Source organism: Streptomyces sp. NPDC020490 (assembly GCF_044335305.1).
Lineage (GTDB): Bacteria > Actinomycetota > Actinomycetes > Streptomycetales > Streptomycetaceae > Streptomyces.
On the sequence record NZ_JBIRUY010000022.1, the window covers coordinates 1 to 114188 of the forward strand.

101 protein-coding genes and 7 tRNA genes (1 of these 108 running past the window's edge) are annotated in these 114188 nt (G+C 71.7%); 21 read left to right on the forward strand and 87 right to left on the reverse strand.

Features of this window, described 5'->3' with window-relative positions:
- From ACH4ZX_RS22550 to fmt, 4 genes are all read right to left on the reverse strand, one after another.
- The coding region (locus tag ACH4ZX_RS22550) for a TniB family NTP-binding protein (protein WP_398275507.1) at window positions 1–1237 on the reverse strand (1237 nt) is incomplete at its 3' end.
- Window positions 1234–4194 carry a TnsA-like heteromeric transposase endonuclease subunit gene (locus tag ACH4ZX_RS22555; RefSeq protein WP_398275510.1) on the reverse strand — a complete coding sequence of 987 codons (2961 nt, stop codon included), beginning with the start codon at window positions 4192–4194 and terminating at the stop codon, window positions 1234–1236. The genes ACH4ZX_RS22555 and ACH4ZX_RS22550, both read right to left, overlap by 4 nt.
- 321 nt (window positions 4195–4515) lie before the next feature.
- The gene (locus ACH4ZX_RS22560; protein ID WP_398275513.1) at window positions 4516–5934 is read right to left on the reverse strand and encodes an RsmB/NOP family class I SAM-dependent RNA methyltransferase; all 1419 of its coding nucleotides are present in this window, start codon (window positions 5932–5934) and stop codon (window positions 4516–4518) included.
- Window positions 5935–6183: 249 nt separating this feature from the next.
- Window positions 6184–7116 (reverse strand): methionyl-tRNA formyltransferase, encoded by a 933-nt coding sequence (gene fmt / locus ACH4ZX_RS22565; RefSeq protein WP_398275516.1) that lies wholly within the window; start codon window positions 7114–7116, stop codon window positions 6184–6186.
- Between the two features lie 276 nt (window positions 7117–7392).
- Here fmt and ACH4ZX_RS22570 point away from each other — a divergent pair, with 276 nt between their 5' ends.
- On the forward strand, window positions 7393–7926 hold the full coding sequence (locus ACH4ZX_RS22570) for a hypothetical protein (RefSeq protein ID WP_324788600.1): 534 nt from the start codon (window positions 7393–7395) through the stop codon (window positions 7924–7926).
- A gap of 170 nt (window positions 7927–8096) precedes the next feature.
- Here ACH4ZX_RS22570 and ACH4ZX_RS22575 read toward each other — a convergent pair whose 3' ends face one another.
- The 14 genes from ACH4ZX_RS22575 to pyrR form a co-directional block, all read right to left on the reverse strand.
- Window positions 8097–10247: a primosomal protein N' gene (locus ACH4ZX_RS22575; RefSeq protein WP_398275519.1), complete on the reverse strand. Its 2151-nt coding sequence runs from the start codon at window positions 10245–10247 to the stop codon at window positions 8097–8099.
- A gap of 243 nt (window positions 10248–10490) precedes the next feature.
- Window positions 10491–11699, reverse strand: coding sequence for a methionine adenosyltransferase (gene metK / locus ACH4ZX_RS22580; protein ID WP_398275522.1), 1209 nt, complete (start codon window positions 11697–11699; stop codon window positions 10491–10493).
- A gap of 240 nt (window positions 11700–11939) precedes the next feature.
- A complete protein-coding gene (coaBC, locus tag ACH4ZX_RS22585) occupies window positions 11940–13142 on the reverse strand; it encodes a bifunctional phosphopantothenoylcysteine decarboxylase/phosphopantothenate--cysteine ligase CoaBC (RefSeq protein WP_398275525.1) in 1203 nt (400 codons plus the stop codon).
- 138 nt (window positions 13143–13280) lie between these two features.
- Window positions 13281–13553: a DNA-directed RNA polymerase subunit omega gene (rpoZ, locus tag ACH4ZX_RS22590; RefSeq protein WP_003977348.1), complete on the reverse strand. Its 273-nt coding sequence runs from the start codon at window positions 13551–13553 to the stop codon at window positions 13281–13283.
- Window positions 13554–13602: 49 nt separating this feature from the next.
- On the reverse strand, window positions 13603–14160 hold the full coding sequence (gene gmk / locus ACH4ZX_RS22595; RefSeq protein WP_324788604.1) for a guanylate kinase: 558 nt from the start codon (window positions 14158–14160) through the stop codon (window positions 13603–13605).
- 59 nt (window positions 14161–14219) lie between these two features.
- A complete protein-coding gene (locus tag ACH4ZX_RS22600; protein WP_003977346.1) occupies window positions 14220–14543 on the reverse strand; it encodes an integration host factor in 324 nt (107 codons plus the stop codon).
- Between the two features lie 331 nt (window positions 14544–14874).
- A complete protein-coding gene (gene pyrF / locus ACH4ZX_RS22605; RefSeq protein ID WP_398275530.1) occupies window positions 14875–15717 on the reverse strand; it encodes an orotidine-5'-phosphate decarboxylase in 843 nt (280 codons plus the stop codon).
- Window positions 15714–16820: a quinone-dependent dihydroorotate dehydrogenase gene (locus ACH4ZX_RS22610; protein WP_398275533.1), complete on the reverse strand. Its 1107-nt coding sequence runs from the start codon at window positions 16818–16820 to the stop codon at window positions 15714–15716. Before ACH4ZX_RS22610 ends, pyrF begins: the two co-directional genes overlap by 4 nt.
- 56 nt (window positions 16821–16876) lie before the next feature.
- The gene (gene carB / locus ACH4ZX_RS22615; protein ID WP_398275536.1) at window positions 16877–20185 is read right to left on the reverse strand and encodes a carbamoyl-phosphate synthase large subunit; all 3309 of its coding nucleotides are present in this window, start codon (window positions 20183–20185) and stop codon (window positions 16877–16879) included.
- Window positions 20178–21320 carry a glutamine-hydrolyzing carbamoyl-phosphate synthase small subunit gene (gene carA / locus ACH4ZX_RS22620; RefSeq protein WP_398275539.1) on the reverse strand — a complete coding sequence of 381 codons (1143 nt, stop codon included), beginning with the start codon at window positions 21318–21320 and terminating at the stop codon, window positions 20178–20180. The genes carB and carA overlap by 8 nt, the downstream gene beginning before the upstream one ends.
- Window positions 21317–21877: a hypothetical protein gene (locus ACH4ZX_RS22625; RefSeq protein WP_398275542.1), complete on the reverse strand. Its 561-nt coding sequence runs from the start codon at window positions 21875–21877 to the stop codon at window positions 21317–21319. The genes carA and ACH4ZX_RS22625 overlap by 4 nt, the downstream gene beginning before the upstream one ends.
- Window positions 21874–23160, reverse strand: coding sequence for a dihydroorotase (locus ACH4ZX_RS22630; RefSeq protein WP_398275545.1), 1287 nt, complete (start codon window positions 23158–23160; stop codon window positions 21874–21876). Before ACH4ZX_RS22630 ends, ACH4ZX_RS22625 begins: the two co-directional genes overlap by 4 nt.
- A 5-nt stretch (window positions 23161–23165) precedes the next feature.
- The gene (locus tag ACH4ZX_RS22635; protein ID WP_351884414.1) at window positions 23166–24143 is read right to left on the reverse strand and encodes an aspartate carbamoyltransferase catalytic subunit; all 978 of its coding nucleotides are present in this window, start codon (window positions 24141–24143) and stop codon (window positions 23166–23168) included.
- An 88-nt stretch (window positions 24144–24231) separates the two neighbouring features.
- The gene (pyrR, locus tag ACH4ZX_RS22640; protein ID WP_324788613.1) at window positions 24232–24804 is read right to left on the reverse strand and encodes a bifunctional pyr operon transcriptional regulator/uracil phosphoribosyltransferase PyrR; all 573 of its coding nucleotides are present in this window, start codon (window positions 24802–24804) and stop codon (window positions 24232–24234) included.
- Between the two features lie 253 nt (window positions 24805–25057).
- On the opposite strand from pyrR, the gene bldD reads away from it, so the two are divergent.
- Complete coding sequence (gene bldD / locus ACH4ZX_RS22645) at window positions 25058–25561, forward strand: transcriptional regulator BldD (RefSeq protein WP_043498969.1); 504 nt, start codon at window positions 25058–25060, stop codon at window positions 25559–25561.
- Between the two features lie 263 nt (window positions 25562–25824).
- On the opposite strand, the gene nusB is transcribed toward bldD, so the two are convergent.
- The 19 genes from nusB to ACH4ZX_RS22740 all read right to left on the reverse strand — a co-directional run bounded on the left by nusB (window position 25825) and on the right by ACH4ZX_RS22740 (window position 44799).
- The gene (gene nusB, locus ACH4ZX_RS22650) at window positions 25825–26259 is read right to left on the reverse strand and encodes a transcription antitermination factor NusB (RefSeq protein ID WP_351884419.1); all 435 of its coding nucleotides are present in this window, start codon (window positions 26257–26259) and stop codon (window positions 25825–25827) included.
- A 2-nt stretch (window positions 26260–26261) separates the two neighbouring features.
- On the reverse strand, window positions 26262–26828 hold the full coding sequence (gene efp, locus ACH4ZX_RS22655) for an elongation factor P (RefSeq protein ID WP_324788616.1): 567 nt from the start codon (window positions 26826–26828) through the stop codon (window positions 26262–26264).
- Window positions 26829–26875: 47 nt separating this feature from the next.
- Window positions 26876–27982 (reverse strand): aminopeptidase P family protein, encoded by a 1107-nt coding sequence (locus ACH4ZX_RS22660; RefSeq protein ID WP_398275552.1) that lies wholly within the window; start codon window positions 27980–27982, stop codon window positions 26876–26878.
- A 179-nt stretch (window positions 27983–28161) separates the two neighbouring features.
- Entirely contained in the window at window positions 28162–29052 is an 891-nt protein-coding gene (locus ACH4ZX_RS22665) for a Pro-rich N-terminal domain-containing protein (RefSeq protein WP_398275555.1), read from the reverse strand.
- Window positions 29053–29228: 176 nt separating this feature from the next.
- Window positions 29229–30320: a 3-dehydroquinate synthase gene (gene aroB, locus ACH4ZX_RS22670; RefSeq protein ID WP_398275558.1), complete on the reverse strand. Its 1092-nt coding sequence runs from the start codon at window positions 30318–30320 to the stop codon at window positions 29229–29231.
- Window positions 30317–30832 (reverse strand): shikimate kinase, encoded by a 516-nt coding sequence (locus ACH4ZX_RS22675; protein WP_398275561.1) that lies wholly within the window; start codon window positions 30830–30832, stop codon window positions 30317–30319. The genes aroB and ACH4ZX_RS22675 overlap by 4 nt, the downstream gene beginning before the upstream one ends.
- Window positions 30829–32013, reverse strand: a complete 1185-nt coding sequence (aroC, locus tag ACH4ZX_RS22680; protein ID WP_398275564.1) for a chorismate synthase — start codon at window positions 32011–32013, stop codon at window positions 30829–30831. Before aroC ends, ACH4ZX_RS22675 begins: the two co-directional genes overlap by 4 nt.
- Before the next feature lie 208 nt (window positions 32014–32221).
- Window positions 32222–32515 carry a hypothetical protein gene (locus ACH4ZX_RS22685; protein ID WP_398275567.1) on the reverse strand — a complete coding sequence of 98 codons (294 nt, stop codon included), beginning with the start codon at window positions 32513–32515 and terminating at the stop codon, window positions 32222–32224.
- A 46-nt stretch (window positions 32516–32561) separates the two neighbouring features.
- Entirely contained in the window at window positions 32562–33401 is an 840-nt protein-coding gene (locus tag ACH4ZX_RS22690; RefSeq protein WP_398275570.1) for a shikimate dehydrogenase, read from the reverse strand.
- Complete coding sequence (mltG, locus tag ACH4ZX_RS22695; RefSeq protein WP_398275573.1) at window positions 33382–35217, reverse strand: endolytic transglycosylase MltG; 1836 nt, start codon at window positions 35215–35217, stop codon at window positions 33382–33384. The genes ACH4ZX_RS22690 and mltG overlap by 20 nt, the downstream gene beginning before the upstream one ends.
- 125 nt (window positions 35218–35342) lie before the next feature.
- Complete coding sequence (ruvX, locus tag ACH4ZX_RS22700; RefSeq protein ID WP_398275576.1) at window positions 35343–35807, reverse strand: Holliday junction resolvase RuvX; 465 nt, start codon at window positions 35805–35807, stop codon at window positions 35343–35345.
- Between the two features lie 8 nt (window positions 35808–35815).
- Complete coding sequence (gene alaS, locus ACH4ZX_RS22705; protein ID WP_398275579.1) at window positions 35816–38488, reverse strand: alanine--tRNA ligase; 2673 nt, start codon at window positions 38486–38488, stop codon at window positions 35816–35818.
- Window positions 38488–38841, reverse strand: coding sequence for a hypothetical protein (locus ACH4ZX_RS22710; protein WP_398275582.1), 354 nt, complete (start codon window positions 38839–38841; stop codon window positions 38488–38490). The genes alaS and ACH4ZX_RS22710 overlap by 1 nt, the downstream gene beginning before the upstream one ends.
- 7 nt (window positions 38842–38848) lie before the next feature.
- Window positions 38849–39328, reverse strand: a complete 480-nt coding sequence (locus ACH4ZX_RS22715; protein ID WP_398275585.1) for a DUF948 domain-containing protein — start codon at window positions 39326–39328, stop codon at window positions 38849–38851.
- Window positions 39329–39579: 251 nt separating this feature from the next.
- On the reverse strand, window positions 39580–40194 hold the full coding sequence (gene rpsD, locus ACH4ZX_RS22720) for a 30S ribosomal protein S4 (protein WP_324788627.1): 615 nt from the start codon (window positions 40192–40194) through the stop codon (window positions 39580–39582).
- Window positions 40195–40494: 300 nt separating this feature from the next.
- Window positions 40495–41850, reverse strand: a complete 1356-nt coding sequence (locus tag ACH4ZX_RS22725; protein WP_398275589.1) for a replication-associated recombination protein A — start codon at window positions 41848–41850, stop codon at window positions 40495–40497.
- A 44-nt stretch (window positions 41851–41894) separates the two neighbouring features.
- Window positions 41895–42563: a vitamin K epoxide reductase family protein gene (locus ACH4ZX_RS22730; RefSeq protein ID WP_351884455.1), complete on the reverse strand. Its 669-nt coding sequence runs from the start codon at window positions 42561–42563 to the stop codon at window positions 41895–41897.
- Between the two features lie 245 nt (window positions 42564–42808).
- The gene (gene hisS, locus ACH4ZX_RS22735; protein ID WP_398275592.1) at window positions 42809–44071 is read right to left on the reverse strand and encodes a histidine--tRNA ligase; all 1263 of its coding nucleotides are present in this window, start codon (window positions 44069–44071) and stop codon (window positions 42809–42811) included.
- Window positions 44072–44082: 11 nt separating this feature from the next.
- Window positions 44083–44799, reverse strand: coding sequence for an MBL fold metallo-hydrolase (locus tag ACH4ZX_RS22740; RefSeq protein WP_398275595.1), 717 nt, complete (start codon window positions 44797–44799; stop codon window positions 44083–44085).
- Between the two features lie 180 nt (window positions 44800–44979).
- Between ACH4ZX_RS22740 and ACH4ZX_RS22745 the strand changes: the two genes are divergently transcribed.
- Both ACH4ZX_RS22745 and ACH4ZX_RS22750 read left to right on the forward strand, forming a co-directional pair.
- On the forward strand, window positions 44980–45798 hold the full coding sequence (locus ACH4ZX_RS22745; RefSeq protein ID WP_398275598.1) for a peptidylprolyl isomerase: 819 nt from the start codon (window positions 44980–44982) through the stop codon (window positions 45796–45798).
- Between the two features lie 145 nt (window positions 45799–45943).
- Entirely contained in the window at window positions 45944–47173 is a 1230-nt protein-coding gene (locus tag ACH4ZX_RS22750) for a DUF349 domain-containing protein (RefSeq protein ID WP_398275601.1), read from the forward strand.
- 93 nt (window positions 47174–47266) lie between these two features.
- On the opposite strand, the gene ACH4ZX_RS22755 is transcribed toward ACH4ZX_RS22750, so the two are convergent.
- The 15 genes from ACH4ZX_RS22755 to pgsA form a co-directional block, all read right to left on the reverse strand.
- Window positions 47267–49801 (reverse strand): RelA/SpoT family protein, encoded by a 2535-nt coding sequence (locus tag ACH4ZX_RS22755; protein ID WP_398275604.1) that lies wholly within the window; start codon window positions 49799–49801, stop codon window positions 47267–47269.
- 394 nt (window positions 49802–50195) lie between these two features.
- Window positions 50196–50735 (reverse strand): adenine phosphoribosyltransferase, encoded by a 540-nt coding sequence (locus ACH4ZX_RS22760; RefSeq protein ID WP_324788635.1) that lies wholly within the window; start codon window positions 50733–50735, stop codon window positions 50196–50198.
- Window positions 50732–51850, reverse strand: coding sequence for a protein translocase subunit SecF (secF, locus tag ACH4ZX_RS22765; protein WP_398275607.1), 1119 nt, complete (start codon window positions 51848–51850; stop codon window positions 50732–50734). The genes ACH4ZX_RS22760 and secF overlap by 4 nt, the downstream gene beginning before the upstream one ends.
- A gap of 1 nt (window position 51851) precedes the next feature.
- On the reverse strand, window positions 51852–53633 hold the full coding sequence (gene secD / locus ACH4ZX_RS22770; protein WP_398275610.1) for a protein translocase subunit SecD: 1782 nt from the start codon (window positions 53631–53633) through the stop codon (window positions 51852–51854).
- A gap of 132 nt (window positions 53634–53765) precedes the next feature.
- On the reverse strand, window positions 53766–54257 hold the full coding sequence (gene yajC, locus ACH4ZX_RS22775; RefSeq protein ID WP_398275810.1) for a preprotein translocase subunit YajC: 492 nt from the start codon (window positions 54255–54257) through the stop codon (window positions 53766–53768).
- Between the two features lie 190 nt (window positions 54258–54447).
- On the reverse strand, window positions 54448–55518 hold the full coding sequence (gene ruvB, locus ACH4ZX_RS22780; protein ID WP_398275613.1) for a Holliday junction branch migration DNA helicase RuvB: 1071 nt from the start codon (window positions 55516–55518) through the stop codon (window positions 54448–54450).
- 25 nt (window positions 55519–55543) lie between these two features.
- Window positions 55544–56149, reverse strand: a complete 606-nt coding sequence (gene ruvA / locus ACH4ZX_RS22785; protein WP_398275616.1) for a Holliday junction branch migration protein RuvA — start codon at window positions 56147–56149, stop codon at window positions 55544–55546.
- Window positions 56146–56685 carry a crossover junction endodeoxyribonuclease RuvC gene (gene ruvC / locus ACH4ZX_RS22790; protein WP_398275619.1) on the reverse strand — a complete coding sequence of 180 codons (540 nt, stop codon included), beginning with the start codon at window positions 56683–56685 and terminating at the stop codon, window positions 56146–56148. Before ruvC ends, ruvA begins: the two co-directional genes overlap by 4 nt.
- Window positions 56686–56805: 120 nt before the next feature.
- Window positions 56806–57558 (reverse strand): YebC/PmpR family DNA-binding transcriptional regulator, encoded by a 753-nt coding sequence (locus tag ACH4ZX_RS22795; protein ID WP_398275622.1) that lies wholly within the window; start codon window positions 57556–57558, stop codon window positions 56806–56808.
- A gap of 77 nt (window positions 57559–57635) precedes the next feature.
- A complete protein-coding gene (gene pdxT, locus ACH4ZX_RS22800) occupies window positions 57636–58253 on the reverse strand; it encodes a pyridoxal 5'-phosphate synthase glutaminase subunit PdxT (protein ID WP_398275625.1) in 618 nt (205 codons plus the stop codon).
- A 4-nt stretch (window positions 58254–58257) separates the two neighbouring features.
- Window positions 58258–59169: a pyridoxal 5'-phosphate synthase lyase subunit PdxS gene (pdxS, locus tag ACH4ZX_RS22805; protein WP_360755749.1), complete on the reverse strand. Its 912-nt coding sequence runs from the start codon at window positions 59167–59169 to the stop codon at window positions 58258–58260.
- Between the two features lie 161 nt (window positions 59170–59330).
- A complete protein-coding gene (locus tag ACH4ZX_RS22810) occupies window positions 59331–59879 on the reverse strand; it encodes a hypothetical protein (protein WP_324788644.1) in 549 nt (182 codons plus the stop codon).
- Window positions 59880–60710: 831 nt separating this feature from the next.
- Window positions 60711–61928, reverse strand: coding sequence for a glycosyltransferase family 4 protein (locus tag ACH4ZX_RS22815; protein ID WP_398275629.1), 1218 nt, complete (start codon window positions 61926–61928; stop codon window positions 60711–60713).
- Window positions 61925–62842, reverse strand: a complete 918-nt coding sequence (locus ACH4ZX_RS22820) for a phosphatidylinositol mannoside acyltransferase (protein ID WP_398275632.1) — start codon at window positions 62840–62842, stop codon at window positions 61925–61927. The genes ACH4ZX_RS22815 and ACH4ZX_RS22820 overlap by 4 nt, the downstream gene beginning before the upstream one ends.
- Window positions 62839–63576 carry a phosphatidylinositol phosphate synthase gene (gene pgsA / locus ACH4ZX_RS22825; protein ID WP_398275813.1) on the reverse strand — a complete coding sequence of 246 codons (738 nt, stop codon included), beginning with the start codon at window positions 63574–63576 and terminating at the stop codon, window positions 62839–62841. Before pgsA ends, ACH4ZX_RS22820 begins: the two co-directional genes overlap by 4 nt.
- A gap of 242 nt (window positions 63577–63818) precedes the next feature.
- Between pgsA and ACH4ZX_RS22830 the strand changes: the two genes are divergently transcribed.
- Together ACH4ZX_RS22830 and ACH4ZX_RS22835 are read left to right on the forward strand one after the other, a co-directional pair.
- Window positions 63819–66017 carry an elongation factor G-like protein EF-G2 gene (locus tag ACH4ZX_RS22830; protein ID WP_398275635.1) on the forward strand — a complete coding sequence of 733 codons (2199 nt, stop codon included), beginning with the start codon at window positions 63819–63821 and terminating at the stop codon, window positions 66015–66017.
- 232 nt (window positions 66018–66249) lie between these two features.
- Window positions 66250–67908 (forward strand): hypothetical protein, encoded by a 1659-nt coding sequence (locus ACH4ZX_RS22835; RefSeq protein WP_398275638.1) that lies wholly within the window; start codon window positions 66250–66252, stop codon window positions 67906–67908.
- Window positions 67909–67940: 32 nt separating this feature from the next.
- Here the strand turns inward: ACH4ZX_RS22835 and ACH4ZX_RS22840 are convergent, their stop codons facing one another.
- Complete coding sequence (locus ACH4ZX_RS22840) at window positions 67941–68507, reverse strand: HIT family protein (protein WP_398275641.1); 567 nt, start codon at window positions 68505–68507, stop codon at window positions 67941–67943.
- A gap of 67 nt (window positions 68508–68574) precedes the next feature.
- Here ACH4ZX_RS22840 and ACH4ZX_RS22845 point away from each other — a divergent pair, with 67 nt between their 5' ends.
- Window positions 68575–69234: a potassium channel family protein gene (locus tag ACH4ZX_RS22845; RefSeq protein WP_398275644.1), complete on the forward strand. Its 660-nt coding sequence runs from the start codon at window positions 68575–68577 to the stop codon at window positions 69232–69234.
- 73 nt (window positions 69235–69307) lie between these two features.
- On the opposite strand, the gene thrS is transcribed toward ACH4ZX_RS22845, so the two are convergent.
- From thrS to ACH4ZX_RS22860, 3 genes are all read right to left on the reverse strand, one after another.
- Complete coding sequence (gene thrS / locus ACH4ZX_RS22850; protein WP_398275647.1) at window positions 69308–71284, reverse strand: threonine--tRNA ligase; 1977 nt, start codon at window positions 71282–71284, stop codon at window positions 69308–69310.
- Window positions 71285–71365: 81 nt separating this feature from the next.
- Window positions 71366–72589 (reverse strand): hypothetical protein, encoded by a 1224-nt coding sequence (locus ACH4ZX_RS22855; RefSeq protein ID WP_398275650.1) that lies wholly within the window; start codon window positions 72587–72589, stop codon window positions 71366–71368.
- Window positions 72586–73152 carry a DUF4365 domain-containing protein gene (locus ACH4ZX_RS22860; RefSeq protein ID WP_351884514.1) on the reverse strand — a complete coding sequence of 189 codons (567 nt, stop codon included), beginning with the start codon at window positions 73150–73152 and terminating at the stop codon, window positions 72586–72588. Before ACH4ZX_RS22860 ends, ACH4ZX_RS22855 begins: the two co-directional genes overlap by 4 nt.
- A gap of 167 nt (window positions 73153–73319) precedes the next feature.
- On the opposite strand from ACH4ZX_RS22860, the gene ACH4ZX_RS22865 reads away from it, so the two are divergent.
- Window positions 73320–74048 carry a 3'-5' exonuclease gene (locus ACH4ZX_RS22865; RefSeq protein WP_398275653.1) on the forward strand — a complete coding sequence of 243 codons (729 nt, stop codon included), beginning with the start codon at window positions 73320–73322 and terminating at the stop codon, window positions 74046–74048.
- Between the two features lie 64 nt (window positions 74049–74112).
- On the opposite strand, the gene ACH4ZX_RS22870 is transcribed toward ACH4ZX_RS22865, so the two are convergent.
- Window positions 74113–74184: transfer RNA gene (locus ACH4ZX_RS22870), tRNA-Val, on the reverse strand.
- 39 nt (window positions 74185–74223) lie between these two features.
- Entirely contained in the window at window positions 74224–74670 is a 447-nt protein-coding gene (locus ACH4ZX_RS22875) for an SRPBCC family protein (RefSeq protein ID WP_398275656.1), read from the reverse strand.
- 104 nt (window positions 74671–74774) lie between these two features.
- Between ACH4ZX_RS22875 and ACH4ZX_RS22880 the strand changes: the two genes are divergently transcribed.
- A complete protein-coding gene (locus ACH4ZX_RS22880; protein ID WP_398275659.1) occupies window positions 74775–77129 on the forward strand; it encodes an SCO7613 C-terminal domain-containing membrane protein in 2355 nt (784 codons plus the stop codon).
- A 50-nt stretch (window positions 77130–77179) separates the two neighbouring features.
- On the opposite strand, the gene ACH4ZX_RS22885 is transcribed toward ACH4ZX_RS22880, so the two are convergent.
- From ACH4ZX_RS22885 to ACH4ZX_RS22915, 7 genes are all read right to left on the reverse strand, one after another.
- A complete protein-coding gene (locus ACH4ZX_RS22885) occupies window positions 77180–79918 on the reverse strand; it encodes a Tat pathway signal sequence domain protein (RefSeq protein ID WP_398275662.1) in 2739 nt (912 codons plus the stop codon).
- Between the two features lie 124 nt (window positions 79919–80042).
- Window positions 80043–80633, reverse strand: a complete 591-nt coding sequence (locus ACH4ZX_RS22890) for a hypothetical protein (RefSeq protein WP_398275664.1) — start codon at window positions 80631–80633, stop codon at window positions 80043–80045.
- A gap of 10 nt (window positions 80634–80643) precedes the next feature.
- The gene (locus tag ACH4ZX_RS22895) at window positions 80644–81516 is read right to left on the reverse strand and encodes a carbohydrate ABC transporter permease (protein WP_398275667.1); all 873 of its coding nucleotides are present in this window, start codon (window positions 81514–81516) and stop codon (window positions 80644–80646) included.
- A complete protein-coding gene (locus ACH4ZX_RS22900) occupies window positions 81513–82469 on the reverse strand; it encodes a carbohydrate ABC transporter permease (RefSeq protein ID WP_398275670.1) in 957 nt (318 codons plus the stop codon). Before ACH4ZX_RS22900 ends, ACH4ZX_RS22895 begins: the two co-directional genes overlap by 4 nt.
- A gap of 31 nt (window positions 82470–82500) precedes the next feature.
- Entirely contained in the window at window positions 82501–83790 is a 1290-nt protein-coding gene (locus ACH4ZX_RS22905) for an ABC transporter substrate-binding protein (RefSeq protein WP_398275673.1), read from the reverse strand.
- A gap of 1266 nt (window positions 83791–85056) precedes the next feature.
- A tRNA-Val gene (locus ACH4ZX_RS22910) sits at window positions 85057–85128 on the reverse strand.
- A gap of 151 nt (window positions 85129–85279) precedes the next feature.
- Complete coding sequence (locus ACH4ZX_RS22915) at window positions 85280–85732, reverse strand: TIGR02611 family protein (RefSeq protein WP_398275676.1); 453 nt, start codon at window positions 85730–85732, stop codon at window positions 85280–85282.
- A 191-nt stretch (window positions 85733–85923) separates the two neighbouring features.
- Here ACH4ZX_RS22915 and ACH4ZX_RS22920 point away from each other — a divergent pair, with 191 nt between their 5' ends.
- A complete protein-coding gene (locus ACH4ZX_RS22920; RefSeq protein ID WP_004002642.1) occupies window positions 85924–86337 on the forward strand; it encodes an SsgA family sporulation/cell division regulator in 414 nt (137 codons plus the stop codon).
- 228 nt (window positions 86338–86565) lie between these two features.
- Window positions 86566–87126, forward strand: a complete 561-nt coding sequence (locus tag ACH4ZX_RS22925) for a CGNR zinc finger domain-containing protein (RefSeq protein WP_398275679.1) — start codon at window positions 86566–86568, stop codon at window positions 87124–87126.
- A 66-nt stretch (window positions 87127–87192) separates the two neighbouring features.
- Here the strand turns inward: ACH4ZX_RS22925 and ACH4ZX_RS22930 are convergent, their stop codons facing one another.
- Together ACH4ZX_RS22930 and ACH4ZX_RS22935 are read right to left on the reverse strand one after the other, a co-directional pair.
- Complete coding sequence (locus ACH4ZX_RS22930; RefSeq protein ID WP_360756377.1) at window positions 87193–87348, reverse strand: hypothetical protein; 156 nt, start codon at window positions 87346–87348, stop codon at window positions 87193–87195.
- Between the two features lie 154 nt (window positions 87349–87502).
- Window positions 87503–87946: a hypothetical protein gene (locus ACH4ZX_RS22935; RefSeq protein WP_398275816.1), complete on the reverse strand. Its 444-nt coding sequence runs from the start codon at window positions 87944–87946 to the stop codon at window positions 87503–87505.
- Between the two features lie 206 nt (window positions 87947–88152).
- Between ACH4ZX_RS22935 and ACH4ZX_RS22940 the strand changes: the two genes are divergently transcribed.
- Entirely contained in the window at window positions 88153–88677 is a 525-nt protein-coding gene (locus tag ACH4ZX_RS22940) for a DsbA family protein (protein WP_398275682.1), read from the forward strand.
- Between the two features lie 22 nt (window positions 88678–88699).
- On the opposite strand, the gene ACH4ZX_RS22945 is transcribed toward ACH4ZX_RS22940, so the two are convergent.
- Genes ACH4ZX_RS22945 through ACH4ZX_RS22955 form a run of 3 tightly spaced genes read right to left on the reverse strand, consistent with a single transcriptional unit; the run spans window position 88700 to window position 91440 of the window.
- Window positions 88700–89524 carry a GNAT family N-acetyltransferase gene (locus tag ACH4ZX_RS22945; protein WP_398275685.1) on the reverse strand — a complete coding sequence of 275 codons (825 nt, stop codon included), beginning with the start codon at window positions 89522–89524 and terminating at the stop codon, window positions 88700–88702.
- Window positions 89525–89578: 54 nt separating this feature from the next.
- On the reverse strand, window positions 89579–90400 hold the full coding sequence (locus ACH4ZX_RS22950) for an aminotransferase class IV (RefSeq protein ID WP_398275688.1): 822 nt from the start codon (window positions 90398–90400) through the stop codon (window positions 89579–89581).
- Complete coding sequence (locus tag ACH4ZX_RS22955) at window positions 90397–91440, reverse strand: chorismate-binding protein (RefSeq protein ID WP_398275691.1); 1044 nt, start codon at window positions 91438–91440, stop codon at window positions 90397–90399. Before ACH4ZX_RS22955 ends, ACH4ZX_RS22950 begins: the two co-directional genes overlap by 4 nt.
- 143 nt (window positions 91441–91583) lie before the next feature.
- Here ACH4ZX_RS22955 and ACH4ZX_RS22960 point away from each other — a divergent pair.
- The 5 genes from ACH4ZX_RS22960 to ACH4ZX_RS22980 all read left to right on the forward strand — a co-directional run bounded on the left by ACH4ZX_RS22960 (window position 91584) and on the right by ACH4ZX_RS22980 (window position 92027).
- Window positions 91584–91656: transfer RNA gene (locus tag ACH4ZX_RS22960), tRNA-Gly, on the forward strand.
- A 38-nt stretch (window positions 91657–91694) separates the two neighbouring features.
- A tRNA-Cys gene (locus ACH4ZX_RS22965) sits at window positions 91695–91768 on the forward strand.
- Window position 91769: 1 nt separating this feature from the next.
- A tRNA-Val gene (locus tag ACH4ZX_RS22970) sits at window positions 91770–91841 on the forward strand.
- A gap of 19 nt (window positions 91842–91860) precedes the next feature.
- Window positions 91861–91932: transfer RNA gene (locus tag ACH4ZX_RS22975), tRNA-Val, on the forward strand.
- Between the two features lie 23 nt (window positions 91933–91955).
- Window positions 91956–92027 (forward strand) — tRNA-Val (locus ACH4ZX_RS22980).
- Between the two features lie 67 nt (window positions 92028–92094).
- Here the strand turns inward: ACH4ZX_RS22980 and ACH4ZX_RS22985 are convergent.
- The 4 genes from ACH4ZX_RS22985 to ACH4ZX_RS23000 form a co-directional block, all read right to left on the reverse strand.
- On the reverse strand, window positions 92095–92388 hold the full coding sequence (locus ACH4ZX_RS22985) for a zf-TFIIB domain-containing protein (RefSeq protein ID WP_360756394.1): 294 nt from the start codon (window positions 92386–92388) through the stop codon (window positions 92095–92097).
- Between the two features lie 73 nt (window positions 92389–92461).
- A complete protein-coding gene (locus ACH4ZX_RS22990; RefSeq protein ID WP_398275694.1) occupies window positions 92462–93373 on the reverse strand; it encodes a phosphotransferase in 912 nt (303 codons plus the stop codon).
- A gap of 274 nt (window positions 93374–93647) precedes the next feature.
- On the reverse strand, window positions 93648–93842 hold the full coding sequence (locus ACH4ZX_RS22995; RefSeq protein ID WP_360756397.1) for a hypothetical protein: 195 nt from the start codon (window positions 93840–93842) through the stop codon (window positions 93648–93650).
- A 197-nt stretch (window positions 93843–94039) separates the two neighbouring features.
- Window positions 94040–94315 carry a hypothetical protein gene (locus tag ACH4ZX_RS23000; RefSeq protein WP_360756399.1) on the reverse strand — a complete coding sequence of 92 codons (276 nt, stop codon included), beginning with the start codon at window positions 94313–94315 and terminating at the stop codon, window positions 94040–94042.
- Between the two features lie 196 nt (window positions 94316–94511).
- On the opposite strand from ACH4ZX_RS23000, the gene ACH4ZX_RS23005 reads away from it, so the two are divergent.
- Window positions 94512–95873: a protein kinase gene (locus tag ACH4ZX_RS23005; RefSeq protein WP_398275819.1), complete on the forward strand. Its 1362-nt coding sequence runs from the start codon at window positions 94512–94514 to the stop codon at window positions 95871–95873.
- A 30-nt stretch (window positions 95874–95903) separates the two neighbouring features.
- On the opposite strand, the gene ACH4ZX_RS23010 is transcribed toward ACH4ZX_RS23005, so the two are convergent.
- From ACH4ZX_RS23010 to ACH4ZX_RS23045, 8 genes are all read right to left on the reverse strand, one after another.
- Window positions 95904–96722 carry a TrmH family RNA methyltransferase gene (locus ACH4ZX_RS23010; protein ID WP_398275698.1) on the reverse strand — a complete coding sequence of 273 codons (819 nt, stop codon included), beginning with the start codon at window positions 96720–96722 and terminating at the stop codon, window positions 95904–95906.
- A gap of 75 nt (window positions 96723–96797) precedes the next feature.
- A complete protein-coding gene (cobA, locus tag ACH4ZX_RS23015; RefSeq protein ID WP_398275701.1) occupies window positions 96798–98024 on the reverse strand; it encodes a uroporphyrinogen-III C-methyltransferase in 1227 nt (408 codons plus the stop codon).
- A 168-nt stretch (window positions 98025–98192) separates the two neighbouring features.
- Window positions 98193–101960 (reverse strand): nicotinate-nucleotide--dimethylbenzimidazole phosphoribosyltransferase, encoded by a 3768-nt coding sequence (cobT, locus tag ACH4ZX_RS23020; protein ID WP_398275704.1) that lies wholly within the window; start codon window positions 101958–101960, stop codon window positions 98193–98195.
- Between the two features lie 389 nt (window positions 101961–102349).
- The gene (gene cbiE / locus ACH4ZX_RS23025) at window positions 102350–103564 is read right to left on the reverse strand and encodes a precorrin-6y C5,15-methyltransferase (decarboxylating) subunit CbiE (RefSeq protein ID WP_398275707.1); all 1215 of its coding nucleotides are present in this window, start codon (window positions 103562–103564) and stop codon (window positions 102350–102352) included.
- Window positions 103565–103671: 107 nt separating this feature from the next.
- The gene (locus ACH4ZX_RS23030; RefSeq protein ID WP_398275710.1) at window positions 103672–104310 is read right to left on the reverse strand and encodes a GNAT family N-acetyltransferase; all 639 of its coding nucleotides are present in this window, start codon (window positions 104308–104310) and stop codon (window positions 103672–103674) included.
- A gap of 154 nt (window positions 104311–104464) precedes the next feature.
- Window positions 104465–105295 (reverse strand): MetQ/NlpA family ABC transporter substrate-binding protein, encoded by an 831-nt coding sequence (locus ACH4ZX_RS23035; protein WP_398275713.1) that lies wholly within the window; start codon window positions 105293–105295, stop codon window positions 104465–104467.
- Between the two features lie 92 nt (window positions 105296–105387).
- Window positions 105388–106113: a methionine ABC transporter permease gene (locus ACH4ZX_RS23040; RefSeq protein ID WP_398275716.1), complete on the reverse strand. Its 726-nt coding sequence runs from the start codon at window positions 106111–106113 to the stop codon at window positions 105388–105390.
- Window positions 106110–107153 (reverse strand): methionine ABC transporter ATP-binding protein, encoded by a 1044-nt coding sequence (locus ACH4ZX_RS23045; protein WP_398275719.1) that lies wholly within the window; start codon window positions 107151–107153, stop codon window positions 106110–106112. The genes ACH4ZX_RS23040 and ACH4ZX_RS23045 overlap by 4 nt, the downstream gene beginning before the upstream one ends.
- Window positions 107154–107694: 541 nt before the next feature.
- On the opposite strand from ACH4ZX_RS23045, the gene ACH4ZX_RS23050 reads away from it, so the two are divergent.
- The gene (locus tag ACH4ZX_RS23050) at window positions 107695–108054 is read left to right on the forward strand and encodes a hypothetical protein (protein WP_324788676.1); all 360 of its coding nucleotides are present in this window, start codon (window positions 107695–107697) and stop codon (window positions 108052–108054) included.
- 1 nt (window position 108055) lies between these two features.
- Window positions 108056–108472 (forward strand): hypothetical protein, encoded by a 417-nt coding sequence (locus ACH4ZX_RS23055; protein WP_398275722.1) that lies wholly within the window; start codon window positions 108056–108058, stop codon window positions 108470–108472.
- On the opposite strand, the gene ACH4ZX_RS23060 is transcribed toward ACH4ZX_RS23055, so the two are convergent.
- The 3 genes from ACH4ZX_RS23060 to ACH4ZX_RS23070 form a co-directional block, all read right to left on the reverse strand.
- On the reverse strand, window positions 108462–108959 hold the full coding sequence (locus tag ACH4ZX_RS23060) for a GNAT family N-acetyltransferase (RefSeq protein WP_398275725.1): 498 nt from the start codon (window positions 108957–108959) through the stop codon (window positions 108462–108464). The genes ACH4ZX_RS23055 and ACH4ZX_RS23060 overlap by 11 nt on opposite strands.
- A gap of 45 nt (window positions 108960–109004) precedes the next feature.
- A complete protein-coding gene (locus ACH4ZX_RS23065) occupies window positions 109005–109553 on the reverse strand; it encodes a sigma-70 family RNA polymerase sigma factor (RefSeq protein WP_398275728.1) in 549 nt (182 codons plus the stop codon).
- 91 nt (window positions 109554–109644) lie between these two features.
- Window positions 109645–110805 carry a glycerophosphodiester phosphodiesterase gene (locus ACH4ZX_RS23070; RefSeq protein ID WP_398275731.1) on the reverse strand — a complete coding sequence of 387 codons (1161 nt, stop codon included), beginning with the start codon at window positions 110803–110805 and terminating at the stop codon, window positions 109645–109647.
- Window positions 110806–111212: 407 nt separating this feature from the next.
- Here ACH4ZX_RS23070 and ACH4ZX_RS23075 point away from each other — a divergent pair, with 407 nt between their 5' ends.
- Window positions 111213–111884 (forward strand): lysophospholipid acyltransferase family protein, encoded by a 672-nt coding sequence (locus ACH4ZX_RS23075; RefSeq protein ID WP_360756430.1) that lies wholly within the window; start codon window positions 111213–111215, stop codon window positions 111882–111884.
- Between the two features lie 401 nt (window positions 111885–112285).
- Here the strand turns inward: ACH4ZX_RS23075 and ACH4ZX_RS23080 are convergent, their stop codons facing one another.
- The gene (locus ACH4ZX_RS23080; RefSeq protein ID WP_398275734.1) at window positions 112286–113848 is read right to left on the reverse strand and encodes an MFS transporter; all 1563 of its coding nucleotides are present in this window, start codon (window positions 113846–113848) and stop codon (window positions 112286–112288) included.
- Window positions 113845–114188 carry the 3' portion of a TetR/AcrR family transcriptional regulator gene (locus ACH4ZX_RS23085; protein WP_398275737.1) on the reverse strand. Its footprint extends 226 nt past the window's final position, so the window shows 344 of its 570 coding nt (coding positions 227–570); its start codon lies beyond the right edge, outside the window — the gene reads right to left on this strand; the stop codon is at window positions 113845–113847. Before ACH4ZX_RS23085 ends, ACH4ZX_RS23080 begins: the two co-directional genes overlap by 4 nt.

Below are 114188 nucleotides of genomic sequence, written 5' to 3' on the forward strand. Positions count from 1 at the left end.
GAATGATCACGGATCCCGTGTCCGCTCTGTCATCCACCCCAACCAGCGACACTCTCACGCCAGTTGGGCGATCCCGGGAACTTGCGCAAGCCTTGCTTGCCTGCTTCTTGGAAGTCGCGGACGGGACTAGGTTGACCTTTGAGGTCCAGCTGCGGGCTCGTAGTCCTGCCTCAAGCTGTTTTCGTGCCTGCTCTGAAGCAGCATCAATCTTGACGCTGTTGAGCAGGTCGGCATCCAGCCGCTCCGCTCCGGTCCGGACTGCCCGCTGGCAACCGCGGTTGATCAGGGTCATGAGCGAGCCGATGTGTCCGGTCGTGCGGGCATAGATATAGTCCGACAGCTCATCGGCCAGCATGCCCGGAAACTTGTTCGCGAGAATCAGGCGTTTCTCCAGCCAGAGCAGCAGGCCCCGCCATTGCCGCCGAGACTGATCGTCGTTCACTGAGAACGGCGCCATCGTCAGGGGCGTGGTACGACGAGCGGTCTGAGCTAGGGTCACGTCCCCGCCCATATCCATCTCCGAGTACAGACCTCGCGCCTCCAATTCAACACCTACGAAAATCAAGGTCACGGGAAACTCGTTAGCGATGTGTTTGAAGTGGTTACTGACCTCTCGACCGTTCCGGTCCGACCACTTCAGGAAGTGGAGGTCGTCAATGATCAGGATTCGCGTCTCGCAGCCCAGGACGCAGTCAAGGGCCCGCTGCAGGAACTGCGCGGAGGTTCCCCGGAAGCGGGCCGGGTGGGCAAAGAACTCTAGGATGGAACGATTGAAGTCCTTCATGCCGATGTTACTGGTCAGACCTACCCGACACACCGGCCACCGCTCATTTCCATCCTGAGTCAGCCGCCCCAGTTCCGCGATTTCCCGACGATGGAACTCCTGAGCAAAATGCAAGACAGCAGTGGTCTTCCCAAGGCCTGGAAACGCGTCGACCGCAACTGCTCCCTTGGGCTTGTCACCATCCTGCACATTACTGTCGATGATGTCCCACAAATCGTCCTGAAGTGCATTGAGCTGCGGCGTCTTGATCGGCCCGAGATTGGCGTGCCAATCTCGCCGAAGTCGGTTGTAAGCGGCATGTGCCGGCTCGTCGAGCAGAGCGACCTGCCCAACGGTCATGAGGTCGGGCTGGATACGTTTCGGCGCCTCGGCCAGCTGGCGAAATCCTTCCTTTCGGGACAGTGTCAGGTTGTCCAGCGGCAGGCTCGCACCATTCGGCGTTCTATCGATCATGCGTCCTCCAGAGCATCCGCGTAGTAGTCGTCCTCGCCATCAGGACCGTCCGACGGACAGACAAGAACATCCAGTTCGTCGTCCTCGTCGTCATCGCCTGCTTGGGCGCCTTCGTACGGTTCGGGCTCTGGCTCCTCTTCGTCCTGCATCGTTTCCACGTTCGTGGCCATCACCTTGGCCACGGAGGGCAGCATGGCGACCTCGCTGTCAGTAGCGGGCAAGTCGATAGCCGACTGCTCACGCGCCATACGCAATGCCACGCGTCGCTCAGACCTGGTCAGGCCCAGCCCGAGATTCCAGCGCTCCAGCAGCTGAGTCAGCGCGTTCTCGTCGTCCGGATAGCGATACTTGTGCCGCGCCATCTTCCGGGCGAGCTCCAAAGCGTCCTCACTTACCGGAAAGTTCATGGCCGGAGCGTGCTCCCAGTCCAGCGTGTGCCACTTACGGGTATCAGGGCGGCGGAAGTAGACGCGGGTGATGTCGTCAGGGTCGACGTGAATAGGCCAGCGTCCTTTGGCACGGGGGGAGGTATAAGGGCTCGTCTGGTTGCGGAGGCCGTTCAGTCCCGGCCCGTTGTAGCGGCAGCCGCGGATTTCGACGCCGTAGTGCTGGATTGACCTCCAGTCAGTCTTGAGGAATTCGAATCCGAGGTCGGGATCGCGAGGGACCTCGATGTAACCAGCTCGGGCGATACCGTGATCGAACATTGCGGCCGGAGACAAATCCAGTCCTGGGATCCGAGGATCGACGAGGCCGTCGTGAGGACGCTGGTGGTAGACCAAGGCCACCCACTCCCGGATGATCGCTTCCAGTTCGTTGAGGAAGAAGAAGGCCTCGCCTTCCGGATTCACCCCCCGCCCGTAGATATCTGGTCCTTTGTATCCGGGAAGGTTCTCAAGCAACCCTTCACGAAGTGTTCGGAAGAACCGCTCAAGAGGGCCCTTGTCCCGTCCTGTACGCAGTCGGGCAGGTTGGATGGAGATGCCCAGCCGCTGGCAGACACTGGTGATGTGCTCGGACACGTAGGGCTTGCCGTGGTCCACCACGATGGTCTCAGGGACCAGGCCTGGCCCCTGAGAACCCTGTCCTGTTACACGGGCTGCGGCATCCGCCATGGGGCCCTCGATGGCATCCCGATCCAGCAGGACTGTCCGGGGAATGCCGTGGTCGGGCCAAACCGCGTCACGCGGCCAGTCCTTGCCCGCCGGACGGGGACGGTAGGTTTCAAAGAGTGTCGCGGCTACGTCAACGGACTTGGTGGATGCGGGGGTCATCCGCAATCCAGTAATACAGCGGTCGTACCAGTCCATGGCTGCCGTCAACTCCGGCTGCACCCACTTCAATGTCAACGGGTCGAGCGCGAAGACGTCCAGCCGATTCGTGTCCAGCAACAGGAACTCACCCGGTCGTGTCGGCCGCAACTTTCCGTATACGCCGACTGGCCGGGAAGCAATGTCACGGTTCCTCTGTGCGCTAAGGCGGAAAGTCGGCCGGCGTTTCTCAAGCTCGGAAAGCCATCGATACGCCGTTGCCCTGCTAGGGAGCGGCACCTCACTCTTCCCGTAGCGGGCTTCGAGGCGGGGACCAATGCTTCGGATGACTTTAGATTGGGTTGGCGTCGCGTCATCTTCGTGCTCTGCCATGCTCTCCAAGGCCATTTCCACCCACCGTGGGTCAGCTCGCCCCACTCCTGCCGAGTCGGTGGACCGCTCAGGCAAGTCACGCACCAGAGCTGCTTCACGTTCCGCCTCGAACGCGGCAATCCAGCGTCTGAGCGTCCTAACGCCAACGCCGAGTTCCTCCGCCTTGGCCCTGTAACGATCCATCTTGGGCGTGCCCGGCGTGTACTCGGGCCGTGGTTCCCCCGGGCCCGCCAACTCCGGCGTTCCGGAACGGTAGCCGTACAGCACCTCGTTAAGGTGCGCCGCCCGCTCGCGAATCGTCTCCAGCTCGGAATCCTCGAGCAGGGCAAGAGTTACCGAAGCTGTTTCGCCCGGATCTTCTGAGGAGGGCCCTGGGTTTTCCGCAATGACACGGGCACGGCCCGAGGCCAGCACCTCTCTTAGGGAGAGTCGGAACCTGCGACCGCGTCCGTCCTTGACCAGGATCTCGTTGCCACGGGAAGAGCCAAACATCTCCACCACCGTGACGACTTCACCGTCGTAGTGAAACCGTGTCCCCACCCCTACACGTGCTGCACCCTGTCCGCTTCTCCGTTTGCCACCCAAGTCATCGACTTGGTTCGACACGGCGGCTTCTCGGTCATCCTGTTCTGGATCGTGGATTGGATCAGGCATCACACTCACCCCTGCACCTACAAGAGTTGCCGCTTTCCCGCTCAGTACACTCCGTTCGGACAGAATCCCATCAAAGTCAGTAGAGAGATGCTGCGACCAAAGAAGGTGGAAGATGCTGGCACGCACAAGCTCTTTGGGCCAGTTCGGGAATGAGTGAAATGCATCACCCAGAGTCGCTCCTTCTAGGTCCGCACCGCGGATTTCTTGCAGCAGTTCCGCACGGAACAGCCAGTCGCACCTATATCCGGCAAGGAATCGCAGATTAGCCCGCTCATCATGCGGCGGTTCACACCATACTTGATACTCCCAACCCCAGGACTCGACCACCTCTCGAGCCCACCCAAGCGAAAATGACACTTTCGGTCGGGTCAGCAACTCGCGCGGCTTGACATCAACCACCATAGGCACCGAGTCGTCGCGCAGCAGCAAGAAATCAGGCACATGCCGTCGCCGGACCTTATCGATCTCCGCCGTAATCAAAAATGGCTGAGCGTGAATCGACCTAACTTCAGGCGAGAAATCTGCATAGATCAGGCGCGTCAGCTCCAGCCGTGATTCATAAATCACGTGAGCACGCATGGTTGAGGACCAGTAGAAACCCGAGTAATGCTTCTGGCCGTAATACCAGCGGAACGTGCGCCACGGAACCAACGATTCCATTCTTTCAATGTCCGTATACGGCCATGGCGCCGCCGCAAGCTCACCGTCACTCCGGCGTACCGTCAACGAGACAGAGTCGACCGCAATGCTCACACGTCCCCCAGCAACTCATGTGCTGGCCTCATAGCATGGTGCCGTCAGGCCGTCCCTCCGACGGTTACATGGGGGCAGGCAGACACACAGAGGGGGCCGCAGGGTTCATACTCATGAGCGATGCCTCGAACGACTGTCCGTCTCATTTAGTTGGCCAGTTGGCCAGACAGTGGCCAACTGGAATGAGAATTGGTCACTCATTTTGAGAACCTACACGGGCGGAGCAGGTCAGCCGGTCCTCCGGATGAGCGCCAGGTACATGGCGTCGGTGCCGTGCCGGTGCGGCCACAGCTGCACGTCGGGACCGGCGCCGAGGTCCAGCACGCCGGGCAGCAGCGGGCGGGCGTCCACGAGTTCGGCGTCGGGGTGCTGCTTGACCACGTCGTCGACGACGGCCCTGGTCTCCGCGAGGTGCGGGGAGCAGGTGGCGTAGCCGACGATCCCGCCGACGCGCACGGAGTCCAGCGCGGTGTGCAGCAGGGCGCGCTGCAGCGGCGCGAACCCGTCCAGGTCCTCGGGACGGCGACGCCAGCGTGCCTCGGGCCGCCGCCTGAGGGCGCCGAGACCGGTGCAGGGCACGTCCATCAGCACGCGGTCGAAGGAGCCGGAACGCCACGGCGGCCGGGTCCCGTCCGCGGCGATGACCTGGTACGGCCCCGGGTTGCCGCGCAGCGCCCTGGCCACCAGCCCCGCCCGGTGCGGCTGCTTCTCGGCGGCGAGCAGCACGGCCCCGCGCTCGGCGGCGAGCGCTCCGAGCAGCGCGGCCTTGCCGCCGGGCCCGGCGCACCCGTCGAGCCACTTCTCGTCCCGCCCCTCCAGCGGCGCGTTGGCCAGGGCGAGCGCGACGAGCTGGCTGCCCTCGTCCTGCACGCCCGCACGGCCCTCCCGTACGGCCTCGATCGCGCCGGGCTCGCCGCCCTCGGCCAGCCGTACGGCGTACGGCGACCAGCGCCCCGGCACGGCGGCCTCCTCCCGGAGCAGTTCCTCGGTCGTGGCCCGGCCGGGACGCGCCACCAGGGTCACCTCGGGCCGCTCGTTGTCGGCCTCCAGCAGTTCCTCGATGCCGGCCCGGCCGCCGCCGAGCGAGTCCCAGAGCGCGGAGACGACCCAGCGCGGGTGCGAGTGCACGACGGCGAGGTGGTCCTCGGGGTCCTCGTCGTAGGGCGGGGCGACCTTCTCGATCCACCCGGCGAGGTCGTCCTGGGCGACCTTGCGCAGCACGGCGTTGACGAACTTGGCACGCCCGTCGCCGAGCACCACGCGGGCGAGCTCGACGGAGGCGGAGACGGCGGCGTGGGTGGGGATCCGCGTCCCGAGCAGCTGGTGCACGCCGAGACTAAGCACGTCGAGCACCGGCGGGTCGACCTCCCTGAGGGGCCGGTCCACGCAGGCGGCGATGATCGCGTCGTACGTCCCCTGCCGGCGCAGCGTGCCGTACACCAGCTCGGTCGCGAGCGCCGCGTCCCGCCCGTCGAACCGGTCGGGCCCCTCCTTCTCCCGCGCCTTGCGCAGCAGGGGCGGCAGGACGAGGTTGGCGTACGCGTCCCGCTCGTCCACGGCCCTGAGCGCCTCGAAGGCGAGCATGCGGACGGGGTCCTTCTTGGGCCGGCGGTAGGGCTTGCGGGGGCGGCGGGGCTGGTCGCTCACGAAAAAGGTGCTCCGGATGTCAGGCGGGGATACCCACCAAGGGTACGTCGGCCCCGCCTCCGTGCCTCGCTCCGGCCCTCGCCTTCCCCGGCCTCCCCGGCCTTCCCCCGCCCTGTTCCCCTCGCGTTTGCCCGCCGTTGCCCGCCTTCGTGCCAGGGCCTCTCCGGCGGACCGGGTCGGAGGAAACCGGCGGCGCCCTGCAGCCCGGGTGAGCGGGGTCTGGTGCCCGGCATGATCCGCCGGACAGCCCTAGCCGCCGAGGGTCTCGCCGTCGGCGATGCGCACGCCGCGCGCCCAGTCCGCGGCCCGCATCGGCTTCTTGCCCTGCGCCTGCACCCACAGCAGCTCTACGGCGTAGGAACCGGTACCGACGTGGACGCTGTTCTTGCCGACGGCCGGCTGTCCCGGGGCGAGGTCGGTGCGCTCCGGCACCGGCGTGACCTGGACGATCTTCAGCCGCTCGCCGCGGAACGTGGTCCAGGCGCCGGGCGCGGGGGTGCATCCGCGCACGACCCGGTCGACCCTGAGCGCCGGGGCGGCCCAGTCGATCCGGGCGTCCTCGACGGTGATCTTCGGGGCGAGGGAGACGCCCTCCGCGGGCTGCGGTACGGCCTTCAGGGTGCCGTCCTCGATGCCGTCCATGGTCGCGGTGAGCAGTCCCGCCCCGGCGAGGGCGAGCCGGGTCAGCAGGTCGCCGCTGGTGTCGGTGGGCCGGACCTCCTCGGTGACCGTCCCGTAGACGGGCCCGGAGTCGAGGCCCTCCTCGATGAGGAAGGTGGAGGCCCCGGTGATCTCGTCCCCGGCCATGACGGCGTGCTGCACGGGCGCTGCCCCCCGCCAGGCGGGCAGCAGCGAGAAGTGCAGGTTGACCCAGCCGTGCACGGGGATGTCGAGCGCGACGCGCGGCAGCAGGGCCCCGTAGGCGACGACGGGGCAGCAGTCCGGCCCGATCTCGCGCAGCCGCTCCAGGAATCCGGGATCCCTCGGCTTGGCCGGCTTCAGCACCTCGATGCCCGCCTCCGCCGCCCGTTCGGCGACGGGGGACGCCACCAGCCTGCGCCCCCGCCCGGCCGGCGCGTCGGGCCGCGTGACGACGGCGGCCACCTCGTGCCGCCCGGAGTTGATCAGGGCGTCCAGAGCGGGAACGGCGACCTCGGGGGTACCGGCGAAGACGAGCTTCATGGGTGGGCTGGGGCCTCTCCGGGCGGTGACGACGGCGGTCCCCAAGTCTATGGCCACCACCGTGGCCCGCCGCCGAGGAGGCCCGCCCGCACGGAGCCGCCCCCCGGCCGCGGCGCCCCCGGCCCCGGCGCCGTCACGGGGGCGTACGCACACGCCCGTACGCCCCCGATGCGTGACCTGCGGCGCTGATCGGCGTTGGTCAAGGAAGAGTTGACCCCCAAGGGCCGCACATCGCGCTGCCCGATCCCTTTCAACGCCGGTTCGAGAGGCTTGTTCATGGCCGACCACGCAACTCACGACGCCCAGGCTCGGGCCAGCCTGCAATTGCTGGTGCGGGACATCGAGCGGGTCCGCCGGCAGGTGGACGCACTGCGCACGCTCACCGCCCAGTTGGGCAACGTCTACCGCCCGCGCCGCTCCGGCCCCGCCACGGGCTTCGTCGTCTACGGGCGTGCCCCCGCCCCGACGGTCCGCCTCGCGCAGGAACTCCGCGACAGCGTCGAGACCCTGGTCACGGCCGCGGTGGACTTCGACCGCTCACTCGGCTTCTCGTGGGACGCGGTGGGCTCCGCGCTCGGCGTCACCAAGCAGGCGGTGCACCGCCGTTACGGTGCGCGCCGCGCGGGAGCCCAGGCGTCCCCCGAGGCCGAGCGGCCCACCGAGCCGTCCGGCAGCCGGACGGTCGGCGTCAACTCCGGCATCCCGACGGTCCCCGCCGCCCGTTCCATGCCGTCGCAGCCCACGGCGGGCAGCCCCGGCCTGCGCGACGACGCCAGGCCGACGGCCTTCCCCGGCCCGCGCAACGGCTGAGCCGCCGTCCACTCCCCTCCCCCGGCCCTCCCGGCACCCCGGGGGAGGGCGGCTGTCCCGGCCGGGACCGCACCGGCTCCGGCCCGACTCGGCGCCTCTGCCCGCCCCGGCTCCCCGGCCGAGCCCCGCCCGGTGCCGGGCCCGGGCCGGGCCCTGCCCGGACCCGCCCGTCACCCGATGTCCGGCGGATCGATCCGGATCCGTACCGGCGCCTCCGTGCCACCCCGCGCCATCCGTGCCGCCTGCGCGGCCTTCAGGGCGGAGGCCAGGGCGGACCCGCTGCCCGGCGGCACCCTGACGAGCGCGCGCTCCCAGTGCTCACCGGGAGGCGGCGCGCCCGTCCTGCGGGGACGTCCGGGAGCCGTGACCGGCAGCGGCACCGGCCCCAACACCTCCGCCTCGGGCGGCAGCCGCACCGTGGCCAGGAAGTCCGCGACCGCCTCCGGCACCCCCGACACGGCCGCCATCCGCGACACCGGCGGGAAGCCCAGCTCGGCCCGCTCGGCGAGCTCCCGCACCGCGTGCCCGACCGGGTCCCAGCGCACCAGTGCCTGCACGGGCCGGAGCGTCGGCTCGGCGACCACCACGACCGTCCCCCCGGCGCCGTGCGGACGGACGAGCGCCGCCGCCCCGATCCACCGCCGGAGCGCGTCCTCGCCGGCCCGCAGATCGGGCCGCCCGAGCATCGCCCAGCCGTCCAGCAGCAGCGCCGCCGCATAGCCGCCCTCGGCGACCGGCTCGGCCCCCGGCGTGCTCACCACCAGCGCGGGCGTGTCCGGGACGGTGTCGAGCACCTGCTCACGGCCCGAGGTGCGCACCGGCACCGCCGGGAACGCCCGCCCCAGCTCCTCGGCGGTCCGCCGCGCCCCCACCACCTGGGCCCGCAGCCGGAACGACCCGCACTCCGGACAGTGCCAGGCGCCCTCCGCCCGCCCGCACCACCCGCACCGCAGCGCCGCCCCCGGCTCCTGCCCCTCCAGCGGTCCGGAGCAGTGCCGGCACCGCGCGGGCGCCCGGCATCCGGCGCACGCCATCCGCGGCACGTATCCCCGCCGCGGCACCTGCACCAGCACCGGCCCGTGCCGCAGGCCCTCCCTGACGGCCTGCCAGGCGAGCGTCGGCAGCCGGGCGGCGCGCGCGGCCTCGTCCCGGGCGAGGTCCCCGTCGCCGACGGTCCGCACCAGCGGCGCCGCGGCCCGCACCTGCTCGCGCGCGGCGACCAGCGGCCGGGCCCAGCCCGTCTCGACGAGCTGCGCGGCCTCCACGGTGCAGCTCCAACTGCCCAGCAGGAAGCCGCACTTGTCGTGCGCGGCCCGCAGCAGCAGCACCTCCCGCGCATGCGGCTGCGGCGCGTGCGGCTCACTGTGGCTGTCGTCGCCGTCGTCCCAGACGGCGACCAGGCCGAGGTCCCGCACCGGCGCGAACATCGCGGCCCGCGTGCCCACGACGGCCCGCACGGAGCCCCGCCGCACGGCCAGCCACTCCCGGTAGCGCTTCTCGGGCCCGGCGTCGGCGGTGAGCACCGCGTGCCGCCCCGCACCCAGCAGCGCGGTCAGCGCCGCGTCGACCCGTGCGACCGCCCGCCCGTCGGGCAGCACGACGAGGGCCCCCCGCCCGGACGCCAGCGTCGCCGCCACGGCCCTCGCCAGCTCCTCGCTCCACTCAGGCCCGGGCAGCGCGTTCCACACGGCGCGCGGTGACCCCCCGGAGGCCAGCGAGCGGAGGAACCCCGCCCCCCGCTCGTAGCGCGTCCACGATCCCGCCTCCGGCGGGCCGGGCGGCGGCAGCGGCTCGGGCGACGGCCGCTGCTCGGCCCGCGCGCTGCGCGGCGGCACGGCGAGCTGCAGCACGTCGGCGAGGCTCCCGGCGTACCGGTCGGCGACGGCCCGGGCGAGCCCGAGCAGTTCCTCGCTGAGCACCCGCTCCGGCGAGACGACCTGGGCCAGCGCGGCGAGCGGCCCTGAGTAGTCGGACTCGGCGCGCCGCTCGACGAGGAACCCGTCGATCAGCCCGCCGCCCTCGCGCCGGCCCTCCCGCACCCGGTGCCGCCCGGCCCCGAACCGCACCCGCACCCGCACCCCGGGCTGCGCGTCGGCGTCCAGCTCCTCGGGCACGGCGTAGTCGAAGTAGCGGTCGAGATGCAGCACGCCCTTGTCGACCAGCACCCGCGCGACGGGCAGCTCCCCGGCCAGCGCGGCCCCCCGCCACGTCCGCGGCTTGGCCCGCGGTTCCCTGGCCCGGCGCACGCTCTCGCGGATGAGCGCGAGCTGCTCGGGCGGCGCCGACCGCGCCTCGTCGCCCTGCCCGTTCTCGCTGCTCACGCTTGCATTCTTACCAAACGGCACTGACATCCGCCGCGCGCCCAGGACGCCCGGGAAGCCCGGGAAGCCCGGGAAGCCCGGCGGCCACCGTCGCCGCGGCCGGCGTCGTGCCGCCCAGGACGCCGCGGGCCGGCGCCGTGCCCGCCCCGGACACCGCGAGCCGGCGTCACACCCCGCCCCGGGGCATGAAGAAGCCCCCGCGCTCCGCAGGAGCTCGGGGGCACTCCAGGTGTGCGTGGGCCGTTACAGGCCGGCGGCCTGCCGCAGCGCGTCCACGCGGTCCGTCTTCTCCCAGGTGAAGTCCGGCAGCTCACGGCCGAAGTGACCGTACGCCGCGGTCTGGGCGTAGATCGGGCGGAGCAGGTCGAGGTCGCGGATGATCGCGGCGGGGCGAAGGTCGAAGACCTCGTCGATGGCCTTCTCGATCTTCTCGTGGTCGATCTTGGCGGTGCCGAAGGTCTCGACGAACAGGCCGACGGGCTCGGCCTTGCCGATCGCGTACGCGACCTGGACCTCGCAGCGGGAGGCCAGGCCGGCCGCCACGACGTTCTTCGCCACCCAGCGCATCGCGTACGCGGCCGAGCGGTCCACCTTGGACGGGTCCTTGCCCGAGAAGGCGCCGCCGCCGTGGCGGGCCATGCCACCGTACGTGTCGATGATGATCTTGCGGCCGGTGAGGCCGGCGTCGCCCATCGGGCCGCCGATCTCGAAGCGGCCGGTCGGGTTGACCAGCAGGCGGTAGTTCTCGGTGTCGAGCTTGATGCCGTCGTCCAGCAGCGCCTTCAGCTCGGGCTCGACGACGAACTCGCGGATGTCGGGCGCCAGCAGGGAGTCCAGGTCGATGTCGCTCGCGTGCTGCGAGGAGACCACGACCGTGTCCAGGCGGACCGCCTTGTCGCCGTCGTACTCGATGGTGACCTGCGTCTTGCCGTCCGGGCGCAGGTAGGGGATGGTGCCGTTCTTGCGGACGTCGGACAGGCGCTTCGACAGACGGTGCGCCAGGAAGATCGGCAGCGGCATCAGGGTCGGCGTCTCGTCGCTCGCGTAGCCGAACATCAGGCCCTGGTCGCCGGCGCCCTGGCGGTCCAGCTCGTCGTCGTCGCCCTCGACACGGGTCTCGTACGCCGTGTCGACGCCCTGCGCGATGTCCGGGGACTGGGCGCCGATGGACACCGAGACGCCGCAGGAGGCGCCGTCGAAGCCCTTCTTGGAGGAGTCGTAACCGATCTCGAGGATCTTGTTGCGGACGAGGGTCGCGATGTCCGCGTAGGTCTTGGTCGTGACCTCTCCGGCCACGTGCACCAGGCCGGTGGTGATCAGCGTCTCGACGGCGACCCGGGAGGTCGGGTCCTCGCGCAGGAGCGCGTCGAGAATGGTGTCGCTGATCTGGTCAGCGATCTTGTCGGGGTGACCCTCGGTCACGGACTCCGAGGTGAACAGGCGACGGGACACAACGCTCCCTGGGGTTGCAGCGGCTGCTGGCTGATCATTGGCGGACGGGCTCGGGGGCTGCGCCCGGCGTCGTCCGAGAACAGTTTATCTGTCACACCTGGCCACCGGCCCCCCTGTCTCGCCTCTCGGGAGCGCTGTGACCTGCGGCACGGGCATTCTGCCCAATCACCGGGGGCTTGGCCAGGGTCGCCGCGTCCCCCGAGTGCGTGGTTCGAACGGGCCGGGAAGTGAATCAAGCACTCAGTGCAGGCGCTGCGCCACCAGGTCCCACACGATTTCGGCCAGGGCCTCCTTGGGGCCGTACGGCACGGGTGTCTCGCTGCCGTCGGCGCCGAGCACCACGGCCTCGTTCTCCTCGGAACCGAAGGTCTTCCGCTCGCCCACCTCGTTCACCACGAGCAGGTCGCAGCCCTTGCGGACCAGCTTGGCGCGGCCGTTGGCCAGCACGTCGTCGGTCTCCGCGGCGAAGCCGACGATCACCTGTCCGGGCCGCACCCGGTCGGCGGACACCTCCGCGAGAATGTCCGGATTCCGTACCAGGACGACGGGCTCGGGGTCCCGGCCGTCCCGCTTCTTTATCTTCCCGGCCGCGTACTGAGCCGGGCGGAAGTCGGCGACCGCGGCGGCCATGGCGACGGCGTCGGCGTCCGCCGCCGCCTTCAGCACCGCCTCGCGCAGCTGCACCGCGGTGCCGGCCCGGACGACGTCCACGCCCGCCGGGTCGGGCAGGTTGGTGTTGGCCGCGACGAGCGTGACCCGGGCGCCGCGCGCGGCGGCGGTGCGGGCCAGGGCGTAGCCCTGCTTGCCGGAGGAGCGGTTGCCGAGGAAGCGGACCGGGTCGAGGGGCTCGCGGGTGCCGCCCGCGCTGACCACCACGTGCCGGCCGGCGAGGTCCGGCTCCCGCACTCCCCTGGCGAGCACGCGGCGGCAGACCTCGAAGATCTCGGCCGGGTCGGGCAGCCGTCCCTTGCCGGTGTCGGCGCCGGTCAGCCGGCCGACGGCCGGCTCGATGACGACGGCGCCGCGGCGGCGCAGTGTCGCCACGTTCTCCTGGGTGGCCGGGTGCTCCCACATCTCGGTGTGCATCGCCGGGGCGAAGACGACCGGGCAGCGTGCCGTGAGGAGGGTGTTGGTGAGCAGGTCGTCGGCGAGGCCGTGGGCCGCCCGGGCGAGCGTGTCGGCGGTGGCGGGGGCGACGACCACCAGATCGGCCTGCTGGCCGATGCGCACGTGGGGCACCTCGTGCACGTCGTCCCAGACCTCGGTGGCGACGGGGTGTCCGGACAGCGCGGACCAGGTCGCGGCGCCGACGAAGTGCAGCGCGGAGGCGGTGGGCACGACGCGCACGTCGTGTCCCGACTCCGTCAGCCTCCGCAGCAGCTCACAGGCCTTGTACGCGGCGATGCCGCCGCTGACCCCCAGAACGACCTTCGGCTTGTCCACCGTCTCTCCCCGGCCTCGGAAACGTACGCCTTACATGCTGCATCACCGCGGGAACGGACCCCGCTCCCCCGAGCAGACCACAGGCCCGGCGGACGTGCCGCCGGGCCTGTGGAAAAGCCAACCGCGAAGCTGCTGATATTACTGCGCCGGGCCTTCGATGGCCTCGGACGTCAGCAGACCCGCGTTGATCTCGCGCAGGGCGATCGAGAGCGGCTTCTCGTGCACGTGGGTGTCGACGAGCGGACCGACGTACTCGAGGAGGCCCTCGCCGAGCTGCGAGTAGTACGCGTTGATCTGGCGGGCCCGCTTGGCCGCGTAGATCACGAGGCTGTACTTCGAGTCGGTGGCCTCGAGGAGCTCGTCGATCGGCGGGTTGATGATGCCCTCGGGCGCGGAGATGGAAGAGGACACGCTCTACCTTCCGATGGGTGGGAAAGAAATGTGCGGTGACCGGTGCCGGTCAGACCACATCCATCAAGGCTAGCAGCTCGCGCGCCACGTCCTCGACGGAGGTGTTGACCAGGGTCGTGTCGAACTCCGGCTCGGCCGCCAGCTCGATCTTCGCGGCGGACAGCCGGCGCTCGATCACCTCGGGCGGCTCGGTGCCCCGCCCGGTGAGTCTGCGCACCAGCTCCTCCCAGGAGGGAGGAGCCAGGAACACCAGCCGGCCCTCGGGCATGGTCTCGCGGACCTGCCGGGCGCCCTGGAGATCGATCTCCAGCAGGACCGGGACCCCGGACTCCAGGTGCTCCAGCACGGCCGCGCGCGGCGTGCCGTAACGGTTGCCGGCGAACTCGGCCCACTCCAGCAGCTCGCCGTTGGCGATCAGCTTGTCCATCTCCTCGTCGGTGACGAAGAAGTAGTGGACTCCGTGCTGCTCGCCGGGGCGGGGCTTGCGGGTCGTCGCCGACACCGAGAGCCAGACCTCGGGGTGTTCCTTGCGCATATGGGCGACGACCGTGCTCTTGCCGACCCCTGAGGGGCCGGAGAGCACGGTCAGCCGCGGACGTTCGCTCATGCAGCGATTATTCCAGCACTCCCGGGGTGCCCGGGACGCCAGGTTCGCAGCACCCGGACTCAGGAGCCGGTGCTGCCGAACTCGCGCTCCAGGGAGGCGATCTGGTTGGACCCGAGACCCCGCACGCGGCGGCTCTCGGAGATGCCGAGTCGCTCCATGATCTGCTTGGCGCGGACCTTGCCCACGCCCGGGAGGGACTCGAGCAGGGCGGAGACCTTCATCTTGCCGATGACGTCGTTCTCCTGGCCCTGCTTGATGACCTCGTGCAGGGAGGCGCCGGAGTGCTTGAGTCGATTCTTGACCTCGGCCCGCTCCCGGCGAGCCGCGGCGGCCTTTTCGAGCGCGGCTGCGCGCTGTTCAGGGGTAAGGGGCGGAAGAGCCACGCCTACGTCACCTCGGATGTCGAACTGTCGGATACGGACCGGTGAGGAACCTAGTCGCCCCACACCTGGGGAGCCGCGAGCAACACGCTGCCCGTTCTCCCCCACTGGCTGGAGGGCGTGGGAGCTGCCCTCACTCGTCGGAGACTAGCGGGCAAGTCCGCCAGAGTCAGCGAGAACAGCGGAAAAGTCCTGGTCAGCCTCCGCCAGGGCGGACATTTAGGACATAATGCCCCGGATTTGAGGATGTATTCAGACTCAAACGAGCCCGCGGACGGCGACCGGAGGGCCGGGACGAGCGGCTCGAACGCCTTTTACGCCCGTCACGGAAGCCTCACGCGGCGGCCAGCGCGGCGCGGATCTCCTCCGTGAAGCGGTCGGCCGCCGAGCGCAGCGAACCGATGTCGGGACCGTGCCGCAGCACGCCCCTGCTGACGTTCGGGACGACGTTGCGGACCGCACTCCCGAAGACCCGGGGGAGATCGGCCGGCGTGGCCCCCTGGGCGCCGACGCCGGGCGCCAGCAGCGGACCGTTGATGTCGAGGTCGTACAGCGACAGGTCGCCCAGCGTGGCGCCGACGACCGCCCCGAAGGACCCCAGGGGCTCCTCCCCCACGTTCTCGGCGGCCAGGTGGGCCAGCATCGTCGCGCCGACGTCCCGCCCGTCGGCGCGGACCGCGTGCTGCACCTCGCCGCCCTCCGGGTTCGAGGTCAGCGCCAGCACGAACAGGCCCGTGCCGCTCTCCCGCGCCAGCGCGACGGCCGGGCTGAGCGAGCCGTAGCCGAGGTACGGGGAGACGGTCAGCGCGTCGGAGAACAGCGGTGAGTCCTTGCGCAGGAAGGACTCGGCGTAGGCGGCCATGGTGGAGCCGATGTCGCCGCGCTTGGCGTCCATGACGACCAGCGCGCCGGCGGCCCGCGCCTCCTCGACCGACTTCTCCAGGACGGCGACGCCGCGGGACCCGAAGCGCTCGAAGAACGCGCTCTGCGGCTTCAGGACGGCGATCCGGTCGGCCATCGCCTCGACCACCGTGCGGCTGAACCGTTCCAGGCCGGCCACGTCGTCGTTCAGGCCCCATTCGGTGAGCAGGGAGGCGTGCGGGTCGATGCCGACGCACAGCGGGCCCCGCTCGTCCATCGCGCGGCGCAGACGGGCGCCGAAGGGTTCCAGGGTCATGCGGATCTCCTCACATCGGCGCCGACCGCGTCGGCGAGGGTGGCGTACGGGCTCGTCCGCAGCCGGGCGGCGAGCCCCTTGTGGACTGCGCGGCTCCAGAAGGGGCCCTCGTAGACGAAGGCGCTGTAGCCCTGTACCAGCGTGGCACCGGCCAGGATGCGCTGCCACGCGTCCTCGGCCGTCGCGACGCCGCCGACGCCGACCAGCGTGATGCGGTCGCCCACGCGCGCGTACAGGCGGCGCAGCACCTCCAGGGAGCGGGCCTTCAGCGGCGCGCCGGACAGGCCGCCGGTCTCCTTCACCAGCGAGGGCGAGGACGTCAGACCGAGTCCCTCGCGCGCGATGGTGGTGTTCGTGGCGATGATGCCGTCCAGGCCGAGGTCGACGGCCAGGTCGGCCACCGCGTCGATGTCCTCGTCGGCGAGGTCGGGGGCGATCTTCACCAGGAGCGGCACGCGCCGGGCGGGCACCGCGCGGTCGGCGGCCTCGCGGACGGCGGTCAGCAGCGGGCGCAGCGCCTCGGTCGCCTGGAGGTCGCGCAGGCCGGGCGTGTTCGGGGACGACACGTTGACGACCAGGTAGTCGGCGTACGGCGCCAGCCGCTCGGCCGACTTCACGTAGTCGGCGACCGCCTCGGCCTCCGGCACCGCCTTGGTCTTGCCGATGTTGACGCCCACGACGGTCCGGAAGACCGGGTCGCGGGAGGCGAGGCGGGCGGCGACGGCCAGCGAGCCCTCGTTGTTGAAGCCCATGCGGTTGATCAGCGCGCGGTCCGGCACGAGGCGGAACAGGCGCTTCCTGGGGTTGCCGGGCTGGGCCTCGCCGGTCACCGTGCCGATCTCCACGTGGTCGAAGCCGAGCATCGCCAGGCCGTCGATGCCGACCGCGTTCTTGTCGAAGCCGGCCGCGAGCCCGAACGGGCCGTGCATCCGCAGGCCGAACGCCTCGGTGCGCAGTTCCTTGTGGCGGGGCGCGAGGGCGGCCGCGACGAAGGTGCGCAGCACCGGGACGCGGGCGGCCAGGCGGATCCAGCGGAAGGCGAGTTGGTGGGCCTGCTCAGGGTCCATCCGTTGGAAGAGCAGGCGGAAGAAGAGCTTGTACATGTCTCGGTGTCCTCATGAAGAGGGGGACACCGTTTCCGGTGTCCCCCTCGTGGCTGCTAGTCGCGGGCCGCGGTCAGGTGCTCGGCGTGTTCCTGGAGCGAGCGGACGCCCACGTCGCCGTGGTTGAGCGCGTCGATGCCCTGGACGGCGGCGGCGAGCGCCTGGACCGTCGTCAGGCACGGGACCGACCGCGCCACGGCCGCCGTGCGGATCTCGTAGCCGTCGAGCCGGCCGCCGGTGCCGTACGGGGTGTTGACGATGAGGTCGACCTCGCCGTCGTGGATGAGCTGGACGATGGTCCGCTCGCCGTTCGGGCCGGTGCCGTCGGACTGCTTGCGCACGACGGTGGCGTTGATGCCGTTGCGCTTGAGCACCTCGGCCGTGCCGGACGTGGCGAGCAGCTCGAAGCCGTGCCCGACCAGTTCGCGCGCCGGGAAGATCATCGAGCGCTTGTCGCGGTTGGCGACCGAGATGAAGGCGCGGCCCTTGGTCGGCAGCGGCCCGTAGGCGCCCGCCTGCGACTTGGCGTACGCCGTGCCGAAGACCGAGTCGATGCCCATGACCTCGCCGGTGGAGCGCATCTCCGGGCCGAGGACGGTGTCGACGCCGCGTCCGGAGGTGTCGCGGAAGCGGCTCCAGGGCATCACCGCCTCCTTGACGGAGATCGGCGCGTCCAGCGGCAGCTCGCCGCCGTCGCCGTTCTTCGGCAGCAGGCCCTCTTCGCGCAGCTCGGCGACGGTCGCGCCGAGGGAGATCCGGGCGGCGGCCTTCGCCAGCGGCACCGCGGTCGCCTTCGAGGTGAAGGGGACCGTGCGGGAGGCGCGCGGGTTGGCCTCGAGGACGTAGAGGATGTCGCCGGCCAGCGCGAACTGGATGTTGATCAGGCCGCGCACCCCGACGCCGCGCGCGATGGCCTCGGTGGAGGCGCGCAGGCGCTTGATGTCGAAGCCGCCCAGCGTGATCGGCGGCAGCGCGCACGCCGAGTCGCCGGAGTGGATGCCGGCCTCCTCGATGTGCTCCATGACGCCGCCGAGGTAAAGCTCCTCGCCGTCGTAGAGCGCGTCCACGTCGATCTCGATCGCGTCGTCCAGGAACCGGTCGACGAGGACCGGCCGGGAGGGGCTGATCTCGGTCGACTCGGCGATGTAGGACGACAGCCGGGACTCGTCGTAGACGATCTCCATGCCGCGGCCGCCCAGCACGTACGACGGCCGGACCAGGACCGGGTAGCCGATCTCGTCGGCGATGGCCTTGGCCTCGGCGAAGGTGGTGGCGGTGCCGTGCTTGGGGGCCGGCAGGCCCGCCTCGGCGAGCACCCGGCCGAAGGCGCCGCGGTCCTCGGCGGCGTGGATGGCCTCCGGGGAGGTGCCGACGATCGGCACGCCGTTGTCCTTCAGCGCCTGCGACAGGCCCAGCGGGGTCTGGCCGCCGAGCTGCACGATCACGCCGGCGACCGGGCCGGCCTGCTGCTCGGCGTGCACGATCTCCAGCACGTCCTCCAGCGTCAGCGGCTCGAAGTAGAGGCGGTCGGAGGTGTCGTAGTCGGTGGAGACGGTCTCCGGGTTGCAGTTGACCATCACCGTCTCGTACCCGGCGTCGCTCAGCGCGAAGGACGCGTGCACGCAGGAGTAGTCGAACTCGATGCCCTGCCCGATGCGGTTGGGCCCGGAGCCGAGGATGATCACGGCCGGCTTCTCGCGGGGCGCGACCTCGGTCTCCTCGTCGTAGGAGGAGTAGAAGTACGGCGTCTGCGCGGCGAACTCGGCGGCGCAGGTGTCGACCGTCTTGTACACCGGGCGGATGCCGAGGGCGTGCCGCACCTCACGGACGACGTCCTCGCGCAGGCCGCGGATCTCGCCGATCTGCTGGTCGGAGAAGCCGTGCCGCTTGGCCTCGGCGAGCAGCTCGGGGGTGAGCTCCGGGGCCTCGGCCAGCTCGTCGGCGATCTCCTTGATGAGGAAGAGCTGGTCGACGAACCAGGGGTCGATCTTCGTGTACTCGAAGACCTCCTCGGGGGTGGCGCCCGCGCGGATGGCCTGCATCACGGTGTTGATCCGGCCGTCGGTGGGGCGGACCGCCGCGCGCAGCAGTTCCTCCTTGTCACCGGTCTCGCCGACGAAGGTGAACTGGCTGCCCTTCTTCTCCAGCGAGCGCAGCGCCTTCTGGAACGCCTCGGTGAAGTTGCGGCCGATGGCCATGGCCTCGCCGACCGACTTCATGGTGGTGGTCAGCGTGGAGTCGGCGCTCGGGAACTTCTCGAAGGCGAACCGCGGGGCCTTGACGACGACGTAGTCGAGGGTCGGCTCGAAGGAGGCCGGGGTCTCCCGCGTGATGTCGTTCGGGATCTCGTCGAGGGTGTAGCCGACGGCGAGCTTGGCGGCGATCTTGGCGATCGGGAAGCCGGTGGCCTTGGAGGCGAGGGCCGAGGAGCGCGACACGCGCGGGTTCATCTCGATGACGATGACCCGGCCGTCCTCCGGGTTCACCGCGAACTGGATGTTGCAGCCGCCGGTGTCGACGCCGACCTCGCGGATGATCGCGATGCCGACGTCGCGCAGGATCTGGTACTCGCGGTCGGTCAGCGTCATCGCGGGGGCGACGGTGATCGAGTCGCCGGTGTGCACGCCCATCGGGTCGAAGTTCTCGATGGAGCAGACGACCACGACGTTGTCGTGCTTGTCCCGCATCAGCTCCAGCTCGTACTCCTTCCAGCCGAGGATGGACTCCTCCAGGAGCACCTCGGTGGTCGGCGAGAGGGTGAGGCCCTGCCCGGCGATGCGGCGCAACTCCTCCTCGTCGTGCGCGAAGCCGGAGCCGGCGCCGCCCATGGTGAAGGACGGGCGGACGACGACCGGGTAGCCGCCGAGGGTCTCGACGCCCGCGAGGACGTCGTCCATGGAGTGGCAGATGACGGAGCGGGCGGACTCGCCGTGCCCGATCTTCTTGCGGACCTCCTCCACGACCTCCTTGAACAGGTCGCGGTCCTCGCCCTTGTGGATCGCCGCGACGTTGGCGCCGATCAGTTCGACGCCGTACTTGTCCAGGACGCCGTTCTCGTGCAGGGAGATCGCGGTGTTGAGGGCCGTCTGGCCGCCCAGGGTGGGCAGCAGGGCGTCGGGCCGCTCCTTGGCGATGATCTTCTCGACGAACTCCGGGGTGATCGGCTCGACGTAGGTGGCGTCGGCGATCTCCGGGTCGGTCATGATCGTCGCCGGGTTGGAGTTGACGAGGATGACGCGCAGGCCCTCGGCCTTGAGCACGCGGCACGCCTGGGTGCCGGAGTAGTCGAACTCGGCGGCCTGGCCGATGACGATCGGGCCGGAGCCGATGACCAGGACGGACTGGATATCGGTGCGCTTAGGCACGCTGGCCCTCCATCAGAGATGTGAAGCGGTCGAACAGGTAGGCGGCGTCGTGCGGGCCGGCTGCCGCTTCGGGGTGGTACTGGACGCTGAAGGCCGGGCGGTCGAGGAGCCGCAGGCCCTCGACCACGTTGTCGTTGAGGCAGACGTGGGAGACCTCGGCGCGGCCGTAGGGGGTGTCGGAGACCTGGTCGAGCGGGGCGTCGACGGCGAAGCCGTGGTTGTGCGCGGTGACCTCGACCTTGCCGGTGGTGCGGTCCTGCACCGGCTGGTTGATGCCGCGGTGGCCGTACTTGAGCTTGTAGGTGCCGAAGCCGAGGGCGCGGCCCAGGATCTGGTTGCCGAAGCAGATGCCGAACAGCGGCGTGCCGCGCTCCAGGACCGCCCGCATGACGGAGACCGCGTGGTCGGCGGTGGCGGGGTCGCCGGGGCCGTTGGAGAAGAACACGCCGTCGGGGTTCACGGCGTAGACGTCCTCGACGGTCGCGGTCGCCGGGAGCACGTGCACCTCGATGCCGCGCTCGGCCATGCGGTGCGGGGTCATGCCCTTGATGCCCAGGTCGACGGCGGCGACGGTGAACTTCTTCTCACCGATCGCCGGAACGACGTACGCCTCCTTGGTGGCCACCTCGGCGGACAGGTCGGCGCCCTGCATCTCGGGGACCTGGCGGACCTCGGCGAGCATGGTGCCCTCGTCGGGCAGCGCCTGGCCGGAGAAGATGCCGACGCGCATGGCGCCGCGCTCGCGCAGGTGGCGGGTGAGCGCGCGGGTGTCGATGCCGCTGATGCCGACGACGCCCTGGTGGCGCAGTTCGTCGTCGAGGGAGCGGCGGGAGCGCCAGTTGGACGGCACGCGCGCGGGGTCGCGCACGACGTATCCGGCGACCCAGATGCGCTTGGACTCGGGGTCCTCGTCGTTGACGCCGGTGTTGCCGACGTGCGGGGCGGTCATCACGACGACCTGGCGGTGGTACGACGGGTCGGTGAGGGTCTCCTGGTAGCCGGTCATGCCGGTGGAGAACACGGCTTCGCCGAAGGTCACCCCCACGGCCCCGTAGGCGCGGCCGCGGAACATCCGGCCGTCCTCCAGGACGAGTACGGCGGGAACCCTGGCAGCTCCCCTGGTGGAGGTTGTCATCGTGCGCCTTCCGTCTTGTTGATCATCTCGTTCAGGGTGTCGACCCACTCGGTGTGCTCGGCCGCCCGGTCGGAGCGGAACCCGGAGTCGATCAGCCGCTCGCCGTGCGCCCAGGTCACCACGAGCAGGCCGCCTTCGGTCAGGACCTTGCCGGCGATGCCCTTGTCGAGGCGGGCCCCACGCAGCTGTGCGGCCGGGACGAAGAAGTCGCTCGCGCCGGGGCGTACGACGTCCAGTCCCGCGTCCGTCAGCGTGAGCTCGGCCAGGCTGCGGGTGCCGAGGCCGTGCGCCACGATCCGGTCGAGCCACTGTCCGGCGGTGGTGGAGCCGTGGTAGCGGCCGCTCATGGTCAGTTTCGCCGGGCCCGGGTCTTCCGGCGCGCCGGGCAGCTCGGGCAGGTCGCCCTGGAGCGTGCCGCGCCACTTCCAGCCCTCGCGCATCAGCCAGTAGACGAGCGCGACGAACAGGGCGAGGCCGACGAGCCAGCCGATGCGGGCGGCCCAGTCGGTGACCTCGGCCGACTTCTTCCCGGCCGCGAGCAGGATTACAGGTGTCACGTGAGCTTCCCGTCGACGAGGGTGGCCTTGCCCCTCAGCCACGTGTGCGTCACACGGCCCGGCAGCTCACGCCCCTCGTACGGGGTGTTGCGGCTGCGCGAGGCGAAGCCCGTGGGGTCCACCGTCCCACGGTATGCCGTGTCGACGAGGGTGAGGTTGGCGGGCTCACCAGCCGAGACGGGACGCCCGTGCCCGATGGCCCGCCCGATCCTGGCGGGCGCGAAGGACATGCGGTCGGCGACCTGGGCCCAGTCCAGCAGGCCCGTCTCCACCATCGTCTCCTGGACCACCGACAGCGCGGTCTCCAGCCCGACCATGCCCATGGCGGCCGCGGCCCACTCGCAGTCCTTGTCCTCGTGCGGGTGGGGGGCGTGGTCGGTGGCGACGATGTCGATCGTGCCGTCGGCGAGCGCCTCGCGCAGCGCGTGCACGTCGCGCTCGGTGCGCAGCGGCGGGTTGACCTTGTAGACCGGGTTGTAGGTGCGCACCAGCTCGTCGGTGAGCAGCAGGTGGTGCGGGGTGACCTCGGCGGTGACGTCGATGCCGCGGGACTTCGCCCAGCGGACGATCTCGACGCTGCCCGCCGTCGACAGGTGGCAGATGTGGACGCGGGAGCCGACGTGCTCGGCGAGCAGCACGTCCCGCGCGATGATCGACTCCTCGGCGACGGCGGGCCAGCCGCCGAGGCCCAGCTCGGCGGAGACGACGCCCTCGTTCATCTGCGCGCCCTCGGTCAGCCGCGGCTCCTGCGCGTGCTGGGCGACGACGCCGCCGAAGGCCTTCACGTACTCCAGCGCCCGGCGCATGATCACCGCGTCGTCGACGCACTTGCCGTCGTCGGAGAAGACGGTGACGCCGGCGGCCGACTCGTGCATGGCGCCCAGCTCGGCGAGCTTCTTGCCCTCCAGGCCGACGGTGACCGCGCCGATGGGCTGCACGTCGCAGTAGCCGTGCTCCTGCCCGAGGCGGTAGACCTGCTCGACGACGCCGGCGGTGTCGGCCACCGGGAAGGTGTTGGCCATGGCGAACACGGCGGTGTAGCCGCCGCTCGCGGCGGCGCGCGTGCCGGTCAGCACGGTCTCGGAGTCCTCGCGGCCCGGCTCGCGCAGATGCGTGTGCAGGTCGACCAGGCCCGGCAGCAGCACCTTGCCGGCCGCCTCGACGACCTCGGCGCCGTCCGCGCTCAGTCCCACGCCCACCTCGGCGATCGTCTCGCCGTCGATCAGCACGTCCTGCGACTCGCCGCCGAGCACCTTCGCACCACGGATAAGGATCTTGCTCATGGGTCTTACTTCTCCTCGGTACGGGTGTGGGTGACGGCGGGCTCGTTGCCTCCGAGCAGCAGGTACAGGACGGCCATCCGGATGGACACTCCGTTCGCGACCTGCTCGACGGCGGTGCAGCGGCCGGAGTCGGCGACCTCGGCGGTGATCTCCATGCCGCGGACCATCGGCCCGGGGTGCATCACGATCGCGTGCTCGGGCATCCGCGCCATGCGGTCGCCGTCGAGGCCGTAGCGCCGGGAGTACTCGCGCTCGGTCGGGAAGAAGGCGGCGTTCATGCGCTCGCGCTGGACGCGCAGCATCATCACCGCGTCGGACTTGGGAAGCGTGGAGTCGAGGTCGTACGACACCTCGCACGGCCAGTGCTCGACGCCGACCGGCACCAGGGTGGGCGGGGCGACCAGGGTGACCTCGGCGCCGAGGGTGTGCAGCAGGTCGACGTTGGAGCGGGCGACCCGGCTGTGCAGGACGTCGCCGACGATGGTGATCCGCTTGCCGGACAGGTCCTGGCCGAGGCCGGCGTCCCGGCCGACCAGGCGGCGGCGCATGGTGAACGCGTCGAGCAGCGCCTGGGTGGGGTGCTGGTGGGTGCCGTCGCCGGCGTTGATGACGGCGGCGTCGATCCAGCCGGAGTTGGCGAGGCGGTAGGGCGCTCCGGAGGCGCCGTGCCGGATGACCACGGCGTCGACGCCCATGGCCTCCAGGGTCTGGGCGGTGTCCTTCAGGGACTCGCCCTTGGACACGCTGGAGCCCTTGGCGGAGAAGTTGATGACGTCCGCGGACAGGCGCTTCTCCGCGGCTTCGAAGGAGATCCGGGTCCGGGTGGAGTCCTCGAAGAAGAGGTTGACGACCGTGCGGCCGCGCAGGGTCGGCAGTTTCTTGATCGGCCGGTCGGCGACCCGGGCCATCTCCTCGGCGGTGTCGAGGATCAGGACGGCGTCGTCGCGGGTGAGGTCGGCGGCCGAGATGAGATGACGCTGCATCTGTCAGGCTCCGTAAGGCAGTTCAGGAGATTTCGGGCAGGCGGGGGCGCGACTGCGCGCGCGTGCGGCGGTGACGTACGCGCGTGCGCTACTGCTGCGCGCCCGGAGCGGTCCGCTTGGCGCCGAGCAGCACGGTGTCGCGACCGTCCTCCTCGGCGAGCTGGACCTTGACCGTCTCCCGCAACGACGTGGGGAGGTTCTTGCCGACGTAGTCGGCGCGGATGGGCAGTTCGCGGTGGCCGCGGTCGACGAGGACCGCGAGCTGCACCGCGCGCGGGCGCCCGATGTCGTTCAGGGCGTCGAGGGCGGCACGGATGGTGCGGCCGGAGAAGAGCACGTCGTCGACGAGGACGACCAGCCGGCCGTCGAGGCCGTCACCGGGGATCTCGGTGCGGGCCAGCGCACGCGGCGGGTGCATGCGCAGGTCGTCGCGGTACATGGTGATGTCCAGCGACCCGACCGGGATCTTGCGGTCGGTGATCTCCTCGAGCTTCGCGGCGAGCCGCCGGGCGAGGAAGACGCCTCGGGTCGGGATGCCGAGGAGCACCACGTCGTCGGCGCCCTTGGCGCGCTCGACGATCTCGTGGGCGATGCGGGTCAGGACCCGCGCGATGTCGGGAGCCTCGAGAACGGGCCGCGCATCGGATGCTTGGGTGTCCATGGGAAACGGACCTCCTTCTCCGCCTCACGGGACGGACCTTAAAGGACGTCGGATTTGCGCCATCAACGGTAGCAGGCGGACGTGACATCCCTGATCACCCCCCTGGCGTATTCAGCCACCGCCGCCACGGAAGGGTCGGTGTGGACCATTCGGCTTGACGCGCGAGAGTCACGCTGCGTAACCTCACAGTGAGTTACCAGACGCGCGGCGCGGACCCACCGCAGCCGCGTCGACACAGTGTCCGGGGAGCCATATGTCCAGCGAATACGCCAAACAGCTCGGGGCCAAGCTCCGGGCCATCCGCACCCAGCAGGGCCTTTCCCTCCACGGTGTCGAGGAGAAGAGCCAGGGCCGCTGGAAGGCGGTCGTGGTCGGTTCGTACGAGCGCGGCGACCGCGCCGTCACCGTGCAGCGCCTCGCCGAGCTGGCGGATTTCTATGGCGTTCCCGTGCAGGAGCTGCTGCCGGGCACCACTCCGGGCGGGGCCGCCGAGCCGCCGCCGAAGCTGGTCCTGGACCTGGAGCGGCTGGCCACCGTGCCGGCCGAGAAGGCGGGCCCCCTGCAGCGGTACGCGGCGACGATCCAGTCGCAGCGCGGTGACTACAACGGCAAGGTGCTGTCGATCCGCCAGGACGACCTGCGCACACTCGCCGTCATCTACGACCAGTCCCCGTCGGTCCTGACCGAGCAGCTGATCAGCTGGGGCGTGCTGGACGCGGACGCGCGGCGGGCCGTCGCGGCCCACGAGGAGAGCTGAGTCCCGGGCGCCTCAGCAGAAACGTGCCGCCGGGGTGGCCGGAACTTCACGGTTCCGGCTGCCCCGGCGGTTTTCTGTGGCCTTCCACACGTGCGCGGGATACGGCCTCACACACGCGCGCGGGATGAGCCTTAGACACCTGCGCGGAGCACGGCCTTCGACACCTGCGCGGAGCACGGCCTTCGAGACCTGCGCGGGAAACGCCGGAGGGCCCGCGGCGGTCGTGCCGCGGGCCCTCCGGCGTGGTGCGTCGCTGGTGCCCCTCACGCCTCTTCGCGGCGCAGCGAGGGCTTGAGGTCCTTCAGCCGGCCGAGCAGGCCGTTGACGAACGAGGGCGACTCGTCCGTGGAGAACTCCTTCGCCAGCTGCACCATCTCGTCCAGGACGACGGCGTCCGGGGTCTCGTCGACCCAGATCAGCTCGTAGGCGCCCAGGCGCAGGATGTTGCGGTCGACGACCGGCATCCGGTCGAGCGTCCAGCCGACCGAGTACTGCGCGATCAGCTCGTCGATGCGCTTCGCGTGCCCCGCGTAGCCCTCGACGAGCTGCATCGTGTACTCGCTCACCGGCGGCTGACGGGTGTCGGTCCGGGACAGCCGGATCCAGTCCGCAAGAACCGTCAGGACGTCGGCGCCGCGCTGGTCGCCCTCGAAGAGGATCTGGAAGGCGCGCTTGCGGGCCGTGTTGCGGGCAGCCACGGTTAGCTGTTCACCCGGCCGAGGTAGTCGCTCGTACGGGTGTCGACCTTGATCTTCTCACCGGTGGTGATGAAGAGCGGGACCTGGATCTGGTGGCCGGTCTCCAGCGTGGCGGGCTTGGTGCCGCCGGTGGAGCGGTCGCCCTGGACGCCCGGCTCGGTCTCCGCGACCGTCAGCTCGACGGCGGCCGGGAGCTCGACGAAGAGCACCTCGCCCTCGTGCTGCGCGACGGTGGCGGTGAAGCCCTCGATGAGGAAGTTGGCGGCGTCGCCGACGGCCTTGCGGTCGACCATGAGCTGGTCGTAGGTCTCCATGTCCATGAAGACGAAGTACTCGCCGTCCATGTAGGAGAACTGCATGTCGCGCTTGTCGACGGTGGCCGTCTCGACCTTGACACCGGCGTTGAAGGTCTTGTCGACGACCTTGCCGGAGAGCACGTTCTTGAGCTTGGTGCGCACGAAGGCCGGGCCCTTGCCGGGCTTGACGTGCTGGAACTCGACGACGGACCAGAGCTGGCCGCCTTCGAGCTTGAGCACCATGCCGTTCTTGAGGTCGTTCGTGGAAGCCACGGTTGCGGAATCTCCTGGACTGACGTGGACGACCCCGGGGCACGCACCTATAGCGCGAGCAGCTCCTTGGTCGTGATGGTGAGTAGCTCGGGTCCGCCGTCCGCCTCGGGGCGGACGACGAGCGTGTCATCGATCCGGACGCCGCCCCGGCCCGGGAGGTGGACCCCCGGTTCGACGGTGACCGGCACGCAAGCGTCCAGTTTACCCATGGAAGCGGGGGCCAACTGCGGGTCCTCGTCGATTTCGAGTCCGACACCGTGTCCGGTCAGGGCCGGGAGGGCCTCCGCGTACCCCGCCGAGTCCAGGACCTGCCGTGCCGCGCGGTCCACGTCACGGTGGGCGGCACCGGGCGCCAGGGTCTCGCGGCCGGCGCGCTGGGCGGCGAAGACGAGGTCGTACAGCTCGATCTGCCAGTCGGCGGGGGAGGTGCCGATGACGAAGGTGCGGCCGATCTCACAGCGGTAGCCGCGGTACATGGCGCCCAGGCAGACGGAGAGGAAGTCACCCTCCTCGACCCGCCGGTCGGTGGGCCGGTGGGCGCGGCGGCCGGCGTTCGGGCCGGTGGCGACGGAGGTGGGGAAGGCGGGGCCGTCGGCGCCGTGGTCGACGAGGCGGCGTTCGAGTTCCAGGGCGAGGTGGCGTTCGGTGCGGCCGACGAGGATGGACTCCAGCAGCTCGCCGAGGGCCTGGTCGGCGATCTCGGCGCCGATGCGCAGGCAGGAGATCTCCTCCTCGTCCTTGACCACTCTGAGCTGTTCGACCGCGGCTGAGAGGTCCGCGAAGCGCAGCCGCGGCGCGACGGAGGTGAGGGCGCGGTGCCGGGAGACGGTGAGGTGGTGTTCCTCGACGGCGAGCGAGTCGGCGCGCTGGGCCTCGGCCAGCCCGGCGGCGGCGACCGCGGGATCGCCTCCGGCGCCCAGGAGCGTGTGCACGCGCAGCGTCTCGTCGGGGCGCCCCTGCGTGGGGCGGTCGTCCGGCGGGCCGGAGCAGACCAGCAGGTCCTCGGTCCTGCCCAGCAGCAGGACGGAGCCGCGCGGGGCGGCGCCCGCGAGGTAGCGCACGTTGGCGGGGCGGGAGACGAGCGCTGCCGCGTTGCCGGCCGCGTTGCACTGCTCCCTGAGCCGGGTTCGGCGGATGGCGTGCATCTCTGACATGAGATGAGCCTAGGAGCGATGACCGTTTTGTGCCGGTTGGGACGGTGTGAAGGGTGCCGAACGGGGGACGGACCGGCGGACCCCGGCCCGGCGGGCCCGGGCCCTGCAACGCCCGGCCCGGCGGGCCCGGGCCCTGCAACCCCCGGCCCGGCGGGCCCCGGCGGCCGGGGCCCGGGCGGCTACCAGCTCGGGGGGCTGGTGATCGCCCGCGCCAGCACCTCGTCCAGGACCTGGGCGGTCTGCGCCACGTCCAGCTGGGAGTTGTCGATGATCGGCAGTCCCGAGCCGTACCAGCCCGCCATGCGGCCGTGGATGCGGGCGACCTCCTCGTCGCTGAGGCGGCGGTTGCCCGTGCGCTCGGCATTGCGCTCCAGGACGACCTCCAGACCGGGCAGGAGGACCACCGGGAGCAGGCCGGGGCCCACGTGGCGCTTCCAGCCGCCGAGGCCGACGACCGGGCGGTCGGGGAAGACGGCGTCGTCGAGGATGCACGAGATGCCGTTGGCCAGGAAGTTGCGCGCGGCGAATCCGCAGGTGCGGCGGGCCAGGCGGTACTGCGCCTCGGAGCTGTCGTTCCAGCCGGACTGTGGGTCGGCGAAGCCGGAGCGGACCCACTCCCGCACGTCGTCGAGGCTGATGTGGGCGGTGGGGACCCGGCGGTGGTCGGCCCAGTACTTGGCGACGCTCGTCTTGCCGGCGCCCGCCGGGCCGATCAGCAGGACCGCGAGGATCGTGGTGGTCGGATCGGGCGCGGCGGTGGCGGGCGGGGCGCTGGGCATGCCGACCGGGCCGCCGGGCGGCAGCGGGACGTGGCCCGTGGTCTCGGGGACCGGCGGGGCCGGGGCGTGCTGCGGGGCGGGTGGTGCGGCAGCCGGGACCGCGGGCGTCGGAGCCGCGGGCGTCGCGGCGGGGAAGCCCGGTGCCGCGGGCGGCGGGGGCACGGGTGCCGAGCCCTGGTGGGTGCCCGGGGGGTGCTGGCCCGGGTGGTGTGCGGCCGACGACCAGCCGGCGGCCGGTCCGTGCCCCGGCTGGTGGGGCGGCGGCAGCGGAGAACCCACTGCGTGCTGCATCCGGTGCCACTCCGTCTCGTACAGGCAATTGGCGCTGGCCGCGGGGCACGCCCTGCGCGGACCCCGCTCGCTACCGAACGGTACCGTCCCCCGCCGCTGTTCGGTGAAACGGCCGGGGACGGTCCGAAGTGCCCGTCGGAGACAGGGGATTTCGGGTGGCCGGTGTCCGGCCGGGCCTACTGGCCCACTTCGCCGTACGCGGCGACCAGCACGGCCGGGTCGGGGCCCTCCAGGACGGTGGGCTTCGCCAGGCCGTCCAGCACGACGAAGCGCAGCAGGTCACCGCGGGACTTCTTGTCGACCCTCATGTTCTCCAGCAGCTTGGGCCACTGGTCGTGGCGGTAGTGCAGCGGGAGCCCGACGGCCTGCAGGATCGTGCGGTGGCGGTCGGCGGTGGCGTCGTCCAGACGGCCCGCCAGCCGCCCGAGTTCGGCGGCGAAATGCATGCCGACGGCGACGGCCGCGCCGTGCCGCCACTTGTAGCGCTCGTTCTTCTCGATGGCGTGGCCGAGGGTGTGGCCGTAGTTGAGGATCTCACGCAGGCCCGACTCCTTCAGGTCGGCGGAGACGACCTCCGCCTTGACCCGGATGGAGCGCTCGATGAGCTCCGCGGTGTGCGGCCCGGACGGACCGCGGGCGGCCTGCGGGTCGGACTCGATCAGGTCCAGGATCACCGGGTCGGCGATGAATCCGGCCTTGATGATCTCGGCGAGGCCGGAGACGTAGTCGTTGACCGGGAGGGACTCCAGCGCGGCCAGGTCGCACAGCACGCCCGCCGGCGGATGGAAGGAGCCGACCAGGTTCTTGCCCTCGGCGGTGTTGATGCCGGTCTTGCCGCCGACCGCCGCGTCCACCATGGCCAGCACGGTCGTCGGGATCGCGATCCAGCGCACCCCGCGCAGCCAGGTCGCGGCCACGAACCCGGCCAGGTCGGTGGTCGCGCCGCCGCCGACGCCGACGATGACGTCGGAGCGGGTGAAGCCGGACTGGCCGAGCGCCTTCCAGCAGTAGGCGGCGACCTCGGCGGTCTTGGCCTCCTCGGCGTTGGGCACCTGGATGGCGACCGCGTCGAAGCCCTGCCCGGCGAGGTCGGCGCGCAGCGCCTCGCCGGTCTCGGCGAGCGCCTCCGGGTGGATCACGGCGACCCGCTTGGCCTTCGCCCCGATCAACCCGGCCAGCTCGCCCAGGAGCTGACGGCCCACCAGGACCTCGTAGGGCTCGCTGCCCGCGGTGCCGCCGACCTGGATGCGGGTGACTGCCTCGCTCATGCTTCCTTCAACTCCAGTGCGTCCAGGGCGGCTTGGGTGACCTCTTCGGGCGTGCGGCCGTCGGTGGGCACGACGGCCGTGGCGACCTCCTCGTACAGGTGCCGCCGCGCCTCCATCAGCTCCCGCCACTGCTTGCGCGGGTTGACGGCGAGCAGCGGGCGGGCCGCGTTCAGGCCGGTGCGCCTGACCGCCTCCTCGACGTCCATCGAGAGGTAGACGACGCGGCGTCCGGCCAGCAGCGCGCGGGTGTCGGCGTCGAGGACGGCGCCGCCGCCGAGCGCGAGGATGCCGTCGTGCGCGGCCAGCGCGGTGCGCACGGCCTGCTTCTCGAGCGCGCGGAAGACCGGCTCGCCCTCGTCGACGAAGATCTCGGCGATGGCGCGGCCCTGCTCGGCCACGATGTCGTCGTCGGTGTCGCGGTAGGCCACGCCGAGCCGCTCGGCCAGCAGCCGGCCGACGGTGGACTTGCCCACGCCCATCGGCCCGACCAGGACGACCAGCGGCCCGCTCATCGGATCGGGAGGTGGTCGAGGTACGACCGCACGTTGCGGCGGGTCTCGGCCACGCTGTCGCCGCCGAACTTCTCCGCCACCGCGTCCGCGAGGACGAGCGCGACCATGGCCTCCGCCACGATCCCGGCCGCCGGCACCGCGCACACGTCGGAGCGCTGGTGGTGGGCCTGCGCCGGCTCGCCGGTGGCGACGTCGACGGTCTGCAGGGCCCGCGGCACGGTCGCGATCGGCTTCATGGCGGCGCGGACCCGCAGCAGCTCACCGGTGGTCAGCCCGCCCTCGGTGCCGCCGGAGCGGCCCGTCGCCCGCCTGATGCCCTCGGGCGTGGTGACGATCTCGTCGTGCGCCTTCGAGCCCGGCACCCGCGCCAGCTCGAACCCGTCGCCGACCTCGACGCCCTTGATCGCCTGGATGCCCATCAGGGCCGCCGCCAGCCGCGCGTCCAGCTTGCGGTCCCAGTGCACGTGCGAGCCCAGGCCGACCGGCACGCCGTAGGCCAGCACCTCCACGACGCCGCCGAGCGTGTCGCCGTCCTTGTGCGCCTGGTCGATCTCCGCGACCATCGCCTTCGACGCGTCCGCGTCCAGGCAGCGCACCGGGTCGGCGTCCAGCTTCGCGACGTCCGCGGGGGTCGGGTACACACCGCGCGGCGCCCTCGCGCCCGCCAGCTCCACCACGTGGGAGACCACCTCGATGCCGGCCGTCTCCTTCAGGTACGAGCGGGCCACCGCCCCCAGCGCCACCCGCGCCGCGGTCTCCCGGGCGGAGGCGCGCTCCAGGATCGGCCGGGCCTCGTCGAAGCCGTACTTCTGCATGCCCGCCAGATCCGCGTGGCCGGGCCGCGGGCGGGTCAGCGGGGCGTTGCGGGCGAGCCCGGCGAGCACCTCGGGATCGACCGGGTCGGCGGCCATCACCTGCTCCCACTTCGGCCACTCGGTGTTGCCGACCATGATCGCCACCGGGGAGCCGAGGGTCAGACCGTGCCGGACGCCGCCGAGGAAGGTGACCTCGTCCCGCTCGAACTTCATCCGCGCACCGCGGCCATAGCCGAGCCGCCGCCGCGCGAGGTGGTCGGCGACCATCTCCGTGGTGATCGGCACGCCGGCGGGGAGGCCCTCCAGCGTCGCGACAAGGGCGGGACCGTGGGACTCCCCCGCGGTCAGCCAACGCAGCCTGCTCAACGATGCTCCTCAGTGCTCGCGCCCTGGTACTGCCTTGCGTACGCGCGTCCTCGCGTACGGCGACGGCGCGACCAGGTGCGCGGTCCCGGCCCGCCTTCTCCGATCCTCCCACGTCCGGGCCCCGGACCCGGCCGACGGTCCACAAAGCGGACGCGAGCCGGTCAGGTCACGCTCGGGCGGAGCCGTCCCGCGGGCCGGGCCGGCGCGCTCAGGCGCCCGGGTGGCCGGCGCCGCCGCCCTGCCGCTGCCCCTGGGGCGGCGCGTAGGGGCCCAGGTAGTCGGCGCCCCGCCGCTGCCCGTACTGCGCCGCGGCGTGGACCGGCCGTCCCGCGCGCACCGCACGCCGGTGGGCGAGCTTCCGCTTGAGCTTGACGACCCACGAGGCGACGACCGCGAGCAGGACCAGGGCGATCACGGCGACCTGCACCCAGTCGGGCAGGAACCCGAGCAGGGCCTCGAAGATCTGGCCCTTGGCCGACGCGACGGACATGCCTGCGGACACGGAACGCTCCCCCTCCCGGCTCCGCCCCCTGCGCGCCGAGCGGAGCCTAGCGGGCGGCGAGGGCCTGCTCGCCTGCTTTTCGCATGGCGGCGACGGGTGCCGGGCTGTGGCCCGTCATCTGCTCGACCTGCAGCACCGCCTGGTGCACCAGCAGGTCGAGGCCGCTGACGACCGCTCCGCCGCACGCCGACCAGCGGGCCGCGAGTTCGGTCGGCCAGGGGTCGTAGAGCACGTCGAAGAGGGTGGCGGGCCGCTCGGGGACGGCGGCGGCGAGGGCGTCGGTCGTGCCCGCCGGGGTGGTGGCGACGACCAGCGGGGCGCGCATCGCGGACGCGGCGTCCGCCCAGTCCGCGATGCGCACCTGGACGTCGAGCCGCTTCCCCCACTCCCGCATCTCGGCGGCCCGGGCCTCGCTGCGGACGTGGACGACGACCTCGCCGCTGCAGATCCGGGCCAGCGCGGCCAGGGCGGAGGAGGCGGTGGCGCCGGCGCCGAGGATCGCCGCCGAGTCGACCTGTTCGATACCGCGCTCGCGCAGGGCGGCGACCATGCCGGGGATGTCGGTGTTGTCGCCGAGGCGGCGGCCGTCCTCGGTGAAGACGACCGTGTTGACGGCCTCCACGGACGCCGCCGTCTCGCTGATCTCGTCGAGCAGCGGGATGACGGCCCGCTTCAGCGGCATGGTCAGCGACAGCCCGGCCCACTCCGGTCCGAGGGTGCCGAGGAACCCGGCGAGGGCGGCCTCGTCGATCTCGAAACGGTCGTACGACCAGCCGGCCAGGCCCAGTTCCCGGTACGCGGCGCGGTGCAGCACCGGGGAGAGGGAGTGGGCGATGGGCGAACCGAGCACGGCGGCCCGGCGGGCGTCAGTTGCCCGTGCTGTCATTGAACTTTTCCTTGAGTTTCAGGAATTCCGCGTGGGTCCTGGCGAATTCCGTCTTGTTCACGCCGTCGGTCGCGACGAAGTAGTACCAGCCCTCATGGGTCGGATTCAGCGCGGCCTTCAGCGCGAGGTCGCCCGGATTGTCGATCGGCCCCGGCGGCAGACCCTTGTTCGTGTACGTGTTGTACGGGTCCTTGTTGCTTTTTATCTCCGACTCGGTGATGTTGATGTTGCTCTGGCCCTTCAGGTAATTGAAGGTCGAGTCGAACTGCAAGAGCCCGTACGTCTCGGGGTTCGCGAGATCGAGGCGGTTGTAGACCACCTCCGCCATCTTGCGGTAGTCGTCCTCGGTCTTGCCCTCGGCCTCGACGAGGCTGGCGACGGTGATGACCTGCAGCGGACTGTCCAGCTTGAAAGCCTTGGCCTTGGCGGCCAGGTCGTACGCGCGGTACTTCCGCGCGGCCTGGGTGACCATCGCCTTGAGGACCGTCTCGGGCTTCATCCCCTTTGCGGCCGGATACGTGCCCGGGGAGAGGAAGCCTTCGAGCGGGTCCTTGATCTCGCTGTTGTCGTTCGCCCAGTCCGGCAGACCGAGGCTCTTGTACTTCTTCTGGGCGGTCTTCTTGGTGGTGCCGGATTTCAGCTCGAGCTTCTCGTCGATCGCCTTGTAGACGGCCAAGTTGCGCTCGCCCGGCCTGACCAGGACGTTGTTCTGGCTCTTGGGGTCGAGCATCAATTCCACGGCGCTCGCGGCGGACATCTGCTTCTTCAGCAGATAGGCGCCGGCCTGGATCTTGTTGCCGTCGGGGTTCTCCTGCTGCGCGGAGACGAAGGCGTCGACGCTCTTGACGACGCCCGCGTCCTTCAGCCGCCGCCCGATCTCGTAACCGCCCGCGCCCTTGGGGATCTGGACGGTCACCTTCTGGCCGGTGCCGTCTCCGGCGTAGTCCGGCGCCGCGCCGAAACGATCCTGGTAGAACTGGTACCCGAAGTATCCGACTCCGCCGACGCCGCCGCCGAACACCAGCAGCACCACCAGGCAGGCGCATCCGCTGCGCCGCTTCTTGGGCTTGCCGCCGCGGCCACGCCGGTCGCCTCGGCCGCCCCGCGGGCCGTCGTCGCTGTCGTCGTCATCGTCATCGTCGCCGCCTGCGAAGAAGGCGTGTTCGCCCTGGTCGGGGCCGGGGTCCCAGTCGGTCTGCGGCTGCTCTTCGGTCTGCCTGCGGGCGGGCGGCTCCGGCGGCGGATAGGCGTCCGGAGTGCCGTACCGGTCGGGCTGGTCACCGGCGTACGCGGCGGGCTGATGGCCGTAGGCGTCCGCGGGGTCCGCCGGGTAGGGGACCTGCGGCTGCGCCGCACCCCAGCCGCCCTCGGCGTACGGCTGCTGTCCCTGACCGTCGTACGCCTGCTGTCCCTGGCCGGGGTAGTACGCCTGCTGTCCCTGGTCGGGGTGGTGCGGCTGCTGTCCCTGGTGGTGGTACGGCTGCTGCTGGTCGTGGCCCGGGTAGTGCTGCGGTTCCTGGCCGGCGTACTGCTGCGGCTCCTGGCCCGGGTACTGCTGTGGCTCCTGGCCTGCGTACTGCTGCTGGTCGTACTGCGGGTAGTACTGCTGCTGCGGCTGGCCGTATCCGGCCTGCGCGCCGTCCTCCCAGTGCCCGTAGTGCGGCTGCTGCGGCTGCTGCGGATAGTGCTGCGGCTGGCCGCCGTGAGCAGGCTGGTGGCCCACCTGGGCCTGCTGCCCTTCCCATCCGCCGTCCCCGTACAGCGGGTCCTCGGGATGCCACGGTTCGGAGCCTGGGCCCCGGCCATACTCAGTCATCGATCCCCTAGAGCCGCGAGGCGGCGGTCAACGCGGCCCGGGAAGATCGGGTTCCCGTCCCGCCTCTCTCTGTGCGCCGGCTGTTCGAACACCGGCGCATCGCGCGGAACGTTACCGTATCGCGATCAGATGACCACTTCGACGCCCTCGCCGGGTGCTTTACCTGACACCCGTTCGGATTCCAGCGCCTGCTGAAGGATGATCACCGCGGCCGCCTGGTCGATGACGGCCCGGCCCTTCCTGGACTTCACCCCGGAGGCGCGCAGTCCCTGACCGGCCGTCACCGTCGTCATGCGTTCATCGACGAGTCTGACCGGAACGGGCGCGATCATGCGCGCCAGTTCCTGGGCGAAGCCGCGGACCTTGACGGCCGCCGGTCCCTCGCCCCCCTTGAGGGATCGCGGGAGGCCGACGACGACCTCGATCGGCTCGTACTCCTCCACCAGTTGCCACAGCCGGCGGTGCGCCGCGGGAACGTCCCGGCCGGGGACGGTCTCCACGGGGGTGGCGAGGATCCCGTCGGGGTCGCACGAGGCGACCCCGATGCGGGCGTCCCCGACGTCGATCGCGAGTCGGCGGCCCCTGCGCATCGCCGGACTCACTTGGCGGTTTCCGCCACGAGCCGCTCGACCGCGTCGACGGCCTCGCCGATCGCGGCCGGGTTCTGGCCGCCGCCCTGGGCGACGTCCGGCTTGCCGCCACCGCCGCCGCCGAGCGTCTTGGCGGCGGCGCGGACCAGGTCGCCGGCCTTGAGGCCCCGCTCGCGGGCGGCCTCGTTGGTGGCGATGACCGTGAGCGGCTTGCCGTTGTTCACCGTGAACAGGGCGACCACGGCGGCCCGTCCGCCCTGGATGCGGCCGCGCACGTCGAGGACCAGCCTGCGCAGGTCGTCGGGGGTGGTGCCGTCCGGGACCTGCCCGGTGACGACGGCGACCCCGCGGACGTCCTTGGCGGACTCGGCGAGACCGGCGGCGGCCTGGAGCACCTTCTCGGCGCGGAACTTCTCGATCTCCTTCTCGGCGTCCTTCAGCTTGCCGAGCATGGCGGAGACCTTCTCCGGCAGTTCCTCCGGGCGGCCCTTGAGCAGTTCGGTGAGCTGGTTGACGACCGTGTGCTCACGGGCGAGGAAGCTGTAGGCGTCGACGCCGACCAGGGCCTCGATACGGCGCACACCGGAGCCGATGGAGGACTCGCCGAGCAGCTTCACCAGGCCCAGCTGGGCGGTGTTGTGCACGTGCGTGCCGCCGCACAGCTCCTTGGAGAAGTCGCCGATGGTCACCACGCGGACGCGCTCGCCGTACTTCTCGCCGAACTCGGCGATGGCGCCCTGCTTCTTGGCCTCGTCGATGCCCATGACGTCGGCGCGGACGTCGAGGTCGCGGGCGAGCACCTCGTTGATCTTCTGCTCGACGTCGGTCATCACGGCCGTCGGGACGGCGGAGGGCGAGCCGAAGTCGAAGCGGAAGCGGCCGGGCTGGTTCTCGGAGCCGGCCTGGGCGGCCGTCGGGCCGAGGGCGTCGCGCAGGGCCTGGTGGGTGAGGTGGGTGGCCGAGTGGGCGCGGGCGATGGCCTTGCGGCGGCGGTTGTCGATGGCGGCGAGCGCCTTGGCGCCCACCGTCACCTCGCCGACCTGGACGACGCCCTTGTGGACGTAGACGCCCGGCACCGGCTTCTGGCAGTCGCGGACCTCGATGACGGCGCCGGAGTCCACCTTGATGCGGCCGGTGTCGCCGATCTGGCCGCCGCCCTCGGCGTAGAACGGGGTGCGGTCGAGGACGATCTCGACCTCGTCGCCCTCGGTGGCGGCCGGGGAGGACAGGCCGTCGACGAGGATGCCGACGACCGTGGACTCGCCCTCGGTGTCGGTGTAGCCGATGAACTCGGTCGCGCCGGCGGTGTCGGCGATCTCGCGGTAGGCGCCGAGGTCGGCGTGACCGGTCTTCTTGGCCTGGGCGTCGGCCTTGGCGCGCTCCCGCTGCTCCTTCATCAGGCGGCGGAAGCCGTCCTCGTCCACGGTGAGGCCCTGCTCGCCGGCCATCTCCAGGGTGAGATCGATCGGGAAGCCCCAGGTGTCGTGGAGCAGGAACGCCTTGTCGCCGGACAGCACGGTCGAGCCGGCCGCCTTGGTCTCGGTGACGGCGGTGTCGAGGATGTTGGTGCCGGCCTTCAGCGTCTTGAGGAAGGCGTTCTCCTCGGCGAGGGCGACCTTCTCGATGCGCTCGCGGTCGGTGACCAGCTCCGGGTACTGCTGCCCCATCATGCCGATGACGACGTCGATGAGGTCCCCGACGACCGGGCCGGTGGCGCCGAGCAGGCGCATGTTGCGGATGGCGCGGCGCATGATGCGGCGCAGGACGTAGCCGCGGCCCTCGTTGCCGGGGGTGACGCCGTCGCCGATGAGCATGGTGGCAGTGCGCATGTGGTCGGTGACCACGCGCAGGGAGACGTCCGAGTCGTGGGCGTCGCCGTAGGCCACACCGGTCAGCTCGGTGGCCTTGTCGATCACGGCCATGGAGGTGTCGATCTCGTACATGTTCTGCACGCCCTGCAGAATCATGGCGAGCCGCTCCAGGCCGAGGCCCGTGTCGATGTTCTTGCTCGGCAGGTCACCGAGGATCTCGAAGTTGTCCTTGCCGGTGCCCTCGCCGCGCTCGTACTGCATGAAGACGAGGTTCCAGATCTCCACGTACCGCTCGTCGTTGACGGCGGGACCGCCCTCGGCGCCGAACTCGGGGCCGCGGTCGTAGTTGATCTCGGAGCAGGGGCCGCACGGGCCGGGGACGCCCATGGACCAGAAGTTGTCCTTCATGCCCAGGCGCTGGATGCGCTCCTTGGGCACGCCGACGACCTCGTGCCAGATCCGCTCGGCCTCGTCGTCGTCCTGGTAGACGGTGATCCAGAGCTTCTCCGGCTCCAGGCCGTAACCGCCCTTGTCCTGGGGCGTGGTGAGCAGCTCCCAGGCGAGCTTGATGGCGCCTTCCTTGAAGTAGTCGCCGAAGGAGAAGTTGCCGCACATCTGGAAGAACGTGCCGTGCCGGGTGGTCTTGCCGACCTCTTCGATGTCGGGCGTGCGCACGCACTTCTGCACGCTCGTCGCGCGCGGGAAGGGCGGCTTGACCTCACCCAGGAAGTAGGGCTTGAAGGGAACCATGCCGGCCGGGACGAGGAGCAGAGTCGGGTCGTCCGCGATGAGCGACGCCGAAGGGACGACGGTGTGCCCGCGCTCCTCGAAGAAGCTCAGCCAGCGGCGGCGAATCTCGGCCGACTCCATCAGTGGTCCTCATTCCGGTTGTACGAGTACGTCTGGTACGTCGTGTCGCCGACGTACTTCGGGTTGCTGCGGTTCTCGATGGCGGGGTACCGCCGGGGCGCGGGCAGTTCGGGATTCGCGTCGATCCCGAGCGCGTCGCCCAGTTCGGCCTCCCGCTGCGCCATGTTGTCGCGGACGTCGAGCGCGAAGCCGACCGCGCGGTCCTTGATGCGCTGGCCCGCGTCGAGTGCCTTGTTGGCCGCGGTCACGGCGAGGCTCTCCGGGGTCAGCTGCTTCAGCTTGCGGTTGACCTTGGTGGTGGCCCACACCCCGGCGGCCACGCCTGTGGTGAACCAGAACGTACGGCGGAACATCCCTGACCTAGTCCTCTTTTCCGCGGAGGTTCTCACGGAGGTTCTCGCGGAGGTTTCGTCTGCCCCGCCGCGCGGCAGGGACGGTGCGGCCCACGATCACGGTACGCCTCGACGTCCTGGCGGGCACGTCCTCCTTGCCGCCGCCCAGGGCCCGGCGCACGCCGTAGCCGAAGGCCGCGACCTTGACCAGGGGGCCGCCGAAGGTGGAGGCGACGGTGGTCGACAGTGCCGAGGCGTTCGCCGTGACCTCCTGGACGTCGGAGGCGATCGCGTCGACCCGGTCGATCTGGGTCTGCGCGGAACGCACCGCCGCGGAGGCATCGGCCAGCAGCGGGACCGCCTGATCGGTCACGTCCGCCACGAGCTTGGTGGTCGCCTTCAGCGTCTGGGCCAGCCTCACCAGTGCGACGGCGAGGAAGGAGACCAGGATCGCCCAGAAGACGGCCACCAGGATCCCGGCCACCTCGCCACCGGACACCGTGTGCACCTGCTCCCTGAAACGTGCCTGAACATCGGGAAAGTCGTACCGAGCCTATCGCGCCGGGGGCGCCGCTCCGTACCGGTTTCCCGCTCGCGGGCGGGCAAGTTGCGCGGCGTGCGGCGGCCCGCGGGCGGGCCGGCCCGGGAGACGCGGGAACCCGCGGTCGCGGGGGCCCGGGAGACGCAGGAACCCGCCGCCCCGCCCACCCGGAGAGGTGGCGAGACGGCGGGCTGAGGCGTGCTACGGCCTGCCGGTGATCAGCGGGCGTAGTACTCGACGACGAGCTGCTCGTCGCAGATCACCGGGATCTCCTTGCGGTTCGGCTCGCGGTCCAGGCGGAACGCCAGGGCCTTGAGGTTCACCTGGAGGTAGCGCGGGGTCTCGCCGTCGGGGGCGAAGCCACCCTCGCGGGCGATCGCGAAGAGGGTCTTCTCACGGCTGCGCTCGCGGACCATCACGACGTCGTCGGGACGGACGCGGAACGAGGGCTTGTCGACCTTCTGGCCGTTGACCTCGATGTGGCCGTGGACGACCATCTGGCGGGCCTGGTAGATGGTGCGGGCGATGCCCGAACGCAGGACCAGGGCGTCGAGACGGCGCTCGAGCTCGATGATCAGGGCCTCACCGGTCTTGCCCTGAACCTTGGAGGCACGCTCGTAGGCGCGGACGAGCTGGCGCTCGGACACGTCGTACTGCGCGCGCAGACGCTGCTTCTCGAGCAGACGGACCTTGTAGTCCGAGTTCTGCTTGCGGCCACGGCCGTGCTCACCCGGCGGGTAGGGGCGGGCCTCGAAGTACTTGACGGCCTTCGGGGTCAGCGCGATACCGAGGGCACGCGACTTCTTGACCTTGGGGCGGGACTGGTTCGCCACTGTCTCTCTTTTCCTGGTGTTCGGCTTGTCAGAGTCGGGGGAGGTCGCATCCGCAGCCGGGGAATCCCGTCGGGTCCGCGCGGGACCTTGCGGGCAGCCGCTCCCCTGGTCTGGGCACTATGTGCAGCACGCGAGTGGCCCACCGACCCTCCCGGGATCCCGGGTGGTGGTGGGCTGCCCGCGACACCGTTCGACGGTGCGCGACGCTCCTGGAGTCCGCCCCCGAAGGACCGGGGCTCCGGCTGACCGTCCCGCTCTGACTGCGCGGGACTCAGCACTACGGCGAAGTCTACAGGGTGTTCAGGGCCGCTTCCGACCCAGGTGCTTGCGGGTCCACTCCACCGCGTCGGCGTAGCGCGCCTCGGCGCCGTGGCGGGTCGGGGTGTAGTACTCGCGGTCCTTGAGCGCGTCCGGGGCGTACTGCTGCTGGGCGATGCCCTCGGGCAGGTCGTGCGGGTACACGTAGCCCTGCGCGTGCCCCAGGTCGGCGGCGCCCTTGTAGTGGCCGTCGCGCAGATGGCGGGGCACCGGGCCCGCCATCCCCTTGCGTACGTCGCCCAGGGCGGCGCCGATCGCGGTCGTCGCGGAGTTGGACTTGGGGGCCAGGGCGAGGGCGATGGTGGCGTGGCTGAGGGTGAGGGCGGCCTCGGGGAAGCCGATCATGGCGACGGCCTGGGCGGCGGCGACCGCGATCGGCAGGGCGTTGGGGTCGGCCAGGCCGACGTCCTCGCTCGCGGAGATCATCAGGCGGCGGGCGATGAAGCGGGGGTCCTCGCCGGCCTCGATCATGCGGGCGAGGTAGTGCAGCGCCGCGTCGACGTCGGAGCCGCGGATGGACTTGATCAGGGCGCTGGCGACGTCGTAGTGCTGGTCGCCGTCACGGTCGTACTTCACCGCCGCCCGGTCGACCGTCTCCTCCAGGGTCCGCAGGCCGATCTCCGTCTCGCCCTTGTCGAGCGCGGCCCCGGCGGCGGCCTCCAGCGCGGTCAGCGCGCGGCGGGCGTCGCCGCCGGCGACGCGCAGCAGGTGCTCCTCGGTGTCCTCGGGCAGGGCGACGGCGCCCTTCAGGCCGCGCTCGTCGCCGACCGCGCGCCGCAGCAGACCGCGCAGGTCGTCGTCGGTCAGCGGTTCGAGGGTCAGCAGCAGGGAGCGGGAGAGCAGCGGGGAGATCACCGAGAAGTACGGGTTCTCGGTGGTCGCCGCGATCAGCGTCACCCAGCGGTTCTCGACCGCGGGCAGCAGGGAGTCCTGCTGGGCCTTGGAGAAGCGGTGGATCTCGTCGAGGAAGAGGACGGTCTCCTTGCCGTAGCCGCCGGTGGCGCGGCGGGCGCCGTCGATGACCGCGCGGACCTCTTTGACGCCCGCGGTGATGGCCGACAGCTCCACGAAGCGCTTGTCGGTGGCCTTGGAGACGACGTAGGCCAGGGTCGTCTTGCCGGTGCCGGGCGGGCCCCAGAGGATCACCGAGGAGGGGCCGGCCGGACCGCCCGCGCCCTCGCCGACCAGTCTGCGCAGCGGCGAGCCCGGCTTCAGCAGGTGCTGCTGGCCGACCACCTCGTCGAGGGTGCGCGGGCGCATCCGCACGGCCAGGGGGCTCGCTGCCGGATCCTTCTCCTGGCGTTCTTCTGCTGCGGCGGTGAACAGGTCGGGCTCCACGTCCCAAACCCTAAATCACCGCACCGACAATCCCGCCGGGCCGGTCAGCTGGTCCAGAAGTCCCACCAGCGGGTCAGGATGAGCATGCCGATGATGCCGATGTGCAGCACGGGCAGGACCCAGGTGAACTCGCCGAAGAAGCTCTTGAGCCACTTCGGTGCGGGCAGGAAGCCGTTGCGCACGTTGAACGAGGTCACGTACCAGAACATGATGATCGTCGCGACCCAGGCCAGGTTGCACCACAGGCACAGCGCGTTGATCCGGTACAGCGACTGGAACATCAGCCAGGCGCAGAAGCCGACTCCGAAGAGGGTGCCGGCGTTGAAGGTGAGCCAGTACCAGCGCGGGAAGCGGGCGCGGGCGAGCAGGCTCATGGCGACGCAGATGACGATGCCGTAGCAGACCAGGCCGAGCATCGGGTTGGGGAACCCGAAGGCGGCGGCCTGCTTGCTCTCCATGACGCTGCCGCAGGAGACGACCGGGTTGAGGCTGCAGCCGGGGGTGAAGGTCTTGCCCTCGACCTTGGCCTCGAGCAGCTTGAACTTGTCGATCGTGATGACCCACGAGGCGAGCAGGCCGGCCGCGCCGGTGATCAGCAGCAGAATGGCGAAGGCACGGCTGCCGCCCACCGTCCGCGGTCCCGCCGCGGTGCGCTCCGCCGGCGGCTCGGGCTCGGGCTCCGTGGAGACGTCCTTGACTGTCGTCTTGCTCATCACGCCGATTCCGTCTGCTCGGGGACTGGACCTTCTTCGGGCAGGGCCATTGTGCCGTACCACGCGCCCCGTCCACCGTTCGGTGCGCATAAGGAGGTCCGCTCGCGGGGCCTGAACGACCGGTTCCGGCCGATGTCGCACGGCGTGCGGCGGTCACCGCCGGAATCATCCGCACGAACGAAGCGGCACCCGCGGAGTTGACGTCCGCGGGTGCCGCCGTCGTGCCGGTACCGGTCGTGCCGGTGCTAGCCGAGCCTCGACTCCAGCTCGGCCACGATCTCGTTGACCCCGATCGCCGCCTGCTCGCCGGACTCCATGTCCTTGAGCTGGACGACGCCCTCGGCGAGGTCGCGTTCGCCGGCGACGATCGTGTAGCGGGCGCCGCTGCGGTTGGCGTTCTTCATCGCGCCCTTGAGGCCCTTGTGGCCGTAGGAGAAGTCGGCGGCGATGCCGACCTTGCGCAGCTCGGTGACCTTGCCGAACAGCACGCGGCGGGCGTCCTCGCCGAGCGGGACGGCGAACACGCTGGTGGTGGAGGGCAGCGCGAGTTCCACGCCCTCGGCCTCCAGGGCGAGCACGGTGCGGTCGACGCCGAGTGCCCAGCCGACGGACGGCAGGGCGGGGCCGCCGATCATCTCCGACAGGCCGTCGTAGCGGCCGCCGCCGCCCACCGCGGACTGCGAGCCGAGACCGTCGTGGACGAACTCGAAGGTGGTGCGGGTGTAGTAGTCCAGGCCGCGCACCAGCTTGGGGTCGTCCTCGAAGGCCACGCCCGCGGCGCTGATCAGCTCGCGGACCTCCTCGTGGTACGCCTTGCAGGCGTCGCAGAGGTAGTCGCGCAGCAGCGGGGCGTCCGTCAGCTGCTTCTGGACGTCCGGGCGCTTGTCGTCCAGGACGCGCAGCGGGTTGATCTCCGCGCGGCGCAGGGTGTCCTCGTCGAGGTCCAGTCCGCGCAGGAAGTCCTGCAGCGCGGCCCGGTACACCGGCCGGCACTCCTTGTCGCCCAGGCTGTTGAGCAGGATGCGGAAGTGGCTCAGGCCCAGCGAGCGGTAGGCCTGGTCGGCGAGGATGATCAGCTCGGCGTCCAGCGCCGGGTCCTCGGCGCCGATCGCCTCGGCTCCGACCTGGGAGAAGTGCCGGTAGCGGCCCTTCTGCGGGCGCTCGTAGCGGTAGTACGAGCCGGAGTACCAGAGCTTGACCGGGAGGTTGCCCGCCTTGTGCAGGTTCGCCTCCAGCGCGGCGCGCAGCACGGAGGCCGTGCCCTCGGGACGCAGGGCGAGCTTGTCGCCGCCCTTGGTCTCGAAGGCGTACATCTCCTTGGTCACGATGTCGGTCGACTCTCCGACACCGCGCGCGAACAGCTCCACGCTCTCGAAGCCGGGCGTCTCGATGTAGCCGTAACCGGCGCCGCGCAGGGGCGCGGCGATCGCCTCGCGGACGGCCAGGTACTTGGCGCTGTCCGGCGGGATCAGGTCGTACGTGCCCTTGGGGGCCTTGAAGGTGCTCACGAAGTCTCTCGTCACATTCCTCGTCGGGGAGCGGGCCGCGCACTGTGTCCCTGGCGGTCTGCGGCCACCTGCCGCAGGTACGGGTTGGTGGCGCGCTCCTGGCCGATGGTCGTCTGGGGGCCGTGGCCGGACAGCACCACGGTCGAGTCGTCGAGCGGCAGGCACACGCGGGCCAGCGAGTCGAGCATCTCGGCCATGTCGCCGCCGGGCAGGTCGGTGCGTCCGATGGAGCCGGCGAAGAGCAGGTCGCCCGAGAAGAAGACCTGCGGGACGTCCGCGGTCTCGGGCATCCGGAAGGTCACCGACCCCTTGGTATGGCCCGGCGCGTGCGCGACGGAGAACTCCATCCCCGCGAGCGCGAGCTCCGCGCCGTCGGCCAGCTCCCTGACGTCGTCCGGCTCCCCCACCGTCAGCTCGCCCATCAGCGGCATCCCGATGGAACGGCCGAGCGCCTTCTCGGGGTCGCTCATCATGTAGCGGTCCGCGGGGTGGATCCAGGCGGGCACGTCGTGCGCGCCGCACACCGGGACGACCGAGGCCACGTGGTCGATGTGGCCGTGGGTGAGGACGACGGCGACGGGCTTGAGCCGATGCTTCTGCAGCGCTTCCTCGACTCCTTGGGCGGCCTGGTGGCCCGGGTCGATGATCACGCACTCCTCACCGGCGGCGGGGGCGACGAGGTAACAGTTCGTCCCCCAGGCACCGGCGGGGAACCCGGCAATGAGCACGATCGTCCTTCGTTTGTGTCGGTACGGGGGCGCTTTTCGGTGGTCGCGCCTGTCGTCGAAGCCTACCGGCGCTGCCGAATCCTCAGCGAACCCATATACGGTACGGGGCACACGCAGGCGGTCGGCTCACCAGACGCACGCGTCCCAGTCGGCGTACGAGACGCATGAGGAGATAACCCCGTGGTCACCCAGGAACAGCGAAAGCGGCAGCTCGCGCGGGAGAAGTTCTTGCGGCAGCAGCAGCGGCGCACGGAAGCGCGGCGCAAGGCGCGCCTCCGCAACTCCGTGATCGCGTCGGTGCTCGGCGTCGTCGTCATCGGCAGCCTGGCGCTGTACACGACCGGGGTCCTGAAGAACGACGACAAGTCCGACGCGAGCTCCAAGGCCAGCCCGAGCGCCTCGGCGCCCAGCAAGGCGCCGGACCCGTGCGAGAAGGCGGCCAAGGGGTCGGTGGAGAAGATGAGCTGGAAGAAGGAGCCGGCGCTGACCATCGACAAGTCGGCGAAGTACACGATGAAGCTGGCCACGACGTGCGGTGAGATCGACATCGCGCTGAAGGCGTCGGCGGCCCCGCACACCGTGAATTCCTTCGACTTCCTGGCCGGCAAGGGCTACTTCGACCACACGAAGTGCCACCGGCTCACCACCAACGGCATCTACGTGCTGCAGTGCGGCGACCCGACGGGCAGCGGCAGCGGTGGTCCCGGCTACACCATCCCGGACGAGAATCTGAAGGACAAGAGCCTGAAGAACAACGTCTACCCGGCGGGTACGGTCGCGATGGCGAACACCGGGCAGAAGCACACCGGCGGCAGCCAGTTCTTCCTCGTCTACCAGGACAGCCAGCTCCCGCCGAGTTACACCCCGTTCGGTACGGTTTCGTCCTCCGGGATGAAGGTACTGAAGAAAATCGCCGCGGCCGGCGAGAGCACGGGCGCGGGCGACGGGGCCCCGAATGCGACGGTCGTGATCGACAAGGCGACGGTCACGAAATCCTGATCCATCCCGACCCCGAAGTGCGGAATTTCGGTCGCGCGGGATGCGGACAGGCAACCCGCCGGTCGCCTATGTTGGCCGTGACGAAACTGTGGACGATGCCCGGGGGAACTGAGACCTCCCGTCGGCATCATGTGGAGGAGGCGCTGTGAGCAGCGACCCGTGGGGCCGCGTCGACGAGACGGGGACCGTGTACGTGCGTACGGCCGACGGCGAGCAGGTCGTCGGCTCCTGGCAGGCGGGCTCCCCCGAGGAGGCGCTGGCCTATTTCGAGCGCAAGTACGAGGGCCTGGTTGTCGAGATCGGCCTCCTCGAGAAGCGAGTGAAGACCACCGACCTGTCCGCGAAGGACGCGCTGGCGGCGATCGAGCACATCCGTGAGCAGGTCGACGCCCATCACGCGGTCGGTGATCTGGACGCCCTGCGGACGCGTCTGGACGGCCTCGTCCGGACCGTCGAGGCGCGTCGTGAGGAGCGCAAGCAGCAGCGCGCGAAGCAGTCCGACGAGGCCCGGCACGCCAAGGAGGCGCTGGTCGAGGAGGCGGAGCAGCTGGCGCAGTCCGACCAGTGGCGGGCGGCCGGCGAGCGGCTGCGGGCCCTGGTGGACACCTGGAAGGGCCTGCCGCGGCTGGACCGCAAGTCGGACGACGAGCTGTGGCACCGCTTCTCGCACGCCCGGTCGGCGTTCTCCAAGCGCCGCAAGGCCCACTTCGCGTCGCTGGACGCGCAGCGCGAGGAGGCCCGCCGGATCAAGGAACGGCTGGTCTCCGAGGCCGAGGCGCTGTCCGGGTCGACGGACTGGGGGCCGACGGCTGCCCGCTACCGCGAGCTGATGGCGGAGTGGAAGGCGGCGGGCCGCGCCCAGCGCGAGCACGAGGACGACCTGTGGAACCGCTTCCGCGGCGCCCAGGACGTGTTCTTCGCCGCCCGCAGCTCGGTCTTCGCCGAGCGGGACGCCGAGCAGGGCGAGAACCTGAAGCTCAAGGAGGGGCTGGCCGAGGAGGCCGAGAAGCTGCTCCCGGTGACGGATCTGAAGGCCGCCCGCGCCGCCTTCCGTTCCATCAACGAGCGCTGGGAGGCCATCGGTCACGTGCCGCGGGACGCGCGTCCGCGGGTCGAGGGCCGGATGCACGCCGTCGAGCGGGCCATCCAGGAGGCCGAGGACGCCGAGTGGCGCCGGACGAACCCGGAGGCACGCGCGCGTGCCGAGGGTCTCACCGGCCAGCTGCAGGCGGCCGTGGACAAGCTCAGGGGCCAGATCGAGCAGGCACGCGCCCAGGGCAACACGGCCAAGGCCGACAAGCTGGAGCGCGAGCTGGAGGGCCGTCAGGCGCTGCTGGACCAGGCTCTGAAGGGCCTGCAGGAGTTCGGCGGCTGAGCGGCCGGTGAGAGCGAAGGGGGGCGCCCGCACCAGGTCACCTGGTGCGGGCGCCCCCCTCGTGTGCCCACGACCTGTTGCGGGGACCTGTCGCTACGACCTGTTGCGGGCCGACGTCACCCGGTACACGTCGTAGACGCCCTCGACGCCCCGTACCGCCTTCAGGACGTGCCCGAGGTGCTTGGGGTCGCCCATTTCGAAGGTGAAGCGGGAGGTGGCGACGCGGTCGCGGGAGGTCTGCACGGCCGCGGAGAGGATGTTGACGTGCTGGTCGGACAGCACGCGGGTGACGTCCGACAGCAGCCGGGAGCGGTCCAGCGCCTCGACCTGGATGGCGACCAGGAAGACCGAGGACTGGGTGGGCGCCCACTCGACGTCGAGGATGCGCTCCGGCTCGCGGGACAGTGACTCCACGTTGACGCAGTCGCTGCGGTGAACCGATACTCCGCTGCCGCGCGTGACGAAACCGATGATCGGGTCGCCCGGTACGGGCGTGCAGCAGCGGGCCAGCTTGACCCACACGTCCTCGACACCCTTGACGATGACGCCGGGGTCGGCGCTGGAGCGCCGCTTGCGGCTGCGGCTGCGGGTCGGCGGGACCGACTCGTCGATCTCCTCGGTGGCCGCCTCCTCGCCGCCGAGCGCCTGGACGAGCTTCTGCACGATGTTCTGCGCGGAGACGTGCCCCTCGCCGATCGCCGCGTACAGCGCGGAGATGTCGGAGTAGCGCATCTCGTGCGCGAGGGTGACCAGCGAGTCGCCGGTCAGGATGCGCTGGATCGGCAGGTTCTGCTTGCGCATGGCGCGGACGATGGCGTCCTTGCCCTGCTCGATCGCCTCGTCGCGGCGCTCCTTGGAGAACCAGGCCCGGATCTTGTTGCGGGCGCGCGGTGACTTGACGAAGCCGAGCCAGTCGCGGGAGGGGCCGGCGCCGGCCGCCTTGGAGGTGAAGACCTCGACCAGGTCGCCGTTGTCGAGCGTCGACTCCAGCGGTACGAGGCGGCCGTTGACCCGTGCTCCTATCGTGCGGTGGCCGACCTCGGTGTGGACGGCGTACGCGAAGTCGACCGGGGTGGCCCCGGCCGGCAGCGCTATGACGTCGCCCTTGGGGGTGAAGACGAAGACCTCGTTGCGGGACAGGTCGAAGCGCAGGGACTCCAGGAACTCGCTGGGGTCCTCGGTCTCCTTCTGCCAGTCCAGCAGCTGCCTCAGCCACGCCATGTCGTTGATGGCGTCCTTGTCCTTGGCGGACGTGCGGGGCGCGTCGGTGCGCACCTTCGAGGCGCCAGCGACGGCCTCCTGCTTGTACTTCCAGTGCGCGGCGATGCCGTACTCGGCGCGGCGGTGCATGTCGAACGTGCGGATCTGGAGTTCGACCGGCTTGCCGTTGGGGCCGATCACCGTGGTGTGCAGCGACTGGTACATGTTGAACTTGGGCATCGCGATGTAGTCCTTGAACCGCCCCGGAACCGGGTTCCAGCGGGCGTGGACCGTGCCCAGTGCCGCATAGCAGTCGCGGACGGTGTCGACGAGGACGCGGATGCCGACCAGGTCGTAGATCTCCGCGAAGTCGCGGCCGCGGACGATCATCTTCTGGTAGACGCTGTAGTAGTGCTTCGGGCGGCCGGTGACGGTCGCCTTGATGCGGGCGGCGCGCAGGTCCTGCTGGACCTCGTCGGTCACTATGGCGAGGTACTCGTCGCGCTTCGGGGCGCGCTCGGCGACCAGCCGGACGATCTCGTCGTACATCTTGGGGTAGAGGATCGCGAAGGCGAGGTCCTCCAGCTCCCACTTGATGGTGTTCATGCCCAGGCGGTGGGCGAGCGGCGCGTAGATCTCGAGGGTCTCGCGCGCCTTCTTCTCCTGCTTCTCCCGCTTGAGGTAGCGCATGGTGCGCATGTTGTGCAGGCGGTCGGCGAGCTTGATGACCAGGACGCGGGGGTCCTTGGCCATGGCGACGACCATCTTGCGCACGGTCTCGGCCTGGGCGGCCTCGCCGAACTTGACCTTGTCCAGTTTGGTGACGCCGTCGACGAGGAGGGCGACCTGGTCGCCGAAGTCGCGGCGGAGCTGGTCGAGGCCGTACTCGGTGTCCTCGACGGTGTCGTGCAGCAGGCCCGCCATCAGGGTGGCCGGATCCATGCCCAGCTCGGCGAGGATGGTGGTCACCGCGAGCGGGTGCGTGATGTACGGGTCGCCGCTCTTGCGCTTCTGTCCGCGGTGCCAGCGCTCGGCCACCTGGTAGGCGTTCTCGATCTGGCGGAGCGTGGCCGTCTCGATCTTCGGGTCGTTGCTGCGCACTATCCGCAGCAACGGCTCCAGCACCGGGTTGTAGGGGTTGGAGCGCTGCACTCCGAGGCGGGCGAGGCGGGCGCGGACGCGGTTGGAGGAGCCGGTGCGGGCGGGCGGGCCGGCGTTCGGGCGGACGGCGGGGGCCGTCTGGGGGTGCTCCGGAGGGGCCGGCTTGGGGCGCGAGTGGTCGGCCGGCTTGTCGACGGGCGTGGCGGCGCCTTCGACCGGCCCGCGGGCGTCGTTCTTCGCGTGCGGCGTGTTCGGCGCGGGCTTGGCCGCGGCCGCCGAGGCGGACTCGGGCTTGGCGGCGGTCAGGTGCTGGGCCTCGTCTGGCAAGAGGACTCCTCGTGCGCGATCCGGGTCCCCCGGTCAGGCTCCGGAGACCCCATGGTAGCGATCCTGGGCCTCAGGATCGCCGTCAGGCCACTGTGAGGGCCGTACACCAGGGAAACGCACGGGGCGGACGCCGGATTCCTCCGGTGCCCGCCCCCTAGGCTCTGTCGTTTGGATCACCCCGGCGGCGCGGGCCCTGGCACGCGCATCTGCCGCGTTGTCGTCGGTCGCCGACTCCCCCACGCTCGGCTGCGCTCGCGCGGGGGGACCCCCATCGCGTCGACTCCCTCCTCCGCCTTGCAGCTACACGCACCAGACCCCGCTCGGGTCGGCCGCAAGGCACCGCGCCTCGCAGCCGGCCTGATCCAAACGACAGGCCCTTGCCCGGCAAGGGCGTTCAGACCACGAGCAGCGCCTCCAGCGGAGCGCTGCCGAGCGCGGGCTCCAGGCGGGTGCGGCCGCCGAGGAAGCCGAGCTCCATCAGCACGGCGAGGCCCGCGACCTCGGCGCCGGCCCTGCGGATGAGCTGGATGGACGCCTCCGCGGTGCCGCCGGTGGCGAGGACGTCGTCGACGATCAGGACGCGGTCCTCGGCGGTGAGGTCCTCGGCGTGCACCTCGATCTCCGCCGAGCCGTACTCCAGCTCGTAGGACTGGGCGAGGGTGGCCCCGGGGAGCTTGCCCGCCTTGCGTACCGGGACGAAGCCCAGGCCGGCGCGGACGGCGACCGGGGCGCCGAGGATGAAGCCGCGGGCCTCCAGGCCGACGACCTTGGTGGCGCCGGTGCCGGAGGCGAACCGGGCGAGGGTGTCGGTGAGCGCCGTGAAGGCCGCCGGGTCCGCCAGGAGCGGGGTGATGTCCTTGAACATCACCCCCGGCTCCGGGTAGTCGGCCACGTCACGGATGCGGCTCAGCAGCAGTTCCTCGATACCGGTCATCGGCGCTTGCCCGAGGATCGGCCGCGGCCCCGGGTGCGGGACGCGGGCTGGTTGCGCGGGCCGACGACCGCCGGGGCGGCGTCCTCGTGCTCGTCGTCGTGGAGCACGCCGTCGGCCTCGGACTCCAGCGGCTCGCCCTGCGCGGCGGCCTGGGCGCGCTTGGCGAGGACGCGCTTCTTCAGCGCCTTCATCTGCGGCTCGCGCTCCTTGAGGTCGGCGACGAGGGGCGTGGCGATGAAGATCGAGGAGTACGCGCCGGCCGCGAGGCCGACGAACAGCGACAGCGAGATGTCGTTCAGCATGCCCGCGCCGAGGACGCCGCCGCCGATGAACAGCAGGCCCGCGACCGGCAGCAGCGCGACCACCGTGGTGTTGATGGAACGCATCAGGGTGCCGTTGATCGAGCGGTTGGCGACGTCGCTGTAGGTCCAGCGGGTCTGCCTGGTGATGTCCTTCGTCTGCTCCTTGAGGCTGTCGAAGACGACGACCGTGTCGTAGAGCGAGTAACCGAGGATCGTCAGCAGACCGATCACCGTGCCCGGCGTGACCTCGAAGCCGACGAGGGCGTAGATGCCGGTCGTGATGGTGATGTCGTGGACCAGGGCGACGAGCGCCGCCACCGCCATGCGCCACTCGAAGGCGATCGCCAGGTAGATCACCACGAGGATCATGAAGATCGCCAGGCCCTGCCAGGCCTTGTTGGCGATCTGGTCGCCCCAGCTCGGGCCGACCAGGTCGGCGTTGATCTTCTCCGTGTTGACCTTGAGGTCCTTGGCCAGCTCGTCCTTGATGCGGTCCGACTTGTCGGTGTCGATGCCGGCGATCTGGATGCGCAGGCTGCCGTCACCGAGCTTCTGGACGATGGCGTCGTGACCGGAGGCTTCCTCCGCGAACGTCTCGGTCTGGGCGACGGAGACGGTCATGTTCTTGGGCGTGGTGAAGACCGCGCCGCCCTGGAACTCGATGCCCATGTTCAGGCCGCGCACCGCCAGGCCGAGGACGGCCGTGATGGTGATCAGGATCGAGATGCCGTACCAGAGCTTGCGGTTGCCGACGAAGTCGTAGCCGACCTCGCCGCGGTGCAGTCGGGCGCCGAGGCTGCCGAGCTTGGACATCTCACGCCTCCTTCGGGTCGGCGGGGCGGGCGGGACGACGGGTGCGGCGCAGCGGCGCCTTGGCGCCCAGGGCCTTGGGGTCCAGGCCGGAGAGCTTGTGGCCGTTCGCGAAGAACTTCCGGCGCGCGAGGATCGTCATCAGCGGCTTGGTGAACAGGAAGACGACGACCACGTCGAGCACGGTGGTCAGGCCGAGCGTGAACGCGAAGCCCTGGACCTTGCCGACGGTGACGATGAACAGCACCGCGGCGGCGAGGAACGACACGAAGTCGGAGACCAGGATGGTGCGCCGGGCACGCGGCCAGGCCCGCTCCACGGCCGGCCGCAGCGAGCGGCCCTCGCGGATCTCGTCGCGGATGCGCTCGAAGAACACGATGAACGAGTCCGCGGTGATGCCGATCGCGACGATGGCGCCGCAGACGGCTGGCAGGTTCAGCGCGAAGCCGATGGCCGGGCCGAGCAGCGTCATGATCACGTACGTGAGGAGCGCGGAGACCAGCAGCGAGGGGATCGCGATGACCGACAGGCCTCGGTAGAAGACCAGCAGGTAGACGACGACCAGGGCGAGGCCGATCGCGCCCGCGATCAGACCGGCGTGCAGCTGCTCACCGCCGAGCGCGGCGGTCACCGTGGTGACGCTGTCCTCCTTGAAGGTCAGCGGCAGCGCACCGTACTTCAGCATGTTGGCGAGGCTCTGGGCCTCCTCCTGGCTGAAGTTGCCGGTGATCTCCGCGCTGCCGCCGGTCAGCGCCTCGTTGACGCGGGGGTCGGAGACGACGTTGCCGTCCAGGACGATGGCGAACTGGTTCTGCGGGGGCTGGTTCTTGGCCAGCTTGCCGGTGACGTCGCCGAACTTCTTGGTGCCCTTGGACGTGAAGTCCATGGTGACGGTCCAGCCGGCGGCGGTCTGCGTGTTGAAGACGGCCTGCGCCTTCTTGACGTCGGTGCCGTCCACCTCGGCGGGGCCGAGGATGTACTTCTGCCACTGGCCCGGCGAGGTCTCGCCGCAGGCGACGGTGGGATCGGTGGGCTTGGCGCCCTTGCCGGCCGTGGCGCGGGCGGACTTCTTGCTGCAGTCGAGCGCGGCGTACTGCGCCTCGAGCTTGCTGGTGGCGGCGCTGCCGCTCGCGGACGGAGAGGCGCTGGAGGACGCGCTCGCACTCGCACTCGCGCTGGCACTGGCACTGGCACTGGCGCTCGGCGACGCGTCCGCCTTCAGCGCGTCGGTGACGACACGGCCCTGGGAGGTCGAGGTGGCCGAGGGAGTGGCGGACGAGGTCGACTTGTCCGTCGCCTTCTCGGTGGCCTTGTCGGTCGCCTTGCCCGAAGCGCTGCCGGAGGCGCTCGGCGACGGGGTGGCCGTGGCGGCGCCGCCGGACATCTCGGTCGCGATCACCGGGCGGAAGTACAGCTTGGCGGTGGTGCCGACCTGCTGCCGTGCCTCCTTGGAGTTCGTGCCCTTGGGGATGTTGACGATGATGTTCTTGTCACCCTGGGTCTGAACCTCGGCCTCCGAGACGCCAAGACCGTTGACACGGCGGTTCATGATCTCCACCGCGGTGTCCATGTTGGTCTTGTTGATCGCGGACTCCTGGCCCGGCTCGGCGACCGCCCGCAGCGTGATGCTCGTGCCGCCGGCCAGGTCGATGCCGAGACGCGGGGTGGTGTGCCCGGAGGCGAACATCCCTGCGGTGAGCGCCACGATGGCGATCAGGATGAGGGCCAGCGAGCGCCATGGTTTGCTCTGGGCGCTCGCGATGCGGCCCCTCTTAGGTGCTGCCACCTTCTCGTACTCCCTCTCGGGCCGCCGCGCGCCGGGTCTGCGGGCGGGCGGCCATGACATGGTGTCGGGATCCCGTGCGAGCCGCGCATGATCCGGGGCGCGCGGTGCCTGTCCGCGCGCCCCGGGGCACGGCTACTTCGCGTCGGAGTCGCCGTCGGTCTTCTTCGGATCGTCGTCCGACTTCGCCTCGGTGGCCGGAGTCTCGTCGGCCGGCTCCTCGGGCGCGTCCTTCTTGCCGAGGTCGACGGACTTGTCGTCGGAGGCGGCGGCAGCTTCGTCGGCGGAGTCGTCGGTCTCGGTGAGGGAGGAGGCGTCGTCGGGGACGACGTCGGCGTCGGACTTCAGGTCGTGCTCGATGCCGTGCACGATGCGGTTGTACTCGTCGTCGGTGAGGACGGCACCGATGGAGTTCTTCGCGAAGAGGAGCTCGACGCCCGGACCGGCGTCGAGGAGGACGGTCTCCTCGTTGACCTCCTTGACCGTCGCGTACATGCCCCCGATGGTGCGGACGCCGCTGCCGGGCTGCATCTCGTTGCGCATCTGCGCGGCCTGCTGCTGCTTGCGCTTGGCCGAGCGGGTCATGAGGAACATGGCCCCGATGAGCACGATGAACGGGAGGAGCATGCCGATGTTATTCACGGGACGGAATTTCCTTCGCACGACCGCGGCGGACAGCGGCCTGTTGGATGGGGGTGTGTATGCCGTCGACAACGGCGGCATCGGCGGAGTCTAAGCGAGTCCCCGCGCAGGGAACAACGCTCAGCATGGCACCTGGGTTCCTGCTCCGGCCAATGCCCGCGCCGTCATGGAGGCGTCACGTCCCGAACAAGTCCTGTTGTCCGTTTCCCACGGTCGACGAGCGGGGCGGGGTGAGGCCGAGATGCGCCCATGCGGCGGGCGTCGCGACCCGTCCGCGCGGGGTGCGGGCGAGCAGACCCTCCCGTACGAGGAAGGGCTCGGCGACCTCCTCGACGGTCTCCCGCTCCTCCCCCACGGCGACGGCTAGCGTGGACAGGCCGACGGGGCCGCCGCCGAACAGCTTGAGCAGCGCCTCCAGCACCGCGCGGTCGAGGCGGTCGAGGCCGCGGGCGTCGACCTCGTAGACCGCGAGGGCCGCCGCGGCGATGTCCCTGGTGATCAGGCCGTCGGCCTTGACCTGCGCGTAGTCGCGCACGCGGCGCAGCAGGCGGTTGGCGATGCGGGGCGTGCCGCGGGAGCGGCCCGCGATCTCGGCGGCGCCGGGGCCCTCGATCTCGACGTCGAGCAGGCCGGCCGAGCGGTGGATGACGCGCTCCAGTTCGGCGGGCTCGTAGAACTCCATGTGCGCGGTGAAGCCGAAGCGGTCGCGCAGCGGGGGCGGCAGCAGGCCCGCCCGGGTGGTGGCGCCGACCAGGGTGAACGGCGGGAGCTCGAGGGGGATGGCGGTGGCGCCGGGGCCCTTGCCGACGATGACGTCGACGCGGAAGTCCTCCATCGCCATGTACAGCATCTCCTCGGCGGGCCGGGACATGCGGTGGATCTCGTCGAGGAAGAGGACCTCGCCCTCCTGGAGGGAGGACAGGATCGCGGCCAGGTCGCCGGCGTGCTGGATGGCGGGGCCGGAGGTGATGCGGATGGGGGCGCCCATCTCGGCCGCGATGATCATGGAGAGGGTGGTCTTGCCGAGGCCGGGGGCGCCGGACAGCAGCACGTGGTCGGCGGTGGCGCCACGCGCGCGTGCCGCGCGCAGGACGAGGTCGAGCTGTTCGCGGACCTTCTCCTGGCCGATGAACTCGCCCAGGTCCTTGGGGCGCAGGGCGGCCTCGACGGCCTGGTCCTCACGATCGGCGACGGAGGCCACCAGCCGCTCGGGGGCGGCGGCGTCGGTCGGGTCGTCCCAGTTCATGTGGTGTGCCTCGGGGTCGGGTCGGTCAGCGGGCTCGGTTCAGGGTCTGCAGGGCTGCCCTCAGCAACTGGCCGACCTGCGGGGTGCCCTCGGCGGCCTCCGCCTGCGGGGTCACGGCCGCCACGGCCTCGTCGGCCTCGCGGCCGGCGTACCCGAGGCCGACCAGCGCGGCGTGCAGCTGGTCGCGCCAGCCGCCGCCGGCCGCCGGGCCGGCGGCCGGGGCGCCGACCGGGGCACCGAGGCGGTCCTTGAGCTCCAGCAGGAGTTTCTGGGCACCCTTCTTGCCGATGCCGGGGACGGCGGTGAGCGCCTTCTCGTCGCCGGTGGAGACGGCCCGGCGCAAGGCGTCCGGGGAGTGCACGGCCAGCATCGCCTGGGCGAGGCGCGGGCCGACGCCGCTGGCGGTCTGCAGCAGCTCGAAGGTCTGGCGCTCGTCGTCGTCGGCGAAGCCGTACAGGGTGAGCGAGTCCTCACGGACGACCAGGGAGGTGGCCAGTCTGGCGTGCTGGCCCGCGCGCAGCCCGGAGAGCGTGTTCGGCGTGCACTGGACGGCGATGCCGATCCCGCCCACCTCGACGACCGCGGAGTCGGGGGCGAGGGCGGCGACCGGTCCGCTGACGAAGGCGATCATGCGCTACGGCCTTTCGATGCTCTGGCCGCCTGCAGGGCGACGGCCTGCTGCAGCCGGTTCTGGGCGGGGGCGCGCCAGATGTGGCAGATGGCGAGGGCGAGGGCGTCGGCGGCGTCGGCGGGTCTGGGCGGCGCGTCGAGCCGGAGCAGCCGGGTGACCATGGCGCCGACCTGGGCCTTGTCGGCGCGGCCGGAACCGGTGACGGCGGCCTTGACCTCGCTGGGGGTGTGCAGGGCGACGGGGATGCCGCGGCGGGCGGCGCAGAGCATGGCGACGGCGCTGGCCTGGGCGGTTCCCATCACCGTGCGCACGTTGTGCTGGCTGAACACCCGCTCCACGGCGACGTATTCGGGCCGGTGCAGGTCCAGCCATTCTTCGACGCCCTGCTCGATGGCGACCAGGCGGTGCCCCAGATCGGCGTCCGGCGGTGTGCGGACGACGCCGACGGCGACCATGGCGAGCGGCCGGCCCGCCACCCCCTCGACCACGCCGACACCGCACCGGGTCAGTCCGGGGTCCACCCCCAGTACGCGCACGTGCCCTCCCTTCGCCCGCCTGTTCGTGCAGGCTATCGGGTGCCACCGACAACGCGGCGGCCCGACATGAAGGGAGGGCCGTACGAGGTCCACGACGACGGGCGAGGAACGGGCCTCGGCTCAGGCGTCGACCTTCTCCATGATCTCGTCGCTGACGTCGAAGTTGGCGAAGACGTTCTGCACGTCGTCGCTGTCCTCGAGCGCGTCGATCAGCTTGAAGATCTTCTTGGCGCCCTCCTCGTCCAGTTCGACCTGGACGGACGGCACGAAGCTGGACTCGGCGGAGTCGTAGTCGATCCCGGCGTCCTGGAGAGCGGTGCGGACCGCGACCAGGTCGGTGGCCTCGCTGATCACCTCGAAGGACTCGCCGAGGTCGTTGACCTCCTCGGCGCCCGCGTCCAGGACGGCGCCGAGCACGTCGTCCTCGGTCAGCTCGCCCTTGGGGACGATGACGACGCCCTTGCGGCTGAACATGTACGCCACGGAACCCGGGTCCGCCATGGAGCCGCCGTTGCGGGTCATGGCGACGCGGACGTCGGAGGCGGCGCGGTTGCGGTTGTCGGTGAGGCACTCGATGAGCACCGCGACACCGTTCGGGCCGTAGCCCTCGTACATGATCGTCTCGTAGTCGGCGCCGCCGGCCTCGAGACCACCGCCGCGCTTGATCGCGGAGTCGATGTTCTTGTTCGGGACCGACTGCTTCTTGGCCTTCTGGACGGCGTCGTAGAGCGTCGGGTTGCCGTCGAGGTCGACGCCGCCCATCCGCGCCGCGACCTCGATGTTCTTGATCAGCTTCGCGAAGAGCTTGCCGCGCTTGGCGTCGATCACGGCCTTCTTGTGCTTCGTCGTAGCCCATTTAGAGTGGCCGGACATCTGCCTGTCTCCTTCGCGTAACCATCCACATGACGAACTCCCCCAGGCCTCAAGGGCCCGGGGGACCCCCCGCGATCCTACAAGGACTCCGCTGCCCGGTTCGCGCGCACCATGTCGACGAAGAGCCCGTGCACACGGTGGTCGCCGGTAAGTTCCGGGTGGAAGGACGTGGCCAACGCGTTCCCCTGGCGGACGGCGACGATGTGGCCGTCGTGCTCGGCGAGCACCTCGGCCTCGGCCCCGACGGACTCGACCCAGGGGGCGCGGATGAAGACGCCCTCCACGGGGTCCCCCGCGACGCCCTTGACGTCGACCGCCGCCTCGAAGGACTCGTTCTGGCGTCCGAAGGCGTTGCGGCGCACGATCATGTCGATGCCGCCGATGGTCTCCTGGCCGGAGCGCGGGTCGAGGATCTTGTCGGCGAGCATGATCATGCCCGCGCAGGTGCCGTAGACGGGCAGGCCGGCCCGTACGCGGGCGCGCAGGGGCTCCATCACGCCGAAGAGGACGGCCAGCTTGGAGATGGTGGTGGACTCGCCGCCGGGGACGACCAGGCCGTCGACCTCGGCGAGTTCCTCGGGGCGCCGCACCGGCCTGGCCACGGCGTCGGCCGCGGCCAGGGCGATGAGGTGCTCCCGTACGTCGCCCTGGAGGGCCAGCACGCCGATGACGGGGGCCTCGGATGATTCCGCCATGGGACTACCAGCCGCGGTTGGCGTAGCGCTCGGACTCGGGGAGGGTGTCGCAGTTGATGCCGACCATGGCCTCGCCGAGGTTGCGGGACGCGTCCGCGATGATCTTCGGGTCGTCGTAGAAGGTGGTGGCCTTCACGATGGCGGCGGCGCGCTTGGCCGGGTCGCCGGACTTGAAGATGCCGGAGCCGACGAAGACGCCCTCGGCGCCGAGCTGGCGCATCAGGGCGGCGTCGGCGGGGGTGGCCACGCCGCCGGCGGAGAACAGCACGACCGGCAGCTTGCCGAGCTCGGCGACCTCCTTGACGAGCTCGTAGGGGGCGCGCAGCTCCTTCGCGGCGGCGTACAGCTCGTGGTTGTCGTAGCCGCGCAGGCGGGCGATCTCGTTCTTGATCTGGCGCAGGTGGCGGACGGCCTCGACGACGTTGCCGGTGCCGGCCTCGCCCTTGGAGCGGATCATGGCCGCGCCCTCGGCGATACGGCGCAGGGCCTCGCCCAGGTTGGTGGCGCCGCAGACGAAGGGGGTCGTGAAGGCCCACTTGTCGGAGTGGTTGACCTCGTCGGCCGGGGTGAGCACCTCGGACTCGTCGATGTAGTCGACACCGAGGGACTGCAGGACCTGGGCCTCGACGAAGTGGCCGATGCGGGACTTGGCCATGACCGGGATCGAGACGGCCTCGATGATGCCCTCGATCATGTCCGGGTCGGACATGCGGGCCACGCCGCCGTCCTTGCGGATGTCGGCCGGGACCCGCTCCAGTGCCATGACGGCGACGGCGCCCGCGTCCTCGGCGATCTTCGCCTGCTCCGGCGTGACGACGTCCATGATCACGCCGCCCTTGAGCTGCTCGGCCATGCCGCGCTTCACGCGGGCGGTGCCGGTCTCGGGGGCCTGGTTTTCGGAGAGCGTGCTGGACACGGGTTTACCTCACTCGGTGAAAGAGGGTTGCTGCGAGCACCGAGGAAACGCGAGTGGACCAGTCCACAGCAAGGGCCAATGGCAAGCCGGTGGATCCTTTTCCCCGCGCGGGGTGGGGTGCGGCCGCTCCGCGCGGGGGGGGGGGGTGCGGCGGTCGCCGGTCAGGTCTGGGCCGCCCGGTCGGCCAGCGCCGTCGGCGGCTCGTCGTCCATCTCGAAGGCCATCGGGAAGGGGGCGTGGCCGGCCAGCCGGAACCAGCGGACCTTGCGGTGCTCGCGCAGCCGGCGCACGGCTCCCACCGCGTCGTTGTAGAAGCGCCGGGCCATCGGGACGCGTCGCACGGCCTCGGTGAGTTCGTGCGCGGCCTCCTCGCCGCCGGGCGCCGCGCGCACCGCCTCCACCTGGGCCGGCTCGGCGAACACGGCCCGCAACGCCTGGCTGAGCTCACTCTCGGCGACCTCCCGCTGGTCCTCCTCGGCCTGCCTGGCGGCGTGCGCGGCCTCGTACAGGACGATCGACGCGGCCGGGTCGAGGACGCCGGAGGTCGCGAGTTCCTGGGCCACGGAGGCCCGGCGCAGCAGTTGCGCGTCGAGCGCGGCGCGGGCCGCGTCGATCCGGGAGTGCAGCCGGTCGAGCCGGCCGGCCGTCCAGCTGAGGTACAGGCCGATCGCGACGAGGACGACGAGGGTCCAGATGAGGGTTGCGGTCACGGGCGGCAAGATTACGCGCCGACGCCCCCGCCGGGTCCCGCGGTGCGCTCGACGGGACGGTCACCCGAGAACCCCGGACGAGCCGAACACCCCGGACCCGGGTCCCCGTCTCCGCGGACACCACCGCCTCACCGGGGCCGCGGGGGCGGCCGTCTCGGGGAGGGCCGTCTCGGGGACGGCCGTCTCGGGGACGCCTTCCCCGTACCGGCCGCCGCGGACCCCCGGCGCGGGCCGGGCCCCTCACACGCCCGGGGCCGGCCCCGGGAACCGGCGCCGGCCGGACACAACGGACAGCCGCGCCGAAGCCACCGTGGCCGCGGCACCCCGAGGACATCGACCACCAGCAACCAGCCGCCGCAGCCCTGCCATGCCGGGCCCGCCCCCACGGCCCCGGCCCGGCGCCGAGAACCGGGCCGGCACACGCCCACCGCAAACCCACCACGCGAAGCCAGAACTTTCACGCCGCCGACCACCGCAGGCCCGCCGCGCGAAGCCCGCACCCCTCAGACCGGGCCAGCGCCGGGAACCGGCCTGGAGCACGCCCCACCGCGCCCCACCGACGCCCGCCACCGGCCAGCGCCGACCCGCCGCGCGAGGCCAGGGCCCTCACGCCACCGGCCACCGCCGACCCGCCGCGCGAAGCCCGCACCCGCCGGACCGGACCGGGCCGACGCCGGAAGCCGGCCCGGAGCATCCCCGGTCCTCGCTCACCGGGCCCGGGCGGTGCCGGGGGCCGGGGGTCCGCAGGTCGGGCGGGTCCCCAGGGCGCGCGGGCCCCCGGGGTCCCCACGGCGCGCGCGGGCCCCCGGGGTCCCCACGACGCGCCGGTCCTCAGTCCCGGGCCAGGCCGAAGCGTGCGCGGAGGCTGCGGGTGCCGTCGTCCTCGGCTGCCGCCACCGCCGACGTGCCGTCGGTGACCGTCTCGTACACCGACAGGATGTCCGCGCCGACCGTCGACCAGTCGAAGCGCCGGACGTGCACGCTCCCCCGCTCCCGAAGTTCGGCCCGGCGGGCCGGGTCCGCGAGGAGGCGGACGGCCGCCTCGGCGAGGGCGTCGGAGTCCTCGTTGGGGAACAGCTCCCCCGCCGCGCCCTGGTCGAGCACCTGGGCGAAGGCGTCGAGGTCCGAGGCGAGTACGGGGGCGCCCGCCGACATGGCCTCGACGAGGATGATGCCGAAGCTCTCGCCGCCGGTGTTCGGGGCGACGTACAGGTCGATGCTGCGCAGGAAGCGCGCCTTGTCCTCGTCGCTGATCATGCCGAGGAACTCCACGCGGGAGCGCAGTTCGGCGGGCAGCGACTCGACCGCCTCCTCCTCGTCGCCCCGGCCCGCGACCAGCAGCCGGGTCCCCGGGCGGGCGGCGAGGATCTTCGGCAGTGCCTTCATCAGCACCGGCAGGCCCTTGCGGGGCTCGTCGATGCGGCCGATGAAGCCGATCGTGCCGCCCGCCACTCCCCCGGACCCGCCCTCGGCCGCGCCCCGCGCCTCGTCCGACTGCCACTCGGGCCTGGGCTCGGCGCGCGCGAAGAAGTCGACGTCGACGCCGTTGGGGATGACCACCGCGTCGCCGCCGAGGTGTTCGACGAGCGTGCGGCGGGCGTACTCGCTGACCGCGATCCGGGCGCTGATCTTCTCCAGCGCCGCCTGCAGGATGGCGTACGCCGCGAGCATCGCGCGGGAGCGCGGGTTGGACGTGTGGAAGGTGGCCACGATCGGGCCCTGCGCGGCCCAGCAGGTCAGCAGGCCCAGCGACGGCGACGTCGGCTCGTGGATGTGCACCACGTCGAAGTGGCCGTCGTGCAGCCACCGGCGCACCCGCGCGGCGCTGAGGAAGCCGAAGTTCAGGCGGGCGACCGAGCCGTTGTACGGCACCGGGACCGCGCGCCCGGCCGAGACGACGTACGGCGGCAGCGGGGTGTCGTCGTCGGCCGGGGCCAGGACGGAGACCTCGTGGCCGAGGCGGATGAAGTACTCGGCGAGGTCGCGGATGTGGAACTGGACGCCGCCGGGCACGTCCCAGGAGTACGGGCAGACGATGCCGATCCTCACGGGCGCTCCCCGTCCGACGGGCGGGGTTCCAGGTCCGCGAGCCACAACCGCTGCAGCATGTGCCAGTCCTCCGGATGTTCGGCGATCCCGGTGGCGAAGGTGTCGGCCAGCGCCTGTGTCATGACGGACGTCCTCTCCGCCCGGGTACCTGTCTCGGGGACCTCGACCGGCGGATGCACGCGTCCCTGCATCACCGGCGAGCCGTCGTACCAGAGGGTCACCGGCAGCAGCAGCGCGCCGGTCTGCTGGGCGAGCAGCGCGGGGCCCGCGGGCATCCGGGTGGCCTCGCCGAAGAACGTCACCTCGACGCCGGAGGAGGACAGGTCGCGCTCGGCGACCAGGCAGACCAGCCCGCCGTCGCGCAGCCGCCGGGCCAGCGTGCCGAAGGCGGTGCCCCCGCTGTGCGGCAGGACCTCCATGCCGAGGCCCTCGCGGTAGGCGACGAAGCGGTCGTAGAGCGTCTCGGGCTTCAGGCGTTCGGCGACCGTGGTGAACGGCGTGCCGAGCGCGGTGGTGACCCAGGCGCCGGCCAGGTCCCAGTTGGCCATGTGGGGCAGCGCGAGTATCACGCCCCGGCCGGTGGCGAGCCCGTCGGTCAGGTAGTGCAGGTCCTTCGGGGCGAAGCCGTTCCTGACGCGCTCGGCGCTCCAGGCGGGCAGCCGGAAGGACTCCATCCAGTAACGCAGGTACGAGCGCATGCCGGCGCGGGACAGCTCGGCCAGGCGCTCGGGGCTCGCGCCGGGCACCACGCGCGCGTAGTTGCTCTCCAGCCGTCGTACGCCCTTGCCGCGCTGCTTCCAGGCGAGGTCGGCGATGCCGCGTCCGAGGCGCGCGGCGACGGGCTCGGGGAGTTTCTTGACCACGCCCCAGCCGAGGCCGTACAGCCCGTCCGTCAGCCGGTCGCGGGCGCTCACTTCGCCGCCTCGCGCCCCTGCGCGGTGTTGTCCCGGCCGTCCGCGGCGGCTTCCGCCTCGGCGGACTCCCGGCGGACGGTGACGACCCGCTGGATCAGCGTGACCAGGCTGCCGACTGCCACGATCCACAGGGCGACGGGCAGCAGGTACTGGATGCCGGGGACGCCGAACTTGTGCAGGCCCGCGAAGCCGGCCGCGACCAGGGAGATCACCAGGCGTTCGGCGCGCTCGACCAGGCCGTTGACGGCGACCGGCAGGCCGATCGACTCGCCGCGGGCCTTGGTGTACGACACCACCTGGCCGCTGGCCAGGCAGAAGATGGAGACCGCGCAGAGCACGTCGTCGTTGCCGCCGCCCGCGTACCACAGGGCGAAGCCGCCGAAGATCGCGCCGTCGGCTACCCGGTCGAGCGTGGAGTCGAGGAACGCGCCCCAGCGGCTGGAGCGGCCCAGCTGGCGGGCCATGTTGCCGTCGACCAGGTCGGAGAACACGAACAGCGTGATCACGACCGTGCCCCAGAAGAACTCGCCCCTGGGGTAGAAGACCAGCGCGCCCGCGACCACTCCGGCGGTGCCGATGAGCGTGACCGTGTCGGGGCTGACGCCCCGTCGGATCAGAAACGCGGCGAACGGTGTGAGGACACGCGTGAAGAATGCACGCGCGTACTTGTTCAGCATGGCCTTCCCGAGGGTCGGTGTGGCCGCGCGGCCCCTGCTGGCCACCGGCTGGCCCATCGTAGCCACGCGCGTGGGGGTGCGAAGGCCGGGCACTCGCACGGGGGACCGGCGGCCGCTTGCGCAGGGACCTACGGGCACGATCACCGCCGTCGTATGGACGCACCGTGACGGGAGTGCAAAGCTCGAATGACCGCGGGCGTCACCGGAGCCGTCACCGCCGGGGCACCTCCCGGACCGGGTCTGGGCAGGCTCCGCATGTCCGCGCCCACAGTGACCTCACCGTCACGGGAGGCAGGATCATGGGCGACAAGGCGAACCCACACCCCGGAGCCGCCGGCAGGGCTACAGCGGCCGACCACCCCGCGTCCGTAAGGAATGTGGTGCTGGTCGGCCACAGCGGATCGGGCAAGACCACGTTGGTGGAGGCTCTCGCGCTCACGGCGGGAGCGGTGAACCGGGCGGGCCGCGTGGAGGACGGCGGCACCGTCTCCGACTACGACGAGATAGAGCACCGGCAGCAGCGCTCGGTGCAGCTCTCCCTGGTGCCCGTCGAATGGGACGGCATCAAGATAAACCTCCTCGACACCCCCGGATACGCCGACTTCGTCGGGGAGCTCAGGGCCGGTCTGCGAGCGGCGGACGCGGCCCTTTTCGTCGTCTCCGCCTCCGACGGCGTGGACGGCTCGACGCGGATGGTGTGGGACGAGTGCGCGGCCGTCGGCATGCCGCGGGCGATCGTGATCACGCACCTGGAGGCCGCGCGGGCGGACTTCGGGGAGATGACGCGGATCTGCGCGGAGGCCTTCGGCGGCGACGACCCCGATGCCGTGCTGCCGCTGTACCTCCCGCTGCACGGCCCGCAGGGTCCCGACGGGCACGCGCCCGTGACCGGACTGACGGGCCTGCTGTCGCAGCGGCTGTTCGACTACTCCACCGGCGAGCGCAAGGAGTCCGAGCCGGGCGAGGACCGGCTGCCGCAGCTCGCGGACGCCCGCAACCGGCTGATCGAGGGGATCATCTCGGAGAGCGAGGACGAGACCCTCATGGACCGCTACCTCGGCGGTGAGCAGATCGACGTCAAGACGCTCATCGAGGACCTGGAGCGGGCCGTCGCGCGCGGGGTGTTCTTCCCCGTGCTGGCCGCCGCGCCCGCGGCCGAGGGCGCCCGGCAGGGGCTCGGTACCGTGGAGCTGCTGGACCTGATCACCGGCGGGTTCCCGACGCCGTTCGAGCACCCCATGCCGGGCGTCACCAGCATCGACGGCGAGCCGCGCGAGCTGAAGCCGTGCGACACCGACGGCCCGCTGGTCGCCGAGGTCGTCAAGACGTCCTCCGACCCCTACGTCGGCCGTCTCTCGCTGATCCGCGTCTTCTCCGGGACCCTGCGCCCCGACCAGACGGTGCACGTCTCCGGCCACGGCCTGGCCGACCGCGGGCACGAGGACCACGACGTCGACGAGCGCATCGGCGCGCTGTCGACCCCCTTCGGCAAGCAGCAGCGCCCGGTGACGCACGCCGTCGCCGGCGACCTGGTGTGCGTGGCCAAGCTCGGCCGCGCCGAGACCGGGGACACGCTGTCCGCCAAGGACGACCCGCTGCTGATGGAGCCGTGGGAGATGCCCGACCCGCTGCTGCCGCTCGCCATCCAGGCGCACAGCAAGGCGGACGAGGACAAGCTCTCCCAGGGCCTGGCCCGGCTGGTCGCCGAGGACCCGACGATGCGCCTGGAGCAGAACCAGGACACCCACCAGGTGGTGCTGTGGTGCCTGGGCGAGGCGCACGCGGACGTCGCGCTGGAACGGCTGCGCAGCCGCTACGGCGTCCAGGTCGACGTCGTCCCGCACAAGGTCTCCCTGCGTGAGACGTTCGCCGGGAAGGCCGGCGGGCGCGGGCGGCACGTGAAGCAGTCCGGCGGGCATGGGCAGTTCGCCATCTGCGAGATCGAGGTGGAGCCGCTGCCGGGCGGTTCGGGCATCGAGTTCGTGGACAAGGTGGTCGGCGGCGCGGTGCCGCGGCAGTTCATCCCGTCGGTCGAGAAGGGCGTGCGCGCCCAGGCGGCCAAGGGGGTGGCGGCCGGCTATCCGCTGATCGACGTCCGGGTCACGCTGCTCGACGGCAAGGCGCACTCGGTGGACTCCTCCGACGCCGCGTTCCAGACGGCGGGCGCGCTCGCGCTGCGGGAGGCCACGGCCGACGCGAAGATCCATCTGCTGGAGCCGGTGGCCGAGGTGAGCGTCCTGGTCGGCGACGACTACGTGGGCGCCGTGATGAGTGACCTGTCGGGACGGCGCGGCCGGGTGCTCGGCACCGAGCAGACCAGCGATGGCCGGACGGTCGTCCGGGCCGAGGTGCCCGAGATCGAGATCGGGCGGTACGCCGTCGACCTGCGTTCCCTCTCGCACGGGACCGCGCGGTTCAGCCGCCGTTACGCGCGGCACGAGCCGATGCCCCCGCAGATCGCCGAAAGGATCCGTCAAGAGGCGCGCGACTCCGCGTAGTAGGCGCCGGGCGCTCTTCGGGGGCCCGTGCGGAACCCGCGGGGAACGCTCCGCTCCGTGTCGGCGGGCGGCTTCGGCCGTCCGCCGACGAACGTCCGGTGCCTGCGGATACGCTGACGACTACCTGATCAAGTTGTCACGGGACACCATGACGAACTGATCAACAGGTGTGCGGAGCAAGGAAGTCGGGAAGAGCCGCATAGGCGAAACCGCGCGGCGATCGGGGGCGGGAATGACCGTTGACGCGAGTTACTCGGACTTTTTCGGTCCGCAGGAGCCGCGGACGGGAGGAAGTCTGACGGCGACCTTCGCGCTGGCCTCGGCGGCCTACCGGGACGGGCCGGTCGAGGAGATCAAGAAGGCCGACAACGAGTGGCACGAGACGACGGTCAGCACCGGACGCTCCTGGGCGAAGATCTTCCGCCCCAATCTCGGTGAGGCGTTCTCCCAGGCGGTGATCAGCCGCATGCTGGGAGCCGGCCGCAAGCCCCTCATACAGTCCTTCGGCATGGAGCCGCAGGTGGTCGTCGACCACTGTCTGGCGGCCAACCGCATCCGCCGCGACCGCGACCGCAAGCTCACCGCGATCATGCTGCTGTGCGGGGTGCTGTTCCTGCCCGGCCTGCTGGTCTGGCTGCTGGTGTTCCAGCTGCGGGCCACCATGGCCCGGCAGGAGGACAAGCGGGTCTCCGGCATGGCCACCGTCCTGCTCGTCGCGGTCGGGGCCCTGGCGGTGCTGTTCCTGGTCCGGCTGCCGTTCGCCGGCCTGTGGGGGTGGTACGCGCGCGGGGCGGTCGTCGCGCCCGTGGTCGGCTGGTTCCTGGCGAAGCAGATCTGCGAGCGGACCGCGAAGGACCTGCGGGAGCGGTGGAACGGCCTGCTGTCCGGCAGCAACGTCGGCGCCGCCGTCCCGGAGGCCGTACCGACCAAGCCCGACGAGACCGCGGCCGAGCAACTGCGGCAGTCGCTGGCCAAGTTGAACGCCGAGCAGCAGTCCAACTCCGTCTTCTACGCCGGCCGCAAGGGCATACTCGGCATGGGGACGCGCTGGGGCGCCTGGCACCTCGCCGAGGAACTGGAGCCGGCCGACCCGGACAAGGCCATCCACGAGTTCCGCAGCTGGACGGTGGTCCGCGCCATACACGACGAGCTGAAGCTGCTTCCGCGCCAGCGCCTGAAGACGGGCGGTTTCCCGCCGCCCGACGTGCGGGACTGGGTCGTCACCCCGATCGCCCCGGACGCCAAGGAGGTCTCCCGGCCCGAGGGACCGGACGTGGAGGGGTTCCAGGTCAAGCCGAGCGCCATGGAGAGCATCTGCAACCACAAGCAGTTCGACAGCGGCGACCGGCACTACCTGGGAGTGCAGTGGGCCCTGTGGGACAGCCAGTTGATCATCACCATGATGATCACCGTCACCGTGCTCAAGGAGACGCTGCGCATCGAGGTCACCGGCCATGCCCTCGGCCCGGTGAACGGCCTGTTCTACGGCAAGCCCTCGGCCCCGACCAAGGAGGTCGCCAAGACCGTCAAGTTCTGGGAGACCCGGAAGATCAACCTGCCGCTGGTCACCCCGGACGAGGTCGTACGGCTGTCCGCCCGCGCCGCCATGCGCTGGAACCCGCCGCTGCTGAACTGGCTCGGCGGCTCCATAGCCCTGCCCGAGCCGTTCGGTCTGCGGCACGCCTGGGCCGACCAGCCCTGGGGCCACCGCTTCATGAGCGACGACGTGCTGCGCGCTGCCACGCCGGTCCTGCGGCGGGTCCACCACGCCGCGTTGCAGGTGCTGCAGGAGCACCGTGTGAACGTCGAGAAGTTCAAGTCGCGGTCGTCGGCCCTCAGCGGCGCGGTCCAGGAGGCGACGCCGAAGAAGGCCGACACCTACGACGCCTGACGGCCCGGGTGTCCCAGGGGTCCCGGCCGGGCTCAGACGCCCCGGCCGGGCCAGGCCTCCGCCAGCATCTTCCTCGTGTCGGCGAGCAGCTGCGGCAGCACCCTGGTGTGACCGACCACGGGCATGAAGTTCGTGTCCCCGCCCCAGCGGGGCACGATGTGCTGGTGGAGGTGGGCCGCGATGCCGGCCCCGGCGACCGATCCCTGGTTCATGCCGATGTTGAAGCCGTGGGCGCCGGAGGCGGCGCGCAGCGCCGTCATCGCCTGCTTGGTCAGGGCGGCGAGCTCGACCGTCTCCGCATCGGTGAGGTCGGTGTAGTCGGCGACGTGCCGGTAGGGGACGACCATCAGATGGCCGCCGTTGTACGGGTACAGGTTCAGCACCGCGTAGACCTGCTCGCCGCGCTTGACGATCAGGCCGTCCTCGTCGGACTTCGCCGGGATCGAGCAGAAGGGACAGCCGTCGCCGGCACCCGGGCCGGTCGGCTTGTTCTCACCCTGGATGTAGGCCATCCGATGAGGCGTCCACAGGCGCTGGAACGCGTCCTGGGTGCCCACTCCCCACTGCTGCTCGGGCTCACTCGTCATGCAGTGCAGCATATGGCGTCGCCCGTTCGGAGCGTGTCGCCGGGGGCCGCCGGAGCCGGCCGCGGGCCAAGCTGGGCCGATGGTGGAGGACGACGGCCGCTTGGCCCGCTGGGAGAGGCTCACCGGGCCGCTGCTCGCCGTGGGGGCGCTGGTGTTCCTCGCGTCGTACGCGGTGCGCGTCCTGGACAACGGCCTGCCGCAAGTCTGGCTTGACCTGTGCCTGGCGCTCACGCTGGCCTCCTGGGCGCTGTTCGCCGTCGACTACGCGGTGCGCTGGCGGCTGAGCGGGCAGGGGCCGGGCTTCGTGCGGACGCACTGGCTGGACACCGTGGTGCTGATGCTGCCGCTGTTGCGTCCGGTGCGGTTCGTCAGGTTGTACGAAGGCATGCAGCGGCGGGGCGGGCGGCCGCGGCTCGCCCTGCACGCGCGTGTGATGGCCTACGCGGGGATCTCCGTCACGCTGCTCGGCTTCGCGGGCGCCCTGGCCGTCTACCAGCAGGAGCGCGACGCGCCGCACGCGACCCTGCGCACCTTCGGCGACGCCGTGTGGTGGACGTGCTCCACCCTCGCGACGGTCGGCTACGGCGACATCGCGCCGGTCACACCGCTGGGGCGGGTGATCGCGGTCGGGATCATGTTGATCGGTGTGGCCCTGCTCGGCGCCGTGACCGGCACGTTCGCGTCCTGGCTGCTGCACGTCTTCGCCCGCGAGGGCGAAGAGAGGCCCCCGGGCGGCTGACCGACGCGACGGCGTCGGCCGGCTTCCCGGGGGCCCAGGGCGTGCCGGGCCCGAGGGCCCATGGCGTGCCGGGTCAGATCTGGACCCGCTCCTGGACGATCTTCTCGATCTTCGCGATGGCCTCGTCGAACGGGATGCCGTTCTCCTGCGAGCCGTCGCGGTAGCGGAAGGACACCGAGCCGTTCGACATGTCCTCGTCGCCCGCGATGACCATGAAGGGCACCTTCTGCTTCTGGGCGTTGCGGATCTTCTTCTGCATGCGGTCGGAGGAGGAGTCCACCTCGACGCGCAGGCCCTGCTTCTTCGCCGCGGCGGCGAACTTCTGCAGGTACTCCACGTGCGCGTCGCCGATCGGGATGCCGATCGCCTGCACCGGGGCCAGCCAGGCCGGGAAGGCGCCCGCGTAGTGCTCGAGCAGGACGGCGAAGAAGCGCTCGATCGACCCGAACAGCGCGCGGTGGATCATGACCGGGCGCTGCTTGGTGCCGTCGGCCGCCGTGTACTGCAGGTCGAAGCGCTCCGGCAGGTTGAAGTCGAGCTGGACGGTCGACATCTGCCAGGTGCGGCCGATGGCGTCCTTGGCCTGGACGGAGATCTTCGGACCGTAGAAGGCGGCGCCGCCCGGGTCGGGGACCAGCGGCAGGCCCTGCTTCTCGGCGACCTGGCGGAGGGTCTCGGTGGCCTCCTCCCACACCTCGTCGGAGCCGACGAACTTCTCCGGGTCCTTGGTGGACAGCTCGAGGTAGAAGTCGGTCAGGCCGTAGTCGCGCAGCAGGTTCAGCACGAAGGTGAGCGTCTTGTCGAGCTCGTCCGCCATCTGCTCGCGGGTGCAGTAGATGTGCGCGTCGTCCTGGGTGAAGCCGCGGGCACGGGTCAGGCCGTGCACCACGCCCGACTTCTCGTACCGGTACACGGTCCCGAACTCGAAGAGGCGCAGCGGCAGTTCGCGGTAGGAGCGGCCGCGCGCGTCGAAGATCAGGTTGTGCATCGGGCAGTTCATGGGCTTGAGGTAGTAGTCCACGCCCTCGTCGAGCTGCATGGGCGGGTACATGCCGTCGGCGTACCAGTCCAGGTGGCCCGAGGTCTCGAAGAGCTTCCCCTTCGTCGCGTGCGGGGTGTAGACGAACTCGTAGCCCTCCTCCTCGTGGCGGCGGCGCGAGTAGTCCTCCATCACGCGGCGGACGATGCCGCCCTTGGGGTGGAAGACGGCGAGGCCGGAGCCGATCTGCTCCGGGATGGAGAACAGGTCGAGCTCGCTGCCCAGCTTGCGGTGGTCGCGCTTCTCGGCCTCGGCGAGGAAGTCGAGGTACTGCTTCAGCTCGTCCTTGGACGGCCAGGCGGTGCCGTAGATGCGCTGGAGCATCGGGTTCTTCTCGCTGCCGCGCCAGTAGGCGGCCGCGTTGCGCATCAGCTTGAACGCCGGGATCAGGCGGGTGGAGGGCAGGTGGGGACCGCGGCAGAGGTCCTTCCAGCACAGCTCGCCGGTCTTGGCGTCCAGGTTGTCGTAGATGGTCAGCTCGCCCGCGCCGACCTCGACGTCGGCGCCGTCGTCGTGGGAGGCCGAGCCCTTGAGGCCGATCAGCTCCAGCTTGTACGGCTCGTCCGCGAGCTCCTCGCGGGCCGCCTCGTCGGTGACGACCCGGCGGGCGAACTTCTGCCCGCGCTTCTGGATCTCCTGCATCTTCTTCTCGACGGCCTTGAGGTCCTCGGGCGTGAAGGGCCGGTCGACGTCGAAGTCGTAGTAGAAGCCGTCCTTGACGGGCGGGCCGATGCCCAGCTTGGCCTCGGGGAACAGCTCCTGCACGGCCTGCGCCATGACGTGCGCGGTGGAGTGGCGCAGGATGTTCAGACCGTCCTCGGAGGAGATCTCGACGCCCTCCACGGTCTCGCCGTCCGCGGGCACGTACGACAGGTCCTTGAGCTCGCCGCCCACGCGTACGGCGATGACCGACCGCTCGCCCGCGAAGATCTCGGCGGCCGTGGTGCCCGTCGTCACCACGCGCTCTTCCCGCTCGGAATCGCGTTGGATGATCACACGGACGTCTGACACCGGTCTCTCCTGCCTGAAGGTGGTTGCGGCGCCATACCAGGAGCGCGCGCACTACCGGATCGTACCGACCCGGCCCCCTCCTTAGCGAAATCCCCGCTCTTCGCCGGCCTCGGCGACCGGGTCCGGGCTCTCGTGCAGAACCTTCATCAGCCGGTCCCGCTCCGCCTCGTCCACCTGCACCGGAACGACTCCGCCGGCGCCCGTCAGCCGCCGGAAGCCGCCCCTGCTCTCCAGCCGTCCCCGCACCCGCACCGGCACTCCGTCGAGATGCGCCTGCCCGGCGGTGCGGTAGTCCTCCTCCCCCAGGGTCAGCCGGACGTGCGCGACCTCGGCGCCCGCGAGCACGCGCAGCCGCACGCTGCCCTCGCCGCGCGGCCCCGGCCGGCGCATCCGGACCACCGCGCCGGTGATCCGCACGGCTTCGGACGGCTCCCGGCGCAGATACCGGGCGCCCGCCTCACGCAGCACGGGCAGATCGCCCGGGGAGAACTCGACCGGTGCGGCCGGGAGCGCGCCGTCCCCCGGGGCCCCGGCGGCGGGCGCCCACTCGACGGCGATCCGGGCGCCCTGGGTGCCGCGCACCAGGGCGATCAGCGCCTCGGTGAGCTCACGGCTGACGCCGGCCCGCACGGCGCCGTCGAAGGCGTCCATCGAGCCGGTGGCCCGCCCGTGGTCGACGGCCTCGCGGGCCGCGTGCAGGGCCTGGCTCAGGCACACCGCGAGCGGGCGCCCGGAGTGCAGGGGCACGAAGGCGGTCAGCCGGTCTCCGCCCGCCGCCGGACCGACCAGCACGTGCGCCAGCATCGCGGCGGCGGAGCGGCGGTGCCGGGCGCCGTGGTAGCCCGTACGCGCGCGTGCGGCGAGGGCGCCGGCGAGCAGCGTCCGGCGGGCCGCGGCGCGCAGCTGCTCCTCGGCCGTCCAGGGGGCGGCGCCGGCGGGTCCCGCCGGGACGTCCCGCCACCAGCGGACCTCGTCGCTGGGCACGGCCAGGGCGAGCAGCACCTCGCGGGCGGACGGCGCGGCGCTGCGGGTCAGCGCGAGGAGCGCCTCGGCGAGCAGGTCGTCGCTGTCCGGGAAGGCGCGGCTGACCGGCACCAGCAGGCTCGTGCCGGCGCCCGGACCGGGCGAGGTCCAGCGGCCGTACCGTCCGGCGGCTCCGCCGCGCCGCTGCCAGCCGTGCCGGCGCAGCAGGGCGCCGAGCACGGCGGGGTCGACCAGGCCGGGCTCCGGGGGGCGGTGCCATGCCGCCTCGGCGGGATGCGGTCGCACGGGCCGCAGCGGCCCCTCGGCCGGACGGTGCGTCACGGTCTGCCTCCCGTCCCGACCCGCGTCATGATCTCGCACAGCGCACGGTCGTCGAAGATGCGTGAGGTCGGTATCCGCACGGTGGTCCGGGTGCGGCCGGTGACCGGGTGGCCGGCGAGGTTGACCCAGTAGCAGCAGTGCCGCAGGTCGAGGCGGTCGTGGCCGGCCCGCAGCCAGTCCTCCCGGGACCTGGGGACCAGCATCACGACCAGGATCTTGTGCACCGAGACCGGGGTGCGCGCGAGTTTGCGCAGATGGTCGTTGTCGAGCGAGAAGGAGAAGGAGCGGCCCGGGGGGTTCGGCGGGACCTGGTACGTGCACTTCAGCTGGACCTTGATGGTCACCTCGTCGTCGACGGTGTGCCCGGGCGCGCTGTGGCTGACGTGCCAGTCGATGCCGGTGTCGGGGAACGGCTGGGACAGCGAGCAGCCCGCGGCCGCCGCGACCGCGTGCAGATAGCCGACCTGCAGTGTCTCCATGCAGGCGGTGGTGGCGAGGGTGCCGCGATGAGGGCCCGCGTGACCGGGCAGCAGCCCGCCCCGCTCGGGCTGCGCTGTCGCCATGACCAACAGCCTTCCGTGCCGGGGGTTTCCCCGCTTCAGGCCTGTGAACTGCAAAGACCCATACTCCTGTTGTGTCCTCCCGGCGTACTGCGCAAACAGCCCGGGTATCACCGAAACGGCAGAAGACGGAACGTCAGCGGCGGCGGCTGTGCGAGGAGTTGGTAGTCATGACGTGCTGGTACGAGGGGGCCCTGGCCGCCTTCGACACGGAGACCACGGGCGTGGACGTGGAGACCGACCGGATCGTGTCGGCCGCCGTCGTCGTCCAGGACGCCCCGGGCGCGAGGCCCCGGGTGAGGCGCTGGCTGGTGAACCCGGGCGTGCCGGTGCCCGAGTCGGCCACCGCGGTGCACGGGCTGACCGAGCGGCACCTTCAGGTGAACGGCCGCTGGCCGGCGCCGGTGGTGTACGAGATAGCCGAGGAACTGGCCGAACACGCTTCCCGGGGGCGCCCGTTGGTCGTCATGAACGCGCCGTTCGACCTGACGCTGCTGGACCGCGAGCTGCGCCGGCACCGCGCCTCGTCACTGGGCCGGTGGCTGGATCCGGCGCGACTGTGCGTCCTCGACCCGCGGGTGCTCGACAAGCACCTCGACCGCTACCGCAAGGGCCGCCGCACCCTGACCGACCTGTGCGCGCACTACGAGGTCACGCTGGAGGGCGCGCACGACGCGGCGGCGGACGCGCTGGCGGCCCTGGAGGTGGTCCGGGCGGTGGGACGGCGTTTCGCGGCCCGGCTGGAGCGCCTGTCCCCCGCCGAGCTGCACACCCTCCAGGTGACCTGGCACGCGGCGCAGGCGCGCGGGCTGCAGGCGTGGTTCGCGCGCAGCGGCACCCCGGAAGCGGTGAACACCGACTGGCCGCTGCGCCCGGAACTGCCGGCGGCCGCCGCCTAGGCGCCGGCGAGGCCGCGCAGGCGAACAAAAAGCCGGTCCGCGTTGGCGGACCGGCCTTTCCCGGTGGGCGATACTGGGTTCGAACCAGTGACCTCTTCGGTGTGAACGAAGCGCTCTCCCACTGAGCTAATCGCCCGGGAACGCACTGAACAATACAGGCCCCCGCCGGGTTCCTTCAAACCGCTTCCAGGTAGGCCGCCAGCCCGCGCCGCCCGTCCCGCATCATCAGCCGGTGGTTGGCCCAAAACAGCGGCCGCCCCGGTACGGCCAGCCGCCTGAGCAGCGGCTTGTTCACCACGACGAGCTGGTCGTAGCGGGCGAGGGTGCCGGTTCCGTCCGCGCCGAGCGTCCAGCGCGCCCAGCCGTCCATGTCGCCGGTCATGGAGATCTCCAGCACCCCGGCCACGGGGTCGCGCCGCGCCGCGCGGGCGGTGAACGTCAGGTCGTACGGCAGGGCCGACCGGACGCGGATGACGCCGCTGGTGTCGTCGATCCTGGTGACCTCGCGGATCTGCCGCCACCAGCGCGGATAGTCCTCGGCCCGCTCCAGCGCCCGGTACACGGTGGCGGGCGGGGCGGGCAGGCGCCAGCAGGTGCGGAAGCGGTAGCGCGTCCAGTCCATGGGTGCAGTGTGCCCCGCGCGGGCGCGTCCTGCGCCTGGTCTGAGTACGTCCTTGAGTACCCACGCTCATGCCCCGGGCCGTGGCCCGGACCACACTCCAGGGCATGACGCACCTTCCACCTCCGGCGGAGGAACTCCGGCTGATCGACGCCGAGCTGTGGCAACTGGACGCCCGGCGGGCGCAGTTGCTGGCCCGTCGCGCCTGGCTGGTCGCCGCCCTGCGGCCGGCCGCGCCGACGGCGCCCGCCCCGGGAGCCCGCTCCGAGGCAGGCGCGCCGCGGGTGCAGAACGTGCTGCTCCTGCTGGGTGGCGTGCTGCTGGTCATCGCCGCGATGGCGTTCACGCTGGTCAGCTGGGGGCACCTGGGCATCGCCGGACGGGCCGCCGTGCTCGGCGCGGTGACGCTGGCCGCGCTGGCGGCGCCCGCGCCGCTGGTGAAGCGGGGGCTGCGGTCGACGGCGGAGTCGGTGGCCGGCCTGGCGCTGGCGCTGACGGTGCTGGACGCGTACGCGCTGCACGAGACGGCGCTCACCGGCACCGACGCCACCGGGTACGCGGCAGCCGCCTCGGCGGTGCTGGCCGTGCTGTGGGCGGCGTACGGGCTGCTGCCCGGCACCGCCGCCCTGCGCCTGCCGGGTCCGGCGGCGCTGGTCGCGGCGCAGGTCACGCTGGTGCTGTGGGCGATCGCCGCCGCGGCGGGCCCGTACGGGGTCACGGCCGCCCTGCTGGTGACGGCCGGGTTCGACACCGCCCTGGCACTGCGGGCGACCGGCAGGGCGGTGCGGCTGACCGCCGTCTGCGGCGCGTACGGCGTGGGCGGCTGGGGTGTGGCGGGGGCCCTCTGGCTGTCCTGGAGCGCGGCCGGTCCGGGCGCCGCCACCCGGGCGGCGGCGCTCCTGGTCCTCGCGGCGGCGATCGCCCTGGCCTCCTCCTGGCGGCTCGTGAAGCCGCTCCTCGCCACGGGGAACGCACTGGTGGGCGGCCTGTTGCTGGTCGCGGCCCTCGGCGGGACGCTGCGCGTGACGCTGCCGGACGACTGGACGGTGCCCGCCCATCTGGTCTGGGGCGTCGCCCTGCTGGCGGCCGTGCGGGCGCCGCTGCCCGAGCCGGTGCGGCGCGGCCTCGCCGGTGCCTCGGCCGCCGTCCAGGGCCTGGCTCTGCTGTGGGCACTGCCGGTCGTGGCGGTGACGTTGCTGGGACCCGTCTCCTGGGCGGGACGGGTGTGGTCCGGCGCGCCGGCGGACGCCCGCGCCGCCGTCACGGCCGATCTGCCCTGGCCGTCGCACGCGGTGGCGGCGCCGGTGGTCCTGGCGGTCGTCGCCGCGGTGGCGGCGTCGGTTTCGGTGGCCTGTGACGCGGCCTGGCGGCCGCGCGCCCTGGCCGGCGCCCTGACGCTGGTGTGGACGACGGCGCTGGTCCTCCCGGCCGTGCTCCAGGTGCCGTACACGGCCGGGCTGTTGCTGCAGGGGCTGCTCGCGGCGGCCGTCCTGGCGGTGGCCGCCCTCACCTCCGCGCGGCACACCGCGACCGTTCTCGCGCTCGTCACGTCGGCCGGTCTTGCCCTCCTGTCCCTGGCCGGCCGGACCCCGACCCTGACCGTCCTGTCCCTGCTGGCGGCGCTCTTCGCGGCGGCCGCGTGCGTGTCCCGGCTCGCCCCCGTCGCGGCACCGGCCGCGCTCGCGTACGCCGCCGCGGTCACCTGCGCGACGGGCGCCGCCGCCGGGTGGCAGCCGCAGCACACGGCGCTGCTCGTGCTGGCGGTCCCGGCGGCCGCGGCCCTGTTCGCCACGGGGCTGGGCGGCTCGCGGGCGACCGTGCCGATCGAGGTGGCGGGAGCGGCGGCCGGGCTGCTCGCGATCGGGCTCGCGGCCTGCGACGCCCCGATGCTCGCCCTGGTGCTGGCCCTGTGCGGAGTGATCACGGCGGGCACGGCGCTCCGCCCCGGACGCCGCCACGCGGGCTACGCGGCCACCGTGCTGTTCGTCCTGGCCGGCTGGGTCCGCCTGGCGGCCTGGGACGTCACGGCGCCCGAGGCGTACTCGCTCCCGGTCACCGTCCCGGCGCTGGTCGTCGGCGTCCTGCGCAGGCAGCGCGACCCGCGGACCTCGTCCTGGACGGCGTACGGCCCGGGTCTCGCCGTCACGCTGCTGCCCTCGCTCGCCGCCGCGTGGGCCGACCCGCACGTCACGCGTCCGCTGCTGCTGGGCACGGGTGCGCTCCTGGTCACCCTGGCCGGCGCCCGGCAGCGGCTCCAGGCGCCGCTCCTGCTCGGCGGCTCGGTGCTCGTGCTGGACGCGCTGCACGAACTCGCGCCCTACGTGGTGCAGGTGACGGACGCGCTGCCGCGCTGGGTGCCGCCCGCCCTCGCCGGCCTGCTGCTGCTCGCGCTCGGCGCGACGTACGAGAGCCGCCTCCGGGACGTCCGGCGGGTGCGGGAGGTGCTGGGGAGGCTGAGCTGAGTGCCTGCCCGCTGCCGGTCCGGTCCGGCAGCGGGCAGGCACCGGGGCCGCTAGGAGGGCATCTTGTCGCCGAGCAGGGCCAGGTTCTCGATGGCGGCGAGGCCGTAGAGCGCGGTGTCGTTGGTGGACACCCAGCTCGCCTCGCTGCCCGCGACCAGGGTGGCCGGGCCGCTGAGCGGCTCGGTCTTCCACGGTGCGGACTCCGGGTAGCCGTCGGAGCCGTAGAACTTGGTCCAGGCGCGCTTGGCGAGGGCCTCGTCGCCGGTCTGGACGGCGGCGTAGGCGTCGAGGCGCGAGTGGCCCTGGAACAGCAGCAGGGTCCCGAAGTTGGAGCCGTAGCGGGCGGCCTGCTCGGCCTTGGTGGCGTTGAAGTAGCGGCAGTAGTCCAGGTAGGCGTCCTTGAACTCCGGCATGTCGACGAGGTGGATCAGCTCGGCGCACAGCTCGTTGAGGCCGAAGACGGCCGAGAGGTGGGACACCGACACCACGGGCTTGTCTGCGACGGCGAACTCGCCCGTGTCCAGGTCGTACAGCCCGCTGCCCTGGACGAAGCCGTTGGGCTGGGCGGCGATGCCCTTCATGGTCGACAGCACGCGCGCCTTGGCCTTCTCCCACTTGGGGCCCTTGCGCTCCCACTCGGTCAGCCAGGCCGACACCAGGCCGCTCCAGTCGGTGCCGAAACCGACCGAGAGGGCGTGCCGGTCGGGCGTGTAGGGGTCGGTGCGCACCTTGCGCAGCGGGTCGAGGACGAGGAACGTCTCGTCGGAGTCCACGTTGGCGTGCATGAGGTCGCCGACGCGTTCGTCGGCGGTGAGGAAGTAGTAGAAGCGCCGGTAGGTGGTGTTGGCGATGCGCTGCTGCTTGGCGCTGTCGGCGTAGTGCTGGACGCCGTGCCGGGTGCCGAGGCCCGCCCATGTGCCGAGGTGGTAGACGTCGACCTCGCCGGTGTGCCGGGTCATGGCCTCGGCGAAGCGGAAGATGTCGGCGCGGCCGCTTCTGAGGTAGGCGTACCAGAGCCAGAGGTCGGGCGAGAGCTCGGAGTTGTCCCAGGCGTAGCCGCCGATGTCGTACCGCCAGACGTGCCGGACGGTGTCGTAGGTGTGCATGATGTCGCCGTAGTCCCAGAAGCCGTACCAACGGCGCATCTCCACCTGGTCCTTGTAGTAGGTGAAGAGGAAGTCGAGGTGGTCCTCGATCTTCGCCTTGGCCGGGGTGGAGCGGTCGGGTTCGGCGAACAGGCCGGGGCCGAACACCTTCGCCTTGATCATCTGCTTGGGCTCCGCGGCGAGCTGCGGCAACGTCCGCACCGCCTGGACCTGTTCGGCGAGTGTCTCCGCGCTCGGGGTCGACTCGTTGGCCCAGAAGAGGAGTTCGGAGGTGCGGGCGATGCCGTAGGGGGTGCCGAAGCCGGGCTCGTAGTCCTCGTAGGTGATGTTCAGGCCTTCGAGCTGTTCGGCGTACGTGTCCTGGCCCATGCCGTCGTGGTAGAAGCGCAGGTCCATGGGGGGTGCCTCGGGCGACCAGAGCCACAGGGTGACCTCGGCCTCGTCGGTGTGGGCGTCGCGGATGTCGAGCTGGGCGGGGAACTTCTCCCAGAAGTCCCGCAGCCCGAAGGAGAGTCCGCCGCTCACGCCGCCGACGTAGCCGAAGCCGGAGGCGCGCCCGCCGCCGCCGGCGCCGATCCAGCCGTGGCCCTTCTTGGTCCGCTTGCGGACGGTGAAGCCGTCGGCGGAGAGCTGGGAGAGCGTGTAGTCGCCCCACTCGGGGATGTACTGCAGCCGGGTGGTGACGCGCTGGTCCCAGGTGGACGGGTCGGGCAGCTTCCGGCCCGCGTACTGCGCCGCCTGCACGGCCGCGCCGGGGTCGCGGCGCAGACCGGTGATGCCCTTGACGGCCTCGCGCAGCAGGCCGGTGCCCTCGCCGCCGATGCGGACGTGCCGGTCGTACGCCGCGTCGCGCATCGGCACGGTGAAGCGGACGCCGAGGCCGCGGATGAAGTCGCCGCTCGCCTTGCCGGGCTCCTGGGTGCCGTCGTAGGTGATCGTGTGCACCATGCGGAAGGAGTCGGCGCCTGCGTAGAAGTACAGCCGGATGGAGAACGGCAGCCAACTGCGGCTGCCCTTGCGGTGCTTGCCGTCGATGCGGACCACCGCGCGGACCGGGCCGTCCTGCTCGACGGTGACCTCGTCGATGGCGCTCTCGAAGCGCTCGTACTTCACCGTGCCCTGGTCGCCGTCCTCGATCTCCGGCTGGCGCAGCAGCACGAGCCGGCCGTTCCTGGCGATCTCGGTGGAGCCGCGGGTCACGGACTTCACCAGCGTGGAGCCGGACTTGCCGATCTTCGCCGTGATGACGCCGGTCGAGACGTCGATCGTGCCGCCGCCGTGGTCGACGGTGACCTTCTCGGCGGGGGCGGCGGGGTCACCGGTGGCCAGGGTGAGCTTGCCGGAGCCGGAACTGACGGCGTGGGCGGTCCACTTGAGCGACCCGTCGGGCCAGTAGGCGAGCGGCCAGGTCTGCACGGGCACGGCCTTGCCGGCGGCGTCGGTCAGCGCGAAGGTCTGGTCGGCCTGGTGGACGCCCTTCGGCCAGGGGACGCCGACGGTGGAGCCGGGCGCGGCGCCCAGCCCGCCGTCCTCCAGCCAGTCCAGGGTCACCGGCTCGGCGTCGGCGGCCTCGGCGCCCGGCGCGGCCTGCGCGGCCTTGGCGCCCAGGGCCCAGCTGAACTGGGCGGCGGCTCCGGCGACCGCGGCCGCCTTGAGAAGGGACCTGCGGGGGATGGGGGACATGGCCTTTCCTTTCCGTGCGGGTGGCTTCGTGCGGTGCGAGAGGCTTCGGTTCCGGGGAAGTCAGGTGCATGACAGAGGGAGGCGCGGCGCCGAGGGCGCCGGCCCGGCAGGAGGGGGCCGCCGTTCAGCGCCGGCGGCAGCGCTCCTCCACGGCGACGGCCGCCGCCGCGACGGCGCCCAGGACGGGGACGGCCAGCGGCGCGACGAACCAGCCGGACAGCACCACCAGGACCAGCCCGCCGACGAGCAGGAAGGACCCGGCCGGGTCGAGGACCGTACGGCGTCCGGCCCCCGCGAGCAGGGACCGCCAGGCGGCGCCGGGCTCCCAGACCGCCGCCGCGCGCAGCCCGGCGACGACGGCGCCGAGCACCGCGAACAGACCGACGGCCCCGGCGAGCGGCCCGCCGGGCAGCCCGGCCCGCACGGCCTGGACGTTGATCCAGGCCACGCCGGCCGCGGCCCACCCGGCGGCCCCCACGACCCACCCGCCGCGCACGGCGGCGCCGAAGTCGGCGGCGAACTCCCGCACGCCGCCGCCCTGGTGGGCCGTCCGCCGGCGCAGGTGGCGGGCGCCGGCGGCGAAGGCGGCCGGGTAGGTGACGACGCCGAGCGAGGCGACCGCGATCCACACCCCGGTGAGCAGACACTCGGCGAAGAGGGCGAACCGGTCGGCGAGGACGGACTCCTTGCGCGCCTTCACGCGTGTCTGGGCCATGGTGACCGCCTCAGCCCTTCAGCCCGGAGGTCGCCATGCCGTCGATCAGGTACCGCTGGAAGGCGAGGAAGAACAGCAGCACGGGCAACAGCGCGACCAGCGACATCGCGATCAGGCCGCCGTAGTTGGCGGCGACGCCGTCGGAGTCGCGGAACATCATCATGCCGAGGGACACGGTGTACTTGCCGGGCTCGTTGAGGTAGATCAGCGGGCCCATGAAGTCGTTCCAGGCGTTGATGAAGGTGAAGATCGCGCTGGTGATGAGCGCGGGCCGGCACAGCGGCAGCACGATCGACCAGTAGGTGCGCAGGTGCCCGCAGCCGTCGATGCGGGCGGCCTCGTCCAGTTCCTTCGGCAGGTTGCGCATGAACTGCACCATCAGGAAGACGAAGAACGCCTCCGTGGCGAGGTACTTGCCCAGCAGCAGCGGCACATAGGTGTTGATGAGCTCCATCTTCTGGAACATCACGTACTGCGGGATGAGCAGCACGTGGTACGGCAGCAGCAGGGTGCCGATCATCAGGGAGAACAGCAGGTTCCGTCCGGTGAACCGGATCTTGGCGAAGGCGTAGGCGGTCAGCGAGCAGGAGATCAGGATACCGACGACGGCGCCGCCCGCGTACAGCAGCGAGTTCTGGAAGAAGGTCCAGATGGAGATGTCGGCGATGCCGTCGGCCAGGCCCTTGAAGTTCCCCAGGACCGGGTGGGCCGGGAACAGCTGCAGGCTGTTGATGATGTCCTTGCTCGGCTTGAACGAGGCGCCGATCACCCACACGACGGGGTAGAGGACGACCGCCAGGATCAGCAGCGAGCCGATGTGCCAGGCGAGCGATCCGGTCCGCCTGCGGCCCAGCGGCAGGGGTCTGGTGGTAGTCGCACTCATCGGGCGTCCTCCTCGTAGTGCACCCACTTCTTCTGCGACCAGAACAGGACGGCGGTCACCAGCGCCACGGCGAGCAGCAGCATCCAGGCCATCGCGGAGGCGAAGCCCATCTGCGCGTTCTTGAAGCCCTGCTGGTACAGGTAGCAGGTGTAGACGAGCGTGGCGTCGGCCGGGCCGCAGTAGGTGTTGGAGACGACGTAGGCCGAACCGAAGATCTGGAAGGAGTGGATGGTCTCCAGCAGCACGTTGAAGAAGAGCACCGGGGAGATCATCGGCAGGGTGATGTTCCAGAACTTGCGGAGGGCTCCGGCGCCGTCCAGTTCCGCGGCCTCGTACAGCTCCTTCGGCACCTGCTTGAGGCCGGCCAGGAAGATGACCATGGGCGCGCCGAACTGCCAGACGGTGAGCGCCACCAGGCAGTAGAGGATCCAGTCGGGGTTGCCGACCCAGCCCCCGGCGTGGATGCCGACGGCGGACAGCACGCGGTCCACGACGGCGTCGTCGGAGAAGATCGACCGCCAGACGAAGGCGACGGACACGCTCGCGCCGATGAGCGAGGGGGCGTAGAACGCGGCCCGGTAGAAGGCCTGTCCGCGCCGGCTCTGGGCGAGCAGCAGCGCGACGCCGAGCGCGAGCAGCAGTTTCAGCGGGGTGCCGATGACCACGTACTTGGCCGTCACCTGCACCGACTTCTGCCAGCGGGGGTCGTCGAACATCTTGGTGAAGTTGTCGAGACCGACCCACTTGGGAGTGTTGAAGAGGTTGTAGTCGGTGAACGCGAAGTAGAGCGAGGCGATCATGGGGCCCGCGGTCAGGAGCAGGAAGCCCGCGATCCACGGGGACATGAAGAGGTAGCCGGCGAGGTTCTCCCGGCGGCCCCGCCGCGTTTCGGCGGCGGGGGCGGCGGAGCGGGCCTTGCGGGTGGCGGGCGGTGAGTCCTTGACGAGCGTCACGGGAGTTCCCAATCGGTTCCGGTCGGTCCGGTCAGGCCTGGAAGGCGGCCTGCGACTCGTCGAAGAACTGCTTCACCGCGTCCGCGACCTTGACCTTGCCCAGGCCCAGGTCACCGCCGATGCGCAGGAAGGCGGCCTCGATCGTGTCGGCGCCGGACGGGTGCGGGGTGATCGTGCCGAGGACGCCGGCCTTGGCGGTGTCGGTCTCGTACTGCGCGATCTCCCTGCTGACCGCGTCGGCCGGCTTGAAGGCGCCGTACTGCTCGGTGCTGGCGAGGATGCCGCGGTCGTACCCCATGATCTTGCCGACCTCCGGGTCGTGGACCATGAAGTCGATGAACTGCGCGACCTCCTTGGGGTGCGAGGTCCGCGCGGAGGCGCTGAGCATGAGGGACGCCAGGTACTGTCCGGTGTGCTTGCCGTCCATGGTGGGGATGGGCGCGAGGCCGTACTCGCTGTCGCCCTCCGCCGAGTAGCGGACGGTGAAGTTGTCCCAGGTGAACTCCGACGCCCCGTGTCCGGCGGAGAGCGAGGACTTGGGACGGTCCTGCGTGACGATCTTGGGGTCGGTGACGAGGCCGGCCTTCACGCGGTTGTAGCCGTCCTGCCACCACTCCGTCAGGTCGGCCTTGTCGAAGCCCAGTCCGTCCTTGGTGTAGAATGCCTTCCCGTTCTGGCGCAGGTACAGGTCGTACAGGTACATGATGCTGAAGTAGCCCGTGTCGCCCGGCACCTTGGTCCTGTCGTAGATCGTCTTGAGCGCCTTGAAATAGTCGTCCCAGGTCCAGCCCGGCTCCGGCTCGACGCCCGCCTTCTGGAAGACCTTCTTGTCGATGACCAGCGCCATGGTGTTGGAGCCGACGGGGATGCCGAGCTGCTTGCCGTCGACCTCGCCGACCTTCGTGACGCCCGCGCGGAAGTTGTCGAGGCTCAGATTTCCCGCGTCGATCTGCGACTTGAGGTCGAGCAGAACACCTCTCTTGTCGTACTTGCGGAGAAAAGTGACGGCGTTTTGGAAAACGTCCGGGGGATTTCCGCCGGACGCCTGCGTCTGGAACTTCTCCCAGAAAGAGACGTAGTCCTGGAAGTCCGTCTTGACCTTGATCTTCGGGTACTTCTTCTCGAAGAGGTCGATGCTCTGGTTGATCTTCTTGGCCCGCTCGTCGGCGCCCCACCACGAGTAACGGATCGTCACCGTCCCGTCGGCCGACGTCCCGCTGTCGCCGCCGCAGCCCGTCGTCGCGGCGAGGCCGAGAGCGGCCGCGCCGGCGCCGGCCGCCTTCAGGATCGTACGCCTCTCAACATTCCCGCTGGTTCCCACAGTGGGCCTCCCGACTTCTCTTGCCGCTTACATGAATCGTTTCAAGTAAGCGCTTGCTGGCACAAGTTACGGAGGGGCTCGGGGTGCGTCAATGATTCGGACAGGATTTTCTTCACCGTCTGCGTGTCCGCGGCGCGGTGCGAGGGCGGCGGACTGTACGGCGGACGGGGAGACGTCGCAGGTGAGGGCCACATGACCGACGGACCGAACGGAACGGGGCCGCTCTGGCACGAGTGAGCCCCGGCCTGAATCCGCCGCGGGGGCGAGGGCGGGGCGGGGGCCCTTGCCCCCGGGCGGGGGGGTGCGTGGAGGTCGCCGGGCGCCAGGGGCGGGACGGACGGCCGTGCGCTTCGCTCAGGGCGCGGTGCGGGTCAGGCGGGCACGTCCGAGCGAGGGCTTCTGCGGCGAACGCCGGACCGGCGGCGCCGAGCCCCGCCCCGACGCCGCGGCGCGCGCCTGGCCGGCGCCTCTCGCCGCACGGCACGCGGCGGGCGGCACGCGGCGGGCGGCACGCGGCGGGCGGCACGCGGCGGGCGGCACGCGGCGGGCGGCAGGCGGCAGGCGGCAGGCAGCAGGCAGCAGGCGATCGGACGGCGGACGGCGGGCTGCGGGCTGCCGGGCTGCCGGGGCGGCGAGCCGGGGGCTCGCCTCGGCCGACCGTCGGCAACGGTTCCCTCCGGGCGGACACCGGGCGCGCCCGGCCGACGCGGTACAGCGGCGCGTGGTGACCCGCGCCCGACGCGGCGCGCGCCCTGCTGTCCGGGACGAGCCGGCGCTCCCGGGCGCGCGGCGTCGGAGGGACCGGTAGCCGGTGCAGCGCGCCCCGCCGGGCCACCGACGGCACTTTCCGGCCTCGCCGCCTCCCAGGCGGCCCTCAGGGCCCGCCCGGCCGTCCGCCGGACCTCGCAGCCCGTGCCCTCGGCGCCACGCCCTCACGGCTCGCGCCTCGCCCCTTGCGCCTCGCTCGTGAAAACGTCGACGCGCACGCCCCACCGCCCGATGCACAGCCAGTCGCGACCGGCGGGCGCCGTTGAGGTGACGGCCGGCCCGCTGACGGCCGACCACGTCCGCCGGACCGCCCTGAGGACGCCGGGAACGCCCGGCGCCCTTCCGGTCGCAGCAGGTCGCCGCCGTCACGGCGTCCCGCACCGCGCCATCAGCCGGACCGATGCACCCGCACCCAGCCCTCCGCATCCGGCCCTCCGCGCTCGGCCCGGACACGACGGCGGCCCACCTGCGCTGACGCAGGTGGGCCGCCGTTCCGGGTGGGCGATACTGGGTTCGAACCAGTGACCTCTTCGGTGTGAACGAAGCGCTCTCCCACTGAGCTAATCGCCCGGACGCAGGAAGAACATTACCCCATGTCAGGGGGTGCCTGTGACCGGCGATGACAACAACCGCGGCGATGACAGCGGCGGCAGCGGTGACGGACCGTGACAAGCGGTGACCACTGTCTGCCGGAGCGGGCGGCGGGCGTCCCCGCCGCGGATCACTGGTCCTTGATCTTCCAGGGCATGACGACGCCGAACTTCCACAGGTAGATCCCGCTCAGCACCGCCACGATCACGAGGCCGATCACCGTCAGTGTCAGATTGCGGCGCCGCACCCTGGGGTCGAGCGCCCGCTGGGCCGCTTCGGTGACCTTGCGTTTGGTCCAGCGCAGCACCAGCTGGGCCCAGACGAATTCGGTCGCCCAGATGGCCATGCCACCGAAGATCACCACCCAGCCCGGCCCGGGCAGCGGCAGCATCACGATGCCCGCGCCCACGACCGCGAGTCCGATCACGAAAACGCCGACCTGCCAGCTCAGATGCAGCACACGGCGCGCTTTGACGAATTCGGGGGCCCGCGAGCCGAGCCCCTGCTCGGCCTGCGCCCCGCCCACGTCCATTCCGTCCGCCGCCACGGCGATCTCGCCGGACCCGTCACTCCCCGTATTCATACGACCAAACTGTACCCGAGAGAAACGTGTCACCGTAATGGCCGTACCGTGCCAAGGGGTTCTCGGCCGGAAGAGTTACGTAAAGCAACGCAAAACACTCAGAGGGGTTTACAACGGCACCGTAGGTGGCATGTCGATTTCGCCGACGTGCGAATCCCCGAGCGCACACTGAGCGAAAGGCCCTGGCGCTTATGAACACCACGGTCAGCTGCGAGCTGCACCTGCGCCTCGTTGTGTCGAGCGAGTCCTCCCTGCCTGTCCCCGCAGGCCTGCGGTACGACACGGCCGACCCCTACGCCGTGCACGCCACCTTCCACACCGGAGCCGAGGAGACCGTCGAGTGGGTGTTCGCCCGCGACCTCCTCGCGGAAGGCCTTCACCGGCCCACGGGCACCGGCGACGTACGTGTCTGGCCGTCGCGCAGTCACGGTCAGGGCGTCGTGTGCATCGCCCTGAGCTCTCCGGAGGGCGAGGCCCTGCTGGAGGCCCCGGCACGGGCGCTGGAGTCCTTCCTGAAGCGTACGGACGCCGCCGTGCCTCCCGGCACGGAACACCGCCACTTCGACCTCGACCAGGAGCTGTCCCACATCCTGGCGGAAAGCTAGACGAGACCCTCACAAGCCGCCCGGCGCCGTCGACTCGGGGTGACGGAACGGGCCAGGACAACCACATAGGGTGCACACCGACGCCGTCGCCGCGTTTTCGCCGCGGGACGGCGCCGGCGCGCGCGTCGCCACGGCACCGGACCGGTACGGCACGCTCCCGAGCCACTACCATCGGCCAGCATCAGGCGGGTCCCACACCCGACCGACCGCCACGGCAGGGAGCGAAACGTGCTGATCACCCACGACACCCGGTGCGCGCTGGACACCGTGGTGGATCTGGTGAACACCGCGCCGGAGGAGGACGCGACCCCGGACGCGCTGCCCGATGTCGCGGCCCTCGAGGATTTCGTACGAAACCACGAGATCAGCGATGTCGGAGTGCTCTCGGAGCTGGACCTCTCGGCGGTGCGCCGGATCCGCGACCGGTTCACGGCGGTCTTCGGGGCCCCTGACGCGCGGACGGCCGCGGGGCTGATCAACGAGCTGGTCGCCGCGGCGGGCACCACTCCCCGCCTGACGGACCACGACGGCTACGACTGGCATGTGCACTACTTCGCCCCCGGCGCGTCCGTCGCCGATCACCTGGCGGCCGACTGCGGGATGGCGCTGGCGTTCTTCGTGGTGGCCGGGGAGCAGGAACGGCTGCGGCGCTGCGAGGCACCCGACTGCCGGCGCGCCTTCGTCGACCTCTCCCGCAACCGGTCGCGCCGTTACTGCGACAGCCGCACCTGCGGCAACCGCCTGCACGTGGCCGCCTACCGCGCCCGGCGCAAGGAGGCCGCGGGCTGACTGCGGAACCGGACATCGGCGTCGACGTGGTCCCCGGCGGGTGGCGCCGGGGGCCACGGGTACGGCTCACAGCAACAGCAGGTCGTGCAACGAAGCCATGAGCAGCAGACACCCGATCACCGCAAGGAAGATCATCAGCGGTGGCTGGGAAAGGGCGAAGAGGCATCCGCGCGGCTCGTCCTGAGACGGAGGCGCGGCATCGCTCTGTTTCGTGTCCAGCATCTCGCGGCCGATGATGGCGCAGACCAGACCCTCGACGCGATCAACACGCCCGAAAAGACCGGCAGTTCGCCGAATTCCGTGATGTCCGGTACGAGCGTGATCACTTCAGGACACGACGCTGATCCACTGTGTCGTTCAGGTCGTCATGGCCGGGTCATATGCCGTGCTTCTTGAGGATGGCCTCGATGTCGCTGAAGTCGTCCGCGGAATTCGTGCGGGGCGCGCTCGCGGGCCTGGCGACCGGGCGCGTCGACGGTCCCAGGGACGGTGCGGACGCCTCCGGAGCGGCCGTCTCGCGCCGCTGCGCGGCCCTGGCCTCCCTGCGCTCCTTGCGCGTGCCGCCCCGGCGCCGCTCCACGGCGCGCGTGGACGCGAACAGCAGCCAGGAGGCGCCGAGCAGCCCGAAGCCGGCCCAGGCGGTGGGGCTGAACGCGGTGTCCGCCACCCAGTCCACGATGCCGGTCATCACCAGAGCGACGGGCACGAGCGCGTATGCGGCGATGCGGGCGGCCGCGAGGAAGCGCTTGCGGTACGCCGTCACCGCCGCGATGCCCAAACCGGCCGCGGAGGCGGCGGAACAGACGGTCTCGGCAATCATCCGGTCCTCCAGGCGGGGCTCGGTCGGGCGGGGCACTTCGTCCCTTCCATCCTGCACCGTCCGAACCCCGCCGGGCCATGCTCCGACGGGACATCAGGGAGATCTCCGGGTCGGCTCCTCCGCGGGTGCCGGACGTGGCCCTGCCGCCCGCCGCCCCGTAAGGGCCCGGTTGGGTCGCCGGCGTCCGGGCTGGGAGACTGTCGGCCATGAGCGACACCTCCCCCGCATCTCCCGCCGCGCCCGTTGTTCTCGACGTCTGGTGCGAACTCCAGTGCCCCGACTGCCGCACCGCCCTGGAGGACCTGCGCGCTCTGCGGGCCCGCTACGGCGACCGGCTGGAGGTGCGGCTGCGCCACTTCCCGCTGGAGAAGCACCAGCACGCCTTCGCCGCCGCGCAGGCCGCGGAGGAGGCCCTGACGCAGGGGCGGGGCTGGCCCTACGTCGAGGCGGTGCTCGGCCGGGTGGCGGAGCTGACCCGTGCGGGAGAACCCTTCCTGGTCGAGGTGGCCCGCGAACTCGGTCTCGACGCCGAGGAGTTCGACACCGCGCTGATCGACGGCCGGCACATCCTGATCGTCGACGCCGATCAGGCCGAGGGCAAGGCGATCGGCGTGACCGGCACTCCGACGTACGTCATCGGCGGGGAGCGCCTGGACGGCGGCAAGAGCCAGGAAGGGCTGCGCGAGCGGATCGAGGAGATCGCGGACCGGCTGCTGGCCGCTCAGGACTGAGTTTCGGAGCAGGTTCCCGCGGTCAGAGCAGGGTCTTGTAGAGGGAGTACCGCGTCGTCTCGTAGCCGAGCGACTCGTAGAGTCGCTCGGCCGGGGTGTTCCCGGCGAAGACGTTCAGTCCCAGGACGCCCTTGCCCGCGGCGATCGCCTGTTGCTCCGCGAGGAGCATGAGCGTACGGCCGTGTCCGTGCCCGCGGTGGGCCTCCTCGACCTCGACGTCGAAGACGAAGGCGTTCTCGTCCTGGAGGGCGACCCACAGCGTGCCCACCCGGGTCCCCTCGTGCTCGAGCACGCTGAGGCGCATCCCGTCGGTGGCCATTCCCCGCGGCAGCAGGGTCTCGTGGTCGTGCCGTGACTTCGCGTGCGCCGCCCGCTCGGGCACGCCCCGCTCGATCCAGACGCGCGCGTAGTCCTCCGTCTGGTGGGTGAGCCATTCCTCGAACTCGGCCCCGGTCATGGGCCGTGCCAGGCTGCCGGCGGGCAGTGCGGGCGGCGTGCGGCCGAGCCGCTTCTCCATGCCCCGGCTGCGTGGGACGTAGCCGAGGGCCTCGACCAGCCGCAGGGCGGCCTCGGCCCCGGCGGGGACGGCCACCTCGATCTGCCGGCTGCCCCATCCCCGCGCCACCTCCTCGGCGGCGAGCGCGGCCACCGTGCCGCGGCCGCGGCGGCGGTCCGGTTCCTCGATGCGCAGGTCCAGTATCCGCGCCACCGCGTCGCCGAAGGCCGCGGTGGTGCCGAGGTGCAGGGCTCCGACGGGACGGCTGTTCACGCACACCTGGTAGTGGCGTGAACGCGCTCCGTCGTCCGCACGCTGAAGCGGCTCGGTCGGCCGCAGGGTCGTGGTCATCAGGGGAGTTCTACCCGGCGTACGGGCACCCGTCAGCCGATTTTCGGCGGACGCTCACGGATCCAGGTCGGCGCCGGACCGCTCGTCGAAGATCCGCATCGCCTTGGCGGTCACCGGGCCCGGCGCGCCCGCGAGTTCCCGGTCGTCGACACGGTGCACGGCCTGCACGTCGCGCAGGGTGGAGGTGAGGAAGATTTCGTCCGCCCGCCGCAGGACGTCCATCGGCAGGTCGGTCTCCTTCGCGCCGGTCCACTCGACGGTCAGCTCGCGGGTGATGCCCGCGAGGCAGCCGGAGGCGAGCGGCGGGGTGTGGATCTCGCCGTCGAGGACGACGAAGACGTTGGAGCCGGTGCCCTCGCACAGCTGCCCGACGGTGTTGGCGAACAGCGCCTCGGAGGCGTGCTCCCGGTGGGCGCGGGCGAGGGCGACGACGTTCTCCGCGTACGAGGTGGTCTTCAGCCCGGTCAGCGCGCCGCGCTCGTTGCGCGTCCACGGGACGGTGACGACGGTGGTGGAGTCGGGGCGCCGGCCGGTCTCGCCGAGGGCGACCACCAGGGTCGGCCCCTGCTCCCCCCGGTCCGAGCCCAGCGGGCCGTGACCGCCGGTGTAGGTGATGCGCAGCCGGCCGAGCGGCATCGGGTTGGCCTCGAGAACGGCGGCGCAGGCGCGGCGGACCTCGTCCAGGTCGGGGTCGGGCAGCCCCAGGCCCCGCGCCGACCGGGTCAGCCTGTCCAGGTGCCGGGTGAGCGCGAACGGGCGGCCGTCCACGGCCTTCACCGTCTCGAAGACGCCGTCGCCCACGGTCAGCCCGTGGTCGAAGACGGAGACACGGGCGGAGTCGGTGTCCTGCAGCCCGCCGTCGAGCCAGATCTTCACGTCAGTCCCTCTTCCCTCACGTCGTGCGCCCCCGACGCTATCGCGAGCAGCCTCGCCGCCTTCAGTTCGGTCTCCCGCCACTCCGCCTCGGGGTCGGAGCCCCAGGTGATGCCCGCGCCGGTGCCGAATCGCAGTACGCCCTCGTGGCGGTCGGCCCAGAAGGTGCGGATGCCCACGGCGAGCTCGCCGACGGCCCGGTCGGCGTCGACCCAGCCGACGCCGCCGCAGTACGGCCCGCGGGGCGCGGTCTCCAGGGCGTCGATGATGCGCAGGGCGCTCGACTTGGGCGCGCCGGTCACCGAGCCGGGCGGGAAGGCGGCGCCGAGCAGTTCGGGCCAGCCCGCGTCCGCGCGCAGCTCGCCCCGCACCGTGGACACCAGGTGGACGAGCCCCGGATGCTTCTCGACCGCGCACAGGTCGGGCACCGTCACGCTGCCCGTGGCGCAGACCCGGCCGATGTCGTTGCGCACCAGGTCCACGATCATCACGTTCTCGGCGTGGTCCTTCTCGAGGAGGTCCGCCTCGGTGCGCCCGGTGCCCTTGATGGGGCCGGACTCGACGATCCGGCCGTCCCGGCGCAGGAACAACTCGGGCGAGGCGGTGGCGATCTCGACCCCGTGCCCCGGCAGCCGGATCGTTCCTGCGTACGGCGCCGGATTGCCGCGCGCCAGCAGGGCGCTCAGGGCGTCCACGTCGGCGTCGGCGGCGACCGGCGCGGACAGCACCCGGCACAGGTTCGCCTGGTAGACCTCGCCGGCCGCGATGTGCTCCCGGATCCGCCGCACGCCCGCGGTGTACGCGGCGCGGTCCAGCGACGAGGACCAGTCGCCGGCCCGCGGCCCCCGCCACGCGCCCGGCACCGGGGCGGGCACCGGTTCGCGTCGCACGTCGCGGAAGCGGGCGCAGGTCAGACGGCCCTCGAAGTCGGCGCAGACGGCCCAGAAGCCGCCGGAGTCCAGGGCCGCGGGATCGTCGGTGACGTCGAGGAGCCCGGTGGCGAGTCGGTCGCCGAACCGGGCGAGAGGAGGCAGGTCGAGCACCCGTCGAGTGTAGGGCGCGGGTCCGTCGACGGGCCCTGACCAGGTGCAGCGCAGCACGCTGCACAAACGCGTTTTTGTGCTGGCCGGGGAATCCGCTAGAGTTCAACACGTCGCCGGGACGCGAGAGCGTACCGAAACGACAGGCGGACGTAGCTCAGTTGGTAGAGCGCAACCTTGCCAAGGTTGAGGTCGCGAGTTCGAGCCTCGTCGTCCGCTCGAAGGAACGAGGGGATCTCCCGACCCCCTGCACTCCTGGTGGAGTGGCCGAGAGGCGAGGCAACGGCCTGCAAAGCCGTCTACACGGGTTCAAATCCCGTCTCCACCTCCAAGGACGATTAGCTCAGCGGGAGAGCGCTTCCCTGACACGGAAGAGGTCACTGGTTCAATCCCAGTATCGTCCACTGGATCTTCGGATCCCCCGCGCGATTAGCTCAGCGGGAGAGCGCTTCCCTGACACGGAAGAGGTCACTGGTTCAATCCCAGTATCGCGCACGCAGTGATCTTCGGATCATGAAGGACGATTAGCTCAGCGGGAGAGCGCTTCCCTGACACGGAAGAGGTCACTGGTTCAATCCCAGTATCGTCCACGCACCGAAGCCCCCGTCCCAGCGGCCGGGGGCTTCTTCGTGGTCGAGCTCAAGGGCGGCTCGAGTGTCAGCTCGAGAACAGCATGTGGCCGAAGCTCTTGTGACGGTGGTGGCCGCCGTAGTGCCCGTGCCCGCCGCCGTGCCCGCCACCGTGCGGGGCGCCCCAGGCAGGAGCGGCCGGGTACGCCTGCGGGGCGGCCGGGGGCGGCGGCGCCGGCTGGGACCACTGGGACTCCAGGCGGGTCAGGGCCTCCAGCTCGCCGTAGTCGAGAAAGATCCCGCGGCAGCCGCTGCACTGCTCGATCTGGACGCCGTTGCGGTTGTACGTGTGCATCGGCGCATGGCACTTCGGACACTGCATCGTCGGCTCAACTCCTCGCCCGTGGTTCGCGTATCGCCAGGACAGACTCCGTCCGGCTCCGGTCGGTTGCACCTTACGTCGGGTTTCCGTGAACGGGCTCCGGCGGGAGGTCACTGATCCGGGCACAGGCGTCGACCGTGCACACCTCCACCTCGTCCAGGGGGCGGTCCTCCGCCACGGCCTTGGCGACGGCGCGGGCCGCGGTCTGCACCGTCAGGGCACGGGCCGGCACGTCCAGGGCGTCCCACGGGTCGCCGTCGGCCGGCACGGCGGGACCGCCGGCCAGGCGGTAGGCGGCCAGGAAGCGCCCCCACTCCTCGCCGGACAGCAACCCGCAGGCGTACCAGGCCGCGGGCCGCGCCAGGTCCCACGCCGCGACGCCCCCGCCCAGATCGTCGACGTCGATCAGCAGCCACGCCCCCTCGTGCCGGACGAGCTGACCGAGATGGAGGTCGCCGTGGCAGAGGGCGCCCGTGTCCGGCATGGGGGCCTCGGCCCGCGCCCAGGCCGGAAGGCGCCCCCAGGCCCGCAGCACCGGCGCCACCGCGGGATGCGAGACGGCGGCCAGCCGCCCGACGGCCCGCGCGGCCTTGGCGGGACCGCGCATGACGGGCAGGCCCCGCGCGGACACCCGGTGCAGCCGGGCGAGGAGCGTGGCCACCGCCTCCCACGGGGCGGCGTCGGGGTCGTCCGGGTCCACGGGACGCCCGTACGGCCAGAAGGTCACCGGCCGCCCGTGCAGTTCCACGGGATCCGGCCCGAGCGGCGGCAGCAGCACTCCGGTGAGCCGGGCGGCCACGCCGAGACGAACCGCCAGACCGTCTCCGGCGTCCACCGCATGGGCCTTGGCGACGACGCCGCCGTGACGCACGACGGTCGCGTCTCCACGGTCGGCCAGCGTCACCGTGTCCCCGCGGCAGCAGGCCGGCGCACCCGCGTGGGCAGCCCGCACGGCGAGCGCGGCGAGCTCGGCAAGGTCGGTCACGGTTCTCCTGGGTGCGTGCGGATCTGCGCCGAGCGTACGCACGCGAGAGCCGCGCGTCTCCGGCCCCCCGCACGCCGCGGGCGCGGCGCATGCCGCCGTCGGCCCCGCACGGGCCGCGGCGGGCACTTTGGTCAACCGCCGCACAGAAAGAGCAATGCCGGCGCAGCTCCCCAGCTGCGCCGGCATTTGTGCCGTCCGCCGCACCCCCGTCCCCACGGGGTTTCATGGGTGGATGTCCCCGCCCGGACCGCTCTTCCGGGCCTGGGGTCGCCGCTCAGCGCCCCAGCATCACACCCACGGACGACGCTTGTGTGGCCACTGTCTCCCAGCCGTCGAAGACGAGGAGCAGCAGCGCCGCCAGGGGAAGGGCCATGAGCGTCGCCACCAGGGGGTGGCGGCGGCCCGTGCGGCGCGGACGCCCGAAGCGTCCCTGCGTGCGGAGCAGTGTCCGCGGTGCCGTGTGGGCCATGGTCCCTCTCCCGACCGTTCTCGGTTGTCGTGGCAGCGGCGGGTGTCTGACCTCGGGGGACGAGTGCTGCACCCGCCGCTTGACCTCAAATCTAGGCGTCCGGCCCGCACCGCACGTCATGCCCTCGTACCGATTGCCGGGCCTCCCCGAGGATGAGCCGTGACCTGCCGAGTACTCCCCTGGGTGGAGACGGGGACCTACGACTCGGGGTCTTCCCGGAGGGGGCGCCCGGTGTGCCCCGCCTTTTCCGAGCCGTCCTCCCGCGGCACCGGCTGCTCGACCAGGGCCAGCACCCGGTTCGCCATGAACCGCGCGGTTCGCACCACCGATCCGTTCCGGGTGACTTCGCTCACTTCGACCACGCCCCGGCGCACCGCCGTCTCCACCCGGCGACCGGCCCGGCTCGCGACCACCTCGTACGTCCGCGTCGTGTCCCCGGCATCCACGACGATCTCCACGCGATCACCCTTCATGGACCCAATCCCCCATCCTTCTCGGGCGGTTGGACGTACCGGCAGGGCGAACCCCCGCCGTCCGGCGCGTCCCTGAGCACTCTTCAAGTGTTCCACCCGCCACTGACAATCCGTCCCCGCCGGAGGGCGCGGCCTCTGCGCGCGGGCGGCCGTGGAAACGTAAGCTGTGGCACGTCATACGGACCGGGCAGCGGGGATGAACATGGCGATGATGCGCCTGAGGCGCGAGGACCCGCGCGTCGTCGGCTCGTTCAGGCTTCACAGACGGCTCGGCGCGGGCGGTATGGGCGTGGTGTACCTGGGGTCCGACAAGAAGGGCCAGCGGGTCGCGCTGAAGGTCATCCGGCCGGACCTGGCGGAGGACCAGGAGTTCCGCTCGCGCTTCGCCCGCGAGGTCTCGGCGGCCCGGCGCATCCGCGGCGGCTGCACGGCACGGCTCGTGGCCGCCGATCTGGAGGCGGACCGGCCGTGGTTCGCGACGCAGTACGTCCCCGGCCCGAGCCTGCACGACAAGGTCGCCGACGAGGGGCCGCTGGGCGCGGCGGAGGTCGCCTCGATCGGGGCGGCCCTGTCGGAGGGCCTGGTCGCCGTCCACGAGGCCGGCGTGGTCCACCGGGACCTGAAACCGTCCAACATCCTGCTGTCCCCGAAGGGGCCGCGGATCATCGACTTCGGCATCGCCTGGGCGACGGGCGCCTCCACCCTCACGCACGTCGGCACGGCCGTCGGCTCGCCCGGCTTCCTCGCGCCGGAGCAGGTGCGCGGCGCCGCGGTGACGCCCGCCACCGACGTGTTCGCGCTCGGTGCCACGCTGGCGTACGCGTCGACGTCCGACTCCCCCTTCGGGCACGGCAGTTCCGAGGTGATGCTGTACCGCGTGGTGCACGAGGAGCCGCAGCTGCACGGCGTCCCGGATGCGCTGGCCCCGCTCGTGCGCGCGTGCCTGGCGAAGGATCCGGAGGAGCGGCCCAGCACACTCCAGCTGTCGCTGCGGCTGAAGGAGATCGCCGCCCGCGAGGCGCACGTGCTCACCGACGTGCGCCCGCCCGCCCCGCGCAGCGGTGAGGCGGACCGGCCCACCGGACGGCTCGCCGACACCTACCCGGAGCCGCAGCGCACACTGCGGCAACCGCAGGGGACCCCTCCCCCGCGTGGCGCCGCTTCCGGTTCCAGGGGCGCCACGCCGGCCCGCGGCGGGGTGCCGTCGCGGGGCGGCAGCGCCTCGCGCGGCGGTCCCGCGACGTCCCCGCGGACCGGTGGCCGGCCGACGCCCGCCCAGCGCCGCGGCCCCGGCCCCGGCGGCGGAGGCCGGCCCGGCCCGCGCAGCGGCGCCGGCCGCCCGGCGCCCAGGAACACCGGAACGGGACGCCGCCCGGCGAACCCGCGGCTGCTGCGACAGCGGCTGGTCGTGTTCGTCGTCGTGACGCTGCTGGTGGCGCTCGGCATCGCCGCGGCGCAGGGCTGCCAGGGACCGTCGCGGGGGCTGGGCGGCGACGGCGTCGTACAGCAGCAACAGCAACAGCGGCACCCGGAACCGGGCCGCGACCCGTCGAGTTAGCCGGTCACCACCCCGGCGGGTTCCGCCGGGTCACGCCATGGGACGGCCCGTGGCCACCGCGTAGAAGGCGACCGCGGCCGCGGCGCCGACGTTGAGGGAGTCCACCCCGTGGGACATGGGGATGCGGACCCACTCGTCGGCGGCCACCAGCGCCTGGGTGGACAGGCCGTCGCCCTCGGCGCCGAGCATCAGGGCGACCCGGTCCATCGTGTGCGGGGCGGCCTCGTCGAGGGTCCTGGCCTTCTCGTCCGGGGTGAGGGCGAGGAGCGTGAAGCCGGCCTCGCGGACCGACTCCAGGCCCTTGGGCCAGGTGTCCAGGCGGGCGTACGGCACCGAGAAGACCGCGCCCATGGAGACCTTGACGCTGCGACGGTAGAGGGGGTCGGCGCAGTCCGGGGAGAGCAGGACGGCGTCCATGCCGAGGGCGGCGGCGGAGCGGAAGATCGCGCCGATGTTGGTGTGGTCGTTGACCGACTCCATGACGACGACCCGGCGCGCGGTCTGCAGCAGGTCGGCCGCCGTCGGCAGCGGCTTGCGCTGCATGGACGCGAGCGCCCCGCGATGGACGTGGTAACCGGTGACCTGCTCGGCGAGTTCGGGGCTGACGGCGTAGACGGGTGCGGGGAGTTCGTCGATGACATCGCGCATGACGTCGATCCACTTCGCCGACAGCAGCATCGAGCGCATCTCGTAGCCCGCTTCCTTGGCCCGTCTGATGACCTTCTCGCCCTCGGCGATGAACAGGCCCTCGGCGGGTTCGCGCTTGCGGCGCAACTCGACGTCGGTCAGGCCCGTGTAGTCGCGCAGGCGCGGGTCGGCGGGGTCCTCAACGGTGATGAGATCGGCCACAGGGGTGATACTGCCTTCTCCTGGGAGCGGTGCCAACGGCTGGGAACGGGTTGTGTTACCCGGGGTTACTCGGGATCAGGCTTCGGGGCCCACGTTCACGACCTCGCCCACGACGATGACCGCGGGCGGCCGCACGTCCTCGGCGCGTACGGTCTCGGCGACCGTGGCGAGGGTCGCGTCGACGCGGCGCTGCGCGGCGGTGGTGCCCTCCTGGACCAGTGCGACCGGGGTGTCGGGTGACTTGCCGTGCGCCACCAGCGTCTCGGCGATCTTCCCGATCTTGTCGACGCCCATGAGGATCACGAGGGTGCCGGTCAGCTTGGCCAGCGACGCCCAGTCGACCAGGGAGCGCTCGTCGTCGGGGGCGACATGGCCGCTGACCACCGTGAACTCGTGGGCGACGCCGCGGTGGGTGACGGGGATGCCGGCCGCGCCCGGCACCGAGATGGAACTGGAGATGCCGGGGACCACCGTGTAGGGGATGCCCGCCTCGACCAGCGCCTGGGCCTCCTCCATGCCGCGGCCGAAGACGAAGGGGTCGCCGCCCTTGAGCCGGACGACGGCCTTGCCCTGCTTGGCGTGCTCGATGATCGCGTTGTTGATGGCCTCCTGGGCCATGTAGCGGCCGTAGGGGATCTTCGCCGCGTCGATCACCTCGACGTGCGGCGGGAGTTCGGCGAGGAGGTCGCGCGGGCCGAGCCGGTCGGCGATGACGACGTCGGCCTCGGCGAGCAGCCGGCGGCCGCGGACCGTGATCAGGTCCGGGTGGCCGGGGCCGCCGCCGACGAGGGCGACGCCGGGGGTGCGGGTGCGGTGGTGCGGGGCGACGAGGGTGCCGTCGCGCAGGCCCTCGACGACCGCGTCGCGGATGGCGGCGGTGCGGCGGGGGTCGCGGTCGCGCGCGTCGGTGGTGAGGACGGCGACCGTGACGCCCTCACTGTGGCCGGTGGCCGGGGTCCACGCCGTGGCCAGGTCGGCGTCGTCGGAGCGCACGCACCACACGCGGTGCCGCTCGGCCTCGGCGGACGCGGCGGTGTTGGCGGCCGGGTCGCTGGTGGCGATCAGGGCGTACCAGGCGTCCGCGAGGTCGCCGTCGGCGTACGGCCGCCGCTCCCAGGTGATCTCGCCGGCGTCCGCCATCGCCTCGACGGACGGGGTCGCCCCGGGCGACACCAGAAGGACGTTCGCGCCCGCGGCGACGAGGGCCGGCAGGCGTCGCTGGGCGACCTGGCCGCCGCCGAGCACGACCACTTTGCGGCCGGTGAGGCGGAGGCCTACGGGGTAGGCGGGGTGTTCGGCCATGGAAGGTGCGGCTCCTCGTCCGGGCGGGGCGGTGGGCGCTACGGCTCTGGAGCTGCCCTGACGTGCGGATTCTAGTGGGGCACTGGGTGCGTCTCAGCGTACGGCCGGGGCGGGGTGGCGCGACGGTGTGCTTGCTCACCCCGCCCCGGTCCCCGGATCCGCCGCGGTCTACTTCTCGGTGACGCCCGCCGAGTCGAACGTGGCAACCTCGTGCATCGCCCGGGCCGTGCTCTGCACCAGCGGCAGGGCCAGCAGGGCGCCGGTGCCCTCGCCGAGGCGGAGGTCGAGGTCGACCAGGGGGCGCAGGCCCAGCTTGTTGAGCGCCGCGACGTGGCCCGGCTCGGCGCTGCGGTGGCCCGCGATGCAGGCCGCGAGGACCTCGGGGGCGATCGCGCGGGCCACCAGCGCGGCGGCGCCGGCGCTGACGCCGTCGAGGATCACCGGCGTACGCAGGGAGGCGCCGCCCAGGAGCAGGCCGACCATGGCGGCGTGCTCGAACCCGCCGATCGCGGCGAGGACGCCGATGGGGTCGGCCGGGTCCGGCTGGTGCAGTTCGAGGGCGCGGCGGACGACCTCGGTCTTGCGGGCGAGGGTCTCGTCGTTGATGCCGGTGCCGCGGCCCGTCACCTCGGCCGGGTCGGCGCCGGTGAAGACCGAGATGAGGGCCGCCGACGCGGTGGTGTTCGCGATGCCCATCTCGCCGGTCAGCAGCGCCTTGTTGCCGGCCGCCACCAGGTCGCGGGCCGTCTCGATGCCGACCTCGATGGCCCGCTTGGCCTCCTCGCGGGTCATCGCCGGGCCGGCGGTCATGTCGGAGGTGCCGGCACGGACCTTGCGCGGCAGCAGGCCCGGCGTGGCGGGCAGGTCGGCGGCGACGCCCACGTCGACGATGCAGACCTCGGCGCCCACCTGGCCTGCGAAGGCGTTGCAGACCGCGCCGCCGCCGAGGAAGTTGGCCACCATCTGGGCGGTGACCTCCTGCGGCCAGGGGGTGACGCCCTGGGCGTGCACGCCGTGGTCGCCGGCGAAGATGGCGACGGCCGCGGGCTCCGGGATCGGCGGCGGGCACTGCCGGGACAGGCCGGACAGCTGCGCGGAGATGATCTCCAGCATGCCGAGCGCGCCGGCCGGCTTGGTCATGCGCTTCTGCCGCTCCCACGCCTCGCCGAGCGCCTTGGCGTCCAGCGGGCGGATCTGGGCGACGGTCTCGGCGAGCAGGTCGTGCGGCTCCTCGCCGGGCAGGGCGCGGCGGCCGTACGTCTCCTCGTGCACCACCCAGGACAGCGGGCGGCGCTTGGACCAGCCGGCCTGCATCAGCTCGGGCTCGTCCGGGAACTCGTCGACGTACCCGACGCACAGGTAGGCGATGACCTCCAGGTGCTCGGGCAGGCCGAGGGCGCGGACCATCTCGCGCTCGTCGAAGAAGCTGACCCAGCCGACGCCGAGGCCCTCGGCGCGGGCGGCGAGCCAGAGGTTCTCGACGGCGAGCGCGGCGGAGTACGGCGCCATCTGCGGCTGGGTGTGCCGGCCGAGGGTGTGGCGGCCGCCGCGGGTGGGGTCGGCGGTGACGACGATGTTGACCGGGGTGTCGAGGATGGCCTCGATCTTCAGTTCCTTGAACTGCTTCGCCCGGCCCTTCGGCAGCGACTTGGCGTACGCCTCCCGCTGGCGCATGGCCAGTTCGTGCATGCTGCGGCGGGTCTCCGACGAGCGGATGACGACGAAGTCCCACGGCTGGGAGTGTCCGACGGACGGGGCGGTGTGCGCGGCCTCCAGGACGCGCAGCAGCACCTCGTGCGGGATCGGGTCGCTGCGGAAGCCGTTGCGGATGTCGCGGCGCTCGCGCATGACCTTCAGCACGGCCTCGCGCTCGGCGTCGTCGTAGGGGGGCGCGGCCGGGCCGGTGGACTGGCGGGCCGGCGTCGCGGCCGTGCCGTCCTCTTCCTGGCCGGCGGCCCGGGCCTCCGGGTCCTCCCCGTTCCGCACGGGTTCGGGACCGGACTCCGGCGGGGCGGGGACGGGCGCGACGGGCTCGGCGGCCTGTCCTTCCTCCGTGGGGAGGGCGACGGCCTGCGGCGGGGCCGGCGCGAGGTTCGGGGCGGTGGGCACCGAGCCCTCGACGGGGACGAACTGCCCGAGGGGCTGGTCCGGGAGGGGCTGGTCCGGGAGAGCCGACGGGAGGGCGGCGGCCTCGCCCTGACCGGGCTCGGCGACGACGGGCTCGGCGACGGGGACAGGGACGGCGGCCGGGTCGGCGGGCACGTCGGCAGGCACGTCGGCGGACTGGATCTGCGGGCCGGCCGGTGCGACGGCCGTCGGCTGCGGCGCCGGGGTGGCCGGGATGCCGACGGGCGGCGCGGGCTGCGGCCCGGCCGGGTTCGCCGCGTCCTCGGCAACGGTCTCGACGGTCTCGACGCTCTCGACGCTCTCGACGCTTTCGGCGAGGGGCTGCTGCGGGCTCGCGGCCGGGTCCGCCGGAGGCACCGAGGCCACGGCGTCGGCGGCCGGAGCCTCGTACGGGGGCTGCGGCGCCTCCGGCGCGAGGGCCGCGGCGGCCGGGTCCGCGCCCGGGACGGCCGGGGCCGGCTCCGCGGCGAGCGGTTCGGCGGCGGGCTGCGCAACGGCGGCCGCGACGACCGGCTGGGCGCCGGGGATCATCTGCTCGGCCTGCGCCGGGATCACCTGTTCCTGGATCGCCTGCTCCTGGACAGCCTGCTCCGGGACGGCCTGCTCCGGGACGGCCTGCTCCTGGATCGCCTGCTCGGCGACGGGGGCGTCCACGACGGGTACGGCGGTCGCGGGCTGTACCGGGTCGGGGTGGACGGCGGGGGCGTCCTCAGCCACGGGAGCCACGGGCTCGGCGGCCTGAACGGCCTCGGCGGCGACCGCCTCCGGAGCGCCCGCCTCCGCGGTGACGGCCTCCGGAGCGACCACCTCGGCAGCGACCACCTCGGGAGCGCCTCCCTCCGGAGCGACCACTTCCTGAACGACCGTCTCCGCAGCGGCCGTTTCTGGCATCGGTTCCGTCTCGGGCGCCGGCCCCGCCTCGGGGGCGGCGTCGGCGACGGGCGCGTGCCCGGGGTCGGCCGGTACGGCGACGGGCGCGCCCTCGAACGCCGCAGCGGCAGCCTCCGCGGCGACACCGCCGTCAGCGGGCACGGCGCCGTCCATGACGGGCGCGGGCGCGGGGGCGGGAGCGGCAGCGTCCGGGGCGCCCGCGTCGGGAGCCCCGGTCGGGAGGCCGCCCTCCGCGACGACGGGGGGCGCGCTCACCGGAGCCGGTGCGCCGTACGTGCCGTCCTGCGCCTGCACCTGGGCCTGCGCCTGCGCCTGGGCCTCGACCGCCGGCGCCGGTGTCGGCACCGGGAAATGCCCGCTCGCCGGGCCAACCGTTTCGGCGGTCACCGCTCCCACGGCCACCGGAACCTGCGCCGCGGTCTGCGGCGGAGCCCCCCAGGGCGTCGCACCCTGCGGGGCCGACTGGTGGGCGTCGAGGTACTCGGGGGCGGCCGGCACGGACGGGGCGGGCTGCCGCACCGGCGCGCCGGCGGGGCCGCGGTCGGCCAGGGAGCGGACCGGGCTGGTGGATGCGTCGGGGATGGGCGGGCCGAGGTGCAGCGGGCGGCGCGGCGCGACGGGCGCCGACGGCGCCGGGTCGGGCAGGCGCACTCCGCCGAGGTCGACCGAGCCGGTGTCCCGGCCGTCCGTCTCGTGCGGGCCGGGCTCGTGCACGGCCTCGATGACCGGTTCCGGCGCGGGCGGGGCGACCTCGTTGCCCCACGCGCCCTGGGCGCCCGGCAGCAGCAACAGGTCTTCGTCCTGGGCGGTGGTCTCGGAGAGGTAGGTGTACGAGCCGTGCACGGGTACGCCCGGCTGCTCCACCATGCCTGCGTTCTCCGGCAGTCCCTCGCCCGGGACCTGGCCGGTGTCGGTCATGCGTACCCCTCGCCCATCGGTTAGTGCTTCTACGACCAGCTCACCGGGGACGGCGCACCGACCGTCCCGCAGTGAAGAACGAGCGTGCGTGCCCAGCGGCACGAACAGCCTGTCCACAAAGACGACAAAGCCATTGATTGGCATTGTCGCGGCCGTTCCCCCGTCGCGACAGCGTGATCCGCGACAGCCCGCTGTGGACTGCGCCACGTTGCGCGTCCTCCGGTTCTGCCGTACCACACCCACCCCAAACGGGGCGCGTTTTCCGGACATTGACGAACGAAACGCCGGGCCGCACGGTGCGGTACAACGGTCGGCCAGCCTACCGCGCATGGTGCGACTACAGGATCACCGGGAGGGCGGAAAACAGGATCACTGGGACGGGAGCGGAGTCACGGGGCGCGATCGGGGAGCACGCCGCTGAGCAGGAACGCCACACTGCGCTCCGTCTCCGTCCAGGCCCGGGTGTCGAGTTCCAGGGACTGCAGGAGGGCGCACTCGACCTGGTATCCGTGCTCGGTCAGGTCGCGGCCGACGAGTTCGGCGGCGTCGCGGGTCGCCGCGTGCGTGACGATGCGCTGCGGGCGGCGGTCGGCGACCGCGGAGACCACGGCCGCTCCCCCGCCGCCGACGCGCACGACGTCCGGCTCGGGAAGCCTCTCCAGGACGTGCGGGGCAGTGCCGTGCACGATCTGCGGCTGGACGCCGAAGCGGCGGGCGGCGATCTCGGTGCGGCCGCACGCCTCCACGTCCCGGTCGACGGCGATGACGGCGGCGCCGGCCCGCGCGGCCTCGGCGGCGAAGGCGCCGCTGCCGCAGCCGATGTCCCACACCAGGTCGCCGACGCGCGGGCCGAGGCGGGCCAGCTGGGCCGCGCGCAGCAGGTCCGTCTCGCCCTCGCCGAGCGGGCCGTAGGTCTCGCCGGGCTGCGTCCAGCCGCGCGGGCCGGCGCCGGGGTCGCGTCCGGCGAGCCAGCCGCCCTCCGCGGGGGCGCCGGGCTGGACGGGGCCGCCGATGACGATGACGACGTTCGGGTCGCGCCAGGTGTGGTCGGCCGCCTTGTCGGAGGTGACGACGGAGACCTGTTCGCGGTCGGTGCCGAGTTCCTCGCAGATGACGAAGGTGCGGTGGACGCCGTCGAGGAGGAGTCCGAGTTCGGCGGGGCCGGCGCCCGGCGAGGTGAGGACGGCGACCTTGGTGTGAGCTCGGCACACATTCACCGCGCGTCGCAGGGTGCGGCGGTGTGCGACGACAACCTGTGCGTCGTCCCAGGGCATGCCGGCCCGGGCGAAAGCCGCGGCCACGGAGGAGACGGCGGGGACGACTTCGACCTCCAGGCCGAACTCGGGCGCGCGCAGGGTCCGTACGACGCCGAAGAAGCCGGGGTCGCCGTCGGCGAACACCACCGCCGTGCCGCGGTGGGCGGCGATGCGGCGGGCGGCGAGGCCGAGGCTGCCGAGACGGATGCGCTCGGCGGCGGGCGGCACCTCGGGGAGCGCCAGGTGGTGCGCGGCACCGGCCACCAGGGTGGCGGCGCCCAGGGCCGCGCGCGCCGCCGCGGTCAGCGGCGAGCCGTCCCAGCCGATCACCGTGACGCGGTCGGCCATCGTCGTCAGTCTCCAGGGGTTTCTCGTGATCGGGCAGCCCGGGGCGGGCTCCGTGAGGGTATCCGGTGGATCGCGCGGGGTGGCGACGGCATGGCCGCCCCCTGAGTTCAGTTCCAGTCGGGGTACGCGGTGAAACCGCCGGTGTCGGCCAGTTGTTCACCGGCGCCGTCGAGGTCCTCGGGCAGCAGGCTCCACACGATGTAGTCGGTGCGCACGTCGCTCCAGGTGCCGTCCGCCGCGCGGACGCGCGCTATGCAGGCGCCGCGCAGGACGCCCTCGCTGATGCAGCCGATCTTCTGGGCGACCTGCTGGGAGGCGGTGTTGTCGGCGGCCGTGCGCAGCTCGATGCGCTCGAACTTCTGGCCGCCGAGCAGCCATTGGGCGGTGGCGAGCGCGGCCTCCGAGGCGTAGCCCTCGCCGCGGGCCCAGGGAGCGATGATGTACGACAGTTCGGTCGAGCGCACGTGCCAGTTGGTCTTCGCCAGCCGGATCACGCCGACCAGCCGCTGGGTGAGGAACTCGGTGACGGCGAGGTCGAGTCCGCGGCCCGTCTCCCGTTCGGCCCGCGCCCGCGCGGTGACCCAGTCGCGGGCCATGTCCTCGGTGTAGGGCTGGGGAACGTCGGTCCAGGCTCCGACCTGCTCGTCGTTCATCATCTCGGCGAGTGCGGGCACGTCGTCCTCGTCGAGGGGACGCAGCACCAACCGCTCCGTGCTGATGGAGATGTTGGGGAAGGTGCCAGTCATGCGCCGCTCCGTAGACGTCGGAATGGATTCGAGAACCGTCAGGGCCTGTCGAACTGCCCAGCATGCAGCATGAAAGCACTGAACCGCACCGTGGGGTTCACTCCGGGCGATGGAGCGAACCCCGTCGGTGCGGGCGAGTTGTCCGCGCGCCGGCTCAGAAGGACGCGATGACCGAGCCGTCGTACTTGTCCTCGATGAACTTCTTGACCTCGGCGGAGGTGAGGAGCTTCGCGAGCTTCCGCACGCGCGGGTCGTTCTCGTTGCCCTTCTTGACGGCGAGGAAGTTGCCGTAGGGGTTGTCCTTCGCGGACTCCAGCACGAGGGCGTCCGCGGACGGCCTGAGGCCGGCCTCGATGGCGTAGTTGCCGTTGACCACCGCCGCGTCGACGTCGTCCAGGGAGCGCGGGGTCTGGGCCGCCTCCAGCTCCTTGAACTTGAGGTTCTTCGGGTTCTCGGTGATGTCGGAGGGGGTCGCCTCGTTGCCCACGCCGTCCTTGAGGGTGATGAGCCCGCCCGCGGCGAGCAGCTTCAGGGCCCGCGCCTCGTTGACCGTGTCGTTGGGGACGGCGACGGTCGCGCCGCTCTTGAGGGCGTCGGCGCTCTTGACCTTGTGGGAGTACAGGCCGAGCGGCTCCAGGTGCACGGTGACGACGGGCACGATGTGGGTGCCGTTCTTCTTGTTGAAGTCGTCGAGGTAGGGCTGGTTCTGGAAGTAGTTGGCGTCCACGTCGCCGTCCTCGGTCGCCGTGTTCGGCGTGACGTAGTCGGTGAACTCCTTGACCTCCAGGTCGAGGCCCGCCTTCTTCGCCAGGTGGTCCCTGACGTAGGTGAGGATCTCGGCGTGCGGGGTGGGGCTCGCGGCGACGACCAGCGGTCCGCTGCCGTCGGAGGAGCCGGAGTCCTTGTCCGAGCCGCAGGCGGTGATCCCGAAGGTGAGGGCTGCGGCGGCGAGGACGGCGGTGGTGATCTTGGCGGTGGTGCGCACGAAAAGTGCCTTTCCTTTTGGGTGGAGCTGTCCCGTCGGGGTGGACGGGGGTTCTCGGTGGCTCTTGGGGGTGGCCGGGGTGCCCGGGGTACTCAGGCGGTCTCGCCCGCCGCGGTCCGGGACTTCAGCAGCCGGAGTTTCGGCGCGGGGCCCGAGCGGCCGCCCCGGCGGTGCAGGGAACGGGCCGCGTAGTCGCCGGCGAACTGGATGAGCGAGATGACGACGGCGAGGATCGCGACGGTGATCCACATGAGCCCGGTCTCGAAGCGCTGGTAGCCGTAGCGGATGGCGATGTCGCCGAGGCCTCCGGCGCCGACCGTGCCGGCCATGGCGGAGTAGCCGATGAGGGCGACGACCGTGGTGGTGGTGGAGGAGATCAGGGACGGCAGGGACTCCGGTACGAGCACCTTGCGCACGACGGTCCAGGTGTTGCCGCCCATCGCCTGCACGGCCTCCACGAGCCCGCCGTCCACCTCGCGGACGGCCGTCTCGACGAGGCGGGCGAAGAAGGGGATGGCGCCGACGGCCAGTGGCACGATGGCGGCCTCGCGGCCGATGGTCGTGCCGGTGACGGTCCGGGTGAAGCCCATCAGCGCGACCATCAGGATGATGAACGGCATCGAGCGGGCGACGTTGACGACCTGGCCGATGACCTTGTTGGCGACGACGTTCTGCAGCAGTCCGCCGTTGTCCGTGAGGACGAGCAGGATGCCGAGCGGGAGTCCGCCGACGACGGCGACGATCGTGGACCAGCCGACCATGTAGAGGGTGTCCCAACACGCCTGCGACAGCAGCGGCTGCATCTCGGCCCAGGTCACTCGGCACCGTCCTTCACCAGCGTGGTCTGTTCGGCCGGCACGTCGATGTGCAGGCCCTGTTCGCGCAGGAAGCCGATCGGCACGACGTTGTCCTCGTAGCGGCCGGGCAGTTCGATGCGCATGCGGCCGATCTGCAGGCCGCCGACGGTGTCGACGGCGGCGCCGAGGATCGATATGTCGATGTTGTAGGTGCGCGCGAGCCGGGAGACGACCGGCTGGGTCGCGGCCTCGCCGGGGAAGGTGACGTCGAGGACCGTGCGGTCCGGCCCGGACGCCTCGCCGCCCACCGGGAAGAGCGCGGAGGCCAGCTGGGAGCCGGGCGTCGCGAGCAGTTCGCTGACCGTCCCGGACTCGACGATGCGTCCCCGCTCCATCAGCGCGGCCGAGTCGCAGACGCTCTTGACCACGTCCATCTCGTGCGTGATGAGCAGGACGGTCAGGCCCAGCTGCCGGTTGAGGTCGCGCAGCAGCTGGAGGATCGAGCGGGTGGTCTCCGGGTCGAGGGCGCTGGTGGCCTCGTCGGAGAGCAGCACCTCGGGGTCGCCGGCCAGGGCGCGGGCGATGCCGACGCGCTGCTTCTGGCCGCCGGAGAGCTGGGCGGGGTAGGACTTCGCCTTGTCGGCGAGGCCCACCAGGTCCAGCAGTTCCAGCGCCCTGCGGGAGCGTTCCCGGGCCGGCCTGCCGAGGATCTCCAGCGGCAGCTCGACGTTGTCCCGGACGGTCCGCGAGGACAGCAGGTTGAAGTGCTGGAAGACCATGCCGATCCGGCTGCGCGCCCGCCGCAGCTCCCGGCCGGCGCGCGGGCCGCGGCCGGCGAGGGCGGTGAGGTCCTGTCCGGCGACGGTCACCGTCCCGGCGGTGGGCCGCTCCAGCAGGTTGACGCAGCGGATGAGCGAGGACTTGCCGGCGCCGGACTGGCCGATGACGCCGTACACCTCGCCCTCGCGCACATGCAGGTCGACGCCGTCGAGGGCGGTGACCTCACGGCCGGGTGAGCCGTGGGACCGGTAGACCTTGGTCAGGCCCGATGTGGTGATCACTGGGGTTTTCCGTCACTGTCGAGTGCGCGGGCGTGGGTGTGCCCGGGCACGGGTGCATTCGTTCAGGGACGCGACACGGTTCTCGCGCTGGCGAGAGAACCGGGGAGAACGGCATGTGCGCGTCGAGGCTCGGTCCCGCGTCGGTCGTCCGACGCGGCCGGGGCGCTGCGGGGGCCTTCTAGCAGGCGCACATTCGACACATACGACGAGCACCGGGCGTCATGGTCGCCTCGGTCGCAGGAATGCGGCAGCTCGTCGTGGTCATGCGATCAGTAAAACACGCGTACGGTCCTGACACGGCACCGGTGTCCGCATGCTGGACACCGGTGGACACCCATCGGCCGTGGCCGGGGATCGCCACTCCCCCGCCGGTGACCTGCGAGAACGAGGCCGGCAGGTGCCGCACGGCCGGCCCATCGCCGACTCCGTGCGGCTGGCGGGCTGTGGTCGACGCCACGGTGGCCGGGGCGGCGGCGCGGCCCGGCCGGAGCCGGGCGGGGGCGGCCGCGGCAGGGGTCATCGGCCGTAATAAGGTCGCTGCATGCTTGATGCCCTGACGCTCGTGACCGGCGTCGCCGCGCTGTTGCTCGCCGCCTGGTGCGGCTGGGCCGCGTACCGGGACCAGCCGACGAAGGACTGGCACTTCATCGGCATGGCCGTGGTGTCGCTGCTGGCCGTGGCGCAACTGGTGATCGGCGTCGTGCAGCTGGCGCGGGGCGAGAAGCCGGAGCAGGGCACGACGATCTTCGTGGCGTACCTGATCGGCGCCTTCGCCTGCGTTCCGGCGGCGGGCTTCATGTCGCTGGCGGAGCGCACCCGGTGGGGATCGGTGACGGTGGCCGCGGGCGCCGTCGTCCTCGCCGTTCTCGAGGTGCGGCTGTACGACATCTGGGGAGGCTGAGATGACCACCGTGGACGACAAGCCGAAGCGGCTCATCAGCGGGCCCGGCATGCTGCTGGTCTGGTTCTACGGCGTGATGGTGGTCGGCGCGGTGTCGCGCTCGGCGTACCAGATCGCCACCGAGTTCGACCGGGCGCCGCTCGCCTACTCCCTGTCGGCGGTGGCCGGCGTGGTGTACGGGTTCATCACGTACTCCCTGGTGCGCGGCGGCGAGCGGGCCCGCCGGGCGGCGCAGGTGTGCTGCGCCGCCGAACTCGCGGGTGTACTGATCGTGGGCACCTGGACCCTGGTCGAGCCGTCGGCGTTCCCGGACGCGACGGTCTGGTCGGACTACGGCATGGGGTACGTCTTCATCCCGGTGCTGCTGCCGCTGTCCGCGCTGTACTGGCTGCGCCGCAGCCGGGCCGTCACGCCGTAGCGGCGTACGTCCCGGCCGGCTTCTCCAGGACGATCATCGGGACGCCGTCCGCGCCCTCGGACGTGCCCACGGTCTCGTAGCCGACCCGGCGGTACAGGCGCAGGTTGCCCTCGCTGCGGTGGCCGGTGAACAGGCGGAACCTCGTCGCGCCGCGCTCCTCGGCGAGCGCCGACTCCGCGGCCCGCAGCAGGCGCGCGCCGATGCCGTGGCCCTGGAGGCGGGGGTGGACGCAGAGCCTGCCGATGGAGGCGGAGCCGTCCTCCAGGACGCGTCCGCGTACCGAGCCGACCACCTCGTCGCCGAGCCGGGCCACGTACACGCAGTCCGCGGCCACCTCCTGGCGGACCGAGTCGAGGCTCTGGACGAGCGGGTCGATGCGGTAGTTGCCGTACAGGGCCGCCTCGCCCTGGAAGCACAGGTACTGGAGCTTGAAGATCTGCTCCGCGTCCTGCTCGGTCGCCACCGAGATGGTCACGCTCATGCCCATGTGCGCACGCCTCCCGCTCACCTGATCGCCGGTCGTCCCTCACTCCTATCCCCGCACTTCACGGGCCGCAACCTCCCTTGTGAGCAAACGTCGCAGACATCCCAGACATCTGGAACGTTCCGGTCCCAGGCTGCCCTGTGAGATACCCAACTCCCCCGCGATCTCCCGGTAGGTGGGGTCCGCCGGGGACAGCAGCGCCGCCAGCAGCCGGGGGCAGCGGCCCGGCAGGCGGCGGACGGCTTCGTGCAGGGCCCGGCGGCGGGCGGCCGCGAGGGCGGCCTGCGCGGGATCGCGGCCGGGGTCGTCCACCGGCTCCACGGCGTACGGCCGCTCGCTGCGGGCCGTGCGGAGGGTGCGGCGGGCCTCGCGGCGGACGGCCGCGCGCAGCCAGCCGGGCGGGTCCTTCGGGGGTCCTTCGGCGTGGAGGCGTTCGAAGAGCCGCAACCAGACCGCCTGTTCCAGGTCGCCCGGCTCGGCGCCGCAGGCGGGGGCCTCCGCGGACGCCTCGGCGGCGAGCAGCGGGCGCAGGGCGGCGATCAGGCCGGGGGGCACGGCCACCGGGTCGGGTGTCCCGGCGGTCGAGTCTGGCGTCATACGGCGCGCTGGCGTCATACGGCACAGAACGCGGCCGCCCGGCTTCGGGTTGCCGGGCGGCCGTTTCCTCACCCCATCCGGGGCCGGGGCGTCAGCCGTTGACGAAGGCCTGGCGGGCCAGCAGGCCGGTGTCGGCGTTGTCGGTGAAGACGCCGTCGATACCGGTCGCGAAGTACGTCCTGAAGGCGCCGAAGACGTCTCCGTAGCCGTCGGGGTCCGTGCCCTTGCGGAAGCCCGCGGGCAGGAACGGGTTCTCGTTGCGCATGGTGTAGGGGTGCAGGATCAGGCCGACCGCGTGCGCGTCCTTGACCAGGGTGGTGGGCGTGGTGAGGTTGCCGCTCGCGTCCTTCGGGATCACCAGGTCGAGGGTGGGGCCGATGCCCTGTGCGTAACCGGCGATCTCGCGCAGGCCCTTCGGCGTGATCAGGTCGGCGACGGTGCGCGGGTCGCCCGCCTCGACGAAGTCCCAGGGGCGGCTGCCCGCCGAGGAGAGCAGGACGACCAGGGGGTTGTCGACCAGCGTGTTCAGGCGCTGGATGCTGGTCGGCTCGAAGGACTGCAGGATGACCGGTGAGTTCCGCTTGTCCTTGCCGTACTTGTGCAGCAGCTTGGCGACCCGCTCCTCCAGGCCCAGGCCCAGCTTGCGGAAGTAGCTGGGGTGCTTGGTCTCCGGGTAGATCCAGACCTGCTTGCCGCGCTTGCGGGTCTGCTCGTCCTGCCACTTCAGGACCTCTTCGAACGTGGGGATCTCCCAGCGGCCGTTGTAGAGGGTGTTGTGCGGGCGGTTGGCGGGGATGCGCTCGACCGCGCGGAGGGTCTTCAGCTCGGCGAGCGTGAAGTCCTCGGTGAACCAGCCGGTCGTGGAGACGCCGTCGATGACCTTGGTGGTCCTGCGGCCGGCGAACTCGGGGTGGTCCGCGACGTCGGTCGTGCCGCCGATCTCCGGCTCGTGACGGCAGACCAGGTGGCCGTCCTTGGTGGGCACCAGGTCGCCGGCCTCGACGATGTCGGCGCCGAGGTCGAGGGCGAGCTGGTAGGAGCCGAAGGTGTGCTCCGGGCGGTAGCCGCTGGCGCCGCGGTGGCCGATGATCGTCGGCACGGGCAGGCCGCCGGTGCCGCGTCCGGCCTGCTCGGCGGCCCGCGCCGTGCCGGACAGGGACAGGACCGCCCCGCCCGCGCCGAGCACCGCCGCGCCGAGCAGCGCCCTCCGCCCGGTCCCGCCCGTCTGCTTGTCCGACCCCTGCGTTGTCATGAGCGCCTCCTGTTATCGGCCCCTCGCCGTTGATGCCGGCCGATCGTAGGTGTGCGCCGGTGACCGGAGGGAGACCCCGGGCGGAACGCGCGGGTGACAGAGGATGGTCGTACGGGAACACCTGTCTGACGACCCGTCGGCCTCACCCCGGCGCGCGAGCGGGCGGCCGGCCGGGGGCGGCGGCCGGCGTGGGGCGCGGGCCGCGCTCCGCCGGACGCGCGACCTCCGTCACACCGTTCCGGTGGGGTTACGGCGGCGCGACGCGGCCCGACCGCAGGTGAAGACGGGTCAACACTGCGTAAGACCTGGGTGAACCGGCCGTGCCCGATGTGCGCGACGGCCGTGACCGCGAGTATCGTCCTCACCTGCACAGACTCGTACCGCATCCCTTGACTCCGGAGGGCCCGTTGTCCCGCTTCGCGCTCATCAAGGCAGTGCTCGGACCGATCATGCGCCTGATGTTCCGCCCACGGGTGGAGGGCGCGGAGCGCATCCCCGGCGACGGTCCGGTCATCCTGGCCGGCAACCACCTCACGTTCATCGACTCGATGATCCTGCCGCTGGTCTGCGACCGGCAGGTCTTCTTCATCGGCAAGGACGAGTACGTCACCGGCAAGGGGCTCAAGGGCCGGCTGATGGCCTGGTTCTTCACCGGCGTCGGCATGATCCCGGTCGACCGCGACGGCGGCAAGGGCGGTGTCGCCGCGCTGATGACCGGGCGTCGGATCCTCGAGGAGGGCAAGGTCTTCGGCATCTACCCCGAGGGCACGCGGTCGCCCGACGGGCGGCTGTACCGGGGCCGTACCGGCATCGCCCGGCTCACCCTGATGACGGGCGCGCCGGTGGTGCCGTTCGCCATGATCGGCACGGACAAGATCCAGCCGGGCGGTGCGGGGATGCCGCGGCCCGCGCGGGTGACCGTCCGCTTCGGCGAGCCCATGGAGTTCTCCCGGTACGAGGGGATGGACCGGGATCGGTACGTGCTGCGGGCGGTGACCGACTCCGTGATGACGGAGGTCATGCGGCTGTCGGGGCAGGAGTACGTGGACATGTACGCGACCAAGGCCAAGGCGGCGTAGGTCTCCGACGGTTGGCGGGGTGTCGGGTGCGGGTCGGATGTGGGGCTGTGCGCGGTTCCTCGCGCCCCTGAGGGTGGACGCCGGGGCGCGGGATTTCCGGTGCGGGTCGGATGTGGGGCTGTGCGCGGTTCCTCGCGCCCCTGAGGGTGGACGCCGGGGCGCGGGATTTCCGGTGCGGGTCGGATGTGGGGCTGTGCGCGGTTCCTCGCGCCCCTGAGGGCGGATGCCTGGACGTGGGACGTCGGGTGCGGGTCGGATGTGGGGCTGTGCGCAGTTCCTCGCGCCCCTGGGGGTGGACGCCTGGGCGCGGGATTTCCGGTGCGGGTCGGATGCAGTCCTGTGCGCGGTTCCTCGCGTCCCTGAGGGTGGACGCCGGTGTTGATCGTGTCCCTGAAGGGGGCTCAGTGTCGGGTTTCCAGATGTTGGCCTCGTAGGAGGAACCAGGAAGCCGCTGCTGTTGCCAGCAATACGGCGGCGCCGGTGCCGGCTGCCAGGGTGAGGCCGTCGACGAAGGCGTCGCGGGCTGCCGTCAGGGCCTGCTGCGCTGCCGCCGCGGGCATGTGCGCCGTGGCCTCCAGTGCTCCGCCGAGCGACTCGCGCGCCGCCGCGGGGGTGCCCGCCGGGGCCGGGAAGCCGCGGTAGACGCCCGTCACGATCGAGCCGAGCAGGGCGATGCCCAGGGCGGCGCCCAGTTCGTACGCCGTCTCGGAGACGGCTGAGGCCGCGCCCGCCTGTTCCTTGGGGACGCTGGAGAGGATCACGTCGGCGGTGACGGTGAAGGAGAAGCCGGCGCCCACACCGACCACCAGCAGGGCCGCGCCGAGCAGCGGGTAGCCGGTCGAGCGGTCCAGCGTGGTCAGCACGGCCAGCGCCAGGCCGACCGCCGCGAGGCCGCCGGAGACCACCGCCCGTACCGAGAAGCGGCGGGCCGCCCGCCCGGCGACCAGACCCGCCGCCACCGCGCCCACCGCGGCGGGCAGTTCGGCCAGACCCGCCTCGAACGGGGGCCGCCCCTGAACGAGTTGCAGGTACTGGGAGAGGAAGAACACCAGGCCGGACAGGCCGAGGACGGTCAGCAGGTCGGCCAGCACCGCAGCGCTGAAGCCGCGGTCGCGGAACAGACGCACGTCCAGCAGCGGGGCCGGGGAGGTCAGTTGGCGCCGTACGAAGGCGTACAGGGCGGCCGCGCCCAGCGCGCCGGAGACGAGCGGCGCCCAGGCGATGCCGTGCGCCGCGGTCTCCTTCACGGCGTAGACCACGCCGATGACGCCGACCAGCGACAGCACGACGCCGGGCAGGTCCCACGGACCGGGGTCCGGGTTGCGTGACTCCGGCAGCGTGCGGATGCCGACGACGACCAGGACCGCCATCACCGGCAGGTTGATCAGGAAGACCGAGCCCCACCAGAAGTGCTGGAGCAGGAAGCCGCCGGCGATCGGACCGACCGCCGTGCCGGCCGAGGCCGTGGCGCCCCAGATGCCGACGGCGAGGCTGCGTTCGCGCGGATCGTGGAAGATGTTGCGGATCAGCGCCAGGGTGGCGGGCATGAGGGTCGCGCCCGCGACGCCGAGCAGGGCGCGGGCCGCGATCATCGTCCCGGGCCCGGTCGCGAAGGCGTTCAGCACCGACACCGCGCCGAACGCCGCCGCGCCGCCGAGCAGGACGCGCTTGCGGCCGACGCGGTCGCCGAGGCTGCCCATCGTCACCAGCAGACCCGCGATGACGAAGGAGTAGACGTCGCCGATCCACAGCAACTGGGTGCCGGAGGGCTTGAGGTCCTCACTGATGTAGGGGGTCGCGAGACCGAGGACGGTCGCGTCGACGGCCACCAGCAGCACGGCGAGCACGAGGACGGACAGCGCGAGCCAGCGGCCCGGTCGCCTCACGGCCTCGGTCGTGTTCTTCCCCGGGCTCTCGGCTTCGCTCGAGCAGGGGGTGCCCCCACGCTGCAGGGTGCTGGTCATGATTCCTCTCTTCGTGATGCGTCCGCGTCTCTGCGCAGCGCGCCGCCGAGCAGCAGCTCGGCGATCATGTGGGTGAAGTCGTTGCGGGCCACGCGGCCGTCCTGGACGGCCCAGGCGCAGGAGGCGATGAGCCCGTAGAGCGCCTCGGTCAGCCAGACCGGGCTGAGGTCGAAGCGGAACTCGCCGGCCTGCTGGCCTCGTACGAACACGGCGCCGATGCGGGCGTCGAGCCGCTGCCAGCCTTCGCCGGGGCCGGCTTCCCAGAGCTGGTTCTCTCCGTAGAGGAAGGCGAGCAGTCCGGCGGCGGGCTGGATCTCGCGCACGAGCCTGCGCACGGCCT

Coding starts and splice junctions, on each gene's coding strand:
- ACH4ZX_RS22555 (WP_398275510.1), bottom strand. CDS start 4,194: ATGGAATCGTTGGTTCCGTGGCGCACGTTCCGCTGGTATTACGGCCAG.
- fmt (WP_398275516.1), bottom strand. CDS start 7,116: ATGAAGCTCGTCTTCGCCGGTACCCCCGAGGTCGCCGTTCCCGCTCTG.
- ACH4ZX_RS22570 (WP_324788600.1), top strand. CDS start 7,393: ATGGCCGACCACGCAACTCACGACGCCCAGGCTCGGGCCAGCCTGCAA.
- gmk (WP_324788604.1), bottom strand. CDS start 14,160: ATGAGCGAACGTCCGCGGCTGACCGTGCTCTCCGGCCCCTCAGGGGTC.
- pyrF (WP_398275530.1), bottom strand. CDS start 15,717: ATGACCCTGGAACCCTTCGGCGCCCGTCTGCGCCGCGCGATGGACGAG.
- ACH4ZX_RS22610 (WP_398275533.1), bottom strand. CDS start 16,820: ATGTACAAGCTCTTCTTCCGCCTGCTCTTCCAACGGATGGACCCTGAG.
- carA (WP_398275539.1), bottom strand. CDS start 21,320: ATGACAACCTCCACCAGGGGAGCTGCCAGGGTTCCCGCCGTACTCGTC.
- ACH4ZX_RS22630 (WP_398275545.1), bottom strand. CDS start 23,160: ATGAGCAAGATCCTTATCCGTGGTGCGAAGGTGCTCGGCGGCGAGTCG.
- ACH4ZX_RS22635 (WP_351884414.1), bottom strand. CDS start 24,143: ATGCAGCGTCATCTCATCTCGGCCGCCGACCTCACCCGCGACGACGCC.
- pyrR (WP_324788613.1), bottom strand. CDS start 24,804: ATGGACACCCAAGCATCCGATGCGCGGCCCGTTCTCGAGGCTCCCGAC.
- bldD (WP_043498969.1), top strand. CDS start 25,058: ATGTCCAGCGAATACGCCAAACAGCTCGGGGCCAAGCTCCGGGCCATC.
- ACH4ZX_RS22660 (WP_398275552.1), bottom strand. CDS start 27,982: ATGTCAGAGATGCACGCCATCCGCCGAACCCGGCTCAGGGAGCAGTGC.
- ACH4ZX_RS22665 (WP_398275555.1), bottom strand. CDS start 29,052: ATGCAGCACGCAGTGGGTTCTCCGCTGCCGCCGCCCCACCAGCCGGGG.
- aroB (WP_398275558.1), bottom strand. CDS start 30,320: ATGAGCGAGGCAGTCACCCGCATCCAGGTCGGCGGCACCGCGGGCAGC.
- ACH4ZX_RS22675 (WP_398275561.1), bottom strand. CDS start 30,832: ATGAGCGGGCCGCTGGTCGTCCTGGTCGGGCCGATGGGCGTGGGCAAG.
- ACH4ZX_RS22690 (WP_398275570.1), bottom strand. CDS start 33,401: ATGACAGCACGGGCAACTGACGCCCGCCGGGCCGCCGTGCTCGGTTCG.
- mltG (WP_398275573.1), bottom strand. CDS start 35,217: ATGACTGAGTATGGCCGGGGCCCAGGCTCCGAACCGTGGCATCCCGAG.
- ruvX (WP_398275576.1), bottom strand. CDS start 35,807: ATGCGCAGGGGCCGCCGACTCGCGATCGACGTCGGGGACGCCCGCATC.
- alaS (WP_398275579.1), bottom strand. CDS start 38,488: ATGGAGTCGGCCGAGATTCGCCGCCGCTGGCTGAGCTTCTTCGAGGAG.
- ACH4ZX_RS22710 (WP_398275582.1), bottom strand. CDS start 38,841: ATGTTCCGCCGTACGTTCTGGTTCACCACAGGCGTGGCCGCCGGGGTG.
- ACH4ZX_RS22730 (WP_351884455.1), bottom strand. CDS start 42,563: ATGAGCAAGACGACAGTCAAGGACGTCTCCACGGAGCCCGAGCCCGAG.
- ACH4ZX_RS22760 (WP_324788635.1), bottom strand. CDS start 50,735: ATGACCGGTATCGAGGAACTGCTGCTGAGCCGCATCCGTGACGTGGCC.
- secF (WP_398275607.1), bottom strand. CDS start 51,850: ATGTCCAAGCTCGGCAGCCTCGGCGCCCGACTGCACCGCGGCGAGGTC.
- yajC (WP_398275810.1), bottom strand. CDS start 54,257: ATGCTCCTCCCGTTCATCGTGCTCATCGGGGCCATGTTCCTCATGACC.
- ruvB (WP_398275613.1), bottom strand. CDS start 55,518: ATGAACTGGGACGACCCGACCGACGCCGCCGCCCCCGAGCGGCTGGTG.
- ruvA (WP_398275616.1), bottom strand. CDS start 56,149: ATGATCGCCTTCGTCAGCGGACCGGTCGCCGCCCTCGCCCCCGACTCC.
- ACH4ZX_RS22795 (WP_398275622.1), bottom strand. CDS start 57,558: ATGTCCGGCCACTCTAAATGGGCTACGACGAAGCACAAGAAGGCCGTG.
- pdxT (WP_398275625.1), bottom strand. CDS start 58,253: ATGGCGGAATCATCCGAGGCCCCCGTCATCGGCGTGCTGGCCCTCCAG.
- pgsA (WP_398275813.1), bottom strand. CDS start 63,576: ATGGGCCAGCCGGTGGCCAGCAGGGGCCGCGCGGCCACACCGACCCTC.
- ACH4ZX_RS22830 (WP_398275635.1), top strand. CDS start 63,819: ATGGGCGACAAGGCGAACCCACACCCCGGAGCCGCCGGCAGGGCTACA.
- ACH4ZX_RS22835 (WP_398275638.1), top strand. CDS start 66,250: ATGACCGTTGACGCGAGTTACTCGGACTTTTTCGGTCCGCAGGAGCCG.
- ACH4ZX_RS22840 (WP_398275641.1), bottom strand. CDS start 68,507: ATGCTGCACTGCATGACGAGTGAGCCCGAGCAGCAGTGGGGAGTGGGC.
- ACH4ZX_RS22845 (WP_398275644.1), top strand. CDS start 68,575: ATGGTGGAGGACGACGGCCGCTTGGCCCGCTGGGAGAGGCTCACCGGG.
- ACH4ZX_RS22860 (WP_351884514.1), bottom strand. CDS start 73,152: ATGGCGACAGCGCAGCCCGAGCGGGGCGGGCTGCTGCCCGGTCACGCG.
- ACH4ZX_RS22865 (WP_398275653.1), top strand. CDS start 73,320: ATGACGTGCTGGTACGAGGGGGCCCTGGCCGCCTTCGACACGGAGACC.
- ACH4ZX_RS22875 (WP_398275656.1), bottom strand. CDS start 74,670: ATGGACTGGACGCGCTACCGCTTCCGCACCTGCTGGCGCCTGCCCGCC.
- ACH4ZX_RS22880 (WP_398275659.1), top strand. CDS start 74,775: ATGACGCACCTTCCACCTCCGGCGGAGGAACTCCGGCTGATCGACGCC.
- ACH4ZX_RS22885 (WP_398275662.1), bottom strand. CDS start 79,918: ATGTCCCCCATCCCCCGCAGGTCCCTTCTCAAGGCGGCCGCGGTCGCC.
- ACH4ZX_RS22890 (WP_398275664.1), bottom strand. CDS start 80,633: ATGGCCCAGACACGCGTGAAGGCGCGCAAGGAGTCCGTCCTCGCCGAC.
- ACH4ZX_RS22895 (WP_398275667.1), bottom strand. CDS start 81,516: ATGAGTGCGACTACCACCAGACCCCTGCCGCTGGGCCGCAGGCGGACC.
- ACH4ZX_RS22915 (WP_398275676.1), bottom strand. CDS start 85,732: ATGAATACGGGGAGTGACGGGTCCGGCGAGATCGCCGTGGCGGCGGAC.
- ACH4ZX_RS22920 (WP_004002642.1), top strand. CDS start 85,924: ATGAACACCACGGTCAGCTGCGAGCTGCACCTGCGCCTCGTTGTGTCG.
- ACH4ZX_RS22930 (WP_360756377.1), bottom strand. CDS start 87,348: ATGCTGGACACGAAACAGAGCGATGCCGCGCCTCCGTCTCAGGACGAG.
- ACH4ZX_RS22935 (WP_398275816.1), bottom strand. CDS start 87,946: ATGATTGCCGAGACCGTCTGTTCCGCCGCCTCCGCGGCCGGTTTGGGC.
- ACH4ZX_RS22940 (WP_398275682.1), top strand. CDS start 88,153: ATGAGCGACACCTCCCCCGCATCTCCCGCCGCGCCCGTTGTTCTCGAC.
- ACH4ZX_RS22945 (WP_398275685.1), bottom strand. CDS start 89,524: ATGACCACGACCCTGCGGCCGACCGAGCCGCTTCAGCGTGCGGACGAC.
- ACH4ZX_RS22985 (WP_360756394.1), bottom strand. CDS start 92,388: ATGCAGTGTCCGAAGTGCCATGCGCCGATGCACACGTACAACCGCAAC.
- ACH4ZX_RS22995 (WP_360756397.1), bottom strand. CDS start 93,842: ATGGCCCACACGGCACCGCGGACACTGCTCCGCACGCAGGGACGCTTC.
- ACH4ZX_RS23000 (WP_360756399.1), bottom strand. CDS start 94,315: ATGAAGGGTGATCGCGTGGAGATCGTCGTGGATGCCGGGGACACGACG.
- ACH4ZX_RS23005 (WP_398275819.1), top strand. CDS start 94,512: ATGAACATGGCGATGATGCGCCTGAGGCGCGAGGACCCGCGCGTCGTC.
- cobA (WP_398275701.1), bottom strand. CDS start 98,024: ATGGCCGAACACCCCGCCTACCCCGTAGGCCTCCGCCTCACCGGCCGC.
- cobT (WP_398275704.1), bottom strand. CDS start 101,960: ATGACCGACACCGGCCAGGTCCCGGGCGAGGGACTGCCGGAGAACGCA.
- cbiE (WP_398275707.1), bottom strand. CDS start 103,564: ATGGCCGACCGCGTCACGGTGATCGGCTGGGACGGCTCGCCGCTGACC.
- ACH4ZX_RS23030 (WP_398275710.1), bottom strand. CDS start 104,310: ATGACTGGCACCTTCCCCAACATCTCCATCAGCACGGAGCGGTTGGTG.
- ACH4ZX_RS23050 (WP_324788676.1), top strand. CDS start 107,695: ATGCTTGATGCCCTGACGCTCGTGACCGGCGTCGCCGCGCTGTTGCTC.
- ACH4ZX_RS23055 (WP_398275722.1), top strand. CDS start 108,056: ATGACCACCGTGGACGACAAGCCGAAGCGGCTCATCAGCGGGCCCGGC.
- ACH4ZX_RS23060 (WP_398275725.1), bottom strand. CDS start 108,959: ATGGGCATGAGCGTGACCATCTCGGTGGCGACCGAGCAGGACGCGGAG.
- ACH4ZX_RS23065 (WP_398275728.1), bottom strand. CDS start 109,553: ATGACGCCAGACTCGACCGCCGGGACACCCGACCCGGTGGCCGTGCCC.
- ACH4ZX_RS23070 (WP_398275731.1), bottom strand. CDS start 110,805: ATGACAACGCAGGGGTCGGACAAGCAGACGGGCGGGACCGGGCGGAGG.
- ACH4ZX_RS23080 (WP_398275734.1), bottom strand. CDS start 113,848: ATGACCAGCACCCTGCAGCGTGGGGGCACCCCCTGCTCGAGCGAAGCC.